General features: G+C 41.6%; 106 protein-coding genes, 1 pseudogene and 1 riboswitch (2 of these 108 running past the window's edge). Of the genes and pseudogenes, 70 read left to right on the top strand and 37 right to left on the bottom strand.

Features of this window, described 5'->3' with window-relative positions; all coding sequences use genetic code 11:
* On the bottom strand, positions 1 to 367 hold the beginning of the coding sequence (gene mltF, locus L3Q70_RS13595; RefSeq protein WP_237114435.1) for a membrane-bound lytic murein transglycosylase MltF. 1,112 nt of this gene lie to the left of the window's left edge; 367 of the gene's 1,479 nt are visible here — the first part of the coding sequence; its start codon is at positions 365 to 367; its stop codon lies beyond the left edge, outside the window.
* 310 nt (positions 368 to 677) lie between these two features.
* On the opposite strand from mltF, the gene purL reads away from it, so the two are divergent.
* The 4 genes from purL to L3Q70_RS13575 all read left to right on the top strand — a co-directional run bounded on the left by purL (position 678) and on the right by L3Q70_RS13575 (position 7,679).
* On the top strand, positions 678 to 4,562 hold the full coding sequence (gene purL, locus L3Q70_RS13590; protein ID WP_237114434.1) for a phosphoribosylformylglycinamidine synthase: 3,885 nt from the start codon (positions 678 to 680) through the stop codon (positions 4,560 to 4,562).
* Between the two features lie 140 nt (positions 4,563 to 4,702).
* Positions 4,703 to 7,159 carry a YdbH domain-containing protein gene (locus L3Q70_RS13585; RefSeq protein WP_237114433.1) on the top strand — a complete coding sequence of 819 codons (2,457 nt, stop codon included), beginning with the start codon at positions 4,703 to 4,705 and terminating at the stop codon, positions 7,157 to 7,159.
* Positions 7,152 to 7,334: a YnbE family lipoprotein gene (locus tag L3Q70_RS13580; protein WP_062568706.1), complete on the top strand. Its 183-nt coding sequence runs from the start codon at positions 7,152 to 7,154 to the stop codon at positions 7,332 to 7,334. The genes L3Q70_RS13585 and L3Q70_RS13580 overlap by 8 nt, the downstream gene beginning before the upstream one ends.
* A gap of 9 nt (positions 7,335 to 7,343) precedes the next feature.
* Positions 7,344 to 7,679, top strand: a complete 336-nt coding sequence (locus L3Q70_RS13575; RefSeq protein ID WP_062568707.1) for a YdbL family protein — start codon at positions 7,344 to 7,346, stop codon at positions 7,677 to 7,679.
* 35 nt (positions 7,680 to 7,714) lie between these two features.
* Here the strand turns inward: L3Q70_RS13575 and L3Q70_RS13570 are convergent, their stop codons facing one another.
* Both L3Q70_RS13570 and waaA read right to left on the bottom strand, forming a co-directional pair.
* A complete protein-coding gene (locus tag L3Q70_RS13570; RefSeq protein WP_237115274.1) occupies positions 7,715 to 8,257 on the bottom strand; it encodes a DUF1415 domain-containing protein in 543 nt (180 codons plus the stop codon).
* Between the two features lie 40 nt (positions 8,258 to 8,297).
* Positions 8,298 to 9,557 (bottom strand): lipid IV(A) 3-deoxy-D-manno-octulosonic acid transferase, encoded by a 1,260-nt coding sequence (waaA, locus tag L3Q70_RS13565; protein WP_237114432.1) that lies wholly within the window; start codon positions 9,555 to 9,557, stop codon positions 8,298 to 8,300.
* A 156-nt stretch (positions 9,558 to 9,713) separates the two neighbouring features.
* On the opposite strand from waaA, the gene L3Q70_RS13560 reads away from it, so the two are divergent.
* The 5 genes from L3Q70_RS13560 (at position 9,714) to L3Q70_RS13540 (ending at position 17,498) form a co-directional block, all read left to right on the top strand.
* On the top strand, positions 9,714 to 11,201 hold the full coding sequence (locus L3Q70_RS13560; protein ID WP_237114431.1) for a capsule assembly Wzi family protein: 1,488 nt from the start codon (positions 9,714 to 9,716) through the stop codon (positions 11,199 to 11,201).
* A gap of 32 nt (positions 11,202 to 11,233) precedes the next feature.
* Positions 11,234 to 11,824 carry an SIS domain-containing protein gene (locus L3Q70_RS13555; RefSeq protein ID WP_062568710.1) on the top strand — a complete coding sequence of 197 codons (591 nt, stop codon included), beginning with the start codon at positions 11,234 to 11,236 and terminating at the stop codon, positions 11,822 to 11,824.
* Entirely contained in the window at positions 11,824 to 13,266 is a 1,443-nt protein-coding gene (gene hldE / locus L3Q70_RS13550) for a bifunctional D-glycero-beta-D-manno-heptose-7-phosphate kinase/D-glycero-beta-D-manno-heptose 1-phosphate adenylyltransferase HldE (RefSeq protein ID WP_062568711.1), read from the top strand. Before L3Q70_RS13555 ends, hldE begins: the two co-directional genes overlap by 1 nt.
* Positions 13,267 to 14,156: 890 nt before the next feature.
* Positions 14,157 to 16,421: a catalase/peroxidase HPI gene (gene katG / locus L3Q70_RS13545; protein WP_062568712.1), complete on the top strand. Its 2,265-nt coding sequence runs from the start codon at positions 14,157 to 14,159 to the stop codon at positions 16,419 to 16,421.
* A 57-nt stretch (positions 16,422 to 16,478) separates the two neighbouring features.
* Positions 16,479 to 17,498, top strand: a complete 1,020-nt coding sequence (locus L3Q70_RS13540; protein WP_062568713.1) for a cytochrome c peroxidase — start codon at positions 16,479 to 16,481, stop codon at positions 17,496 to 17,498.
* 18 nt (positions 17,499 to 17,516) lie between these two features.
* Here L3Q70_RS13540 and L3Q70_RS13535 read toward each other — a convergent pair whose 3' ends face one another.
* Positions 17,517 to 18,239, bottom strand: coding sequence for a 3-deoxy-D-manno-octulosonic acid kinase (locus L3Q70_RS13535; protein ID WP_062568714.1), 723 nt, complete (start codon positions 18,237 to 18,239; stop codon positions 17,517 to 17,519).
* A gap of 126 nt (positions 18,240 to 18,365) precedes the next feature.
* Between L3Q70_RS13535 and L3Q70_RS13530 the strand changes: the two genes are divergently transcribed.
* From L3Q70_RS13530 to glpG, 6 genes are all read left to right on the top strand, one after another.
* Positions 18,366 to 19,427 (top strand): glycosyltransferase family 9 protein, encoded by a 1,062-nt coding sequence (locus L3Q70_RS13530; RefSeq protein ID WP_237114430.1) that lies wholly within the window; start codon positions 18,366 to 18,368, stop codon positions 19,425 to 19,427.
* Entirely contained in the window at positions 19,424 to 19,975 is a 552-nt protein-coding gene (gmhB, locus tag L3Q70_RS13525) for a D-glycero-beta-D-manno-heptose 1,7-bisphosphate 7-phosphatase (RefSeq protein ID WP_062568716.1), read from the top strand. The genes L3Q70_RS13530 and gmhB overlap by 4 nt, the downstream gene beginning before the upstream one ends.
* A 159-nt stretch (positions 19,976 to 20,134) precedes the next feature.
* On the top strand, positions 20,135 to 21,331 hold the full coding sequence (locus L3Q70_RS13520) for a glycine C-acetyltransferase (RefSeq protein WP_062568717.1): 1,197 nt from the start codon (positions 20,135 to 20,137) through the stop codon (positions 21,329 to 21,331).
* Positions 21,332 to 21,386: 55 nt separating this feature from the next.
* Positions 21,387 to 22,412, top strand: a complete 1,026-nt coding sequence (gene tdh / locus L3Q70_RS13515) for an L-threonine 3-dehydrogenase (protein WP_062568718.1) — start codon at positions 21,387 to 21,389, stop codon at positions 22,410 to 22,412.
* Positions 22,413 to 22,467: 55 nt separating this feature from the next.
* Entirely contained in the window at positions 22,468 to 22,785 is a 318-nt protein-coding gene (glpE, locus tag L3Q70_RS13510) for a thiosulfate sulfurtransferase GlpE (protein WP_130149478.1), read from the top strand.
* Positions 22,782 to 23,597: a rhomboid family intramembrane serine protease GlpG gene (gene glpG, locus L3Q70_RS13505; RefSeq protein WP_237114429.1), complete on the top strand. Its 816-nt coding sequence runs from the start codon at positions 22,782 to 22,784 to the stop codon at positions 23,595 to 23,597. The genes glpE and glpG overlap by 4 nt, the downstream gene beginning before the upstream one ends.
* A 37-nt stretch (positions 23,598 to 23,634) precedes the next feature.
* Here glpG and L3Q70_RS13500 read toward each other — a convergent pair whose 3' ends face one another.
* A complete protein-coding gene (locus L3Q70_RS13500; RefSeq protein ID WP_062568721.1) occupies positions 23,635 to 24,042 on the bottom strand; it encodes a flagellar basal body-associated protein FliL in 408 nt (135 codons plus the stop codon).
* Between the two features lie 165 nt (positions 24,043 to 24,207).
* Between L3Q70_RS13500 and L3Q70_RS13495 the strand changes: the two genes are divergently transcribed.
* Positions 24,208 to 24,753, top strand: a complete 546-nt coding sequence (locus L3Q70_RS13495) for a chorismate lyase (protein ID WP_237114428.1) — start codon at positions 24,208 to 24,210, stop codon at positions 24,751 to 24,753.
* On the top strand, positions 24,750 to 25,628 hold the full coding sequence (gene ubiA, locus L3Q70_RS13490) for a 4-hydroxybenzoate octaprenyltransferase (RefSeq protein WP_062568723.1): 879 nt from the start codon (positions 24,750 to 24,752) through the stop codon (positions 25,626 to 25,628). Before L3Q70_RS13495 ends, ubiA begins: the two co-directional genes overlap by 4 nt.
* Before the next feature lie 7 nt (positions 25,629 to 25,635).
* Here the strand turns inward: ubiA and L3Q70_RS13485 are convergent, their stop codons facing one another.
* From L3Q70_RS13485 to L3Q70_RS13470, 4 genes are all read right to left on the bottom strand, one after another.
* Positions 25,636 to 26,256, bottom strand: coding sequence for a 2OG-Fe(II) oxygenase (locus L3Q70_RS13485; RefSeq protein WP_062568724.1), 621 nt, complete (start codon positions 26,254 to 26,256; stop codon positions 25,636 to 25,638).
* A gap of 135 nt (positions 26,257 to 26,391) precedes the next feature.
* Positions 26,392 to 27,279 (bottom strand): LysR family transcriptional regulator, encoded by an 888-nt coding sequence (locus L3Q70_RS13480; RefSeq protein WP_062568725.1) that lies wholly within the window; start codon positions 27,277 to 27,279, stop codon positions 26,392 to 26,394.
* A 119-nt stretch (positions 27,280 to 27,398) separates the two neighbouring features.
* Positions 27,399 to 28,925 (bottom strand): DUF3369 domain-containing protein, encoded by a 1,527-nt coding sequence (locus L3Q70_RS13475; protein ID WP_237114427.1) that lies wholly within the window; start codon positions 28,923 to 28,925, stop codon positions 27,399 to 27,401.
* Positions 28,926 to 28,977: 52 nt separating this feature from the next.
* On the bottom strand, positions 28,978 to 29,385 hold the full coding sequence (locus tag L3Q70_RS13470) for a DUF2721 domain-containing protein (RefSeq protein WP_062568727.1): 408 nt from the start codon (positions 29,383 to 29,385) through the stop codon (positions 28,978 to 28,980).
* Positions 29,386 to 29,471: 86 nt separating this feature from the next.
* Between L3Q70_RS13470 and L3Q70_RS13465 the strand changes: the two genes are divergently transcribed.
* The 3 genes from L3Q70_RS13465 (at position 29,472) to tsaD (ending at position 31,487) form a co-directional block, all read left to right on the top strand.
* Entirely contained in the window at positions 29,472 to 29,837 is a 366-nt protein-coding gene (locus L3Q70_RS13465; RefSeq protein WP_237114426.1) for a DUF2007 domain-containing protein, read from the top strand.
* Complete coding sequence (locus L3Q70_RS13460) at positions 29,821 to 30,411, top strand: YjaG family protein (protein WP_062568729.1); 591 nt, start codon at positions 29,821 to 29,823, stop codon at positions 30,409 to 30,411. Before L3Q70_RS13465 ends, L3Q70_RS13460 begins: the two co-directional genes overlap by 17 nt.
* 62 nt (positions 30,412 to 30,473) lie before the next feature.
* On the top strand, positions 30,474 to 31,487 hold the full coding sequence (gene tsaD, locus L3Q70_RS13455; protein ID WP_062568730.1) for a tRNA (adenosine(37)-N6)-threonylcarbamoyltransferase complex transferase subunit TsaD: 1,014 nt from the start codon (positions 30,474 to 30,476) through the stop codon (positions 31,485 to 31,487).
* Between the two features lie 3 nt (positions 31,488 to 31,490).
* Here the strand turns inward: tsaD and plsY are convergent, their stop codons facing one another.
* Positions 31,491 to 32,093: a glycerol-3-phosphate 1-O-acyltransferase PlsY gene (plsY, locus tag L3Q70_RS13450; RefSeq protein WP_062568731.1), complete on the bottom strand. Its 603-nt coding sequence runs from the start codon at positions 32,091 to 32,093 to the stop codon at positions 31,491 to 31,493.
* Positions 32,094 to 32,320: 227 nt separating this feature from the next.
* On the opposite strand from plsY, the gene folB reads away from it, so the two are divergent.
* From folB to L3Q70_RS13410, 8 genes are all read left to right on the top strand, one after another.
* Complete coding sequence (gene folB / locus L3Q70_RS13445; protein ID WP_237114425.1) at positions 32,321 to 32,677, top strand: dihydroneopterin aldolase; 357 nt, start codon at positions 32,321 to 32,323, stop codon at positions 32,675 to 32,677.
* Positions 32,678 to 32,679: 2 nt separating this feature from the next.
* On the top strand, positions 32,680 to 33,168 hold the full coding sequence (folK, locus tag L3Q70_RS13440) for a 2-amino-4-hydroxy-6-hydroxymethyldihydropteridine diphosphokinase (protein WP_237114424.1): 489 nt from the start codon (positions 32,680 to 32,682) through the stop codon (positions 33,166 to 33,168).
* A complete protein-coding gene (locus tag L3Q70_RS13435; RefSeq protein WP_062568734.1) occupies positions 33,165 to 33,965 on the top strand; it encodes an undecaprenyl-diphosphate phosphatase in 801 nt (266 codons plus the stop codon). The genes folK and L3Q70_RS13435 overlap by 4 nt, the downstream gene beginning before the upstream one ends.
* A 161-nt stretch (positions 33,966 to 34,126) precedes the next feature.
* Positions 34,127 to 35,470: a UDP-N-acetylmuramate:L-alanyl-gamma-D-glutamyl-meso-diaminopimelate ligase gene (gene mpl, locus L3Q70_RS13430; protein ID WP_237114423.1), complete on the top strand. Its 1,344-nt coding sequence runs from the start codon at positions 34,127 to 34,129 to the stop codon at positions 35,468 to 35,470.
* 22 nt (positions 35,471 to 35,492) lie between these two features.
* Complete coding sequence (locus L3Q70_RS13425) at positions 35,493 to 36,116, top strand: flavin prenyltransferase UbiX (RefSeq protein WP_062568736.1); 624 nt, start codon at positions 35,493 to 35,495, stop codon at positions 36,114 to 36,116.
* Complete coding sequence (locus L3Q70_RS13420) at positions 36,113 to 37,042, top strand: ABC transporter ATP-binding protein (protein ID WP_193987779.1); 930 nt, start codon at positions 36,113 to 36,115, stop codon at positions 37,040 to 37,042. The genes L3Q70_RS13425 and L3Q70_RS13420 overlap by 4 nt, the downstream gene beginning before the upstream one ends.
* The gene (locus L3Q70_RS13415) at positions 37,042 to 37,809 is read left to right on the top strand and encodes an ABC transporter permease (RefSeq protein ID WP_036970898.1); all 768 of its coding nucleotides are present in this window, start codon (positions 37,042 to 37,044) and stop codon (positions 37,807 to 37,809) included. The genes L3Q70_RS13420 and L3Q70_RS13415 overlap by 1 nt, the downstream gene beginning before the upstream one ends.
* Positions 37,809 to 38,474 (top strand): SAM-dependent methyltransferase, encoded by a 666-nt coding sequence (locus L3Q70_RS13410; RefSeq protein WP_062568738.1) that lies wholly within the window; start codon positions 37,809 to 37,811, stop codon positions 38,472 to 38,474. Before L3Q70_RS13415 ends, L3Q70_RS13410 begins: the two co-directional genes overlap by 1 nt.
* Positions 38,475 to 38,494: 20 nt before the next feature.
* Here the strand turns inward: L3Q70_RS13410 and L3Q70_RS13405 are convergent, their stop codons facing one another.
* Complete coding sequence (locus L3Q70_RS13405) at positions 38,495 to 39,979, bottom strand: GGDEF domain-containing protein (RefSeq protein ID WP_346657789.1); 1,485 nt, start codon at positions 39,977 to 39,979, stop codon at positions 38,495 to 38,497.
* A gap of 618 nt (positions 39,980 to 40,597) precedes the next feature.
* Between L3Q70_RS13405 and panP the strand changes: the two genes are divergently transcribed.
* Positions 40,598 to 42,226, top strand: a complete 1,629-nt coding sequence (gene panP, locus L3Q70_RS13400) for a pyridoxal-dependent aspartate 1-decarboxylase PanP (RefSeq protein ID WP_130149495.1) — start codon at positions 40,598 to 40,600, stop codon at positions 42,224 to 42,226.
* A 36-nt stretch (positions 42,227 to 42,262) separates the two neighbouring features.
* Here the strand turns inward: panP and argE are convergent, their stop codons facing one another.
* Positions 42,263 to 43,417, bottom strand: a complete 1,155-nt coding sequence (gene argE / locus L3Q70_RS13395; RefSeq protein ID WP_237114421.1) for an acetylornithine deacetylase — start codon at positions 43,415 to 43,417, stop codon at positions 42,263 to 42,265.
* A 221-nt stretch (positions 43,418 to 43,638) separates the two neighbouring features.
* Between argE and argC the strand changes: the two genes are divergently transcribed.
* The 9 genes and pseudogenes from argC to L3Q70_RS13350 all read left to right on the top strand — a co-directional run bounded on the left by argC (position 43,639) and on the right by L3Q70_RS13350 (position 51,514).
* The gene (gene argC, locus L3Q70_RS13390) at positions 43,639 to 44,649 is read left to right on the top strand and encodes an N-acetyl-gamma-glutamyl-phosphate reductase (RefSeq protein ID WP_062568741.1); all 1,011 of its coding nucleotides are present in this window, start codon (positions 43,639 to 43,641) and stop codon (positions 44,647 to 44,649) included.
* Positions 44,649 to 45,410 (top strand): acetylglutamate kinase, encoded by a 762-nt coding sequence (argB, locus tag L3Q70_RS13385; RefSeq protein WP_237115273.1) that lies wholly within the window; start codon positions 44,649 to 44,651, stop codon positions 45,408 to 45,410. The genes argC and argB overlap by 1 nt, the downstream gene beginning before the upstream one ends.
* 7 nt (positions 45,411 to 45,417) lie before the next feature.
* Positions 45,418 to 46,338 (top strand): ornithine carbamoyltransferase, encoded by a 921-nt coding sequence (locus tag L3Q70_RS13380; protein ID WP_237114420.1) that lies wholly within the window; start codon positions 45,418 to 45,420, stop codon positions 46,336 to 46,338.
* 9 nt (positions 46,339 to 46,347) lie between these two features.
* Entirely contained in the window at positions 46,348 to 47,550 is a 1,203-nt protein-coding gene (locus L3Q70_RS13375) for an argininosuccinate synthase (RefSeq protein ID WP_193987777.1), read from the top strand.
* A gap of 52 nt (positions 47,551 to 47,602) precedes the next feature.
* Positions 47,603 to 49,466: pseudogene (argH, locus tag L3Q70_RS13370) on the top strand (argininosuccinate lyase).
* A 234-nt stretch (positions 49,467 to 49,700) separates the two neighbouring features.
* On the top strand, positions 49,701 to 49,907 hold the full coding sequence (locus tag L3Q70_RS13365) for a hypothetical protein (RefSeq protein WP_237114419.1): 207 nt from the start codon (positions 49,701 to 49,703) through the stop codon (positions 49,905 to 49,907).
* A 14-nt stretch (positions 49,908 to 49,921) separates the two neighbouring features.
* Positions 49,922 to 50,464: a hypothetical protein gene (locus L3Q70_RS13360; protein WP_237114418.1), complete on the top strand. Its 543-nt coding sequence runs from the start codon at positions 49,922 to 49,924 to the stop codon at positions 50,462 to 50,464.
* On the top strand, positions 50,454 to 50,972 hold the full coding sequence (locus tag L3Q70_RS13355; protein ID WP_237114417.1) for a hypothetical protein: 519 nt from the start codon (positions 50,454 to 50,456) through the stop codon (positions 50,970 to 50,972). The genes L3Q70_RS13360 and L3Q70_RS13355 overlap by 11 nt, the downstream gene beginning before the upstream one ends.
* Before the next feature lie 2 nt (positions 50,973 to 50,974).
* Positions 50,975 to 51,514, top strand: coding sequence for a hypothetical protein (locus L3Q70_RS13350; protein WP_237114416.1), 540 nt, complete (start codon positions 50,975 to 50,977; stop codon positions 51,512 to 51,514).
* A gap of 14 nt (positions 51,515 to 51,528) precedes the next feature.
* Here L3Q70_RS13350 and L3Q70_RS13345 read toward each other — a convergent pair whose 3' ends face one another.
* Both L3Q70_RS13345 and coaD read right to left on the bottom strand, forming a co-directional pair.
* On the bottom strand, positions 51,529 to 52,899 hold the full coding sequence (locus L3Q70_RS13345; protein WP_237114415.1) for a capsule assembly Wzi family protein: 1,371 nt from the start codon (positions 52,897 to 52,899) through the stop codon (positions 51,529 to 51,531).
* Positions 52,896 to 53,378 (bottom strand): pantetheine-phosphate adenylyltransferase, encoded by a 483-nt coding sequence (gene coaD / locus L3Q70_RS13340; RefSeq protein WP_062568751.1) that lies wholly within the window; start codon positions 53,376 to 53,378, stop codon positions 52,896 to 52,898. The genes L3Q70_RS13345 and coaD overlap by 4 nt, the downstream gene beginning before the upstream one ends.
* A gap of 227 nt (positions 53,379 to 53,605) precedes the next feature.
* Between coaD and L3Q70_RS13335 the strand changes: the two genes are divergently transcribed.
* Together L3Q70_RS13335 and thiI are read left to right on the top strand one after the other, a co-directional pair.
* Positions 53,606 to 54,259, top strand: coding sequence for a TetR/AcrR family transcriptional regulator (locus tag L3Q70_RS13335; protein ID WP_062568752.1), 654 nt, complete (start codon positions 53,606 to 53,608; stop codon positions 54,257 to 54,259).
* A 108-nt stretch (positions 54,260 to 54,367) separates the two neighbouring features.
* Positions 54,368 to 55,825 carry a tRNA uracil 4-sulfurtransferase ThiI gene (thiI, locus tag L3Q70_RS13330; protein WP_062568753.1) on the top strand — a complete coding sequence of 486 codons (1,458 nt, stop codon included), beginning with the start codon at positions 54,368 to 54,370 and terminating at the stop codon, positions 55,823 to 55,825.
* A gap of 123 nt (positions 55,826 to 55,948) precedes the next feature.
* Here the strand turns inward: thiI and L3Q70_RS13325 are convergent, their stop codons facing one another.
* Positions 55,949 to 56,854 carry a 2-dehydropantoate 2-reductase gene (locus L3Q70_RS13325; RefSeq protein WP_237114414.1) on the bottom strand — a complete coding sequence of 302 codons (906 nt, stop codon included), beginning with the start codon at positions 56,852 to 56,854 and terminating at the stop codon, positions 55,949 to 55,951.
* Complete coding sequence (locus L3Q70_RS13320; RefSeq protein WP_130149507.1) at positions 56,847 to 57,197, bottom strand: VanZ family protein; 351 nt, start codon at positions 57,195 to 57,197, stop codon at positions 56,847 to 56,849. Before L3Q70_RS13320 ends, L3Q70_RS13325 begins: the two co-directional genes overlap by 8 nt.
* A gap of 154 nt (positions 57,198 to 57,351) precedes the next feature.
* Between L3Q70_RS13320 and L3Q70_RS13315 the strand changes: the two genes are divergently transcribed.
* Entirely contained in the window at positions 57,352 to 57,834 is a 483-nt protein-coding gene (locus tag L3Q70_RS13315; protein WP_054551104.1) for a YajQ family cyclic di-GMP-binding protein, read from the top strand.
* A 174-nt stretch (positions 57,835 to 58,008) separates the two neighbouring features.
* Positions 58,009 to 58,181, top strand: a riboswitch (cobalamin riboswitch).
* A 33-nt stretch (positions 58,182 to 58,214) separates the two neighbouring features.
* On the top strand, positions 58,215 to 60,074 hold the full coding sequence (locus tag L3Q70_RS13310) for a TonB-dependent receptor (RefSeq protein ID WP_062568756.1): 1,860 nt from the start codon (positions 58,215 to 58,217) through the stop codon (positions 60,072 to 60,074).
* A 57-nt stretch (positions 60,075 to 60,131) separates the two neighbouring features.
* Here L3Q70_RS13310 and msrA read toward each other — a convergent pair whose 3' ends face one another.
* From msrA to L3Q70_RS13295, 3 genes are all read right to left on the bottom strand, one after another.
* Positions 60,132 to 60,665, bottom strand: coding sequence for a peptide-methionine (S)-S-oxide reductase MsrA (gene msrA, locus L3Q70_RS13305; RefSeq protein WP_130149509.1), 534 nt, complete (start codon positions 60,663 to 60,665; stop codon positions 60,132 to 60,134).
* 83 nt (positions 60,666 to 60,748) lie between these two features.
* Complete coding sequence (locus tag L3Q70_RS13300; protein WP_237114413.1) at positions 60,749 to 63,847, bottom strand: efflux RND transporter permease subunit; 3,099 nt, start codon at positions 63,845 to 63,847, stop codon at positions 60,749 to 60,751.
* Between the two features lie 3 nt (positions 63,848 to 63,850).
* Entirely contained in the window at positions 63,851 to 64,903 is a 1,053-nt protein-coding gene (locus L3Q70_RS13295) for an efflux RND transporter periplasmic adaptor subunit (protein WP_130149643.1), read from the bottom strand.
* Positions 64,904 to 65,144: 241 nt separating this feature from the next.
* Between L3Q70_RS13295 and L3Q70_RS13290 the strand changes: the two genes are divergently transcribed.
* The 4 genes from L3Q70_RS13290 to L3Q70_RS13275 all read left to right on the top strand — a co-directional run bounded on the left by L3Q70_RS13290 (position 65,145) and on the right by L3Q70_RS13275 (position 68,510).
* Positions 65,145 to 65,861 (top strand): DUF2982 domain-containing protein, encoded by a 717-nt coding sequence (locus tag L3Q70_RS13290; RefSeq protein ID WP_062568759.1) that lies wholly within the window; start codon positions 65,145 to 65,147, stop codon positions 65,859 to 65,861.
* Positions 65,862 to 65,884: 23 nt separating this feature from the next.
* Positions 65,885 to 66,217, top strand: a complete 333-nt coding sequence (locus L3Q70_RS13285; protein ID WP_062568760.1) for a hypothetical protein — start codon at positions 65,885 to 65,887, stop codon at positions 66,215 to 66,217.
* Positions 66,218 to 66,307: 90 nt separating this feature from the next.
* A complete protein-coding gene (locus L3Q70_RS13280; protein WP_237114412.1) occupies positions 66,308 to 67,987 on the top strand; it encodes a DUF1566 domain-containing protein in 1,680 nt (559 codons plus the stop codon).
* Position 67,988: 1 nt separating this feature from the next.
* On the top strand, positions 67,989 to 68,510 hold the full coding sequence (locus L3Q70_RS13275) for a DUF1566 domain-containing protein (RefSeq protein WP_237114411.1): 522 nt from the start codon (positions 67,989 to 67,991) through the stop codon (positions 68,508 to 68,510).
* Here L3Q70_RS13275 and L3Q70_RS13270 read toward each other — a convergent pair.
* Positions 68,498 to 69,607, bottom strand: coding sequence for a tRNA nucleotidyltransferase (locus L3Q70_RS13270; protein ID WP_237114410.1), 1,110 nt, complete (start codon positions 69,605 to 69,607; stop codon positions 68,498 to 68,500). The two genes, L3Q70_RS13275 and L3Q70_RS13270, sit on opposite strands and share 13 nt — an antisense overlap.
* Before the next feature lie 125 nt (positions 69,608 to 69,732).
* Between L3Q70_RS13270 and L3Q70_RS13265 the strand changes: the two genes are divergently transcribed.
* On the top strand, positions 69,733 to 70,653 hold the full coding sequence (locus L3Q70_RS13265; protein ID WP_062568764.1) for an AAA family ATPase: 921 nt from the start codon (positions 69,733 to 69,735) through the stop codon (positions 70,651 to 70,653).
* Positions 70,654 to 70,666: 13 nt separating this feature from the next.
* The gene (locus L3Q70_RS13260; RefSeq protein ID WP_062568765.1) at positions 70,667 to 71,668 is read left to right on the top strand and encodes a general secretion pathway protein GspB; all 1,002 of its coding nucleotides are present in this window, start codon (positions 70,667 to 70,669) and stop codon (positions 71,666 to 71,668) included.
* A gap of 6 nt (positions 71,669 to 71,674) precedes the next feature.
* On the opposite strand, the gene L3Q70_RS13255 is transcribed toward L3Q70_RS13260, so the two are convergent.
* The 8 genes from L3Q70_RS13255 to putA form a co-directional block, all read right to left on the bottom strand.
* A complete protein-coding gene (locus L3Q70_RS13255) occupies positions 71,675 to 74,347 on the bottom strand; it encodes a TonB-dependent receptor (protein ID WP_237114409.1) in 2,673 nt (890 codons plus the stop codon).
* A gap of 74 nt (positions 74,348 to 74,421) precedes the next feature.
* Positions 74,422 to 75,447: a FecR domain-containing protein gene (locus L3Q70_RS13250; protein WP_237114408.1), complete on the bottom strand. Its 1,026-nt coding sequence runs from the start codon at positions 75,445 to 75,447 to the stop codon at positions 74,422 to 74,424.
* A 23-nt stretch (positions 75,448 to 75,470) separates the two neighbouring features.
* On the bottom strand, positions 75,471 to 76,046 hold the full coding sequence (locus L3Q70_RS13245; protein ID WP_193987764.1) for an RNA polymerase sigma factor: 576 nt from the start codon (positions 76,044 to 76,046) through the stop codon (positions 75,471 to 75,473).
* Between the two features lie 73 nt (positions 76,047 to 76,119).
* Complete coding sequence (locus tag L3Q70_RS13240; protein WP_237114407.1) at positions 76,120 to 78,864, bottom strand: family 20 glycosylhydrolase; 2,745 nt, start codon at positions 78,862 to 78,864, stop codon at positions 76,120 to 76,122.
* 145 nt (positions 78,865 to 79,009) lie between these two features.
* Entirely contained in the window at positions 79,010 to 81,295 is a 2,286-nt protein-coding gene (locus L3Q70_RS13235) for a family 20 glycosylhydrolase (protein WP_237114406.1), read from the bottom strand.
* Between the two features lie 84 nt (positions 81,296 to 81,379).
* Positions 81,380 to 83,908 (bottom strand): TonB-dependent receptor, encoded by a 2,529-nt coding sequence (locus L3Q70_RS13230; RefSeq protein WP_237114405.1) that lies wholly within the window; start codon positions 83,906 to 83,908, stop codon positions 81,380 to 81,382.
* A gap of 89 nt (positions 83,909 to 83,997) precedes the next feature.
* Positions 83,998 to 85,209, bottom strand: coding sequence for an HD-GYP domain-containing protein (locus L3Q70_RS13225; protein WP_062568772.1), 1,212 nt, complete (start codon positions 85,207 to 85,209; stop codon positions 83,998 to 84,000).
* A 210-nt stretch (positions 85,210 to 85,419) separates the two neighbouring features.
* Entirely contained in the window at positions 85,420 to 89,223 is a 3,804-nt protein-coding gene (gene putA, locus L3Q70_RS13220) for a bifunctional proline dehydrogenase/L-glutamate gamma-semialdehyde dehydrogenase PutA (protein WP_062568773.1), read from the bottom strand.
* A gap of 166 nt (positions 89,224 to 89,389) precedes the next feature.
* On the opposite strand from putA, the gene L3Q70_RS13215 reads away from it, so the two are divergent.
* Complete coding sequence (locus tag L3Q70_RS13215) at positions 89,390 to 89,872, top strand: winged helix-turn-helix transcriptional regulator (RefSeq protein ID WP_062568774.1); 483 nt, start codon at positions 89,390 to 89,392, stop codon at positions 89,870 to 89,872.
* Positions 89,873 to 89,976: 104 nt separating this feature from the next.
* On the opposite strand, the gene L3Q70_RS13210 is transcribed toward L3Q70_RS13215, so the two are convergent.
* A complete protein-coding gene (locus tag L3Q70_RS13210; RefSeq protein ID WP_237114404.1) occupies positions 89,977 to 90,504 on the bottom strand; it encodes a TetR/AcrR family transcriptional regulator in 528 nt (175 codons plus the stop codon).
* 120 nt (positions 90,505 to 90,624) lie between these two features.
* Here L3Q70_RS13210 and L3Q70_RS13205 point away from each other — a divergent pair, with 120 nt between their 5' ends.
* Positions 90,625 to 90,825 (top strand): hypothetical protein, encoded by a 201-nt coding sequence (locus L3Q70_RS13205; RefSeq protein WP_237114403.1) that lies wholly within the window; start codon positions 90,625 to 90,627, stop codon positions 90,823 to 90,825.
* 89 nt (positions 90,826 to 90,914) lie between these two features.
* Here L3Q70_RS13205 and L3Q70_RS13200 read toward each other — a convergent pair whose 3' ends face one another.
* Positions 90,915 to 91,514 carry a TIGR04211 family SH3 domain-containing protein gene (locus L3Q70_RS13200; RefSeq protein ID WP_062568777.1) on the bottom strand — a complete coding sequence of 200 codons (600 nt, stop codon included), beginning with the start codon at positions 91,512 to 91,514 and terminating at the stop codon, positions 90,915 to 90,917.
* Positions 91,515 to 91,727: 213 nt separating this feature from the next.
* Here L3Q70_RS13200 and L3Q70_RS13195 point away from each other — a divergent pair, with 213 nt between their 5' ends.
* The 3 genes from L3Q70_RS13195 to L3Q70_RS13185 are packed head-to-tail and all read left to right on the top strand — an operon-like array spanning position 91,728 to position 94,362.
* Positions 91,728 to 93,248, top strand: a complete 1,521-nt coding sequence (locus L3Q70_RS13195; protein WP_062568778.1) for a CYTH and CHAD domain-containing protein — start codon at positions 91,728 to 91,730, stop codon at positions 93,246 to 93,248.
* Between the two features lie 34 nt (positions 93,249 to 93,282).
* Positions 93,283 to 93,900 carry an START domain-containing protein gene (locus L3Q70_RS13190; RefSeq protein ID WP_193987758.1) on the top strand — a complete coding sequence of 206 codons (618 nt, stop codon included), beginning with the start codon at positions 93,283 to 93,285 and terminating at the stop codon, positions 93,898 to 93,900.
* A 57-nt stretch (positions 93,901 to 93,957) separates the two neighbouring features.
* A complete protein-coding gene (locus L3Q70_RS13185) occupies positions 93,958 to 94,362 on the top strand; it encodes a diacylglycerol kinase (protein ID WP_062568780.1) in 405 nt (134 codons plus the stop codon).
* Between the two features lie 46 nt (positions 94,363 to 94,408).
* Here the strand turns inward: L3Q70_RS13185 and metK are convergent, their stop codons facing one another.
* Entirely contained in the window at positions 94,409 to 95,560 is a 1,152-nt protein-coding gene (metK, locus tag L3Q70_RS13180; RefSeq protein WP_062568781.1) for a methionine adenosyltransferase, read from the bottom strand.
* A 266-nt stretch (positions 95,561 to 95,826) separates the two neighbouring features.
* On the opposite strand from metK, the gene tkt reads away from it, so the two are divergent.
* Entirely contained in the window at positions 95,827 to 97,818 is a 1,992-nt protein-coding gene (gene tkt, locus L3Q70_RS13175) for a transketolase (protein WP_062568782.1), read from the top strand.
* 243 nt (positions 97,819 to 98,061) lie between these two features.
* On the opposite strand, the gene L3Q70_RS13170 is transcribed toward tkt, so the two are convergent.
* Positions 98,062 to 98,361, bottom strand: a complete 300-nt coding sequence (locus L3Q70_RS13170; RefSeq protein WP_062568783.1) for a type II toxin-antitoxin system RelE/ParE family toxin — start codon at positions 98,359 to 98,361, stop codon at positions 98,062 to 98,064.
* Entirely contained in the window at positions 98,358 to 98,600 is a 243-nt protein-coding gene (locus L3Q70_RS13165; RefSeq protein WP_062568784.1) for a type II toxin-antitoxin system ParD family antitoxin, read from the bottom strand. Before L3Q70_RS13165 ends, L3Q70_RS13170 begins: the two co-directional genes overlap by 4 nt.
* Before the next feature lie 270 nt (positions 98,601 to 98,870).
* On the opposite strand from L3Q70_RS13165, the gene L3Q70_RS13160 reads away from it, so the two are divergent.
* The 3 genes from L3Q70_RS13160 (at position 98,871) to L3Q70_RS13150 (ending at position 101,133) form a co-directional block, all read left to right on the top strand.
* A complete protein-coding gene (locus L3Q70_RS13160; protein WP_193987757.1) occupies positions 98,871 to 99,182 on the top strand; it encodes a pyrimidine/purine nucleoside phosphorylase in 312 nt (103 codons plus the stop codon).
* Between the two features lie 182 nt (positions 99,183 to 99,364).
* Positions 99,365 to 99,721, top strand: a complete 357-nt coding sequence (gene raiA, locus L3Q70_RS13155) for a ribosome-associated translation inhibitor RaiA (RefSeq protein ID WP_062568786.1) — start codon at positions 99,365 to 99,367, stop codon at positions 99,719 to 99,721.
* Between the two features lie 164 nt (positions 99,722 to 99,885).
* Positions 99,886 to 101,133, top strand: a complete 1,248-nt coding sequence (locus L3Q70_RS13150; protein ID WP_193987756.1) for a divalent metal cation transporter — start codon at positions 99,886 to 99,888, stop codon at positions 101,131 to 101,133.
* A 150-nt stretch (positions 101,134 to 101,283) separates the two neighbouring features.
* On the opposite strand, the gene L3Q70_RS13145 is transcribed toward L3Q70_RS13150, so the two are convergent.
* The 3 genes from L3Q70_RS13145 to L3Q70_RS13135 are packed head-to-tail and all read right to left on the bottom strand — an operon-like array spanning position 101,284 to position 103,613.
* On the bottom strand, positions 101,284 to 102,471 hold the full coding sequence (locus tag L3Q70_RS13145; protein WP_237114402.1) for a VWA domain-containing protein: 1,188 nt from the start codon (positions 102,469 to 102,471) through the stop codon (positions 101,284 to 101,286).
* A gap of 1 nt (position 102,472) precedes the next feature.
* Positions 102,473 to 103,321: a MoxR family ATPase gene (locus L3Q70_RS13140; protein ID WP_062568790.1), complete on the bottom strand. Its 849-nt coding sequence runs from the start codon at positions 103,319 to 103,321 to the stop codon at positions 102,473 to 102,475.
* 52 nt (positions 103,322 to 103,373) lie between these two features.
* Positions 103,374 to 103,613, bottom strand: coding sequence for a DUF1653 domain-containing protein (locus tag L3Q70_RS13135; protein ID WP_193987754.1), 240 nt, complete (start codon positions 103,611 to 103,613; stop codon positions 103,374 to 103,376).
* 62 nt (positions 103,614 to 103,675) lie between these two features.
* Between L3Q70_RS13135 and L3Q70_RS13130 the strand changes: the two genes are divergently transcribed.
* Genes L3Q70_RS13130 through rpoS form a run of 11 tightly spaced genes read left to right on the top strand, consistent with a single transcriptional unit; the run spans position 103,676 to position 111,248 of the window.
* A complete protein-coding gene (locus L3Q70_RS13130) occupies positions 103,676 to 104,158 on the top strand; it encodes a DUF2947 domain-containing protein (protein WP_062568792.1) in 483 nt (160 codons plus the stop codon).
* A 59-nt stretch (positions 104,159 to 104,217) separates the two neighbouring features.
* Positions 104,218 to 104,850 (top strand): hypothetical protein, encoded by a 633-nt coding sequence (locus L3Q70_RS13125; protein ID WP_062568793.1) that lies wholly within the window; start codon positions 104,218 to 104,220, stop codon positions 104,848 to 104,850.
* A gap of 22 nt (positions 104,851 to 104,872) precedes the next feature.
* A complete protein-coding gene (gene ftsB, locus L3Q70_RS13120) occupies positions 104,873 to 105,163 on the top strand; it encodes a cell division protein FtsB (RefSeq protein WP_062568794.1) in 291 nt (96 codons plus the stop codon).
* Positions 105,153 to 105,854, top strand: a complete 702-nt coding sequence (ispD, locus tag L3Q70_RS13115) for a 2-C-methyl-D-erythritol 4-phosphate cytidylyltransferase (RefSeq protein ID WP_193987753.1) — start codon at positions 105,153 to 105,155, stop codon at positions 105,852 to 105,854. Before ftsB ends, ispD begins: the two co-directional genes overlap by 11 nt.
* Positions 105,851 to 106,333 (top strand): 2-C-methyl-D-erythritol 2,4-cyclodiphosphate synthase, encoded by a 483-nt coding sequence (gene ispF / locus L3Q70_RS13110; protein WP_062568796.1) that lies wholly within the window; start codon positions 105,851 to 105,853, stop codon positions 106,331 to 106,333. Before ispD ends, ispF begins: the two co-directional genes overlap by 4 nt.
* The gene (locus L3Q70_RS13105) at positions 106,330 to 107,358 is read left to right on the top strand and encodes a tRNA pseudouridine(13) synthase TruD (RefSeq protein ID WP_062568797.1); all 1,029 of its coding nucleotides are present in this window, start codon (positions 106,330 to 106,332) and stop codon (positions 107,356 to 107,358) included. The genes ispF and L3Q70_RS13105 overlap by 4 nt, the downstream gene beginning before the upstream one ends.
* Positions 107,359 to 108,123 carry a 5'/3'-nucleotidase SurE gene (gene surE / locus L3Q70_RS13100; RefSeq protein ID WP_193987752.1) on the top strand — a complete coding sequence of 255 codons (765 nt, stop codon included), beginning with the start codon at positions 107,359 to 107,361 and terminating at the stop codon, positions 108,121 to 108,123. It abuts the gene before it with no gap.
* The gene (locus L3Q70_RS13095; protein ID WP_062568831.1) at positions 108,113 to 108,751 is read left to right on the top strand and encodes a protein-L-isoaspartate(D-aspartate) O-methyltransferase; all 639 of its coding nucleotides are present in this window, start codon (positions 108,113 to 108,115) and stop codon (positions 108,749 to 108,751) included. Before surE ends, L3Q70_RS13095 begins: the two co-directional genes overlap by 11 nt.
* Positions 108,752 to 108,762: 11 nt before the next feature.
* Entirely contained in the window at positions 108,763 to 109,341 is a 579-nt protein-coding gene (locus tag L3Q70_RS13090; protein WP_062568799.1) for a YqaA family protein, read from the top strand.
* A 41-nt stretch (positions 109,342 to 109,382) separates the two neighbouring features.
* A complete protein-coding gene (locus L3Q70_RS13085) occupies positions 109,383 to 110,207 on the top strand; it encodes a peptidoglycan DD-metalloendopeptidase family protein (protein WP_193987751.1) in 825 nt (274 codons plus the stop codon).
* 57 nt (positions 110,208 to 110,264) lie between these two features.
* Positions 110,265 to 111,248 (top strand): RNA polymerase sigma factor RpoS, encoded by a 984-nt coding sequence (gene rpoS / locus L3Q70_RS13080; RefSeq protein WP_062568801.1) that lies wholly within the window; start codon positions 110,265 to 110,267, stop codon positions 111,246 to 111,248.
* Between the two features lie 95 nt (positions 111,249 to 111,343).
* On the opposite strand, the gene mutS is transcribed toward rpoS, so the two are convergent.
* Complete coding sequence (mutS, locus tag L3Q70_RS13075) at positions 111,344 to 113,914, bottom strand: DNA mismatch repair protein MutS (protein WP_062568802.1); 2,571 nt, start codon at positions 113,912 to 113,914, stop codon at positions 111,344 to 111,346.
* 21 nt (positions 113,915 to 113,935) lie between these two features.
* Here mutS and L3Q70_RS13070 point away from each other — a divergent pair, with 21 nt between their 5' ends.
* Positions 113,936 to 114,433, top strand: coding sequence for a CinA family protein (locus L3Q70_RS13070; protein WP_193987750.1), 498 nt, complete (start codon positions 113,936 to 113,938; stop codon positions 114,431 to 114,433).
* Positions 114,434 to 114,491: 58 nt separating this feature from the next.
* A protein-coding gene (gene recA, locus L3Q70_RS13065; RefSeq protein WP_193987749.1) for a recombinase RecA crosses the window boundary here: on the top strand, positions 114,492 to 115,343 show its 5' portion. 195 nt of this gene lie beyond the right edge of the window; the window shows 852 of its 1,047 coding nt (coding positions 1-852); it begins with the start codon at positions 114,492 to 114,494; its stop codon lies beyond the right edge, outside the window.

Below are 115,343 nucleotides of genomic sequence, written 5' to 3'. Positions count from 1 at the left end.
CTAGTTTCTGACTAATTGTGCGATAAGTTGGACCGAAGCGGTAATGCTTAGCGCGAATCGTATTGTACGTAAGCCCTGAAGCTATTACGTCTAAGTCGCCATTTTCTAGGCGGGTGAACATATCTGATAAGTTAAAAAAGGGCACCATTTCAAGTTCAACACCGACATAGTTAGCAAACTCTTGAGCAAGCTCATACTCGAAGCCTTGTACACCTTGTGGCGCTTGATAGTAATTACTCGCGCCGGCTAAAGTACCAACTCTAATTTTATTCTGCGCCTTGATATGAGCTAGTTGCGAAGGCTGTTGTTGCATATCGCATGCACATAACATGAGCACTAAACTAAAAATAGCGAGTAACTTTTGCATAGATTATAAATGCCCCTTAAACCATTACCTTACCGTTATAGCAAAACTTCAAAGCTGCGTCACTTGGCGAATAGTTTTATATATCTATTTTAAATTAATAAAGGCATCAAGGTTGCAAATAGATAAGTCATACAGAACAAGAACCTGCGAAAAAATAACGGGTATTAGGGTGCTCGATTGTTGCAAACGTAAAAGCGGTTATGAAGATTATTTAAATAAAAGCGCAATTTTGAGTTAAATCTAGGCGTTATTTGCACTATAATACGCGCCTAAAATATCGTTCAATCCCTAACCCCGGATGAAAATACCTATGTTGATCCTTCGTGGTGCACCAGCACTTTCCGATTTTAGAGTTCAGAAAATTTTAGCGCGTTGCCAACAGGCACAACTTCCAGTCACTGACGTTTATGCCGAGTTCATGCATTTTGCTGATCTTACTGCTGAACTTTCAGCCGATGAGCAAACAAAGCTAGAAAAGCTGCTTACTTATGGTCCAACGATTGCCGAGCATACCCCTGCTGGCACGTTAATTCTTGTAACGCCGCGTCCAGGTACTATCTCGCCTTGGGCATCAAAAGCAACTGACATCGCGCATAACTGTGGCTTAAGCCAAGTTCACCGTGTTGAGCGTGGTATTGCATACTACGTTGAAGGTCAGCTATCAGCTGAACAAACAGCTGAAGTCGCAGCGTTATTACATGACCGTATGACTGAAGCAACGCACGCGGATATGGCTGACGCAGCTAAATTATTCCGTCACGATGAACCGCGTCCAATGTCATCAGTTGACATTTTAGGTGGTGGCCGTGAAGCACTTGCTAAAGCAAACGTTGAGCAAGGTTTTGCACTTGCAGATGACGAAATTGATTACTTGGTAGAAAACTTCCAAAAGTTGGGGCGTAACCCGAACGACATCGAATTATTCATGTTTGCACAAGCAAACTCTGAACATTGTCGTCACAAAATCTTTAACGCTGATTGGACAATTGATGGCATCGAACAGCCAAAATCATTGTTCAAAATGATCAAAAACACCTACGAGCAAAACCCTGAAAACGTGTTATCTGCCTATAAAGATAACGCAGCGGTAATGAAAGGCTCAGTAGCGGGTCGTTTCTTCCCGAACAATGAAGGCGAGTACGCATATCATCAAGAAAACATCGAAATCTTGATGAAAGTTGAAACGCACAACCATCCAACAGCGATTGCGCCATTCTCAGGTGCATCGACTGGTTCGGGTGGTGAAATTCGTGATGAAGGTGCAACTGGCCGTGGTTCTAAACCTAAAGCGGGTTTAGTCGGTTTTACAGTCTCTAACTTACGTATTCCTGGTTACGAGCAACCATGGGAAACTGACTTTGGTAAGCCTGGTCGTATCGTTAATGCACTTGATATCATGACTGAAGGTCCACTAGGCGGTGCGGCATTCAATAACGAATTTGGCCGCCCTAACTTACTTGGTTACTTCCGTACATACGAAGAGAAAGTATCAAGCCATAACGGTATCGAGGTACGTGGTTACCACAAGCCAATCATGCTTGCTGGTGGTTTAGGTAATATTCGCTCTGAGCATGTTCAAAAAGGTGAAATCCCAGTAGGTGCAAAATTAATTGCACTCGGTGGCCCTGCAATGAACATCGGCCTAGGTGGTGGTGCTGCGTCTAGTATGACATCAGGTCAATCAAACGAAGACTTAGACTTTGCATCTGTACAACGTGAAAACCCAGAAATGGAACGTCGTTGTCAGGAAGTTATCGACAAATGTTGGCAGTTAGGTGATGCAAACCCAATCGCTTTCATCCACGATGTGGGTGCAGGTGGTCTTTCAAACGCATTCCCTGAGCTTGTCGACGACGGTGGTCGTGGTGGTAAATTCCAACTTCGTGATATTCCAAACGATGAGCCGGGTATGGCACCACACGAAATTTGGTGTAACGAATCTCAAGAGCGTTACGTATTAGCGGTTGCGGCAGAAGACTTCGCGCGCTTCGAAGCAATCTGTAAACGTGAGCGTGCAGAATATGCGGTAATTGGTGAAGCAACAGAAGAGCGTCACTTAACGGTTGAAGATAGCCACTTCGGTAACAGTCCTGTCGATCTTCCGCTTGATGTATTACTAGGTAAAGCACCAAAAATGCACCGCGAAGTGGAATCGAAAAAAGCACAATCGCAACCATTAGACGTTGCTAACATTGATGCTGCAGATGCTGCACAACGTTTATTACGCTTACCAACGATTGCTGAGAAAACATTCTTAATCACCATTGGTGACCGTACGGTAACGGGTTTAGTTGCGCGTGACCAAATGGTGGGTCCTTGGCAGGTACCAGTCGCCAACTGTGCGGTAACAGCCGCTGCGTTTGATACTTACCACGGTGAAGCAATGTCACTCGGTGAGCGTACACCAGCTGCACTTTTAAACTACGGTGCGTCTGCTCGTTTAGCGGTGGCTGAGTCTCTAACGAACATCGCGTGTGCTAACATCGGTGGCCTTGAAAATATTAAGCTATCTGCAAACTGGATGGCTGCAGCAGGTCACCCTGGCGAAGATGCGGGTCTTTACGAGGCTGTTAAAGCGGTGGGTGAAGAGCTTTGTCCTGCACTTGGTTTAACAATCCCTGTGGGTAAAGACTCAATGTCGATGAAAACTCAATGGGATGAAAACGGTGAACAAAAATCGGTTACTGCACCATTATCACTGATCATCACTGCATTCGGTCGTGTTGAAGATGTTCGTAAAACAGTGACGCCACAGCTACGTACTGATAAAGGTAACTCATCACTCTTATTAGTTGATTTAGGTGCGGGTCAAAACCGACTGGGTGCATCAAGCCTTGCACAGGTTTATAAGCAACTAGGTGATGTAACACCTGATGTTGATAGCCCTGCATTATTAAAAGGCTTCTATGACGCAATGCAAGCGCTTGTTGCTGATAACAAGTTACTTGCCTACCATGACCGTTCAGACGGTGGTTTATTCACTACGGTTGCTGAAATGGCATTTGCGGGCCACACGGGTGTCACTGTTGACCTTGCAGGCTTAACAGGTTCAGACATCGAAGCGCTTTATAATGAAGAGCTAGGTGCGGTTATCCAAGTGGCAAATGAAGATTTAGATGCAGTTAAAGCCGTTCTTGCTGACCACGGCTTAGCAGCTATCAGCCATGAAATTGGTACATTAAACGCTGATGATCGTGTGGTATTCACTCGTGGTGATGCAGTCGTGCTTAATCATACACGCACAGAGCTTCGTACAATTTGGGCCGAAACAACTTACCAAATGCAAGCGCGTCGTGATAACCCAGAATGTGCAAAGCAAGAGTTTGATGCTAAGTTTGATGCAAAAGACCCAGGTCTTAACGTAAAACTAAACTTTGACTTAAACGAAGATGTTGCAGCGCCTTACATTGCAACAGGTGCGAAGCCGAAAATGGCGATTCTTCGTGAGCAAGGTGTTAACTCTCACTTAGAAATGGCGGCGGCATTTAACCGCGCTGGCTTTGCTGCGGTTGACGTGCACATGAGCGATATCCTTGAAGGTCGTTTAACACTTGAGCAATTTAAAGGCTTAGTGGCATGTGGTGGTTTCTCTTACGGTGACGTACTAGGCGCCGGTGAAGGCTGGGCTAAGTCAATCTTATTTAATGAGATGGCGCGTGAGCAGTTCCAAAGCTTCTTCCACCGCGAAGATACATTCAGCTTAGGTGTGTGTAATGGCTGTCAAATGCTTTCAACATTGAAAGAATTGATCCCAGGTACTGAGCACTGGCCACGTTTCGTAACCAATAAGTCAGAGCGTTTTGAAGCTCGCTTTAGCCTTGTTGAAGTGCAAGAAAACCCATCGGTATTCTTTAATGGTATGGCAGGTTCACGTATGCCTATCGCTGTTTCTCACGGTGAAGGTCATGCTGAGTTTGCAAACAGCGATGCAATTAAAGCAGCGCTTGAGTCAGGTACTGTGGCAGTAAAATTTGTTGATAACTACGGTAACCCAACAACGCAATACCCTGCTAACCCGAATGGCTCGCCAGAAGGTATCACGGGTATTACCTCTACTGATGGCCGTGCAACGGTTATGATGCCGCACCCAGAGCGTGTATTCCGTACTGTTGCTAACTCATGGCACCCAGATGAGTGGAAAGAGGATAGCCCATGGATGCGCATGTTCCGCAACGCACGTAAAAACGTTGGCTAGAACTTAGTTATGTGCCTAGCTATACAAGCTAGGTTCATACAAGCTGTTTAAACTAAAAAGGCTGCACTATTATGTGTGGCCTTTTTGTTTATAATAAGTTAGTTGTGACTGAGTATAAGTTCAAAGGCAAGGAGAGTTTTTTGAGTTTTAAGCGAGTAAGTGTTGGGTTGCTAGGGTTCATACTGAGCATTGTGCTCTTGGCGTACCTATTCAGGTTACCACTGACATCCTGGTTCTTAACACCTATGCTTGGTAAAAGTGGCGTTGAGCTTCATTGTATTGACTGGTCATTGAGCAGCAAGCTTGATTTAAATATCGAGAAATTATGCTTAACCTATCAAGGGCAGCAAATTGAGTTAGCAGGCATTATTGCGAATAAGCAGCAGGTGACAATTTCCCGAGCTAATTTGACTGTCAGTAACTTGGCTGGCAAACAAGCACCAAACTCTACGCAAACTGAATTTAAAAAGCTTGCTCTAACATTGCCTGAGCAAAGGCCGCTGATAAGCATTCAACAGCTTGATGTCGTCTCACCGTTTACCGACAACCCTGTTAGGTTGGCAATACATGAAAAACGCCTAAATCAATTTACGGTTTCACGGGACTTTAACGCAGATGTTGCAATATCTAATTATGAAGTGAAAGCCAATATTGCCCTTGATGATAAAATAGCTGAGCGATTCATTGAGTTACCAAAAGGTAGCCATTTTACTAGCGAGTCACAGCTTAGGTTTGATGGCATTACTGTTGCGATTGAAAGCGTAATTAATGCAAGATATCAGCATGCTATAGAGCAATGTGAGCTAAGTTTCACGGCTGAAGGACAAGCAAGTGCAAAGTATCAATTAAATCAGCAGTTTATGTATGCTGATTTATCAGCTTTAAATAATCAGCTTAGCGCTAATCGCGAGTGTTTAAACAACATAGCAAATCAACAACATCAATCATTTATCAAAGCGCAGTTACCGCTTAATTGGCAGTTACAAATTGAACAACCTGTTACTATAGAAGGTGAGCGGCTATCAGCCCCAATGGTAAAACTGCTAACAACTGAAGGGCAAAGTGAGATTACAGTAAGTAATACGGCACTTTCTTTACAAAACCCGCTTACATCACTTAATAGTCAAGTTAGGGTTGATTTTATTAGTAGAGATATTGATGAACTTAAGCTCAATGCTCATTTGAATGAAAAAAGCGTTACTGCAGATTTTCAGCTGTCATTGGATTCACTCCCTACGTTTTTAGATTTTCAGGCTGATAGCATTCAGGTTAGTGGCAAGTTGAGGGTTGATGAGTTGCTTTCTAAGCTCGTAGTTAAAAAACTTAGCGCTGATATCAGTGCTAAAAATGCGCTTTTAGCAGATCTAAAAATAACAGAGTTTACTAGCCACATTGTTACTCAACTAAGTGATGAGCAGCACTTAAGTGCTAAACTAAGTAGTCAGGCTAAGTCTATAAACTACAATGAGATTCAAGTATTAAAAATCAATAATGAGCTCAGTGTAAATAGCGACTTAAGTGTGGGTGAGTTATTTGCCGATATTGATGCAAAAACCACAGCTGCTAAATTAATAACCCCACAAATTACCTTAAATAAGCTCTCAATAGTGACTAACGCTTTGCAAAGCCGAGCCTTACAAGCAACGCACCATGTGTTTGCCGATGGCTTAGAGGCGCTTGTCAGCCATCATATGTCCAAGGTTGCGCACCCATTTGAGTTAGTGATACCAGAACAAGCTATATCGAAGTTCAACCCTATCATCTCCCAATTCGAACCGCTCGTGACAATTACTGATGGTGTTGTTTCAGGGATCATAAAAGGCGATGTGAATTTACAGCAGGCAAAGGGGGATATTCAGATCGCAAAACTAGGCGCGCTTTATAATGACTACCTTGCTAATGACTTTGCTATAGAGATTGAAGGGGAGTTTAATTCAGGGCAGCTTAATATTGTGCCAACTAAATTTACTCTCAATGAACTGCGTGCAGGTGCCGTGGTCAAAAACATACAGGGTCAATTGCAAGTAACGGCTAATCAGCCTTGCGCAGCTAATTTGACCGGACAGGTTATGGGTGGCGCATTTGTGGTTAATAAGTTTTGTCCACTGAGAGACAACCAAACCGCGACCGTTAAGTTTGAAAATATTGATGCCAGCAAATTGGTCACCCTTGATGCTGAGTCTGGAATTAGCCTAACTGGTCGCTTAGCTGGCACTCTACCTGTCGTAATAAGTAAGCAAGGTATAGAGGTAAAACAAGGGCAGTTAGTTAATCAAGGTGATGGTAAATTACTAATCACCAATAATGCTGGTTTTGAAGCAGTAAAAGCGCAACAACAAGAGCTGAGTACGACACTTAGTTTGTTAGAAAACCTAGATATCAAACAGCTAAAGAGTAGCGTTGACCTTAAATCTGATGGTTGGTTGCATTTAGGTGTAAACTTACAAGGTTATAATGAACAACAGCAACAAGCGGTTAATTTTAATTATAACCACGAAGAGAATATCTTCACCTTATTAAGGGCACTACGCTTAAGTGACGAAATTACTCAAAAAGTTGAAAAAGAGTATGCAAAAAAAGGAAGCAATGATGGCTAAATGGTTAGTAATGCTAACGGCTTTGGGGCTTTTAAGTGCCTGTACTCACCGTGTTGAGGTGGCGGCTAAAGAGCCAATTACAATCAACTTAAACGTAAAAGTTGACCATGAGATCCGCGTTAAAGTGGATAAAGAACTTGATACCCTATTCAGTGATGACAGTGAATTATTCTAAGGAGCAAACATGCGTAAATTACAACTTAAAAAATTGAATGTGATCACTTTAATTAGTGCTGTTTGTTTATCATTTTCTGCTTGGGCAATTAGCCTAGATGATGCAAAGAACCAAGGTTTGGTAGGTGAAGATAGCTCGGGGTATTTAGGGTTAGTGGTAAATAATAGTGAAGCAAAAGCGCTTATTAGCGATATTAATGCTAAGCGTAAAGAGCAGTATTTAAAACTCGCGAAAAAGAACAACCTGTCTTTATCGCAAGTGGAATCCCTTGCTGCAGCAAAAACCATCGAGAAAACAAAGTCTGGCCATTATATTGAAGTAAATGGTGAGTGGGTAAAAAAATAGCCTTTGAACTAACTAACAAGCCAGCAATGCTGGCTTTATTTTTTATCGATACAGCTTTTTAACAGCTGCTGCCAAAAATCGATGCCTTTGCGCCTTGCAAGTTTAATATTATGCTCAGGAATCGACTCAGGTTCATCGTAGTTTTCTAGCGCTTCGCTCATGCTGGCTTCACGAATTAAATGCAGCGTTGGGTAAGGTGCGCGATTGGTGTAATTAGCAGCATCACTGTCATCACTGTCAGCAAATACATAGTCAGGATGAAAGTTGGCTATTTGATACTTACCTTCATAACCTTGCGCCACTAAAAGCGCATTGGCTAAATCGACTAAATCTAAGAACTCTTCAAAGTCCTTAAAGCCTTGCTCAAACATCAAAAGGGTTGTTTCGCGCAGTGCTTGTCGGTCTAACTCGTTACACTCGTGAAGCATATCCATTACTGCATCATCAATCGTTACTGACTGACTGATTTGATAATGAATGCAATTGCTTTCAACTTCTTTACGAGCAAAGGGGCAAAAATTGTATTTTACAATTACGCTGGATACCCATTCGCGCATTTGTTTTTCTGGGCGATTCATAGTGTGCTTTGAACTCACGTAATTTCTCTATTTATCTATTCTAACTTTCTAAGTAAAGCTCAATTAAATTGACGGTTTTGCTAATAGCACCTTGATTATTAGCAACGCATTTCGCAGCCTGGTGACCGAGCTTGATAGTTTGCTCTGCATCATTACTTAAAGCGATAAGTGTGTCAGCAAGGTGATTTTCATCTGTGACGGTTTCAGCTCCTTGAGCACTAATTAGCTCAGGATAAATATGGTCAAAGTTATATGTATGAGGGCCTGCTAATACGCCAACAGAAAATGCAGCAGATTCTAACGGATTATGACCGCCTCGCTTTATTAAACTTCCACCAATAAAACTGATATTCGCTACACCATATAAGCATTGTAACTCGCCTAACGTGTCAGCTAGCACGATCTGTTGGTTACGATAGTTATCCTCACTTCGACGACTAAAGCTCATGGCTGAATTTTTTAATAGCTCAGCAACTTTATCGAATTGTTCAGGGTGACGCGGGGCAATAATTAAAAGAGCGTTGGGCAAGGCTTTTAACAGCTTTTCATGAGCACTCAAAATAAGCTCATGTTCAACAGGGTGAGTGGAGCCTGCCACCCAGATAAAGCGCTCGTTGTGATACTGCTCCTTAAGAGCAGCGACTTTATGTAATTGCTCGTTTGTTGGCGTGATATCAAACTTAATAGAGCCAAATACCCGCACCTTTTCAGGCTTTAAACCAAGCTCAATAAAACGATTAGCATCATCCTGGTTATGACTTGCAAGAGCACTTATTGAATTCATAATCACTTTTGTTAGTGGCATCACCTTTTGATAACCCTGCTGTGATTTAACAGAAAGGCGAGCGTTTAAAATAAGCACTTTAATCCCACGTTTATTGCTTTGTGCCACTAAATTAGGCCACAGCTCTGTTTCCAAAATACACAGTAATTGAGGTTTAACTCGTTTTAAAAAGCGGTGAGTAGCGCAAGGAAAGTCAATAGGTAAATAACAGCAATTAACAGAGTCTTGAAAGTTGTTTTTTATTTGCTCACGGCCAGTAGGGGTATTGCATGTTACTAAAATACTTAACTTGGGATTGTGTTGTTTGATAGCTTTTATGAGCGGCGTTGCTGCAAGCACCTCACCAACCGATGCGCAATGAATAAGAATATCTTGCTTTTTAGTTGCTAAAAAACCAAAGCGCTCCGCAAAATGATGACGATAACCGCCATTTTTTTTACCTCTTAGCACGTATAGATAGAAGATAATAAGCGGGCTAAGTAGATATAAAATCAAGGAGTATAAAATACGCGCCATCACTGTGCCTACAACATAGATAAAACGCTATGATAACGTGGAACATAGCTCAGCTGAATATAAAATGTTAAAAACAGTTATCTTTAAGAGTTTTAAGTGTTTCGACGCGTCGAATTTGGTAATATTTCAAATACTTTGTATAGGGACTATGTAGTTATGAAATTAAAAATGATAAAAGCCTCAATTGTAGGTGTGTTACTTAGTTGCTCCTCTCCACTGTTTGCAACACCCACAGCCTACTTACCTATAGGCATGGACGCACAGCTTGATCATCAACTAGATACACTATTTGCACTGACCTCTGGTACGCCGATGGCCAAACCTTATCGGTTGGCCGAAGTCGAGGCAGCACTCACTAAACTAAAAAATTCAGAGCCTGCATTGGTCGCTGCTATTCGCGCTAAGATTAAACCTTATCAAAGTGATGATGCTATAACTCGCGTCGGCGTGAAACTTCAGGTTGACTCTGATACAAGCAAACAAATAGCGAACCAGCGAGGCTTGGGCTCTGATGAATGGGGGCAAGGCTTTTTTGAAGGCATATGGCGTGCTAACGATTACACATTAGTGCAAGTTGGTATTGATTATCGTGCTAAAGCAAATAAGTTTGTAAACTACAATACGTTCGTTAGTTTTGCTGGTGAAGATCTACAATTAAATATTGGTTACAAAGAGCATTGGTTCTCACCATTTAAACACGCTGCACAAGTGATTTCTACCAATGCAAAAACAGCACCATCGGTATCGATAGGCATGGTTCAACCGGCGCATAATTGGTGGAATTTCGACTTTGAGCTGTACTATTCAGAATTAGAACATGTTGATAACGGTATCCTTTATCAAAATGAGCTCCATAGTGGTACACCTAAGCTTGCAGGTACTCATTTTAGTATTGAACCAATCGATGGTTGGAAAATTGGCATCAACCGTATGATGCAATTTGGTGGTGGTCCTCGTAAGGTTGATGCAGGTGATGTGTTTGATGCATTTTTTGACCCTGCTGGAAACGACAACTCTGGCCTTACAGGTAGTAAAGATAATGAACTTGGCGATCAATACGCGACGATTACCAGTAGCGTAAACTTTAATTGGGGCATGCCCATTGAACTTTATTTTGAGTATGGCGGTGAGGACACTAAAAACCATAAAAACTATCAATTTGGCAACACAGTAAGCAATGTTGGCTTTTTCTTACCGAAAATGACAGATGCCATGTCATTACGGTATGAATATACCAATATGCATAGCCTATGGTATGTAAATGAAATTTATCCAGTTAACGGCAATACGGTGGGTGGATTTGTGACTGGCCACTATGCAGCTGATCAGCGTTATAGTGATTTTCATGCAGATGGTGTTGCGAAGGTTTATGCAGATGCGCCCCCTACTCAAGTACATAGTATGGAACTTACTTACAATGAGAGCCTTAGTTCTTTATGGCGTGGTAAGTTAACCTTAATTGAAAACGAAAGTAATTATTTAAATGAATTTGGGCAAACAAGCGCAGACTATGAAAAAGCAATTGAACTTCAATTGAGTAATACACGTCAATGGAATGAACACACACTCGAGACAACACTGACCTATGGTGAAGATGTGTTTGGAGAGAACTATACTTGGTTATCCGTTGCATTATTTTGGTAAGCGAAGCCGTTATTTATTTTTGAGGAATATCTATGTCTAATCTTGATTCTGTAGCGGCAAGCTACCTAGAGAGTTTAAACCGTCATCAAATGTTGTTTGAAACGATGGAAACCTACCACCCAGAAGTGATGCAGCTTCTTGAAGCATGCCATAGTACATTACAAGCAGGCGGAAAAGTGATTTGGTTTGGTAATGGTGGGAGTGCAGCTGATGCACAACATCTTGCTGCAGAGTTTGTTGTTCGCTATAAATTAGAGCGAGGTCCGCTTGCTTCTATTGCGCTTACAACAGACACCTCTATTCTGACAGCACATAGTAATGATTACCATTTTGACACGGTATTTGAACGCCAAGTTCAAGCGCTATGTAAGCCAGATGATTTAGTGATTGGCTTAACGACTTCAGGCACGAGCCCTAATATTAATCTTGCGTTGGCTGCTGCAAATGAAATTGGCGCGTATACTGTGGCTTTAACAGGCCGTGATGGCGGTAAAGTGAAAGATATCGCGAAGTTACCGATCATTATTAAAAATGACGAAACAGCACGTATTCAAGAAGCGCACATGTTTATTGGTCATTGGTTGTGTGAAGCCATTGATATGGTTGTAGCGGAGCAACAGTAATGGATTTAGCGTTACTAAAAAATCTTTCTAAAGCACGTATTTTGGTTGTTGGTGATGTCATGCTAGATAGATACTGGCATGGCGATTCAGGGCGTATTTCACCTGAAGCGCCGGTACCTATTGTTAAAGTAAGTAAGTTTGAAGACAAGGCGGGTGGTGCGGCAAATGTTGCAAAGAATATAGCCCGTTTAGATGGCAAGGTCGGGTTGCTGGGTCTGATCGGTGAAGATGAAAGTGGGCAGATCCTTGAAACAATTTTAAGCTCGGAAAAAATAGATTCTCAGCTAGTCAGTGTTTGTGAGCTACCTACAATTTCTAAAATGCGTGTCATAAGCCGACATCAACAAGTTGTTCGCCTTGATTTAGAAGAAACCTTTACTGAGCAGCACAGCCAATTATTACTTAACCGCTTAGAGCTAGTGCTTGATGATTACGATTTCGTATTGTTTTCAGATTACAACAAAGGTTCACTTAGCTTGATTCAGGCGATGATTCAGGTTGCTAAAAAAGCCGGAAAAACAGTACTTGTCGATCCAAAATCATCGGATCTGAATTTATATCGTGGTGCAGATTACATAACGCCTAATTTAAACGAGTTTAAACTTGCTGGTGGACAAACAGGTTCAGAGCAAAGCTTAACAGATAGCGCGCGTAAGCTGATTAGCGAAGCAGGTATTGCGGCTATGTTATTAACACGTTCAGAACAAGGCATGTCCTTAATAAGCGAAGCTGAAAAGTTTGACTTTGCAGCCCAAGAGCTTGAAGTGAGTGATGTTACCGGAGCGGGAGATACGGTTATCGCGACCTTAGCGGTCATGTTAGGTGCTGGAATGACGCCTAAGGATGCTGTTGAAATTGCCAACCTTGCGGCGGGGATTGCTGTTAGTAAGCTTGGTGCCGCAACCGTGTCTCCTGAAGAGCTTAGCCGTAAACTTGGCCAATACTTACAGCAAACAGGTGAGCACTATCAAACGCCATTTGACGATGTTTTACAACATATTGAGTTTGCAAAACAAAATGGTGAGAAAATAGTCTTCACAAACGGTTGCTTTGATATCCTTCATGCAGGGCATGTGCGTTATTTAGCGCAAGCAAAAGCCAGAGGCGATCGCTTAGTTGTAGGCTTGAATAACGATGAATCAATTTCACGATTAAAAGGCCCTGAGCGACCAATTAACCCATTACAAGAGCGTGCAATGGTATTAAGTGCCCTTGCTTCTGTCGATTGGGTGATCCCATTTGGTAGCGTAGAAGAACATGATACACCAGCCAAACTCATTGAAACGATCAGCCCTGATGTACTCGTAAAAGGAGGGGATTACACCGTTGAGCAAATTGCAGGTGCAGAGCATGTTCTGCGTCATGGTGGCAAAGTTGAAGTGCTTGAGTTTCTTGACGGGTGCTCAACCTCTAACGTGATTAGTAAAATTAAACAACCTTAACCCTAAAGTGCTGGGCTTTTCTCCGCCCTTTACGAAGCAACCAGTCTGTAGCTGATTTTTATAAAGGCTTTTACTTATTAGTTAATAAGTAAAAGCCTGATTTAGATCAAGCAAGGGGCAATTCAAGCTGAAAAATATGACAGCAGTGATTAGTCTTTATAGTCATATTTTAATCTTACCTTTAAAGTAAGTTCTTACTTCCTAGTAAATTACAACTCGCTATAAAACTAAAGTTCTGTTTTTTTGCTGCCTGCTTATTTTCATATTTAACAGTCGCCTTTAACTTACTGATATTGTGTTCTATTTATTTTTCATTATGAGCTTGTTTTTAATTTTTAAAATTTAAAAATTAAAATTATCATCGTTATTTTTTACTATATATCTGTTTTTAAAATTTTATACCCTGCTTTTATTTCTAGTCGTTTATCATTATTTAATCAAGAAAACAAATTAATATAATCTATAAAATCGATTTTATTTAAACGTATTTTGCATCTAATGTATCTAAAAAGGGTTTGTTGTTGGTTAGGTTTTAGTACGTTGTTAATAATGAGGTTCTTTCATTTTTGCGACATAAAAATTCATAAACGGTATTGCATCGTGTAAGCAAATTTTTAGTTGCAGTAACTAACCACTTTCAGCGCTTTACAAGGTTTAAAACGTACCTACCACAAGTTACACATTAGCAAGTTAGAGGGGTGGTAGGTCGTTTTATATCGTTTTGTCGATATGAAGGAGGTTGGTTTTCATATTAGTTTATTTTTGTGAATTTGAATTCTATTGAGCTTAAAACTTTCTAAATTTCTAATATTTTAGTTTTAGATTATTTAGGTGTTTGGCTTTATTTTAAATAGTTAGTTTAAAAATTATATTAGTTTGAGGATTATGTTATGAATAACCGTATTGTTAGCAAGTACACTTTAATAGCCAGTGCGCTGGCTATTATTATTAATTTTGAGGGGATTGCGGCTGAAGCTCAAATGAGCAAGCCTAAAGGCGCTGTTGGCAGCGGCCATGTTGCTCAAAATCAGGCAAAATCAAACCTATTTTGGTGGCCAAATCAGGTTGACCTAGCCCCGCTGCGTGACCATGACTCTCGCTCTAACCCGCTAGGAGAAAACTTTGATTATAAGAAAGCATTTTCTAAGCTCGATATGAATGCATTGAAAAGCGATATTAATAAAACACTCACAGACTCTCAGGACTGGTGGCCCGCAGACTGGGGAAATTATGGTCCTTTCTTTATACGTATGACATGGCATGCCGCGGGGACTTATCGAACGCTTGATGGTCGAGGGGGAGCCGGTGGAGGCCAACAGAGATTTGACCCGCTAAATAGCTGGCCAGATAACGCAAGTTTAGACAAGGCGCGTCGACTACTTTGGCCAGTGAAACAAAAATACGGTGAACTTATTTCTTGGGGTGACCTTATAGTGCTTGCTGGCAATGTGTCTCTTGAGAATATGGGCTTTAAAACATATGGTTTTGCCGCAGGTCGTCAAGACGACTGGGAGCCTGATATGGTTTACTGGGGCCCTGAAGTTGAAATGTTAGCAAGTGACCGCCGAGAGGCTGATGGTAAATTAAAAAGACCACTTGCAGCTGTTCATATGGGGTTGATTTATGTGAACCCTGAAGGGCCAAATGGTGTTCCTGATCCTGTTGGTTCAGCGGCTAACATCAGAGAGTCTTTTGCCCGTATGGCGATGAATGATGAAGAAACGTTAGCACTTATTGCCGGTGGTCACACATTTGGAAAAATGCACGGTGCGCATAAAGCGGCAAAATGTATCGGCCCTGAGCCAGGTGCTGCTGGGCTCGAACAGCAAGGGTTAGGCTGGAAAAATAAATGCGGTAAAGGTCACTCTGAAGACACTGTTACAAGTGGTCTTGAGGGAGCGTGGACGCAATCACCAACTCGCTGGACATCGCTTTATTTATCTAATCTTTTAAACTTTGAGTGGAAAAAAACAAAAAGCCCTGGTGGGGCGATTATTTGGGTACCGACGAATGAGTCTTTACATAAAGTCGTTCCAGATGCGCATGTTAAAGGAAAGTTCAATCCGCCTGTTATGACAACAGCTGACTTGGCATTGAAGTTTGATCCTGCGTATCGAAAAATTGCAGAAAGGTTCTTAGCCGACCCTGAAGAATACCGCTTAGCATTCGCAAAAGCGTGGTACAAACTGACTCACCGTGATATGGGACCTCGAGATAACTATTTAGGTGATGCGTTTCCAAAAGAGAAGCTAATTTGGCAAGACCCAATAGATAAACCAAGTTACAAACTGGTTAATGCAAAAGACATTAAAACTCTGAAAAGTAATATTTTAAATTCGGGTTTAAGCGTTTCTGAGTTAGTAAGAGTTGCGTGGACATCGGCTGCTTCTTATCGAAATTCAGATATGCGAGGAGGCGCTAACGGCGCACGAATTGCGTTACAGCCGCAAAAAGAGTGGGCAGTGAATGCACCAAAAGACACAGCAAAAGTGATCGCTAAGCTGAAAAAAGTGAAAGATGACTTTAACAAAAAGTCGCGAGGAGGCCGTAAGATCTCCCTCGCTGATACAATTGTACTTGCAGGAGCAGCAGGCATTGAAAAAGCGGCTAAAGAGGCTGGGTTCAAGGTAACAGTGCCATTTTCACCAGGACGAGGTGATGCAACCCAAGCCCAAACAGACATCAACTCGTTTTCTTTGTTAGAGCCTAAAGCGGATGGATTTCAAAACTATTACCAAAAAGGCTATTACAAGTCTCCCACTGAGGCACTCGTTGATAAGGCTGACCAATTAGCCTTAACGGTACCTGAGATGACAGTATTAGTGGGTGGAATGCGCGTACTTGGTGCGAATAATTCCGGCAAGCACGGTATCTTTACTGATAAACCTGGTGTACTAAGCAATGACTTTTTCGTTAACTTATTAGATATGTCTACTAAGTGGAAACGAAATGGTGATATCTATGAAGGAGTGGATAGAAAAACTGATAAGCTCAAATACACAGCCACACCGGTTGATTTAATATTTGGTTCATCAGCCGAGCTTAGAGCCGTTGCAGAGGTTTATGCTTTCGATACATCAAAAGAACGTTTTGTTAACGATTTTATCAAAGCATGGGTCAAAGTTATGCAGGCTGATCGTTTCGATCTCAAATAATTAAGTAATGAAACAAAGCGGTTTTATTTAAAGCCGCTTTTTTTAACCAGAAGCAATATGAGTATAAATCAGTTGATTGTTATCCTATTTAAGAAGTTAACACTTTTTATTGTGTTATCAGCTTCTTTAACTTTAAATGCACGAGCAAAGCAAGCCGATATAGATGACAAAGTACTTCGTAATAATGCACTATCTGTATTTGGTGTTATTCCTGAAAAAATGCCGCGCAGTGATGCAGATACACCCGCATTAATTCAGTTAGGCAAAAAACTCTATTTTGAAACTCGTTTATCTAGTAACAATAGCCAATCGTGTAATTCATGCCATAACTTGTTAAACGAAGGACAAGGTCACGACGCTAAGGTTGTTTCAGTAGGTGCCTTAGGCATAAAAGGGCGAAGAAATGCCCCATCTACATGGAATGCTGGTTTTCAATTTGCCCAAAACTGGGATGCACGGGCTGAAAACTTAGAGCAGCAAGCCTCTGAACCATTATTAAGTGAACACGAAATGGCGTTATCGAGTAAGCAAGAGGCTGTTGATAAACTTAGTACTTTATATAGTAAAGAGTTTGAATATGCTTTTCCAGATTCAAGCCCTGCGCTCACTTTTGAAAATATAACCAAAGCCTTAGCATCCTTTCAAAGAACATTGATCACACAAGATCGATTTGATCGTTACCTGAGCGGCGATAATAACGCTTTAACAGTACAAGAAAAGCGAGGTCTTTTACAGTTTCAAGAGAATAGTTGCGCAAGTTGTCACAGTGGCCGTCTTTTAGGTGGGCAGTTTACAATGAAAATGGGGATCGTAAACCCATACCCTAATCGAGATGATAGGGGGATGGGGGAGGTGACCAATAGAAAAGATCATGATTACTTATTTAAGGTGCCAAGCTTGCGGAATGTGGCAAACACAGCACCGTATTTTCATGATGGAGCTGCAACAACCTTACAAGAAGCTATTCACTTAACTGGCTGGCATCAATTAGGTAAAAAGCTCAGCGAGGAGGAGGTTGAAAATATAGCCGCTTTCTTAGAAACCTTAAATAATGAAAATACAGTTAACTTCCCATAAGAAGTGCGCATCTTTTAATTAATGTTTTAGTTGTGCTTGGTACTCACAAATGAGTAATTGCCAATCGCTTTGCTGCCAGTGCATTATTTCGTTACGGCCTTGCTCTTTTGCAAATGAACGTGCCAAGCGTTTCATATTTTCTTGTTGCCAACTAACGTCAGGTTGCTTTATTTCGCCACGGTCGAAGTCAATAATGAAGACGTTACCGCTATCGTCAAATAAGATGTTATTGATATTTAAGTCTGCGTGATACACCCCGTGGTTATGAAATTCACTCAGTGTTGTTGCTATTTTTTTTAATTCATCATGACTAAGTGTGCGTGTAATAAGTATATCGAGTAAGCTTTGCGCGCCTGTCACTGCTTGTGTAATTATATCACCTCGATAAATCAAGCCATGAGTCGTGACTTTCGCAGCTATTGGAGTGGGGACATTTAAACCCAATTCAGATAAGCGCATCATTAGCGAGAACTCTTTATACACACGAGTTTTTTCTAAACCTAAGTAGAGATACTGATCAGTTAAAAGTTTACCAACAAGGCCGCCACGCCAGTAGTGCCTTAACACGGCAGTTAAGTGATCATGTTTAAAAAACCAAGCCGTTGCACGGCCTTTTTTAGCACCAACAATTTTATTTTGCTGTTGCCAAAAGTCAGCATCAAACCACTCGCGCGTGAGTAACTGGGTATAAGCGGGGTGACAAAGTAGCGTGGTATTTTCTTGATGCAGAGTCTCAAACATAACAACTTAACGTATTAACGATCTATGCTTATTATAGTACCGTATTTTTGGTATTTCGTATAAGTACTTGCAATAGCACAAAGTTAATTTAAGATCGCATTTTATTTGCTGTTGCTAAGGGCACATGTGACTCATTCAACCTCGTATTCAGAGATATGTATATTAAGGCTTTCGGCTATTGGTGATGTTTGCCATGCGGTATCGGCTGTGCAAGCTATTCAAAAAGCGCATCCAAAGGCAAAAATTACTTGGGTAATTGGTAAAGTCGAAGCAATGTTACTGGCTGATTTACCGGGTGTTGAATTTGTGGTGTTCGACAAAAAACAAGGTAAGCAAGCCTACAAACAGCTTAAACAGGTTTTTAAAGGGCGACAATTTGATGTGTTACTACATATGCAAGTAGCACTGAGAGCGAACCTTGCAGCACGTTGTATTCCTGCCAAAGTAAAAGTTGGCTTTGATTGGGCGCGTGCAAAAGAATTACATAGCTTGTTTATTAACAAGCGCATTGCACCACAAGCCGAGGCTCATGTACTGGAAGGCTTTAAAGGGTTTGCCAGCGCCATTGGTGTGCCTGATTATCAACCAAGCTGGCAGATGCCAATTACCGAACAGCACCAGCAAGCTGCTGATATATTATTAGGTGAAGAGCGTTTAGCAGGGCGTATTTTTGTGATTTCACCTGCGGCAAGTAAAAAAGAGCGAAATTGGTTGCCTGAGCGCTATGCAGCACTTGCTGACTACGCTCATAATCAAGGTTTCTCGGTAGTGATTACGGGGGGACCAACACCGCTCGAAGAAACGCTTGCAGAGCAAATAATTAGTCACAGTAAGACGGCTATTTTGAATCTTGTCGGTAAAACTCAGCTAAAAGAGCTGTTATGTGTGTTAAAGCGTGCGTCTTTAGTGCTTGCTCCTGATACAGGCCCTGCCCATATGGCGGTTACGGTTGGCACCCCAGTGATAGGGTTATACGCTCATTCAAACCCTAAACGCACAGGGCCTTATTTGTACCAAGATTACGTGGTTGAGGTTTATCATCAAAACCTTGTTCAGCAAACGGGTAAAACAGCTGAACAATTACCATGGGGGACGCGTGTTAAAGGGGCTGATCTAATGACACAGATTAGTGTGCAAGATGTCACTTTAATGTTTGACCTTGTCGTGTTGAAAGAGCAACTGAAATGAAGAAAGTATTATTTTTAGACCGTGATGGTGTGGTGAACATTGATCACGGTTATGTGTATAAACCACAAGAGTTTGAATTTGTTGCCGGTGTGTTTGATGCCTGCAAAAAGTTTACTGATAATGGCTACGAAATTGTGGTGGTTACTAATCAATCGGGGATTGGTCGGGGCTACTATTCTGAGCAGGATTTTCATAATCTAACAGCTTGGATGAAAGACGAGTTTAAACGTCATGACGTGCCTATTCTCGCGGTTTACTTTTGTCCACATCATCCAACAAAAGCACAAGCGAGTTATTTACAAGAGTGTGACTGTCGTAAACCTGCGCCTGGAATGCTTTTACAGGCTATTACTGAGCATGATATTGACCCTAAAAAAAGTATCATGGTTGGTGATAAGTTAGGGGATTTAATTGCAGCTGAAAGGGCAAGTATTGCCACGCGTGTATTGGTGCGTTCAGGGCAAAGTTACGCAGAGTCAACAGAACAACATGCTGATATCGTTTGTGAGTCATTAGCCGACTTACCTGCTCTGGTTTTACACTCATAGCAGGTAAGACCAGTTTTATTTCGCAAATCCGCACCCATTCAAGGCGTGCGACGAACTACAAACAGTGCAATTGTTCGCCTAAGCTTTTACAATAGGCGCAAATTTCACAGTCACAGCTAATCGGCTCTGATTACTTAAAAGATTATTTGGAGATTTCAGATGAGAGCATCTGCGTTTTTTAATCAGCTTCAGCAACAAATAGACGAAGTAAAAGCTGAAGGTCTATACAAAAGCGAACGTGTTATTACCTCACAACAACAGGCTCAAATTGAAGTTGCATCGGGTGATAAAGTTATCAACTTTTGTGCAAATAACTACTTAGGTCTAGCAAATAGCCCAGAGCTAATTAAAGCTGCGCAACAAGGTCTTGATGATCACGGTTTTGGTGTTGCATCAGTCCGTTTTATTTGTGGTACGCAAGATATTCATAAAACATTAGAAGAAAAGATTTCTGCGTTTTTAGAAACAGAAGATACCATTCTTTACTCATCATGTTTTGATGCAAACGCCGGTTTATTCGAAACTATCCTAGGCCCAGATGATGCAATTATCTCTGACGCTTTAAACCATGCTTCGATCATTGATGGTGTACGTCTTTGTAAAGCTAAGCGTTTCCGCTATGCCAATAACGACATGAGCGACCTTGAAAAGCAACTTATTGCAGCTGACGAAGCAGGTGCTAAAACAAAACTCATCGCAACAGACGGCGTTTTCTCAATGGACGGCGTAATTTGTAATCTTGAAGCGGTGTGTGACCTAGCTGATAAATATGATGCCTTAGTGATGGTGGATGACTCTCACGCGGTTGGTTTTGTAGGTGAAAATGGTAAAGGCACACCTGAGTACTGTGGTGTACTTGACCGTGTTGATATCATCACAGGTACCTTGGGTAAAGCACTGGGCGGCGCATCAGGTGGTTACACATCAGGTAAGAAAGAAATCGTTGAATGGTTGCGTCAACGCTCGCGCCCGTATCTTTTCTCAAACTCACTTGCGCCATCAATTGTTACAGCATCAATTAAAGTACTTGAAATGCTGAGCAACGGTGGTGAATTACGCGCTAAGCTTTGGGACAATGCAAAATATTTCCGTGAACAAATGGAAGCGGCTGGCTTTACCTGTGCAGGTAAAGATCATGCGATCATCCCTGTAATGTTAGGCGATGCTAAAGTTGCCTCAGCCATGGCAGACAAATTACTTGCTGAGGGTATTTACGTAACGGGTTTCTCATTCCCTGTGGTACCTAAAGGTCAAGCACGTATTCGTACGCAAATTTCTGCGGCGCATACAAAAGAGCAATTAGACACCGCAATAGCGGCCTTTACCCGTATTGGTAAAGAAATGGGTGTTATCTAATTTTATTTCCTAAACCGAAGCCTTTGCTTCGGTTTTGTTTAATTGAGTGTGAATCATGAAAGCATTATCTAAATTAAAAGCAGAACCAGGAATTTGGATGACTGATGCGCCAAAGCCTGAAGTTGGCCATAACGATCTGCTTATTAAAATCCGCAAAACAGCAATTTGTGGAACAGATGTCCATATTTATAAATGGGATGAGTGGGCACAAAATACAATCCCAACGCCAATGGTCGTTGGCCACGAATATGTAGGTGAAGTGGTTGATATGGGCCAAGAAGTACGTGGTTTCCAAGTGGGTGACCGTGTATCGGGCGAAGGGCATATTACCTGTGGTCACTGTCGTAACTGTCGTGCTGGCCGTGTACATTTATGCCGTAACACCACAGGTGTTGGTGTTAATCGCGAAGGTGCATTTGCTGAATACCTTGTGATCCCCGCTTTCAACGCATTTAAAATTCCAGATAACATTCCTGATGAGTTAGCATCAATCTTTGACCCATTCGGTAATGCAGTACACACAGCGTTATCGTTTGATTTAGTTGGTGAAGACGTATTAATCACAGGTGCTGGCCCAATTGGTATCATGGCAGCAGCGGTTGCTAAACACGTTGGTGCACGTCATGTGGTTATCACTGACGTAAATGAATACCGCTTAGATTTAGCGCGTAAAATGGGCGCTACTCGTGCTGTAAATGTGGCAACTGAAAAGCTTGAAGATGTAATGAAAGAGCTTGGCATGACAGAAGGCTTTGATATTGGCCTTGAAATGTCGGGTGTGCCAGTTGCATTTAACAGCATGCTTAATAACATGAATCACGGTGGCAAAATCGCTATGCTAGGTATTCCACCTTCAGATATGGCGGTTGATTGGAACCAAGTTATTTTCAAAGGCTTAATTATCAAAGGTATTTACGGCCGTGAAATGTTTGAAACTTGGTATAAAATGGCAAGCTTAATTCAATCAGGCCTTGATCTGAAACCAATTATTACTCACCAGTTCTCTGTGGATGATTTCCAAGAGGGCTTTGATACAATGATTTCAGGCCAATCTGGTAAAGTAATCCTTAACTGGGATTAGTGCCGTTTATAGTGATAAGGCGGCATATTGCCGCCTTTTTAGTTTAGAGAGTATTATGTCATACAAACATATTTCAGTAAGCGACACGTTTGCGCTTTTAGATAAAGAAGACGTTGTGATTGCCGATATTCGTGATCCTAACTCGTTTCAAACGGGGCACATTCCTGGCTCTGAGCATTTATCAAATGCTAATATTAGCGAATTTATGATGAATAAAGAGTTCGATCAGCCAATCATTATTGTTTGCTATCATGGTGTAAGTTCTCAAGGTGCTGCGAGCTACTTAGTTGAGCAGGGCTTTGAAGATGTTTACAGCATGGATGGAGGCTTTACAGCTTGGCAAACACAACTTCCGGAGCATATTGAACGATGATTGAACTGGGCAGCATAAATAATCCTCGCGCGGCGCAGGGATTTATTGACTATATTAAAAGCAAAGGCTTACAGGGTGAGCTTCGCTCTGAAGATGGTAAAACCGTCATTATTTGTGTTGCTCCAGAGCATTTTCATCAAGCTCAGCCATTATGGCAAGAGTTTGCGGCAAATCCACACGATGAAAAGTATCTGCAAGCCTCTTGGCAAGTGGGGAGCACACAGTCATCACTTTCTTATCAAGGTCAGTCGCTCAACCTAAAAGCGCGTTTTAAAGCATTAAGCTGGCTCAATCGCACTGTTACGTTAGTATCAATAGCGATTTTTGTGGCTTTTTTACTCGGTGGTTTTGATACCATTTATCGGATGCTACAGTTTAATCCTGCGCAACCGCTTAGTTGGTTTACACCAGCAATCGTGCATTTTAGTGCTATCCATTTAATTTTTAATTTAATTTGGTGGATGACACTAGGTAATGACATTGAAAAGCGCAGTGGAAAGTTAACCTTAGTCGGCTTATTTTTAGTGACCGCATTTATCAGTAACTGGGCTCAGTTTTTATTGGTTGGGCCTAATTTTGGTGGCTTGAGTGGCGTTGTCTACGGTTTGCTAGGCTTTTGTTGGATATACAGTGTAATGAGGCCAACAGAGCCGCCTTTAGTCAGCAAGAGTATTGTTGGCTTTATGCTTGTTTGGCTGATTTTAGGCTTTGTTGAAATGTTACCTGTCAATATGGCTAACTGGGCGCATCTTGCGGGGCTTTTATCAGGTATGGCTTATGCTTTATCAGATAAGTTACTTTCGCGCCGTTAAAGTAATCTGTGACGGCGTTTGCCGTCACTTGTTATGGCTAGTGATATAAGTATTTAGTGAACAACACTTCACGCACTATTTCTTGTCCAGTCTCTTGTTTTAAAAGTGTTTTTAACTTTTCAGTACAGCGTTTTCTAATTTCTTCTCGACCGGTAAGCGACTTGATGTTCTCTTCAGGCTCTTTAGAAAGAATTTCAACAATCGCATCACGCAGCAAAGGGGTATGATGTTCTACGACACGGATATCTGACATGTCATTGAGCATAAGATCGACCGTAATACGTACATAACCAAGCTTTTTGTTACCTTGGCCAATATAATTGGTAATTATGTCTGGTTCAAAACCAAAATAACCGACTTTTGACTCGGCATGTGCCGAAAAACTAATTGTTGCATTAACTGCTAATAGGCATATCAAATAAATTGATAATAACGATTTTTTCATAGTTAAAAATAGTCCACCCTTTCAATGGTTTTTAGTCTATACCCAAACTTACTAGAGATACAGGTTGTTGTAAGAATTTTAACTGTTATTGAGATTAAATGATGGCTTTTGCCAAACGTTTTGCAGTGATATCATTTGCGCGGTTTCTTAAAATACTGAGTTGTTGTGACTAAATTCCCAATATCATTAGTTGCTGATTGGCAATCGGCATCAGCCTATCCACATTTAACGCAGCAGCAACAAAGCTGGTTGCTTGAAGCGGGCTCATTGACCGCTAAGCTCAAAAGTCATTGCCAACAGTTTTCTGTTCACGTGCTCAATGAAGCACCTTTTGACTTAACCTCAGAGCAGCAAGCACTATTAAATACATCTTTAAGTCACGCATTAAACCGCGAAGTATTATTACTTTGTGATAACAAGCCTATGGTATATGCGCAAAGTTGGCTGCCAGCAGATGATACCCTAAAAAAGCAGCAATTGTTAAGTATGGGTACAAGACCTTTAGGCGATGTTATTTTCCAAGATCCCAGTCTTTTACGCACCGAAATTGAAGTGGCTGAATTTTCAGAGCAACACCAACTAGGTTCTCTTATAAATGAATTAGGTTTAGAACCGCAGATGTTATGGGGTAGACGCAGTGTGTTTTCGCTATCTCGTGCGCATTTTTTAGTTGCTGAAGTCTTCTTGCCTGGAGCCTATATTTACTTATGAAATTAGCTGCATTACACGTCGCACACATTCCTTACTATAAGCAATTGATGCGTACCGATAAACCAATAGGGACTTTGTTATTGCTTTGGCCAACATATTGGGCACTTTGGCTTGCCAATCAAGGCGCCCCGAGTTTGCTAAATTTTGTCGTATTTAGCTTAGGGGTCTTTGTAATGCGCAGTGCCGGTTGTGTGATTAATGATTACGCAGACCGTAAAATTGATGGCTCAGTAAAACGCACAGCACAGCGCCCATTGGCTGCGGGGTTAGTTTCAAGTGGTGAGGCTCTGAGTTTATTTGTGCTGCTTATCACAGTGGCATTTGGCTTAGTGTTAATGCTCGGATGGTCAACGATATTGCTGTCGTTTGGCGCACTAGCCTTGGCATTTTGCTATCCGTTTATGAAGCGTTATACCCAGTTACCCCAAGTCGTGCTTGGGGCGGCATTTAGTTGGGCCATCCCAATGGCTTATATGGCCTCGATTGGTTCAGTTCCTGTAGAAGCATGGCTTTTATTTATTGCTAACCTTGTTTGGACTGTGGCTTATGACACCATGTATGCCATGGTTGATAGAGATGATGATTTGAAAATAGGTGTTAAATCAACGGCTATTTTGTTTGCGAGTTATGATAGGCACATTATCTTTTTACTTAATGCCTTGTTTATAGCGATTCTTGCTTATATAGGCCTTAGTAACCAACTCGGTCTGTATTATTGGCTTGGATTAGCTGCTGGAGTTGGTTTTTTACTTTATCAACAAAAACTGATTCATAATCGAGAGCGAGATCCTTGTTTTAAAGCTTTTTTAAATAATCACTATGTGGGTTTAGTGATATTTATAGGCTTAATAGCTTCCTTGCCATTGCCATTTTAACGGGGCATTATCTCGGCGGATCTATAATTCCGCTGATCGAGGCATTTTTTCTAAACCAGCCTGCAATCGAGTAGCGAACATCTTCTGCTGGTAATACTTCGTGCATGAAGCGTTCGCTTTCAAACATCACAAGTGTGCCTGCTTGTGGTTTTACAATGACCTCAATATCTTTGCTTTTAGGCTTATATATGATCAGTTCACCACCTGAATCGGGTGTATTTAAATAACAGACGGTTGTAAAAATACGGTTTGAACGACCCTTAAAGGCATCATAATGTTTTTTATAAAAGTCACCTTGTTGATATTTTGCATAATGACATTCATAGTCAAACAGCCCTAAGAAAAAACTGCGGTTTAACTGTGTCTTTATCGCTTCCATGGTCGCAAGATAAGTAATTTGTGCTTGGCTTGAACTATCAAACCAAAAGGTCTTATCTTTACGGATGGTTTTATCAACTTGTTGATCGTTCAAACGGCCAATCCCCGCAGTATGAAAATGCGGATTTATACGATAACAATCTGCAATTAAATCAGTTAGTAAGTTTTCATCAATTGCGTTTTCAACAATAGCATAACCGGTTTGTTCTATTGCGTCTAAATAAGTGTTTGAAATAAGTTGCGCGGTCATTCATGTGCACAATCAAAAAAAGGTGCGTAAGTGTATCTGAAAAAAAGAATCATGCACGCTTTTTATGCAGTATGTTGATGATTAAGTGAAGAAGGGAGCTAGCCTTTGTTTGCAAGGCTAGCTTAAATGTATGCGTTAGTTGTGACTAGATAACGCTGTCTTTTCAATTAAATCTAATAAATGACTAATGTGCGAGTTTTCATTAACCTGCTCATTCGTTTGAATAACTAATTGTTCATGAGCGATCCCTTTATTTGTTTTCAATAAAAGTAGCTCAGGGTCAGAAGAAACACTGTTAGCATGTTCAATGCTTGCAATGGCAATATGATCTGACTTTTTAAGGCCATCCATCACTTGTTCAATGCTACCAACTTTAATGCTTGATGATTTATTGAATGAGTCAACTGCTTCGGTAAGCATCGTCTGAACTTGCTTCGACTGTGCAAAACAACTGTACATTGGGTAGTCAGCCAAATCACGTTTACTAATATCGCTCTTATTAGCAAGCGGGTGATCTTTTGAAACAAATAAGATAAGTTGGTCTGGTAAGTGGATGTCGCTGCCAATACTATTCATTGCCTGCGAGCACACGCTTATGTCTATTTCACCCAGTTGCAATTTACGAATGAGTTCGCCTTGCTCTTGTAGTTGCATTTCAATTTTGACATGTGGGTACTGAGCTAAAAATTGCCCACAGGAAACAGGTACAACAGTACTCGCTTTAGTCGTGTAACCAATGACAAGCTTTTCGTTTACGCAGCCATTTAATGATTCAAATAAACGTTTCTTCGTTTCCTCTAAATTATTAAGCGTTTGTTGCGCGTATTCTAGGAAAAGCTCACCCTCTTTGGTTAGTTTAACCGAACGTGTAGAGCGGGTGACAAGCTCATAGCCGATTTCATCTTCGAGTGTTTGAATACTGCGAGTTAATGCTGAAGTACTAATTTGGGTTTTTTCTGCAGCTTGGCGGAAATGCCTGAGCACGCCTAGTGCAACGAATTGTTCAAGTTGTTCAAATCTCACTTTAAATAGTCCCTTGTTATAAGTAAGCCCTTACATCCAGGCAAAATAATTATACTTTACGATGGCATAGTAAATTATAGTACCTATTTTGGAAAGTGTTGTTTTACCGAAAAGTTACACTAATCAGGGTATCGGTCTTTAATCTCTAGGAAAAGTGTTAAATTTTCAAGTAATATATCGACTAAAGTTGGATCAAAATGTTTCCCGCGTTGCTCTTTTATTAATGTTAATGCGTCTTCTAATGGCCACGCTTTTTTATAGCAGCGATCGCTGCATAGCGCATCGAATACATCGGCAATAGCGGTAATACGGCCGACAATATGAATATTACTCCCTGCTAAACCTTGAGGATAACCTGTACCATCCCACTTTTCATGATGTTGATGAGAGATTGTTGCACCACAATTTAAAATCTCGTTACTTGAATTTTTTAGTATTTCATAGCCGATTTGAGCGTGACTTTTCATTATCTCCCATTCTTGCTCATCTAATTTGCCAGGTTTATTTAGGATATTGTCAGGAATGCTTATTTTTCCTATGTCGTGCAATGGGGAGGCAAGTTTAATAATTTCACACTGAAATGGATCTAACTGAGAGAGTTTTGCTAAGAGTTCACTGTAAAGTGCGACACGCTTTACGTGTGAGCCTGTTTCTTTTGAGCGTTTTTCAACTGCTTCACCCAAGATATACGATAACTCTTTTTGTGAATCTTTTACCATCTCGCGTAGTTTTAGGTTGTCATAAGCCAGTGCTATATTGTTTGCATAAAACTCAAGAAGCTGATGATCTGTTGGCTGAAGCTTTGTGCCTTTGTGCACGTATAGCATGGTTTCAAGGCCAGCTTTAGTTGGAAAATACCCTATATAGTCAGTACTTGTTTTTAATGAAGACTTACGATCATGGGCATCTATAAATAAGCTTTTTACTTCATCAGGAATTGTGCTTTGTTTTGGCGTTGGACCCACGCCAGATGCGGCGAGCAATTGGAAGTCAGTGGCGGGGGATGATTGCAAGTTGACGGCGGCAGCGCAATATATTTGGGCATCATTTATACCCATCACGTTGGTGACATGACTTAAAATTGTTGATGCAAACTCACGAACACTCTCGCATTTTAAAAAGTTTGCCGAAGCATTAATTATTTGCTCAAGACCATGTTTATGACGGTCAATGATCTGAATGTCGCGATGCGCTCTCAGGGCAGAATAAAGTAATGTTTTGATTTTTATTGCAGTGAGCTCTGTTTTGTTCTTATAGTCGTTTATGTCGTAATCACGAATAATAGATTCCTCAGGTGCTTCACCAGGTTGTCCTGTTCTTAATATTAGGCGAATATCGTGATTATCAATGTCATCACGTATATATTGAATTAAATCAAGCCCTGCATGATTGGTTTCCATAACAACATCAACCAAAGCCACTGAGAAGGGGATGTCCTTTTTTAAAAACTCTTTGGCTTCGGCTGCCGAATAGGCATCGTAAAAGCGCAATCCTTTCCCTTCAAAGGTGAAACCTGCAAGCACAAGCTTAGTGACCTGATGGATATCTTCTTCGTCGTCAACAACAAGAATGTGCCAATATTCAGGCTCTTCAGTTTGTATATTACTTTCTTCTAATGGTTCATCAGAAAACAAAAAGTCATCCACGCACGTACCACTTATTGTTGTTTCTCGTAACAATAAGTATAGAAGCAGAAATTTACTCTGCCTTATCTGAAAGTGGTTTTTTTTCGATATTCTGAAGTTCGATTTCGATTGCATCGCACGAAATGTGGATTTCATACAAGGACGTTAATAACGATAAAGCGAGACTAGCAAGGCTTATCCCAAATAGCACAATGCCTGTGGTATTAAACTCAATAAATAAAGCAAACATAGAAAGTGTACACATAAAAAATGAAGCTACACCATATACTTGCATCACTCTAATTAATTTAATTCGCTTTCTAAGGTTTTCGATTTGTGCAACAACTAAAGGACGAATACTGTCACCTTCACGTGCGTTAAGCTCACGAATTAACTGAGCAAGTACTAAAAAGCGATTCGTATATGCTAGCAACAAAAGAGAAATTGCAGGGAAGAGTAGTCCAGGGGTTGTCAGTGTCATTAAGCCGCCTTTAAATATGGGTTGCACAAAGGTCAATAGCTAGAGTAGCTTAGGTTTAAAGTCGTGCAAAGTAAAAGAGAATCAATTTGCAAAAAAATAATTTAAATCAAGATAATACTGGTGATTCATTTACTTGGGTGGGGATTTTTAGGGCTGAGAACGCCTTGCAAGCTAACATAATTAAAGGACTGTTAGAAAGCGCAGGAATTCAATGTGAGCTGCAAGGCGAAATGTTACAAGGCGCTCTCGGCGAGATCCCATTTGAGCAAACGGGAGTCGAAGTACTAGTTTATGCGATAAAAGAGCGCCAGGCGCGCGAAATATTGATAAACTACCAGCAAGTGAAACAATCTGCTCCTGACTGGGTTTGCCCAACATGTAGCGAGCTTAATGGGTCAACGTTTGAAATATGTTGGTCTTGTGGGACTGTAAAGAATGACGAAAGCGAATAATTTTCAACGTATTAGAGAATTAAACTATTTACAAAAGGCGGTTTTAGGTGGCGCATTGCTTGAGCGTATGTTGCCTAACTATGCCCTATTTAGCGAAGCCACGGGGTTTGGTGACGGATCCGTGTTTCGTAGTGCGTTAAGTGTGTGTTGGGAGAAAATTTTACTACCCAAAAGTAAAATTAGTCTTGAGAAGCAAATTGAGAAAATTGAGCCTAATGTACCTGAATTAAATGATTTTGATATGTTTGGCGTATACCCAGCGATTGATACGGCAACAGCATTGCTTGGAATGCTGCATGGTTTAATGGCAAAAGATGAACAAGAATTTCTAAACATCAGTAAAATTTCTCAGGCCTCAGTCGCACGTTATATTGAGTATCAACTGACCGTCGATGGTGAGTTGGCTGATAACAAGGCCGTACGTGAGCACCCTTTAATGCAATATGAAATTGATGTGCTTGCTGAACTTATTGATTTTGTAGAGCAAATGGGCCGAATTACCTCAGAAAACGTTAAAGAGCTTAAGCAGCTTGCAGTATCTGACGGCCAAACCAATATTGGTATTGCAATTTAATGTTCAGTAATGCGTATTTTCGCTGTAAAATGCGCGTTTGTTTTTTATTGGCGGAGTAATTGATGCGAATTTTAGGTATTGAATCATCATGTGATGAAACAGGTATTGCCATTTACGATGATGAACAAGGCTTATTAGCACATCAACTATACAGCCAAGTCAAAGTGCATGCAGACTATGGCGGTGTAGTGCCAGAACTTGCATCACGAGACCATGTACGCAAAACCTTACCGTTAATTGATGCGGCGTTTGCACAAGCGGGTTGCGGCCCAGAAGATTTAGATGGCATTGCTTATACGGCAGGCCCAGGCCTTGTGGGGGCTTTACTTGTGGGCACCTCGATTGGCCGTTCACTAGCCTATGGCTGGAACATCCCCGCTGTGGCTGTTCACCATATGGAGGGTCATTTACTTGCCCCTATGCTTGAAGAAGAGCAGCCTGAATTTCCGTTTATTGCGCTGCTTGTCTCGGGCGGTCATACTATGATGGTTAAAGTGTCAGGTATTGGTGAGTACGAAGTATTAGGTGAGTCGGTGGATGATGCGGCGGGTGAAGCGTTTGACAAAACCGCTAAATTATTAGGTCTTGATTACCCTGGCGGCCCTCGTCTAGCAAAACTTGCGGAGCAAGGTACACCTGAGCGATTTGTATTCCCACGCCCGATGACAGATAAACCAGGTTTAGACTTTAGCTTTAGTGGTTTGAAAACCGCAGCATCAATTGCGATTCGTGATAATGATGATGACGAGCAAACTAAAGCCGACATCGCACACGCATTCCAAACAGCCGTTATTGATACACTTATTATTAAATGTAAACGTGCATTAAAGCAAACAGGCATTAAGCGTTTAGTGATTGCAGGTGGTGTAAGTGCCAATGTTCAACTACGTTCGCAGCTAGAACGTGTAATGCAAGGTATGAAAGGGCGCGTGTATTACCCGCGCACAGAGTTTTGTACAGATAATGGCGCAATGATCGCTTATGCCGGTATGCAGCGCTTAAAAGCAGGGCAATTTGCGAGCCTTGATATGAAAACTAAGCCGCGCTGGCCAATCGATTCACTTGAGCCGTTATAAGGCTTATTCATTTTCTGGGGCTTTTTTCTTAGCCCCAACTTTTGGCTCATCACCACACATTAAACGTGTCATGTTCGCTCTGTGGCGAAAAATAATTAATACCGTTAAAAATGTGACTGGTAATGTATAAAGTGGCTTTATCCACCATGTGTAAAGAGGCGCAAGAGAGACGGTTACTAATGCCGCGAGTGATGAATAACGTGTAATTGCAATAATTAGTAGCCAAGTTGTGATTAGCATCCCACCTAAAGATAAGCCTATAGGAAGCAAGGTACCAAAAGCAGTGGCAACGGCTTTTCCGCCTTTAAAGCCAAAAAATAATGGATACATGTGACCTAGGCATGCTGCAACACCGATGAGACCGAGCATCAGAGGCTCTATGTTTAAAAAGTAAGCGCCCCAAACTGGGATCGTTCCTTTTAATATGTCAAACACAAGCACTAATGCAGCGGGTAACTTTCCACCGAGGCGGTAAACGTTGGTCGCTCCAGGGTTATTCGATCCATGACTGCGTGGGTCTGGTAGCCTAAATAGCCGAGAAACAAGGATAGCGGACGAAACCGATCCTAGTAAATAGGCTAAAACTAACATTAAAACTGCTAACACGCGCTTCCTTATTTTTTAATCGGCACTTTTGGGCTATCATTGGCGGCAAAACCGTCTGCCGCTATTTTTCGATTAGATTGTTACAAAAAAATACTAACAATCTATCCGTCATTGTAGGGGTAATTTCAATATATTAAAACATTATGACAGCTTATAAAGCGTATTATTAAGATCAATAGGCGCATAAGGTTGTTTTACCTTACATATTTATGTCATTTGGAGTCTTAATGGACAAGGTATATATATCACAACTGCACGTAGACACCATCATCGGTGTATATGATTTTGAAAAAGAAAGTAAACAAAGCTTATATTTTGACATTGAAATGCTTTGTGATATCTCAGCCGCTGCAGCAACCGATGATATAAACCTTGCGCTTGATTATGCAAAAGTGAGTGAGCGTGTCATTGAACATACAACGGCGAAGCCTGTTGAGTTGCTTGAAACCTTAGTTGAGCAATTAGCTGCACTTATTCTTACTGAATTTGCCACCAACCAAGTGACTATTCGTGTCAGTAAACCAGCCGCTGTGCCACAAGCGCAAACGGTGGGCGTTGAGATCACCCGCCGTAAGGTGGGCTAATAATGGCGCAAATATTTATTAGTCTAGGTTCTAATGTCAATAAAGAGCATTATCTTCGCCAAGCGCTCATAGCCTTGAAACCTTACTTCCCCGATTTTGTACACTCATCAGTTTATGAGAGTGAAGCGGTTGGTTTTGCAGGGAGTAATTTTTATAATTCAGTGGTTGCGGCCAAAACGGATATGCCTCTTGAGAAGTTGTGCAAATTATTGAAACAAATTGAGCTTGATAATGGTCGTACCCGTGCAGATAAAAAGTTTAGCCCGCGTACACTCGATTTAGACTTACTTTTTTATGATGATGTTATATGCGATTATCCTGCACAATTACCGCGAGATGAAATTACAAAAAATGCTTTTGTGCTTCAGCCTTTAGCAGAAATAGCTCCCGATTTTTTTCACCCCGTAGCGAAGCTAACCCTGGCTCAGCTATGGGATAATTATGATAACCCGCAACAAAAACTATGGAAGGTGGAGTTTACTAACCCATGAGTATTATTGAGATAATTGTTTTAGCTTTAATTCAAGGACTGACTGAGTTTTTACCTATTTCTAGCTCAGCGCATTTAATTCTTCCGTCGCAGATTCTCGGGTGGCAAGACCAAGGTTTAGCATTTGATGTGGCTGTTCACGTTGGAACCTTAGGTGCAGTTGTTTTGTACTTTAGAAAAGAAGTGGTCGATATTCTTGGTGCTTGGTTTAAATCGTTTGGCTCACAAGGTGCAACCGATGATAGTAAGCTAGGCTGGTGGATCATAGTAGGCACGATACCTGCCGCTATTCTTGGGCTTATTTTTAAAGATTTAATAGAGCTTTACCTACGTAGTGCATGGGTGATCGCGGTAACGACTATTTTATTTGGCTTATTACTTTGGTATGCCGATGCAAAAGGTAAGCAAACCAAAACGATTTACCAACTGAACTGGAAATCCGCACTGATGATCGGCATGGCACAGGCGATGGCTATGATCCCAGGCACATCACGGTCAGGTATTACTATGACCGCAGGTTTAATGCTGGGTATGAATAAGCAAAGTGCCGCGCGCTTTTCATTTTTATTGGCCATTCCTGTTATTTTAATGATGGGACTATATTACACAATAGAGTTGGCTTTAGGCGATCATATCGTTGAGTGGAATACCTTGATGCTTGGTGCTGGCTTATCTTTTATATCTGCTTATGCCTGCATTTTCTTTTTCTTAAAAGTGATTGAGCGTATGGGGATGATGCCATTTGTTATCTATCGTTTACTACTTGGTGTCGGTTTGTTTGCATTTTTAATGCTGTAGGTAGAGATTCAGCTTGATTAGAAAAGCACCTCAAATTGAGGTGTTTTTTTATGTTGGTTATTTGGCAAAAGTCTATTGCCGTGTAGTAATGGTAAGTAAAGCTTATATTTGGCATTATAACGGCTTATTTTATCTATCATTCATTTTGCTCAGGACAGTAGATGCATATTCATATTCTTGGAATTTGTGGCACCTTTATGGGTGGTATCGCCGCAATCGCTAAATCGTTAGGTCATACAGTGACAGGCTCTGATCAAAATGTGTACCCGCCGATGAGCACACAATTAGAAGAGCTGGGTATCACTCTAACTCAAGGTTATGACGTTGCACAACTTGAGCCAACCCCTGATATGGTGGTGATTGGTAATGCCATGAGCCGTGGCAACCCCTGTGTTGAATATGTGCTTGATAAAGGCTTGCCTTATACCTCAGGCCCAGAATGGTTAAAACATAATTTATTGCAGAATTCGTGGGTTTTAGCTGTTGCGGGTACGCATGGCAAAACAACCACAGCGAGTATGCTGGCATGGTTATTAGAGTATGCCGGTATGAAACCTGGGTTTTTAATTGGTGGCATAGTGCAAAATTTTGGCGTGTCTGCACGTGTTGGCGAAACCCCATTTTTTGTAATTGAAGCCGACGAATACGATACCGCTTTTTTTGATAAACGCAGTAAGTTTGTACATTACTTACCACGCACTTTGATTCTAAATAATCTTGAATTTGATCATGCGGATATTTTTGAAGATTTAAATGCAATAAAGAAACAATTTCACCACCTGATGCGTACACTACCTTGTAGTGGCAAAGTCATTTGGCCAAGCCAAGATGAAGCACTACAAGAGGTGATTGAAAGAGGTCTTTGGAGCGAGAGCGAAACACTGTCGGGTGACTGGGATTACCGTTTACTTAAAGCTGATGGCAGTGAATTTGAAGTGTTACTAGCTGGGGAAGTGCAGGGCGTTGTGTCATGGCAAGCGATGGGCGAGCACAATGTTAAAAATGCTATTATGGCCATTGCAGCCGCTCGTCATGTAGGGATTGCTGTGTCAGTGAGCATTGCTGGTTTAGCAGAGTTTATTTCTCCTAAGCGCCGCATGGAGCTAAAAGCCGATGTGAATGGTATTAAAGTGTATGACGATTTTGCACATCACCCAACGGCAATTAAAACAACTCTTGCAGGTTTACGTGCAAAAGTGGGCGATGAGAAGATTATTGCCATTTTAGAGCCGCGTTCAAACACCATGAAAATGGGTGTGCATCAACAAACCTTGATTGATTCTCTAAGAGCTGCCGATGACGTGTATTTATTTGAACCTGAAAACTTAAGCTGGTCATTAAAAGAATACGCAGATAAAGCAGGTATGCATTGTATGCCAAGCACTGAGGAAATCATTGCCGCAGTTGCTGAAGGAAGTGCGCCGTCACAACATATTTTAATAATGAGTAATGGTGGCTTTGAAGGTATTCATCAGCGTTTAATCAGCACACTTGAACAAAACTAACCAGTATACGGAGCATAACTGTATGCAATTTAAAGATAAAATAACCTTAGCTTTTAGCGGTGCCTCAGGTGCCCCTTATGGCTTACGGTTACTAGAGGTATTACTTGAGCAGCAGTTTCAGGTGTATGTACTGATCTCAAGTGCGGCAAGAGTGGTGCTTGATACTGAATCGAATATAAAACTGTCGGGCAACGAAGATAAAGCAACTGAACAGCTCAGTACGCTCTTTAATGCCGCGCCAGAACAACTAAAAGTATTTGGTAAAGATAACTGGTTTAGTCCTGTTGCCTCTGGCTCAGCTGCGCCGAAGAAAATGGTGGTTTGCCCATGTAGTGCAGGCTCAGTGTCTGCCATTGCAGTTGGGGCATCAGATAACTTACTTGAGCGCGCCGCTGACGTGGTTATAAAAGAACGTGGGCAGCTGATTTTAGTCCCGCGTGAAACGCCATTTAGCGAGATTCATCTTGAAAACATGCTGAAACTAGCAAAGCTTGGCGTCACCATTATGCCTGCGGCACCTGGGTTTTATCACCAGCCTGAGCAGATTTCAGATCTGGTTGATTTTATGGTGGCGCGAATTTTAGATCATTTAAACATTGAACATACTTTGACGAAACGTTGGGGTTATGGAGAGGGCAAACAGTGAGCGAAAAAACGATCGCATTAAATATTGAAGGCCTGAAAAAGGTTTATAAAAATGGTGTTGAAGCTGTAAAAGGCATTGATTTACAAGTTCAGCAAGGCGACTTCTTTGCTTTGCTTGGCCCAAATGGGGCTGGTAAATCAACCACCATTGGTGTTATCTCATCGTTAGTGAACAAAAGCGCTGGTCGCGTAGAGGTATTTGGTCACGACATTGATACTCACCTAGAAGCCGCTAAATCTGAACTTGGTTTAGTGCCGCAAGAATTTAATTTCAGTCAGTTTGAAACGCTTAACCAAATTTTGGTTAACCAAGCGGGTTATTATGGTGTACCCAGAAAGCTGGCGCATGAACGTGCAGAAAAGTATTTAAAGCAGCTCGGTTTATTTGAAAAAAAAGATAAGCAAGCGCGCACCCTTTCAGGTGGTATGAAACGCCGTTTAATGATTGCTCGTGCGCTGATGCATGAACCTAAATTACTTATTTTAGATGAGCCAACTGCAGGTGTGGATATTGAGCTACGCCGCTCAATGTGGGATTTTCTTCGTGAGATAAATAAACAAGGTGTCACCATTATCTTGACCACGCACTACCTCGAAGAAGCAGAGCTGCTATGTAAAAACATCGCGATTATCGACAGCGGCGTGATTGTTGAAAACACCACTATTAAAGCGTTACTTGCCAAGCTTGATAAAGAAACCTTTGTACTTGATTTAAAGCAGCCTGTGCAGCCAATTAGCATTGAAGGCTACAACTATACACAGACTGATGACCATACTTTAGAAGTTGAAGTGGCAAAGTCTCAGGGCTTAAATCACGTATTTAGTGCGCTAACCGAGCAAGGTAACACAGTGCTTAGTATGCGAAATAAAGCAAACCGTTTAGAAGAGCTGTTTGTTGGATTATTAGAACAGGGGCGAGGCGAATAATGTTTAAATATGGTGTAGCGCTAAAAAGTATTTGGATCAAAGAGTGTATTCGCTTTTTACGTATTTGGGTGCAAACATTAGTACCGCCTGCAATCACGATGAGCCTGTATTTTGTGATTTTTGGTAACCTGATTGGTTCTCGTATCGGTGATATGGGCGGCTTTAGTTATATGGAGTTTATTGTACCGGGCCTGATTATGATGTCGGTGATCACCAACTCTTACTCGAATGTGGCCTCAAGCTTCTATTCAACTAAATTCCAAAAAAGCATAGAAGAGCTATTAGTTGCGCCAGTGCCAAATTACATTATTGTACTCGGCTACATGGGCGGTGGTATGACGCGTGGTATGTTAGTTGGTTTGATTGTTACCTGTGTATCTTTGTTGTTTGTTGATATTCAAATTCACAATATTTTTGTGATTATGGCAACGGTTATACTAACCTCGGCTGTGTTTGCGTTAGGCGGACTTATTAACGCAATTTATGCTAATAGCTTTGATGATATTAGTATTATCCCAACCTTCATTTTAACGCCGCTGACTTATCTTGGTGGGGTGTTTTACTCTATCACTTTATTGCCAGAATTTTGGCAAGGCGTATCGCAAGTAAACCCAATTATTTATATGGTAAATGCATTTCGGTATGGTTTCTTAGGTGTGTCTGATGTCGACTTATCGGTGGCATTTGGTGTACTTGGTTTATTTATTGTGGGTTTATTTACGTTAGCATTAACCCTAATCAAACGTGGTGTGGGGCTTAGACACTAATGACGGATGCAAATTCGAGAAGTATTGTATCGAATCAACCTAGCTTACATGAAAAGCTGGATGAAATTGTTTTAAAACACCTAAGTGCCGAATTTAAGAAGCCGATTGCAGAGCATACGCAAGCGGCTTTTGATCAGGTAAACGAAAAGGTGCAGACGTTTGCTGGGCCACTCATTCTTGATTCATGCTGTGGTGTAGGGGAAAGTACCGCTAACTTAGCAAAGCGTCACCCAGATGCGTTAGTGATTGGTATAGATAAATCATCTCATCGCTTGGATAAGCATGACATTGAGTACAAGCAAACCGATGCAGGACAGTACATTTTAGTGCAAGCTGATTTAAACGATTTTTGGCGTTTAGCGGTGGCTGCTAACTGGCAGCCCACGCACCATTACTTGTTGTATCCAAACCCTTGGCCAAAAGCCAAACACCTACAAAGGCGCTGGCACGGTGCTGCTATATTCCCATTTATTATTAAATTAGGTGGGCGTTTAGAGCTTAGAAGCAACTGGGACATTTACGTGAAGGAATTTGCTCGCTCGCTTGAGCTTGCAGGGCATAAGTGCGATGTTGAGTTGTATGAAAGCGATACCGCTATTACACCATTTGAGCGTAAATATTGGGCCAGTGGCCAACAGAGTCATCGCTTAGTAATAAACCTATAACACGCACTGTGTCTTTGCCATTATGACTGAGGCACATAAGGCGTGGGTGGTGCGAAGTGGTTTCCTTGCATTAATGTGATACCTGCTTTGGAAAGTGCTTCAGCCACTTGCTCGCTCTCGACTTGTTCGGCAACGACATCAAGGTTAAGTTGTTTGGCGTACTTCACTAAATGTTCAATAAACATATAGCTGTCATCATTGGTATGTGCTTGGCTAACTAAGCCACGGTCTAGCTTTAGACCATCAACTTCAAGCTTTAAGATATTTGAGAGGTTTGAATATCCTGCACCAAATTCGTTAATCATAACCTGCGCACCTTTATTTTTAAGTAAGCTAATAAATGCTTTTACTTCACTAAAGTAGGCAATTGCTTCTGTTTCATGAAACTCAAAAATAATATTGTTGGGTTGTGGGTAGCGTCTTAACTGCTGTTCTAAAAACTCACTTAAGCTGGGGTCCAGAATATCTTGCGCTGTAATATTAATGCTCCAGCTAATTGAGGTTTTTCGAAATTGCTCAATACAGCGAGTAAACATGGTACGTGTTAGTAATCCGTCCATTCGAGAGCGTTTCAAAACAGTTAGAAAGTAATCTGGTGTATAGATGCGCCCTTGTGCTGATGCCATTCTTGCTAAGCTTTCGTAATGAGTTACCTGCTTTGTTTGCGTATCATAAATGGGTTGGAAATAGGGAACGATACGATTGTTATCAAACGCTTCTTTTACTTTTTTAGCCAGCTTTACATTGTATCTAAACTGTTCTTCTACTTGTTTAAAGACATTCTCGTAACGAATAATACGTTGATTGTTTAACTTTGCTTGTTGAAGAGCAATATGTGCGTTTTCAATCAGCATTAGCTTATTACCAGAGGCAATGCCTGCATGCAAACTAACATAAATAAACGGCTCGTTAAGTACAGGGATTGATTGATTAAAGGCGTTAATAGTGTCATCAAAGTCTTGCTCTGCACCGCGTGTATGTAACAGTGCTATTTTATTGGTAGCAAGACGAAATACCAGCGCATCGTTGGGTAGGCGAGACTGAAAATAGTTCAATAAACTGGCCATTACCTTGTCGCTTACTTCTGTGCCATAAAAGCTACTAATATCCTCAACTTCATTAATTGTAATGACTGCAAGCTCCATGCGGTGCTTGGTGCTTTTTTTAAGGTAATATTCCAGCGCTACGTGGTTAGCAAAGCCTGTACGCGCATCCGTAGAAAGAGAGCGTTTAAGTTGTAAAAAGTAAAGCCCTGCAATTAAGGAGGCAATAAAAAAGAAGAAGCACCCTGTAATAGTCGCGCGTGTTACGCTTAGTTGTAACTGTTGGTTGAGGTCAGTAATTGTTATATCGGCACCAGTAAGATAGGTATGGCCATTCTCATCGATGAAAGTAACAAAAATGCTTTTAAAGTGTCCCCATTGATCTTTTGACACTTCGAAAACTGGCTCTGTAGAAAAAAAGGCGTCTTTATTTATTTTGGTTGCTTCGGTGTAGGGATCCATAAACTGCGTGATACGGCCGCCGTTTTGATCCTTTTGGGTATAACTCGATGCGCTAAAAAAAACGGTATCGTCCCGAAGTACCATAGAATACACATACGCTAAGTCCATTTGCTTGGCGTATTCTGAGAGGGCTCTCATTTTTTGCTTATAAACAGCCGAAGAGATTGGTATGCCAGCGTTGACTTGATTGTGGTAATCCTTACCTAAAATATGGTTAACACTCACAGCCGCATTGAGAAGCTTGGAATCAATGCCAGCCATTATCTCACTACGGGCGGTCTCATAGGTGTAGTAGATATAACCAAATAAGCTGATAAAAAAAGTGGCAAATCCATAAAGCAGCCAACCGGTCTTTTGCATTCCTTTGGACATAATTATTCCTTTATCAGTGGTGTGATGATTATACTTAAAAAATAACTGGCTGATAGTAGAAAATTAGCGCAAATTTCATTGATACATCATTTTTTTGTCACCGAATTCGTGGCTTTTTAGCTTTAAACGAGACATTTTTGTGATATTCCAGTAAAGTTAGCCAATTTCGTAGCAACAGTGCCGCTAAATTCAAACCTTATTGTTTCAGCATTAGGTGCATTTTAGCTGCTTATAATGGGTATTAAGATGGATCAAAAGCGTTGTGCCGTCGCCTCTAAAGAAAGTTTGATTCGTATTTTTACGGTGCCTGAAGCACCGGACTCAACCTTGAGTAGAATAGAATCAGAGATTTCAAGCAATCTTGCAGGATTCTTAAATGAGAATATTGCGGCAATTGAAAAGCCATTGCATGAGATAGAAAAAGATTTTCAGTCGGCAAATATCCCAGAAGAGCCCACTTTTGTCTCTGACTACGCGCAAGACATTATGGAGCAGTTAGTTGCACACTCAGTTCACACAGCTGCGCCAAGCTTTATTGGCCACATGACATCCGCTTTGCCACATTTTGTGTTACCGCTATCAAAATTGATGGTGGGTCTAAACCAAAACCTAGTAAAGATAGAAACGTCAAAAGCATTTACGCCACTAGAACGACAAGTTTTAGGGATGATGCACCATTTAGCCTATGGTGAAGAGGATGCGTTTTATAACAAGTGGATGCATAGTGCAAAAACATCGCTAGGGGCATTTTGTTCTGGGGGAACCGTTGCCAACATTACCGCCTTATGGATTGCTCGCAACCGTTTATTAAAAGCCGATGGTGACTATAAAGGCATTGCAGCACAAGGTTTAATTGCTGGCATGCTGCACTATGGCTATAAAGGACTTGCTGTACTCGTTTCAGAGCGAGGCCACTATTCGCTTGGTAAAACGGTTGATTTACTTGGCATCGGACGCGATAACATTGTTGCTATTAAAACAGGTGAAAACAACAAGGTTGATGTTCAAGCCATGCGTGAAAAAGCCCATGAACTTGAAGCATCTGGCATTAAAGTTATGGCGCTAGTTGGGGTAGCTGGAACGACTGAAACCGGCAGTATAGACCCACTTAACGAAATGGCCGATTTAAGCGAAGAGCTTGGCTGTCACTTTCACGTTGATGCAGCATGGGGCGGGGCAACTTTATTATCTAAAAATTACCGTCATTTATTAAGTGGCATCGAACGCGCTGATTCAATCACCATTGATGCCCATAAGCAAATGTATGTGCCAATGGGCGCAGGCCTTGTGTTATTTAAAGACCCTGCTGCCACAGATGCAATAGAGCATCATGCGGAATATATTCTTCGTAAAGGCTCTAAAGATTTAGGCAGTCATACTTTAGAGGGCAGTCGCCCAGGTATGGCAATGTTAGTGCATGCTTGCTTACGTGTTATTGGCCGTAAAGGCTACGAAATGTTGATTGACCGTAGTATCGTGAAAGCTCGTACTTTCGCCGACATGATTAAGCAGGATGAAGATTTTGAATTAATCTCAGAGCCTGAGCTTTGCCTATTAACCTATCGCTACGTACCAAAAGAAATCCAAGCTAAGCTTAAAGATGCTGACGAAGAAACGAAGTTAGATATTTACGCTTCGTTGAATCGTTTTACCGCAAGTATGCAAAAGCGTCAGCGTGAAGCAGGACGCTCTTTTGTATCGCGTACACGTTTAACACCTGCAAAATATGACCATCAACCAACGGTTGTGTTTAGGGTTGTATTGGCTAATCCATTAACCTCTAAAACAATTCTCAAAGATATTTTAGCAGAGCAAAAAGCCCTAGCGAAAACCGACCCTGTCTTTAAAAAGTACTTAAGTAAATATATGGATTAGTGAGTGAATTAGAAAAGGGAGCATCAAGCTCCCTTTTTACTCATTACGAAAGCAACTTGCTTTAATCATTTTGCTGATGATTTCTTGTGAAGGTTTGACTTTTTCCATCGCTAAAAACTCATCGGGCTGGTGGGCTTGATTTATTGAACCAGGCCCCATGACAATTGTTTCACAGCCAAGCTGTTGAATAAACGGTGCTTCAGTGCAGTAATTTACAGCAACGGCAGGCTGGCCTGATACTTGTTCGGCAAGTTTAACAAGCGCAGTATCTGTACTGCCACTAAATGCTGGAATAGGCTCGTGTAAGTCAATAACACTCACCGCATTAGGGTAGTGTGCATTAATCTCTTCAGCAGCAGTTAGCAAAATTGCTTGCAGTTCTTGCACACTTAAACCTGGTAAAGGTCGCATATCAATGTGCATTTCACAGCAGCCGCAAATACGGTTTGCGTTATCGCCACCATGAATATGGCCAAGGTTTAAAGTTGGGTACGGGATTTGAAAATGTTCAATTGAATATTTATTCTTTAATTCTTCTTTAATGATTAACAATTTTGCAATCATTTTATGCATCACTTCAATGGCGTTTAAACCACGTTCTGGATCTGAACTATGGCCTGAGCGACCAATCACACGAATCGCAGTGCTCATGTGGCCTTTGTGAGTGAACACTGGGGTCATATCTGTTGGTTCACCTATAATACAGCGTGCTGGTTTTAAATTAGGATGACGACAAATTTGTTGCGCCCCTGCCATTGTGGTTTCTTCATCAGCGGTGGCAAGAATTAGTAATGGCTCTGTTTGTTGGGATTCATCGAGTTCACTGATTGCTTGCAATACAAAGGCAAAAAATCCTTTCATATCAATACTGCCTAAGCCATAAAGTTTGTTGTCATGCTCACTGAGTTGAAAAGGGTTATAGTTCCAGCGGCTATCATCAAAAGGTACCGTGTCGGTATGACCTGCAAGCATTAAACCGCCATCACCCTCACCACGTTTCGCTAATAAGTTATAACGGCCTTTACCGTTTTCGAGCTCTGTTATTTCACATGTGAAACCAAGGCTTTCGCACCAAGTAGCGAGCAAGGTGATCACCTCTTTATTGCTCATGCACAGAGAGTCTTCAATCGAACTGATTGAGGGGGCAGCAATTAGCTGCTGATACATAGATAAAAAAGAGGGGAATGACATAAAAAATCCAAAAATAATTATTCAATCTAATTGCATAACAATATAAAAGTATTTATGATGAATATCAATTCACTTTTTAAGCATAAATATATTTTAAAACGGCACTATGAACACAAAACGACGATAACCTGATTTCATTACTTTAGACAGTGTTTTTATTCGCAATTAGGCGAGTAATTTTAGGCGTATCGATAAATAGATTTAATAGGTAAAAGTAAGCAATGAAAGTAGTGATTATTGGCGCAAGTGGTTATAGCGGCGCAGAGCTAGCAAGTTTAGTTGCAAAGCATCCAAAACTGACTCTACAAGCGTGTTATGTGTCTGAAGGGAGCTTAGATAAAGATAAATTATTAAGCGATTTATACCCCGAGCACTTAGGCTTGTTAGCGTACCCGCTGCAACCGCTAACAGCTGAGGCTTTTCAGGAAATAAATAACACTGCTGATTATGTGTGTCTATGTACTGATCACAAAGTGAGTGTTGATCTTGCGCCACAATTTTTAGCCATGGGCAAAAAAGTTTTTGATTTATCGGGCGGCTTCCGTTTAGCTGGGAATGAGGATTACCTAACTTATTATGGTTTCGCGCATGAACATCCTGAGCTTTTAGAGCAAGCGGCTTATGGTTTGGCTGAATGGAATAGCGATGCGATTAGTAAAGCAAACCTTGTTGCTGTAGCAGGGTGTTACCCAACAGCGGCACTTAATTCTTTAAAGCCACTTAAAGAAGCGGGTTTATTAGCTGAGCAAACCATCATTGTTAATGCTGTCTCTGGCGTAACCGGTGCGGGTAGGAAGGCCAGTGTGAATACGCACTTTTGCGAAGTGTCACTTGCTCCTTATGGCTTGTTTAACCACAGACACACACCTGAGATTGAGCAGTACCTTGGCCACCCTGTGTTATTTACCCCACATTTAGGTAATTTTCCTCGCGGAATTTTAGAAACTATTTATGTGCAATTAAAACCAGGTGTGACAGCAGAGCAAGTGAGCGCGGCATATCAAGTGCTAGCGAATGAGCCGTTAATTCGTTTACTCGGCAATAAAATTCCAAGCATCAAAGGCGTGGCTAAACAACCATTTGTTGATATTGCATGGCAACAAAAAGGTGAGCAACTGATTGTTATGTCGGCCATTGATAACTTATTAAAAGGGGCCGCAGGGCAAGCATTGCAATGTATTAATTTAGCGATGGGACTTCCTCATCATACCGGGTTAGTAGGAGCGTTATGATGAAAACATGGGTAATTAAAATAGGCGGTGCAGTATTAAATACAGCTGATGCCGCAAAAGCTTTATTTGACGTCCTTGTAGCACAGCAACAGGCCAACTTTGTGATTGTTCATGGTGGTGGTGCATTAGTTGATGCGTGGCTTAAAGACGCAGGGTTTGCCAGTGCGAAGCACCAAGGTTTACGTATCAGTCCAAAAGAACAAATGCCTTATATTGTTGGGGCACTGGCTGGCTGTGCGAATAAACAGCTAATGAGTCAAGCAATTGTTTCAGGGCATAAGCCTGTGGGGATGAGCCTCTATGAAGCGGGCGTTGTGGTTAAGCAAAAATTAAAAGCACTTGGGCAAGTTGGACAATGCGCTGATAGCACCGACAGTGTTTTACCAAGTTTAATTGCGCAAGGCCGCTTACCCTTAGTGAGCTCTATTGGCTTTGGCGAAGATGGGCTTTGGTACAACGTTAATGCCGATGAAGCAGCAGCAGCGATTGCAAAAGAACTTGATGCAGAACTTATTTTTATGACTGATGTAGAAGCGGTGCTTGATACAAACAAACAACCGCTACATCAACTTGATACGCAGCAAATAGATGCATTAATTCTTGAAGGAGTTATTCAGGGCGGGATGGAGGTCAAAGTTAAGACCAGCCTTCTTGCTGCCCAACATTTACGACGTGGTGTGTATATCTCAAGCTGGCTAAAGCCAGAAAACTTAGTCGCCTTATTACAAGGCGAGCACGTAGGAACGAAAATTACACCATAGGTATTACATGTTTACTCACTTTTTATCTGGTCTTGAGTTAGACCAAAAAGGCGCGCTTAAACTACTCGGTTTAGCGCAAAAAATTAAAGCAAACCCAGTCGATTTTAGCCAAGCTTTAGCGGGCAAGTCAGTGGTTACCTTATTCGAAAAACCAAGCTTACGTACCCGTTTATCATTTGATATTGGTATTAATAAATTGGGTGGTCATGCTGTTTATTTAGATTCACAAAATGGCGCAATGGGTGCGCGTGAGTCAGTAAAAGATTTTGCTTTAAATATTTCAACTTGGGCTGATGGCATTGTTGCTCGCGTATTTGCACATAAAACATTAACCACCCTTGCTGAGTTTTCGTCAGTCCCTGTGGTAAATAGTCTGTGCGATTTATACCACCCATGCCAAGCACTCGCTGACTTTTTAACGCTACAAGAAGTGCATGGTGATGTCAGTAAACTAAAGCTTGCATACTTAGGTGAAGGTAACAACGTCACACACTCTCTAATGCTATTAGCTGCTACTTTAGGGACTGATTTTGTCGCTGTGTGCCCGAAAGGAAGCTCGCCAGATTCGCAAATTCTTAAGCAAGCAGAGCAAATTGCAGCGATGAATGGAGCGTCTGTCATGGTTAGCGACAGAATTGAAGCGGCAGTGGGTGCAAATGCAGTCTATGCTGATACGTGGGTATCGATGGGCGATAAAACACCGCTTGAGCAGGTGAAAGCTAAATATATGCCGTACCAGTTAAATCAAGCACTACTTGAGCAAACTGGTGCGCAAACTGTGTTGCATTGCCAGCCGGCTCATCGTGAGTTTGAAATTACCTCTGAGGTAATGGATGGCCCAGCATCAAAAATTATTCAACAAGCAGAGAACCGTATGCACGCGCAAAACGCACTGCTTGTCACATTATTAAATCCAAATTTTGTTTAAGGAACACCAATGAGTTCAATCAAAAAAGTCGTATTAGCCTATTCTGGTGGTCTAGATACATCGGCAATCGTGCCATGGTTAAAAGAAAACTACGGCTGTGAAGTTATCGCATTTGTTGCTGATGTAGGTCAAGGCGCTGAAGAGCTAGAAGGCGTAGAAGAAAAAGCAATCGCTTCAGGCGCATCTGAATGTTATGTGGTTGACTTAAAAGACGAAATGGTCAGTGACTATATTTATCCAACCTTAAAAACGGGTTCTATTTACGAAGGTACTTATTTACTCGGTACGTCTATGGCGCGCCCAATCATTGCAAAAGCCCAAGTAGAGATTGCCCGTAAAGTAGGTGCTGATGCGCTTTCACATGGTTGTACAGGTAAAGGTAACGATCAGGTGCGTTTTGAGTCATGTTTCGCAGCCCTTGCGCCAGATCTTAAAGTAATCGCACCATGGCGTGAGTGGGATTTATCGAGCCGTGAATCACTACTTGATTACTTGGCTGAGCGTGATATTCCGTGTTCAGCGTCTGCTACAAAAATTTATAGCCGTGATGCTAATGCGTGGCATATTTCACACGAAGGTGGTGAGCTTGAAGATCCATGGTGCCAACCAAGTGAGCAAGTATGGACTTGGACTAACTCGCCAGAGCAAGCACCAAACGAACCTGAATATGTGACATTAAATGTTGTCGAAGGTGAAGTGGTTGCGGTAAATGGTGAGACGCTTAAACCTTATGACTGTTTAGTTAAATTAAATGACATTGCTGCGCCACACGGTGTGGGTCGTGTTGATATCGTCGAAAACCGTTTAGTCGGTATGAAGTCGCGTGGCTGTTATGAAACACCAGGGGGCACAGTGATCATGGCCGCATTACAAGCGGTTGATGAACTCGTGCTCGATAAATCAAGCCGTAAATGGAAAGAAGTACTGGGTGGTGAGTTTTCACACCTTGTCTACGACGGTCGTTGGTTTACACCATTGAAAGATTCGATTCTAGCTGGGGCTGAATCTCTGTCTAAACTCGCAACCGGTGAAGTGGTGCTTAAGCTTTATAAAGGTCAAGTCACTGCGGTACAGAAAAAATCACCGAATAGCTTATACAGTGAAGATTTCGCAACCTTCGGCGAAGATGATGTATATGACCAATCACATGCAGAAGGCTTCATTCGTTTATTCTCGCTATCTAGCAGAATCTCAGCACTAACGAAAAAGTAATTTAATTATTGCCTTGCAAAGCGGGGCAATCGCCGAGTTTGGAGGCAGTTCAATGGCATTATGGGGCGGACGTTTTTCTACGGGGCCAGATGAAGCGTTTAAGCAATTTAACGATTCACTTCCTTTTGATTATCAACTTGCAGAGCAAGACATTATTGGTTCGGTTGCTTGGGCGGGAGCGCTTAAGCAAGTTAATGTGTTAAATCAGCAAGAATATGATGACCTCGTTGCAGCACTGAATAAGCTGTTAGATGAAGTTAAAGCAAACCCACAAGCAGTGGCTGGAGCAGGGCATGAAGACATTCATTCTTATGTTGAGTCAGCACTGATTGATAAAGTGGGCGATCTTGCTAAAAAGCTTCATACGGGTCGTAGTCGTAATGACCAAGTAGCGACAGATTTCCGTTTATGGTGTCGTGATACTGCCGAGCATATTCTTGAAGCCATTGCAGAGCTTAAAGGTGAGTTTATTGCCTTAGCTGAGCGTGAGTTAGGCACTATTCTACCGGGTTATACACACTTACAGCGTGCACAACCTGTATTATTTAGCCATTGGTGTATGGCCTATGTTGAAATGCTTGAGCGTGATGAAAGCCGTTTAACCGATGCCAAAAATCGTATGAATTATTGTCCACTCGGTAGCGGTGCTTTAGCGGGTACGGCGTACCCAATAGATAGGCAAACTCTTGCCGAAGGGTTAGGTTTTACCGCAGCAACACGTAACAGTTTAGATGCTGTATCTGACCGTGACTTTGTGGTTGAGCTATTAAGCTGCGCGTCAATTTCAATGATTCATTTATCGCGTATGGCCGAAGACCTGATTTTTTATAACTCAGGCGAAGCGGGCTTTATAGAGCTGTCTGATGGAGTAACATCAGGCTCATCATTAATGCCGCAAAAGAAAAACCCAGATGCACTTGAGTTAATCCGTGGTAAAACGGGCCGTGTATTTGGTGCATTTAGCGCCATGATGATGACACTTAAAGCACTGCCGCTTGCTTATAATAAAGATATGCAAGAGGACAAAGAAGGCTTATTTGATGCGATGCCAACGTGGCTTGCGTGTATTCATATGGCGCAAGCGTGCATCAAAGGTATTAAAGTTAATGCAGATAAAACCCTTGCTGCTGCAAAAGGCGGTCACTCAAATGCGACTGAGCTTGCTGACTATTTAGTGGCTAAAGGCATCCCCTTTAGAGAAGGGCACCACATTGTTGGTACCTTAGTGCAAATGGCTATTTCTAAAGGGAATAACTTAGAAGATTTAAGTTTAGAACAATTTAAATCTGTACATAGCATTTTCGAGTCAGATGTCTATCCTGTATTAGAAATAGACGCATGTATAAAAGCACGTCAGGCATTAGGTGGTACCTCTGTTGAGCAAGTCTCTAATGCAATTGAATATGCAAAAAAAACGGCAAATAAAAGTACGTGATGCAAATTTAAATGACGTTGAGAGCATTGCCCAACTAATTCAATACTGGGCAATGAATGGGGAAAACCTACCTCGCGCTAAAAGTGACATGATTCATTCAATTAATGAATTTGCAGTCACGGAGGTTGCAGACCAGGTTGCTGGCTGCGCCTCATTGTATATTTACGATACAGGACTTGCAGAGATCCGATCTTTAGGGATTGATCCAAAGATGAGTATCACAGGTCAAGGCAAACAATTAGTTGAGCACTTATTAGTTAAAGCCAAAAAGTTGGCGCTTAGCCGTGTCATTGTATTAACGCGCGTGCCAGATTTTTTTAAAAAACAAGGCTTCAGCTATTGCAGCAAAGATAGTTTACCGGAAAAAGTCATGAAAGATTGTGAGCTTTGCCTTCGCAAAGACAATTGCGATGAAGTCGCAATGGAATTTATTTTAAGGCCTCGTGAGAATGCGGTGATCCCGTGTAAAAACGTAGCTTAATTTCCCTGGATAGTAAAAACGTACGGTTACCCCTGTGCGTTTTTTTATGCCTGAAATTTGCTGAGTTGATCAAAAAGATCTGTTTAAGCGAAAAGTTGGATCGTTAGTTGCTTAGTTTGATATGTAGCAAAAATGCTGCAAAAATGTACAAAAAGCGTCAATAAAACGAGAGCGCTGAGTACGTTTGTGATTCGTCACACGTTAACTACAATTTAAACTTAAAGGATTTAAATCATGCAAATTTCAAATAATAGTCAATTACAGATGCAAGCTTACAGCCAAATGCAACAAACAAAGCCTGCACTAGAACAAACTACTAGTAATAAAACCTTACAATCTGATACAGTAACTTTATCTAGTGAAGCGCTTTCTTTATCAGGCGGTACTGATCTTCAACGTGGTGGTGGTGCTGTTTTCCCTAATAAGAAGAAAGAAGAATAAATGACAGGTAATGGATGTTTCTAACTGAGCTTTTTGGCGTTTTTTCGTTGTCAGCCTTTGTTGTCTGGGGAATGTTGATGGCGTTCTTTTTTAATGTGTTTGTGTTTGCATTGGGTGTAAAAAGAAAAACGACCTTACTGCTCAGTTCCTTTATAATGGCAACTTCTTATATGGCAGGAGATTTCCTCTTCACTTGGTTATCACCAGTTCCCGCAACTTACCTCGACTGGGCATTATATGACATCGTCACTATTGTATGTCTTTGTTTAACTTATTTCTTTTTCAAAAAAACAACCCCTTCATTTCTTTACCTGATTGTTGGGTTGAGTATAAATACAACTCTATTTTTACTAATGTACCTTGATCTGTTCATCTATGGAAATACCAAGCCTTGGTTCTTCTGGGATATTTACTCGTTTGGGGTGAATATTATTGATTTATCTATGATAATTGTTTTGATTGTGGATAGGGATATCTTTTGGCTTCATAAATTGAAAAATTTAATTTCACCTTCTTCAAAAGCTAGAAAAATAAATACTTCCTCGAATGTATATTGATTCAATTACCGGTAAATTAATCGGTACTTTTATTGAGTGGGGAGTGCTTATGGCCTTCTTGTTCAATTTATCATCTAGTGTAAATAAGCGTGATAAGTCGCTTCTCAAATTATCTATCATAATGGTTGTTTCTTATTTTTGTACAGATTTCATCCAGTTATCTAGGCAGACTTATTTTAATTGGTTTTTATATGATCTGATCACAATCACTGTAATTGTCTCTTGGCTTTATATAAAGAAAGTTCAATATTTTACAGCTGTTTATTATGTGATTATTGGCTTATTTATAAATGCATGCTTAGTACTTTCACTCCATATCGATATCTATATTCTAAATAATAGGGAGCCTTGGGCTTTATGGTCATTTTTCTCAGTCGGGGTTAACTTTTTAGATATATTGATGATCATTGCGATGATAGTAAATAGAGATATTTTTCTTTTCAGAAAAGCGCTAGAGCAAATAGCTCATTTACTTACATTAAATACTAGAAAGGTAAAAACAAGCTAGTTATGCTTGAATATCTCCAAGAATACTTAGGTGTGTATCTTGCCACTTTTATCATGTGGGGCTTTCTGATGGCCTTTTTGTACAACATGGTAAAAAAGTCTTCATCGGTAGGGGGTGGAGATAAAACAGTGATGTGGATAGCATTGGCAATGTTTTTATCTTATATGGTAAGTGATCCACTCCTTAACGTTACTTTAGGCTACAACATCCTCAATACGACACTTGCATATTTAATTTGGGCTGCGTCAGACTTAATTATGTTGTCTTTCATTTGGTTTGTTACCCGTAAAAAAAACCTAAATGAGGTCCCTGCAAAGTTATATATTTTTACAGGGCTCTCGGTGAATATTTTATTGTTTCTGGCAATGTATTACGACACCAACTATGCCCACTTTACTGGTCATTGGTGGTTTTGGGATGTGTACACCGTGACAGTTAATACGATGGATATAATGATGATAATTGCGCTGCTATGTAACAAAGACTTTCTAGGGCTTGTAAAGTTGTATAGATGGGGTCGGGGTCAAGCAAAGCTTACTTGACCCGTGATAGCGGTTTAAAAACGAAATTCCCAGCTTGTTCTTAAGCCAGTATTTGTGTCAGAGTCATTGCCTATTTCATCCCTTGATACAAGTCCGGTTACTTTCCAAAGACCACTAAATAAAGATTGTTGATAACCAAGTTCTAATTGTAATTGCGTCATATCTGCAGGTGTTTCTTCCGCTTCACTGTCAATCCAACGTAGCTTTGCATGACCTCCATAACCATCTAGAGTATGGTAATAAGCACCTAACACAGCCGATTTACTTTGCTTAGGCACAGAGCTGCCAATAAGTCTTTGTTTTTGTGTGTAGCTACCCGAGCCGTATACACAATCAGCTGTAAGGCTGCATTGTTGCTCTGTATTTGAGTATTCAAAATAGGTTTTCAGTAAACTGTCATTTGAACCAAAGTAGCTTTCAATACCCACAGTATAAAAAGGATCACTTGGTGCAAGGCCACTTTCATTACGCCCCATTACATCAGCATAAAATGCAACAGGTTGCTGTGCTATGGATGTTGAGTATTTAACATCAATACTTGTTAGGCGATGGGTCGATGTTTGGCTTTCGAGTGTAACTGAATCGATATATTCATCAGTAAGATAATCAGAACTTGCCGTATTTACTGCAATTTCAAGCCCTTTTAATGGTGTACTTGCAAACCTTAAAGCCCAATAATCGCCTTCTTCACTGCTATTTAAAAATGGTTTTTGTTTAGCGTAAATACCAGTTAACTGCCAATTACCAATAAATGATAACCAACTAGGGCCAACATATTGACTGTTTGCACGGGAAAAGCGCAGGCCTTTCATCGGAGCTGCGTTATTCGATAGTAACAAGGCGTTGTCGTTACTCGGGCCCCACCAATGACTTACTCGCTCTGCACTGATTGACCAGTTACCCATTAACACGGCTAGATAACTACCATGATAATTTGTGTATTTTCCGTCGAGTGACTCGTCAGCATAGTTCACACTTACTTTGGCACTTACTCGCTTACCGGTTATTGAACCATAGCTGTTAATACCACTTTTTTGCTGATCGCGTGTCGTAAAGCCCTGTTGTGTCTCGGGTTCACTATTGTAATTGAAGCGCACCCCAGAACTGTTTTTTCGTTTGGCGTTATTGAGAGCGTGCTTAACGTGCTGATACGCGAAAAAACTACGTTCCTGTAAATTATTAGGGTCGATAGCTGCTAAATCACCTGCAATACCTTGCCACATAAGCGGGTAACTATTGATAGGTTGTTTTATAATTCCTTGATTAAATAGCATCTCTATAGAAGCCCTTAACAAAGGGTCATCACTTTCTATCCATGGCTCAGCAAAGCTTGGTGCAGAGATCATTAGTAAAGCACTTAAGCTAATGAACTTTTTTAGTTTCATCCGTGTATTTTTTCCTGTAATGCGGTGGCGACAATAGGGTTAACAAATTCGCTCACATCACCATGATGACGGGCAACTTCTTTAACGAGCGTCGAGGAAATAAACGAGTTTTTTTCAGCGGGTGTTAAAAACACACTTTCTAAATCAGGGTTTAGGCGTCGGTTCATATTTGCTAGCTGAAACTCATAGTCGAAGTCAGATACAGCACGAATACCACGAATGAGTACTTCAGCCTTATGCTCACGGGCAAGGTCAGCTAATAAACCAGAAAAGCCGATCACGCTTACATTTTTAAGGTGGGCTAAAATTGTATTTGCTAACTCTACACGTTCTTCTAGTGTAAAACAGGGTTGTTTACTTGGATTATGAGCAATAGCCACAATGACTTTGTCGAACATTTTAGCTGCTCGATGGATGAGGTCTGTGTGCCCATTCGTTAGCGGGTCAAAGGTACCTGGGTAGATTGCAGTAACGTTCATATCTATCAGCTAGTTAAAAATTTGCTTGCTATAGTAACAGTGTTTTCACTCGTATGCAGCTTTGAAGTAAGAGCATCCTATTAGATTTTTTGGTTTTATATAAGGTACTAAGCCGATTGAAGTTAGAATTTTTCAAGGTAGTATTTTATTGCCACGCATTTGTTTATACTGCTTGGCTGAAAATGAACTTCAGATCGTAATAAATATAAAAATAGAGTAAGCAGCATATGAGCACAAAGGATAAAATCATACATACCAGCATTGAGCTATTTAATCTCCATGGAGAGCGTGCTATTACGACTAACCACATTGCTGCACACATGGGTATTAGCCCTGGCAATCTGTATTATCACTTTAAAAATAAAGAAGACATTATTCGTCACATTTTTGCTTTATACAGTGAACATCTCCATACGCACTTTAAGCCATTAAAACCAGAAGATAATGCGCTTGAAAACTTAGCAGGGTATTTAGACTCTTTGTTTGAACTGATGTGGCGATTTCAATTTTTTTACGATAATTTGGGTGATATTTTATCCCGTGATGAAGTATTAAAAAAAGACTATATCGAGTTTCAAGCTGCGCTGTTAGAGCAGGTAAAAGAGGTGTTATTTGCATTACGTTCAGGTGGTATTATTACTATTGATGACGCCGATGTAACAGAGCTTGCCCATATGCTTAAAATGACAGTGAGCTTTTGGACACCTTACATTAAAGCCCGTCGCTTGAGCGGCGAGCTTGCCAGAGAAGATATCTATAACGGTATCTTAAAAGTACTATTGCTATTAAAAGCACATTGTACAGAGCAACATTTGGAACAAGTAAACAACTTAAGAGCAAAGTACTTAGCACTTGCTGCCACTGAGCAAAGCGAACAATAATCCTACAAAGCAGTTTATTTCCTAGACGCTATAATTTTTGTTATAATCGCGCGCCCTTGAGGTTGGTATGCCTCGGGCCGTGTGAATCCCACTGTCTAAGAGTGAACTATGCTTAAATTTATCGTCAAATTACATCCTGAAATCGCTATTAAGAGTAAGTCTGTTCGTAAGCGTTTCACCAAGTTATTAGAAAATAACATTAAGATCGTTTTACGTCGCGTTGACGAAAAAGTGCAGGTTAGAAATAACTGGGACAATATCTCAGTGGTAAGCCTCCTAGACTCTGAGCAAGTTCGCTTAGATATCATTGATGGCTTAAAACGCATTCCTGGTATCGTACAGTTTATTGAAGTAACAGAAACAGGCTTCGACTCAATTGACGATATTTACCAAAAAGCACTTGAGCTAATTGGCCATACGATTGCAGGCAAAACATTCTGCGTGCGTTGTAAGCGTTCAGGTAAGCATGACTTTACATCGAGCGATGTAGAGCGCTACGTAGGTGGTGGTTTAAACCAGCATGTTGAAGGGGCGCGCGTTAAATTATCTCACCCTGAAGTAACAGTACGTTTAGAAGTGCGTGATGATAAAGCCTATATAGTTACTGAAACTCACTTAGGTATGGCGGGCTTCCCGCTGCCAACACAAGAAGATGTATTATCGCTTATGTCTGGCGGTTTTGACTCTGGTGTTGCCAGCTATCAAATGATCCGTAAGGGGGCGCGTACTCACTTCTTGTTCTTTAACTTAGGTGGTGCAGCCCACGAAATCGGTGTTAAGCAGGCGAGCTATTACATCTGGAAGCAATTTAGCTCTACTCATAAAGTTAAGTTCGTGACGGTTGATTTTGAACCTGTTGTTGCTGAAATCCTTGAAAACGTAGAAAACAGCCAAATGGGTGTGGTTCTAAAACGTATGATGATGCGTGCCGGTAGTCAAGTTGCAGAAAAACTAGGTGTGCAAGCACTCGTAACAGGTGAAAGTATTGGGCAGGTTTCAAGTCAAACACTTGCGAATTTGAGTGTCATTGACCGTGTGACTGAAACTTTAATCATTCGTCCGTTAATCCAACACGACAAGCAAGATATTATTAATATTGCGCGTCAAATTGGTACCGCCGAAATGGCAGAAAGCATGCCTGAATACTGTGGTGTGATCTCTAAAAAGCCTACGGTTAAAGCTAAAATTAAAACGATTCTTGCCGAAGAAGCTAAGTTTGATTTCGACGTGCTAAATACGGTCGTTGAAAATGCGCGTGTGATGGATATCCGTGATATCGACACCGAAGCAAAAGAAGAAGTGAAAGAGGCTGAATCTGTATCTGACTTACCTGAGGGGGCGGTTGTTGTAGATATACGTTCACCTGAGGAAGAAGATGCCAATCCACTGGAGCTTGAAGGTATTGATGTTGTGCATTTACCTTTCTTCCGCTTAGCGACTAAATTTGGTGACTTACCAAAAGATAAAGAATATTACCTATATTGTGCGAAAGGGGTAATGAGCCAGTTGCAAGCGCTGATCCTGCACGAAGAAGGCTACAGTAACGTAAAAGTGTATCGCCCATAAGGGATACTGATAAAAGCGCGACACGTTCGCGCTTTTTTTATGGCTGGTGGAATGGCTTGTTTTGCGCAAAACACGTTTGACGCCTGCGCGCCGTTTACTTTTTCCCTCGAAGCGTGCTTACTTTTATGAAAACTCAGCTGATTTGGTTTTTATCAAACAGAGCATTGCTTGATTATGAGGGGTTTTTACACCCAGCTTTGCACCTTGCTCACATACATAACCACAGATAGCATCAATTTCAGACTCTCTATTATGGCTAATGTCTTGCTGCATAGATGAAAAGTTTTCAGCGGTTGCAGTCATCACACAATAGGCCTGATCCAGTGCCTCGTTGAGCTTTACTTTAATACCTTGTTTATTGGCCACAAGGCAGGCTTCGCTGAGCAAATTAATGATGCGTGTACTAAATTGCGGTGCACGTAACTGACCATTTTTAACGTTATGAATGGCTGTTAATGGGTTAATAGCAACATTCACTAACAGTTTTTGCCAGCGCAATGAGTGAATATCATCGCTTACAGAAAAGTGCGGTAGGCTGCTAAATAGGTGTTTAAGCTCATTGAGCTTTTCACTTGCCGCTATATTACATGCGCCCAGCACGCTTTCACCATTTCCAGTATGGTTTACACTATAAGGTGTTACTTTAAACCCAGCTAAACGCGTTGTTAAAAACGCTAACCCCTGAGTAGGTAACAGCTGGGCATTGAGTTCATCGACATTACCCATGCCATTATGAGAAATAACGATCTGGCACTCTTTACTAAGGTAAGGTGTTATTTGCTTAAAAGCCGCTTGCACCTGAAATGCTTTAACAGTGATCACCACCAAGTCAAAGGGGGCTGACCCAGCAAGCTCTTGATGATTAATAAGGCGAGCTTTAATAGGGTGTGATTTACCATTACTCGTTTGATAGAAGCGGGTGGTCAGGGTTGGTTTTCGGGTAAGTAATGTGATGTCATGCTGCGTGGATAAAAAATAGCTAAATAATAAGCCAATTGCGCCATCACCAACAATGAGAGTCTTAGCCATTGCGCTGCTTATTACCTAAATGAAAACCAAGCTTTATAACAAAGTAGCTTACAGCACCAATAAAGTCAGCAACAAAATCACCAACAGAAGCTTGTCGGTAAGGCAGCATATCTTGCATAAATTCAATAGCAGCACCATAGCCTGCAAGTAGCAGAATTTGCACTACAAGAGGGAGTTTAAATGCTTTATCCATTACCATAGCGAGCACGAAGAAAATGCCAAAATGTGCGACTTTATCTATATGCGGAAAAAGGCTACCCACGCCTTTAATTTCTTTGGCGAATAAGAAAGTGAAGCCGATAATGCTTATTAAAAAAAGAACTTGGTAAACGCGCCTTGTCACGAAAAAATCCTAAAAGTCGTTTAAAAATGAACCCGCAGTATATCAAACATAATTATTATCGCACCTGAACGGCGTGCAGAAATATGTAAAGATTTATAAAATTGACGTTATAATCCTTGCCATATTAATTTTGAAAATTTGTTAGGAGAACCCCATGCCTTCATTTGATATTGTTTCTGAAGTAGAAATGAACGAAGCGCAAAATGCAGTAGACAACGCTAAGCGTGAGCTTGAGACGCGTTTTGATTTTCGTGGTGTTGATGCATCAATCGAATTAAGTGATAAAGTAATCAAGCTAAAAGCTGAAGCACCACAACAAGTTATGCAGCTTTTTGATATTCTCGCTGCGAAAATTTCAAAGCGTGGTTTAGATGTATCTAGCCTTGAGCTTAAAGATGAGTCGCGCAGTGGTAAGTACGTTATGCGTGATGTTGCACTTAAGCAAGGTATTGAAAAAGACGTAGCGAAGAAAATCGTTAAGTTAATCAAAGATTCAAAAATCAAAGTGCAAGCAGCCATTCAAGGTGAAGAATTACGTGTTACGGGTAAAAAGCGTGATGATTTACAAGAAGCGATGCAAGTTGTGCGTACTGCTGATTTAGGTCAGCCATTTCAATTTAAGAACTTCCGCGATTAATTCGCTGTTTGCACTATATACATAATCTAGTGCATGAAAAATGAATTAAATTTCACTAAAAAGCCAAGCGGTCTATTCGTTTGGCTTTTTTGTTGATAAAAAAGCCTTTAGCAGTATAGCCGTCCATTGACTTTTATCCCTAAAATCATCATAATAGCGGCCTATTTTCAAGGTGCTTGCTGTACCTTCTAAGGTACCTATACTTCAAAGGTTGAAGTAGCAGCAAGATAATCGGGAAGCTGGTGCGTTTTCATGGAGAAAACAATGCCAACACTGCCCCCGCAACGGTAATGTGTGTGCCCTGCATGCGCAAAGTCCGGAGACCGGCCTTGGAGTAACTTACTATTTGCGTGTGCGGTGGGCACAGGCGAGGGGATATCATGCTAAATAAATCTACCTTAGGCGTAGCGGTTGCTGCTGCGTTGTCTTTTTCTGTGTCTGCGGATGAGCAGTCAATCGAGCATATTACAGTCACGGCGAATAAATTCGAACAATCAATTAATGATGTATTGGCCAGCGTAACTGTCATTAACCGCACTGATATTGAAGCTAGCTATGCGCGAGACCTACCAAGTTTACTTGCCACCCGCGCAGGCTTTCAAATCAATGCCAATGGTGGCTTTGGTCAAAACGCAGGTGTTTCACTGCGTGGTTCAGGCACACGTCATACACTTATCTTAATTGATGGTGTGCGCACAGGGTCTGCAACGCTTGGCTATAAAGGCATTAGCAATATTCCTTTAAACAGTATTGAACGTGTTGAGGTTATTAAAGGTTCTCGCGCTGCTGTGTATGGTTCTGATGCATTAGCGGGTGTGATTAATATTATTACTCGCAAAGCACAAAACACGACCTTAGATGTTACATTTGGTTCTGATTCTTATCAAGAGTACCAAGTGGCTACTGGTGGTCAGTTTGCTGGTGTTGATATTGCTGTTAATGCTGGTTATGAAAAAACAGATGGCTTTGATGTATTGCAAGGCGTAGCACCCGATGAAGATGGCTATGAAAATAAAAACCTTGGCTTTAACCTAGGCTATCAAAATGAGCAACTAGGGGAGCTTTTATTACAAGGTCAGTACTCAGAAGGTGAAGCGCAGTACGATAGTTCTTTTAGTCCTGCGGATAGCAGGGTAGAAAAAGGTGAATTCGAAAATTATCAAGCTTCATTAGGTTGGAAAAAGGCCTTTGAAAAACACAGCCATGCGATTGATATTGCAATCTCAAGCGACAGCTCAGACGATTCACGTATCGACTATACAGGTGCTGCTGTGGTCGATAAGTTTGAAACTGAACGTAAGCAAATCGATTACAACGGTCAATACTTTTTCAATCAAGCGCTGACACTAAGCGGTGGTTTAAATTGGTATAAAGATAAAGTAAATACTAACTCTGGTACTTACTTAAAAGATAGCCGCGAAGTGTTTGCAGCATTTATTGGTGCTTATTATGATGATGAACAAGTACTTGCTAATTTAACGCTACGCCAAGATGATGACCAACAGTTCGGCGACGAAACAACTTATACTGCTGCTGTGGGTTATCACTTAAACGACATCGCAACATTCCGTGTAAGCCAAAGTACTGGCTTTAAATCGCCCACATTTAATGATTTATATTTCCCTGAACCAAGCCCAGGAAATCCCAATTTATTGCCTGAAACATCTGATAACCAAGAGTTAGGCTTATCATTAAATGTGAATGACATTAGCCTGGATATTGCTATTTTCCGTAATGAAATAGATAACAAAATTGCGTGGGCACCAAATGCATCAGGTAATTGGCAGCCAACAAATATCAATGAAGCTCGCCACGAAGGGATAGAGTTTAGTTTCGAAAACCAAGTATTTGGTTTTGATCATAGTGTTAACTTTACTTATCTATCAGCAGAAGATACTGAAACAGGTGAAGCGCTGACTTATGTATCAAAACAAAGCGTGAACTGGTCACTACATAAAGCATGGGGCGACTTTGATGCGGGTATTGATATGCAGTACCGAGGAGACCGCGATGGTAAACTCACGCACTTGCCTTCATATACTCTGTGGAATTTTGTAGGTCACTACCAAGCCACTGATAATTTAACCTTATCACTTCGCGTAGAAAACCTGTTCGATAAACAGTACAACGCCGTTGATGCCTATGGCACTGACTTAGATGGTGACTTCATCAACGACGAGCTTTATTACTACAACACGGCTGAGCGTCGCTTGTTTGTAGGTGCCCGTTATCAGTTCTAATAAAGAAAATTATTAGTTCTGCGTCTAAAAGCTCGCTACCTACTTAGCGGGCTTTTTTTATTTTAGTTTATCTGCGTAATGCTGAGCGAATTTTTCAAGTTTAGGTGCAATAAGAATACTGCAATAGCCTTGGTTAGGGTTTTCGGTATAGTAGTCTTGATGGTATTGCTCCGCAGGGTAAAAGTTAGTGAGTGGGCTTATTTCAGTGACTATTGGCTCGCGAATTTGCTTTTGTAAGTTAGCAATCATTGTCTCAGCCGCCACTTTTTGTTGTTCATCGTGGTAATAAATAACACTGCGATACTGGGTGCCAACATCATTACCTTGACGGTTTAGTTGCGTGGCATCGTGCAAAGTAAAAAACATTTCAAGTAAGCTGTGGTAACTAATAATACTGCTGTCAAAATCAAGTTGAACGACTTCGGCGTGACCGGTTAAGCCAGTACAAATTTGCTGATAACTCGGGTTTTCAATGTCACCACCAGCATAACCAGAGCTGACGTTTAGCACACCCTTAACACGTCTAAATGCGGCATCAATACACCAGAAGCAACCACCGCCAAAAGTGGCTATTTGTATGTTGTTTTCCATTTTAATTTCCTCACCTTTTTGCTGACTATAGCTGAAAAAACAAAACGCCGTAAAGACGGCGTTTTATTATCGCTAAAGACTCGTTAAATGTCTTCCAGCGGTTTGTCTTTCGCTTGCTGTTCAAGTTTACCTTGTAAGTATTCGGGTGACTGAGTATTACGGGCAAGCGCTGTGTACGCTGCGGGAACTACATATAATGTTAGTAACGTAGCTACAATAACACCGGTAAATACCACAACACCAATAACCATTCGGCTCTCTGCACCTGGGCCACTTGCAAGTACAAGCGGAACAGAGCTCATCACAGTGGTGAGTGACGTCATGATGATAGGGCGTAAGCGTTGTGTTGCCGCTTGGGTAATGGCTTCGTTAAATTCAACGCCTTTGTCACGTAGTTGGTTAGCAAATTCAACAATTAAGATACCGTTCTTGGCGCTCAAACCAATCAACATCACGATACCTATTTGGCTGTAAATATTTAACGTCAGATCTGTAAACCATAAACCAAAGAGCGCGCCAACTAGGCCAAGTGGCACGGTTAGCATGATCACAAAGGGATGTACAAAGCTTTCAAATTGGGCTGCAAGTACCAAGAAGGTCACTGTGAGCGCAAGAATGAACACATAGGTCATCGCTGATGCACCTTCGTAAAACAACTGCGATTCACCTTTGTAATCAATGGCTCCATCAATGTCATTTTCTTCAGCGGCTACTTGGTTTAAGAAATTAAGTGCTTCTTCTAGTGTGTAGCCATCAGCTAAGTTTGCACTTAACGTGATTGCACGCATACGGTTGTAACGGTTTAATCGCGATGCGGTTGCTTCTTCTTTTAAGGTAATAAGGCTGTCCAGTGGAACGAGTTCACCACTGCGCGATTTCAAGTAGATATTCGAGATATCTGTTGGGTTAGCAAAGTCTTCCTTGGTCCCTTTGAGAATTACGTCATACTCTTCACCACGGTCGATAAAGGTTGTGACACGTCGTTGCCCTAACATGGTCTCTAAAGTGCGGCCTACATCGGAAACTGATACGCCTAAATCTGCGGCTTTATTCTTGTTTATATTGATTAAAAACTGTGGAAACGTTTCTTTATAATCATGGTCAATACGCACAAGGCCAGGATTTTTCTCTGCACGCTCTATGATGCGGTCACGCCACTTGGCGAGTTGATCATAATCGTTACCTTGTAATACAAACTCAATTGGACGCGATGAGCCACCGCCACCAATACCGCGGCGCATAATTGCAAATGCTCTAATATCTGTCACTTCGGTCATTTTACCGCTAATTTCGTCCATCACTTCCCATGTTGAACGCTTACGTTTATCCCAATCGGCCATACCAACGATTGCTACACCACCTTGGCCGCCCCAACCTGGCACACGAATAAGTACGCGGCTTAATTCTCCTGACTCAGAGTAAGGCATTAAACGCTCTTCAATTTTGGCCATGTTTGCTGCGTTATTCTCATAACTTGCGCCTTCAGGGCCGCTCATCATGATAAAGAAAGTGCCGCGGTCTTCTTTTGGAGTGAGCTCTGATGGTACCTGCTTAAATAGCATAAAGCTGACAACACCCATCAAGATCATGGTAAATAATAGACCCCATTTACGGCTCATGTTCGATTGCAGTGAATTGCGATAGCCATTCTCTATTTTGCTAAACGAGCGATCCATCCATTGGCTAAATTTACTTTCTTTCTCTGAGGCTTTAAGTACTTTTGAGCATAAAGCGGGAGACAGTGTTAGTGCTGTGATACTTGAAAAGAACACTGCAGCACTCACCGCCATAGCAAACTCGGTAAATAACGCGCCAATTCGGCCATCCATAAATACCAACGGCACGAATACAGAAATGAGCACAAGTGTGGTGGCAATAATAGCAAATCCTACTTCACGGGCACCACGAAATGCTGCAAGTAAAGGCGGCTCGCCAAGCTCAATTCGGCGGTGGATATTTTCAAGCATCACAATGGCGTCATCTACCACTAGGCCGATAGCTAACACTAAAGCGAGCAGGGTAAGTAAGTTGATTGAGTAGCCCATTGCAAGTAAGAACATAAAGCTACCAACAAGTGCCACAGGTACTGTTACAGCCGGCACTAAGGTTGCGCGAATATTGCCAAGGAATAAGTAAATAACTAATACAACGAGTGCCATTGAAATTGCAAGGGTACGATACACCTCATCAATCGACTCTTTGATGAAAACAGACGAGTCATAACTGTCTTCAATGGTGGTACCTTCAGGTAAGTTGCGTTTGATTTTTTCAAGCTCAGCGCGAGCGTTATCAACCACAGTTAAGGTATTCGCTTTGGCTTGCTTTACGATACCCAAACCAATCATGTTTCGACCATTACCACGAAATAGGCTTTCGTCGTCGGCCGCTTCTAAGTGAACATCTGCAACTTCGCCAAGGCGAACTAAGTAGCCGTCATCACCACGCTTAATTACAAGGTTTCTAAAATCACGCTGGTCTTTATAACTACGGGCAGTACGAACGGTAAAATCACGGTCAATCGATTCAATTTCACCCGCAGGAAGTTCTACGTTTTCTGTACGAAGGGTATTTTCGATGTCACTGCTGGTGATACCTCGAGCAGCCATGGCTTTGCGGTTTAGCCAAATTTTCATTGCGTATTTACGCTCACCACCTACACGAACGTTTGAAACACCGTCAACAACGGCTAAACGGTCGACAATAAAACGCTGTGCGTAGTCAGATAGCTGTAATGAGTCCATCGTTGTACTGTTTAGCACGAACCAAGCAATCGGACTCTCATCACTATTCGATTTTGATACTTCGGGTGGGCGAACTTGCTCTGGTAGGCTATCAAGTGCTCTCGCTACACGCTCACGAACATCGTTTGATGCGGCATCAATATCACGACTGATATTAAACTCAATGGTGATGTTAGAGCGGCCATTGCGACTTGACGAGTTAATACTTTTGATACCTTCAATACCCGATATGCGGTTTTCGAGTACTTGGGTTATTTTGGTTTCGATTATCTCTGCGCTGGCTCCTGTATACTCAGTGCTTACACTCACAATTGGCGTTTCAATATCAGGGTATTCACGCAGTGGTAGCATTGAAAATGCAACGAGACCAAAGGTAAGCAGCAATAAGTTTATTACGATCGCAAAGACCGGACGTTTAACGCTAGTATCTGTAATTTTCATGCTTTAGCCCTTGATACTAACTTTACTGCCGGTACGGATTTTAATGATCCCTTCGGTGACAACTTGTTGGCCATTCTCAAGGCCTTTATCAATAGCAACCCAGCCATTGTGACGGCCAGCAACGTGCACTTCAACCTTGTTCACTACACCGTCTTCAATTTGGAAAACATAGTGTTTATCTTGCTGAGGAATAACTGCTTTTTCTGGCACCATAAGCGCTTGGTTTGAACTAAGCTGTAAGGCGGTATTTAATAACATACCAGGGCGTAGTAAACGGCTACTATTTACAAAGCTGGCTGTTACTTCAACACTGCGTGTTACAGAATCAATGCGTGAACTAATGTGGGTCACTTTGCCATTAAAGGTTTTTTCTGGGTAGGCATCGTTTTGAGTCATAACTTTCATACCTAGCTGTAATTGTGCTAGGTATTTTTCAGGCACTTTAAAGTCAACTTTAATAATGCTGATGTCATCAAGGGTGGTAATATTTGTGGCGCTACTTACATAGGTACCAATAGATATCTCTCGTTTACCTAACAATCCCGAGAATGGCGCTGTAATTGTCATTTCGGCTAGTTTTGTTTTTGCACTTTCAAGCTGAGCTTCGGTTGCATCTACACGTGATAATTGCTCTTCAAGTAATGATTTAGCTGTTGCTTGTGAGCGTGAAAGCTCGGTTAAACGCTCTAGTTGGCGTTTTTCTTCTCTGAGGTTAATACTGAGTTCTTTAACGGTCAGTTGTTCTTCTTGTGACTGAAGTTGTACGAGTTTTTGACCTTTACTGACCAAGTCGCCATCATTAAAGTAGATGTCAGTCACATAATCACTTTGGGCACTACGAATATAAATGGCTTGGTTAGCGCGAGCACTACCTATTGCTTCGATAAGTACCGCATTTTCTTCTGAGGTAACGGTGTGTGCGCTGACCTGAGTTGCAGTATCACCAAAGCCAGTTTGTTCACCTTGGCTGGAAGGTAAGTACAAATAAACACATAACCCTAATAACAGGGTAATAATAAAAGGAAAAAGCGCTTTGCCAGATTGTGTAGAATACATCATTGTGTTACCAGAGAATTAGTTGAGTGTAGTGTACAAAATTAGTACGTGTCGAGTATGTCAGGTATCCCGTAAATTTGTGCATTTGGCGTAAAAGTAAAAAAATGGCTGAGTTTGTTCCTGAAATGTAACTAAAAGTGAGTGTTTGCTATGAGTAAAGAGTCAAAATGTAACTACTGCCTGATGTTACGAAAAGTCGTGTTAGTGGGCATTGTTATGTTCGTATTTTATTTTTCTGTGTATGGTTAATATGTCTGATATTTTGAATATTCGTGCTCACGCATCCCGTCATGGTATCGAGTTTTTGCTAGTGGGTGGGATTGGGCTAACATTTATTATGTTATTTAATTTGCTAAGGCCTGGCGAAATTAGCATTATCGAGATTTTTCTCGCGAGTAGCTGTATTGCAGCGATATTCATTGGTTATTTAAAAACGCAGGAACCCTACTTTAGTTTCACATTCTGCGAAGATGCGCTCATTTATCGTCATAAAGTCGGATATTGGCAGTTAAATAGAGAGAATTTTCATCATAGTGGTATACCAAAAGTGGAACAAGGCTTAGAATACCTTGAGTTAAATGCAGTTGGTATTAAACTCAATAACATAGATGAGTTTTTGATGCAGATACAGCCAAGAATCGCAGGGCGATTATTGATTGAGCAGCGTCACCTGTTTATGCAAGTAGTTCAAAAACATTGCAAAAATGGGGATTGCCCATCAGAATGGTTAATTGAGGATACGCAATACACGGCTCCAAGCGGGCAGCGTTACAAAGGATTGATAGCTATGTTTGCCAATCGAACACGGCATCTTGGTCAATTGACAGGGTATGATCTACTGTTACCTGCCAATGTACTCGATACTGATATTTGGCAATTTAGTGCATATTTAAATCGTTGGAAATTAAATCCTAATGAGTTTATAAATACTCAATTACACAAAAATGTGAATCGTTAGGTGGTAGTAAGCAGGATAAGGCTATGAGTCAAGAACGTTCTTTTATTAAAAGTGGTCGAAACACGATAATTCATAAAGATAGAAAGCTCGATCTAGTTATCGTGAATGGCGAAAACCACCCACGAATTAAGGTGACCCAAAACGGGCTTGAACCTTTTAAAGAAGAACTGCCAAAAAATCGTCGTGAAGCGAAAGAGCGCTACCTTGAAATGGTTTATATTACGAGTGCAGATGTTTTCGCAGAAGAAAAGCGGTTGCTCTTTATTCAATCCTTAGATGGACGTGAATATAAGGTGGATTACAGTAAAATAGGCACTAAGCTATTTGTGCGTATTCATCAGGATAGCTATCTCTAAGCCCTTCTTTAATTTGGCACTTTACTTGCTTGCTATTCACTAATTTGACGGCTGGAAATGACTCTGGCTTTGTTTTCTAAGGTGATTAACATGAGACGAGTGCCCCTTCTTGCTATTGTTATAACAACACTAACAGCATGTGGCGGTGGTGGTAGTGATAGCGACAATACCCCTACTGCTGCGACAGTTAACGCAGGCGCAGATCAACAAATAATAGAAAAAAGTGAATTTACTGTCGTGGCAAAAGGCTCGCCAGCGGATGGTACCTTTACTTGGCAGCGGGTGAGTGGCCCCGCTATAGAAGGGTTTCCTGCTGATGGTGCTGAGCAATCTTTAACTGCGCCTGATATTAAGCTCGATTCAGAACTGGTACTTCGTGTGGATTACCAAACAGCTGATGGGCAGTTAGTGAGTGATGAAGTGAGCATTTTTATCAGCTCTAATAATCAGCTTCCACAACCTGTGATCACACAAATCGCCCCTGAAGAGCTCCCTTCTCAGTATAATGATGAAATTATTTTAAGTGGTGAAGAGTCGTTCGATCTTGACGAAAATGGTTCAATAAACGGTTATCTTTGGTCACAACTGTCAGGCCCAGATCTCGTTATCAATAGCTATACAGATAAAACAATCCGCTTTAATCACCCTCTGCTTGAAGCGAATACACAAATGACATGGCAGTTGACTGTCACTGATGACGAAGGGGGCTCAGCAAGTATCGAACAAACGTTTACGTTAAATAAAACGAACGAGATTATTGTTGCAAATGCAGGGCAAGATCAGCAGGTTATTGAGTTTGACACCGTAACACTTGATGCGACTAATAGTGAGGTTGTTACCACAACCAAGCAATGTTTTTGGCAGCAGGTAACGGGCGAGGTTGTGACACTTGCAAATCAAAATCAATGTATCACTTCATTCACTGCCCCAGATGTTGATTCAGACACGGAACTCAGTTTTGAAGTCACTGTAACGGATAGTAAGTCACGTAGTGATACTGATACAGTGGTTATTGATATTAGCCCTAAACCACTTGGTTACATTAACGATACGGGCATGAATGATTGTTATAACAATTCGCAAAAAATTAATTGCAACAGTGACGATTTCCCAAATCAAGATGCTGATTTAGGCAGAGACAGTGTTGCTAATCAGCTTGATAAGGTGGGGCAAGGCGACTTGGCATTTGATTTCACAAAATTAAACCAATTTGCAGATGAGTTGCCCGATGATGCCACAAACTTTAGCTGCGTTCGAGATAATGTGACGGGGTTAATTTGGGAAGTAAAAGCGGCAAGTTCAGCTCTACCACCGGCAACGACTGTCCGTGCCTCAACAAATCACTACACTTGGTATTTAGATGAGGGAAATGGAGCACAAACAGGAAGTGTACAAGGTGCGCCAAATTCAACATGTCCAAGTAATACCGCCTGTGGTTTACAAACTTATGTAGAAGAAGTTAATGCCACTGATTTTTGCGGGGGCACAAACTGGCGAGTGCCTACTTATACTGAGTTGCAAGGCTTGCTCGATTACTCTAAACAAGGTGAAGCAAGCTTACTGAGTAGTGAGTTTTTCCCAAATCAACCTGATGCGACCCAGTTAAGCAGTAATAGTGACGCATTTATGCCGTACTGGACATCACAAACTGCTGCTGATGGTACGAGTCTATCGCAGGCCTATATTATTGATATGACTAGCGCGAACGATTTAGCGTATCCAAAAAACAATACAGCGTTTGTTCGCTTAGTCAGAACACCAGGAGAGTAAAATGCGTCAATTATCTTTGCTAGTATCGGTTGGATTATTTGCAGCATCAGCCGGTGTTGCTCAAGCACAAGTGTGTTACGACGGTGTCGCAGAAACGACGCCAACAACGCGGTTTGTTATTAATAACGATGGCACGGTAAGCGATAGCAAAACAGGGTTAATGTGGCAACGCTGTAGCTTTGGTCAAAGCTATAATACAGAAACATTAAACTGTGAAGGAACGAGCCAACAATTATCATGGGGTGAGGCATTACGCGGCGCAACGATGAGTGATTATGCTCAGTATAGCGACTGGCATGTGCCAAACATAAAAGAATTGGCAAGCATTTTAGAACATCAATGTGTTCAACCGAGCATTAATGAACAAGTTTTCTATGCCACCAAATTACAAAACTACTGGAGCAGTACCTCAGGTAAAGAACGAACTGATCTTGCTTGGGTTTATCAATTTGATAAAGGCGTAAATAGCTTACATGCGAAAACGTCGGATCTGTATTTACGCCTAGTTCGTTACGAAAAGTAACGTTGAATTATTTTTAACCGCGCTTTTTCAAGCGCAGTTTTTATATCAGCCCCTTTTATACCTTGAGCAATAAACTGCTGAGGATTGACAGCGCGTGCTTGCTTGGCTGCTTGTTCAAGTTCATTAGCAAAGTTAAGTGGTTTTTGTTCACTGATCTCAAGCGCTTCTAAAACTTGCTCGAAGCGCTCTGGGCGTCGCCACAAATCAAGCTGATTAAAGCAGCTAAGAACTGCATTGCTATCTAATTGATTAGCACACAGTGTTTGCCTGTGTGCTTGCGCGTTTAATGCTAAATCTCGTACTTCATTGGGTAAACGAATTTTCTGAGCGAGCGTTTTAATTGCCTCTTCACTGAGCGAAAGTGTTACTTGGCTAAACAGTAATGCAGTATTGGTAATTCCACGTTGCTGTGCATAATTAAAGCGGGCTTGTAAGGTGCGATATAAGGCACTGTCCCACTGCTTTTCAAGGAAAGGGCTGATTACGTGTAAGCCTTTTATAGCGAATAATACATTTAAAAATTCCGCGAAGGCTCCATCACTTAATGACTTTTCGCATTCTAGCCAAATACGTTCTGCGGTGAGCGTTTCAAGCTCGCCATTCGCCACCATAGACAGAAGCAAACGGTTAGTTTCAGGTGCAATGGTAAAGCCTAAGTAATGATAGCGGGCTGCAAAGCGAGCAACACGGAGAATGCGTAAAGGATCTTCACTAAAGGCATCAGACACATGGCGTAAGATACGGTTTTTAATATCATTTTGGCCGTTGAATGGATCGAACAATGTGCCGTCTTTCGCTTGAGCAATGGCATTAACGGTCAGATCACGGCGTATTAAATCTTCTTCTAAGGTGACATCAGGGGCGAAGTCGCAAATAAAGCCAGTATACCCTTCCCCTTGCTTTCGCTCTGTGCGAGCGAGTGCATATTCTTCTTTTGTTTTTGGATGTAAAAAAACAGGAAAATCTTTACCAACTTGTTGATAGCCTTGCTTAAGTAGTTCTTCTGGTGTCGCACCAACCACAACGTAATCACGCTCTTTTATCTCACGACCCAGTAGGGCATCCCTGACTGCGCCACCCACTAAATAAACCTGCATAGTTCACCTGCTATTTTGCCTTTTTGGTATTTTACGTTATTTATTCATTAAAATGCGAACAAGGTTTTAAGTGGCGTTTTTTTTTGCCATTATAGGCCGTGATTTTAAACGCAAGGAATATCACGGTGTATTTAAGCTATTTTGGCTTGTCAGAAAAACCTTTTTCGATTGCTCCGAACCCTGAATATTTATTTCTCAGTGAACGCCACAAAGAAGCGTTAGCGCATCTAACTTACGGCCTAGGAGAAGCGGGAGGGTTTGTATTGCTGACAGGTGAGGTGGGGACAGGGAAAACAACATTAACAAGAAGCCTGCAAGAACAGCTTCCAGAAAATACACAAGTTGCACAAATTCATAATCCTGCCTTATCGCAACTTGAATTGTTGGCCAGTATTTGTGATGAATTAAATATTACTTACGACAGCAATAATGCGACGTTGAAAACATTAACCGATGTGATCAAAAAGCATTTGGAGTCAAATAATAGCGCGGGTGGCCACACCATTTTAATTATTGATGAAGCGCAATTACTTGCTCCTGATGTACTTGAGCAATTGCGTTTATTGACCAATATAGAAACGGATCATAAAAAGCTATTACAAATCGTTTTAGTGGGACAACCAGAGCTACAAGCATTACTTAAACGCACAGAACTTAGGCAATTGGCACAGCGTATAACAGCACGCTATCACCTATTACCGCTAACAGAAGGGCAAGTATTTGCGTATGTTAAACATCGTTTGTCTAAAGCAGGAACCGAACAAGCGTTGTTCTCCAGGGATGCTCTAAAGGCTATCTATCAAGTGACGCAGGGCGTCCCGAGATTGATTAACCTATTGTGTGAACGCTGTTTAGTGGGTGCTTTTTCTCAACAAAAGTTGAGCATAGATAGTGAACTGGTGATGCGTTCTGCCGAGGAAGCTTTGCCACCAAGTAGCACAGTCATTACAGCAACCGCCAATACACAATCCAATTATGTTTGGCTTTACCCTGTTTCATTTTTAGTCGTCTTAGGTGTGGGTATTGGTTTATCCTACCTAATATAAAGAGTGCTCATTTATGTCATTACTTTTAGATGCAATTAAACAATCTGGTCAGCATGAGCAAACCGCCGCTGAGCATGACCAAGCTGCATTACAATTAAAACAGCAGCAGGAATTAACTCGTTACAGACGCCTTGCCCTGTCATTTGGGCTTTTATTAGCTGCGATTTTGACGCTGATGGCAGGGTTTTCAATTGGCAAATGGCTACAAAATAATAAGTCATTGGATAGCGCAGTTGTTACAAGCACGCAGCAAACGCTTGATAAAAAAGAGACAGTGGAGAATACGGAACAAGCTGCCACTGACGCTGCGCAAACGGCTGCTCAGCCACACGCAATAAATGCGGCTGTAACGTCAACACAACTCCCGCAACCTTCAATGCAGCAAATGCCTGTGCAAGGGCAACAATATCAATGGGTTCAGGTGCCAGTAAATTCAGTTCCTGTGTATGTCAATCAGGGGCAGCCTGTTTATCAACAGCCAATTTATCAAGGTCAACCGGTTTATCAAACACAGCCGCAGTTTTCACAGCCTGTGCAAGTGACGCAAAATAATAGCTCGCGACAGGTAAGCGACCAAGGTCTTGATTTAAGTAAATATAAGGTATTGGGTAAGCCGCTAAATAGCGAGCCATCAGCTCCCCCTCAGCAAACCCTCGACAATGACGAGCTTAAAGATGTGCCCGATACGTTGAAAGATGCATTTGCTAAAGCGGTGCAGGATGTTGATAGTCAGCATTTTTCAGAAGTCACTCACAGTACGAAAAACTCATCCTATGCCGAGCCCATTGAGCTATTACCTGTATCGTTACAAAATCAGTTACCTACGATTAAGTATCAGGCACATATTTATGCGTCAGAAACATCAAAACGTTGGATTAAGCTAAATGGCCGTGAATTATATGAAGGTGACAGTATAGGTGTGCTGTCAGTGGTCGAGATTACGCCAGAGCAAAGTTTGCTCAGTTACGATGGTTACGAGTTTACTTTGAAAGCACTACAAGATTGGCCCGAATAGGTTTTACTAAAACTGATAGCTTAGGGCGACTTTTATATTACGACCAAATATAGGTCGCCCATAAAATAGGGGATCTTGGTGGTTTAAATCATCTCTGGGATTGCCTTCTGTTAAACCAAGCGTGTTGGTGAGGTTTTTAATTTCTAGCTGTAAGCTTAACTGCTCATTCATTGTGAACTCACTGAAAAAATCCCATGTTTGATAAGCTGGCAATGCGAATTGATTGGCGGTATCGGAGTATCGCTCGCCGATGTAAGCCCATGTGATCGCAGCTTGAAAATTGTCTGACTTATACTCCGGTGTCAGTCGAAACTGTAGCTCAGGTGTACGGGTTATTTGGTTACCATTAAACTCGCTTTGAGGAAGGGATGATGGGATCCCGTAGAACCCTGCATCTTGCCATACCCCAACGCCTTTGAATTGCCAAGATGCGTTGTATTGGTAGCTGAATTCAAATTCTAACCCTTGCGTTTGTGTGTTAATTAAAATTGCCTTTTGTGGCCCCGTTGCACCTCTATAAACAGTAAAAGGAAGCGGGTCAAAATTAGTATCAAATAAAGCCCCACTAAATTGCCAATGTGATGTTTGCAGTCGTAAGCCGATTTCACCCAAGGTTAAACGTATTGGTTTGCCAAAGTTTTGCTGGTCTCGCTCAATATTGTTGGAAGCCCAACCACGCGCATTACCAAAATTAATTAATCGAGGCATTTCAAAAGCGTCTGAGTAGCGAGCAAATACGGCAAGGTGTTGCTGTATCTGATAATTCGCGCCAACACTAAACGCTGTTTGGTTAAATGTGTCATGTAGTGAACTTGGGGCAAGGTAATGCGAGTAATAAGGCTTTAGCGAATCGGTTGGTGATATTGCGCCTTCAAATAGGGTGCTGTCTAAGTTGAGATTTTCATTACGAAGCGCAAGGTCAAACCTAAGGCTGTCTGTGATTTGCCAATCAAAATTAGCATAAAAAGAATGGGACTCAGATAAACCGACTCCTTTTAAATACACAGGACCCGCATACGATAAAAAGCCTTGTTCATTGAAGTTACCAACAACTTCTCCTTGATTATTTATCAGTACAATTTCTAAACGATCAGGTTGATGCTTTACATCAGTGAGTAATTCACCAAGCCATTGGTCAAGGGGTAATGAGCTAAAGTCGCTACGCGCATAAATATGCCCTAAGCTGAGTGACCAGTGATCATCAAGGTAATTGATTCGAAAGTGGTTAATCAACTGTTGTTGTTTGTAGTGTGAGTGCAGTGGGAAACTGGAGGTGACTAAGCCATTTTCATTGAGGCGGCTAGGGTCATCGATTAATTTGTGGTCGCTTACCCGTCGGTACTGTGCGGTTAAATCTTTATCTGCAAAAGAGTGTTTAAAATCGGTTATATCTTGTTGTTGTAAACGGCTTTGGGCATCAACAATGGTTTGGTTGCCTAAGTTCATAAGCGTGTAAAGTTCATTGTTTAGCTTAGCGTAACGAGTGCGGTTAGTGATATTTACTTTGTCACTCAGTGGTGCTTTAAATACTAACGTGTAGCTATTCATTTGTGTGTGCTGAGCATCACCCAAATCATGAACAAGCGGGCCTTCAGGAGTGCGAAACGCTAACAATTTTAAATCGTCACTCAATAACGTGCCATCGTCATAGGCAAGACTATCGAGTTGTTGAATTTTTTGTTTATTTTCTAAAATTAGCGGAGCATAAAAGCTGGTTTTATCATTTAGGTGTTTGTAGCTAAAGTCAAACTCAAAACTGTCAGTTAACCAACTGATTTTTGCACTTAATTGGCCTCCTTTATCCGCTTTATAGCCAGGTTCACGAATACCATCTGAGGTACGGTAAAATCCACCGATTGTATAAAACAGTTCATCAGTTAAAGGGCCCGTAAAGACACCGTCAAAGCGTGTGTAATCATAGCTGATGCCATGACTTAATTTGATTAGGTTAAATGGTATTGCAGAGCCTTGCCTTGTTATATAGTTCACCATAGCCGCAGGGCCATTAAGGGTAAAAATACCGCTGCTACCACCACGTACAGCTTCGATGGTTTGGTGGGTCAGATCGGGTCGTAAGAAAAAATCCCCCCATATTCCATCGTAGGTAATGGGTAAGCCATCTTCCATCAAACTAATAAAACGAAACCCTTCACCGCCTCTTAAGCCTCTTGGTGAGACATTATTGTTTGTTTCGCCGCCTGAGTCTTCAACCCAAAAACCGGTGACATTTTTAAGCACCTCAGCGCTTGAATAAGGTGTTTGTTGCTCAAGCTTAGAGCTGGATAGTTGTGTAATAGAAATGGAAGAATTTAAGATATTACGACTTTTACCACTGACGCCTGTCACGATGATGCGTTCAAAATCATCAGTGGGCGTTTGCTTTGATAGCGTGACAAAGATGCGCTGCTCAGTTAAAGCGAGTGTGAACTGATAGCGAGAGCCTTGCAGGACGTCAGTGAGTATTTCACTCAACGTGAAGTCCCCTTGTAAAGGTGGAAGCACGCTATGCTCAGTGATTGAGGCAGCATTGAGCTGCCAGCCACTTTGCGCTGCAATATCAAGCAAGCGCTGTTGCAAGGTTGCTTCAGCTAAATCGAATGCATAGTCAGTGGTAGCATGTGCTTTGCTAGTAAATAATATTAACCATATTAGTGTTGTGGCTAATAGTCTTAACAACATAGTTTAATTAGATATTTTTATTATTGTTTAAACTTTGTACCACTTTTAACTTATTTTCGCTATGACACTTTTAGCTAATCTGCTGTCAATGTAAAAACACGGCCTTTTTGAGTGACTGTAATAGGGTAAATTTTTTCTAAACTACTTAACCAACCTTCAATCTCGGTTGTTAAGAATGTGCCGTTGTAGGTGAGTTCTGTTAGTTTTTTATCGCTTAAGTTAACCTGAACTTCACTGTACCTTGCAACATCATTAAGCACATCACCCAAGCGCGCGTTTTGGTAGACTAAATAGCCTTTTTGCCAGCTCATAGTCAGCGAGTCACCTTGTGCTTTAGTGTGTGTGACTTTACCCGCCTTTGTCATTTCGACAGCTTGTCCTTGAGTGAGTGTGACAGCGTCTTGTTGAGCTACAGAGACACTGCCTTCTAGTACATCAACACGAATAGAGGCTGGATTTGCTCGTACATTAAATACAGTGCCTAACGCTGTTACTTCACTGTTTTGATAACGTACAACAAAGGGTCTTTGTTTATCTTTACTGACGTTAAATAGTGCTTCGCCTTGGTATAAAATTAGTTCGCGAGATGCGCTGCTATAACGAACGGCAAGTTGAGTATTCGCACCTAAATCTATTTGACTGCCATCGTCTAAAGTAAAAGAGCGATGTTCATTAATTGTGGTATGAAAAAATTCATTTGATACTTTGTCATTTGCACTTGCTTGGGGGCTCACAGTGCTCATTGTTTTTAAAGGCGACTCTTGATTTACTAAAAAAATAAAACCAAATAGCAAGCAGCTTGCTGCTATGGCTAAATAGCTTGTGATAGAGCGATATTTAGAATTTGTTTTGTTAGAGGTAACAGCATCAAGCTCAGCCAATTGTTGTGTCACAAAGTCATCACTTAATGCGGTTGATGTCGTCCAAAGCGACTGCATTTTTTCAAACACTTCACGATGGACTGTGCTTTGAGCTAGCCAATCGTTAAGCTCGTCAGGGTAGCGGTTTGTTTCGCTTTCAGTAAACTTTTCATCTAATACAAGTAACCACTCAGCAGCTTGCTCTTCGATATTTGCTAAGTCGTTCGGTGATGGGTTCATGCTAAGATCCTTAAAACTCATGACTAAAGCTCATGTTGCAATTGCTGGTAGCAATGACGAACTGCACGTAAAACATATTTTCTTACCATACTGGGTGAAATCTGTAAGGTTAAAGCTATTTCTTCGTAGCTTTGTCCTCGTATTTTATATAACAAGAATGCTAGTCTGCATTTATCTGGCAAACTAATGAGAGATTTTTCCATTTCTTTTAGCAACTCATTATTATGATGTGTTTTCTCTGGGTTTATAGAGCTGACAGGTTGCGTGCTGTTATCTGTATCAGAGATAAACTCATCAAATGGGCTGCGTGCTTTACGTCTCAATTTATCTATTGCTAAATTTGTCGCTATTTTATACAGGTAAGCAGCGATGTAATTGCTTATTTTATCTTGCTCTAACCCCAGCAGCTTAACAAAGGCTTCTTGCGCAACATCTTCTGCTTCACGTTTGTCTAGTCCTTTACTCATGATATGACGTATCAGTTTTTGCTGTTGCTTTAAAAACAACTGCTCAACTTGCTGGCGGCGACTACGCTGACAGTCTGATTCGGTATCGACTGAATCAATGGATTTGCGTCTAAAAGATAATAACCGTGGCATGAATCCGCATCCTACTCTTCCATTTGTATTGCATGTAGCGAGCCGAACATAGTCGGCTCGTCAGTGTTGACTATTAATTCAAGGTGGCCACTCGGCTTACTTTGCCTGAATCACTCACTGTTCTTAGTTGAACAGCACTTGATGTTGTTAATGTTACGGGTCCTGTATAGTCATGCCATGTCATTCCATTGTCTAATGAGTACTGGGTCTGCATGCCAACAAATCGTGTATTAACGATTAACTGGCCATTATCTATCGTCGCCCCAGGAAGTGGGATACGATAATTTACTCCAAACTGTTTAGGTATTTGAGCATTAATATCGACAACTTGGTAGTAGTCCAATAGTGGTAAGGCATGTTGCCCTAATGTGTTTGTAAATGTATGCCATGCTTGTTCAGTGGCTAAACCTTCGGCTGGCATATCTTGCACCCAAGCTCGCTCTGCTGCGCCGAGTAACTTAGGAAATGTCATGTAGTCTAATATTTCGGGTGATTTTTGGTTTTCACCAAACAGCTGCGCCTGAATACCTTGCACGTTTTGTTTACCCGTTTCACTGAGTAGAACCCACTTAGGATCCCATGGTACAGGGTTGCCAAGTTTGTCTTTTACCGCGTTGGCATAAATATTAAATGGGCGGTACTCAAATGTCTTTTTCGTGTCTGTATAGCCTGCCCAATGATAACCAATTTCATCAGGGTGCTTGTTGTAAGCTAAATCAAGATACAAGTTAGTTGCATGTGCAAGTACTACTTTTTTACCTTGGTTTGCGAACTTATAAGCTTGATGTTCATTTCCCCAGCCCCAGACATTATTCCAAAACACAGGGTAGATATCGCCGTAGTCAACATTGCCTGTGCCGTTGTGAGACAACACGTCTCCCCAACTTGCCATATCGAAGCCGTGTTGATTAATTATTTGCTTCCAACGAAGAAAGAAGTAATCAAAAATTTCAGCATCTGTTTTTCCTGCTGTGGCAGGGTTTTGTTGTATTGCAGGAGATTGTGCCCACCATTCGTTTGGACCTAAGTGAGGCAATTCATCGCCCCCGCCGTGCAGGCGTGTGATGGTTGCATCAGGTACTGCATCATAAATTGCACGTGTTTGCTCAACAACATGATTTAAGAAAGTAAACGTGCTCTCTAAGGATGGATTGATAAAGTTGTCAGTGTAAAACTGTGGCGTGTAATATTGAGACTGGTCGAGTGGGTCGATTAATCTATATTTAGACGCTTCGATTGGGTCTGTATTTTTGTACTTATTGTAGCGATATTCCATCGCTTTAATTGCTGCGCGGGCATGAGCAGGAAAATCATATTCAATAATAACATCAATATGACGGTCGGCTGCGTATTGCAAAATTTCTTTAAAGTCTTCAACAGTGTAAAAACCCCAGCCCTTACCTAGGTAGTTTTGCTGCGCGATTTCGAACCCTTGAAAACTGGGCGGGGTACCTAAATTCGCAGCTGTTTTATCACTTGGTTTATTGTCAATGCCATCACCTTGAGCAAATTCATTGGCTGCGCCCATAAATGTATGCAGCATAGATGTTTCATTGAGGTCATAGCCACGCTTAGCACCAAATTCAGTTAACTCAGGAATACCAGGAATTTCTAATCGCCAGCCTTCGTCGTTGGCGACATTAATCTCAAACTTATTTAGTTTGTAAAAAGCCATTAAATCTAACAACTTAAACACAGTTTCCTTAGACTGAAAGTTACGAGAAACATCAAGCATCATGCCGCGGTACTCAAATCGAGGAGCGTCTAAAATCGTCGTGGCAGGTAGAATGGTGTTGTCGGATAAGGTGCTTGAGTTTTTTGCATTTTTATACACTGATGTGGGGATCATCTGGCGTAGTGTTTGTATTGCGTAAAATACACCTTGCTCATCGCTGCCTGTAATTGTAATACCTGTAAATGGATCTATTTCTAGTTTGTAGGCACTTTTATCAGCTTGATTATCTTGGTTAGTATCTAAATGTGGATCAAGTTGTAACTTGATATGATTTGGGCCATTTTGAGTGGTTGTATTAACTGCAAATGTGCCACTTAATATGTCGCTTAAAGCAGTTTGTAAAAAAGCCGCTTCTTTATTAAGTGATGCTGGTGCAGAAATCGTTGTTAGCTGACTCATCAATGTTAAAAACTCATTGTCGATTGTAACGACTGAATGAGGTTGTGGAACCAGCTGGTTTTTTAATGGCAATGAGAGAATCGATGCATTATTTTCAGCATATCTTAATGCGGTGGTTTGCACGGGCATCACATCATTTGTGGCCTGTGTCGTTTGTTTAGAATCGCTAGGGTCCATAAACACATCAACAAGTACAGCTTGAGGCGTTTGTCCGTTATAGCTGATATGAAAGCCAGAAGGAGAGTCATTTTTCAGCATTTGCCAGTATTGAGCAATGATCTCAATTTCACGCGACTCTCCAGGTTGAATAGGTGTAAAACCAGCAATAGGTTTTAAAACAAAGTAGTCACCGCTTTTGGCGGCATCTGCATTTTCTAGACTTAGTTTTTGTGCGGCAATATGTTGGCGTGCGTATTGTCCATTTGGGTCAGAGTCTGGCAGAACACTGGCTGGTGGTCTTACTGAGCTAAAAAATAACGACCAGCCCGATTCACCTAATGGTTCTAAGCCATTGTTGGTGATTGTTAAACTACCAAGAAAAATATTCTCACCAATCCCATGGTCAATGACCTGCCAACTTAAAGCAAGGTTATCGGGGTGAGGTTGTGCAATGCTAAATTGGCTTGCTGTGAGTAGTGCTAAGCTCGATAGTGTTGTTGTAATTGTGTGCTTCTTTGCAAACATGGTGGCTCCTAAGACATTGTTATTGTATAGATAGAGCTGGTACCGCAAGTTGACTCTAATGTTATAAACGTCTTAAGAAGAATATTTGGGAATTAAAATTTTAAAAAGAGCCCTAAATACTGCTTTTGTATTAGGGCTAAGCGCATTAATGAACTGCAATTTCATCAATATATAAAGGAAGTTTAGGGATCTGAATATCTTGAGATTTCTTGCTATTGATAGCGATCACTTTTAAAAAGCGTAATCTTGTTGGCTGAAAAGATAATACCGACATAGGACCCTGCGGTGAGGTTACTTTTGCCAGTGTTGTCCATTGCTGCTTATCATCAGAGCCGAGAATGACTATTTCTGTTGGCGGATGCAGCTGGCGGTGACGACCACTGTTATAGCCTAATTGCACTTGTTTAACTAAAGTCGGTGATTCAAAATCAATAATGGCCTCAAGATCAGTGTCATAAAAAATAGCGTAATCTTCGACACTATAAAACTGATCAAATGCAAACTGACCATCTTGCAATTTATGCGCTGATTGCTCAGCTGCAGGGTAGGTTAGGGTGATGCTTTTACCCAGTGCTAGGTGAGGGCTAAGTGTAAGGCGTGCATCGCCAATAAGTTGCCCTTGTGATTTTACATAGCTGCGAGCACGGACTTGGGTGTATGATTTAATCGTGATAGGTGCTTGATACTTATTAGACGCTAAAGTGGGTTCGCTGCCATCAAGCGTATAATAAATAGCGGTACCTTCGATATCAGTGGTTATTGTGACAAGCAGTTTATTGTCTTGAACTGTACTACTAATAATCGGTTTATAGCTACTTTTAGCGGTATTGATATGCATTTTTTGATAGCGTTTTAATAAGCTAGGTAAGCGGTTCTGACTATAATCATGCCATGATTTACCTTCTTTATTTGACCATAAGGTTTCACTTAGCGCACTGAGTCTAGGGAATAGCATGTATTCAGCATGACGCGGTGTTTTAATATACTCAGTCCAGAGTGCGCCTTGAGCGCCTATAATATATTCGCGCTGTTGAGAGGTTAAATGGCTAGGCTCAGGGTCGTATTGATACACATTTTTTAAACGCGATAATCCGTGAATTGCCTTGGGTTCATCAAGGTTACGAGATTGATAGGCATCAAAATAGATATACTGGTACGGACTCATAATGACTTGATGCCCCATTTTTGCTGCTTGCACGCCTCCTTCGGTTCCTCGCCAAGACATGATGACAGCATCATCAGCAACTCCACCTTCTAATATTTCATCCCAGCCAATGACTGTTTTATCAAGATCCTGCACTATTTTAGCAACTCGCTTAATAAAGTAGCTTTGTACTTGCTCTGGCGTAGTGAGGTCATGTTGCTGCATTAATTTTTTCACAATGGGGCTTTCTAACCATTGTTTTTTTATTACTTCATCACCCCCTATATGAATGTATTTACTAGGGAAAAGTGCTGCGACTTCTTTGTAAACAACAGATAAAAACTCAAACACATCCTCGCGAGGGCATAGCACGTCTTCAAAAATACCAAATTGTGCTTGTACGTTGACTGCCTGCTGGTGGCAAGACAGCTCAGGATAAGCAGCCAGTAATGCCGTGCTGTGTCCTGGAATATCTATCTCAGGGATCACCTCGATGTGACGTGCTTTAGCATACTCTACGACTTCTTTGATTTGTGCTTTTGTATAGAAGCCTGAAACGCTTTGGTTATCAAACAAAGGTTTGTAATCATAAGTATGACCAACGACTGTATGAGGGCGTGTAGCGCCTATTTCAGTAAGTTTAGGGTATGCATCAATGGCGATACGCCAGCCTTGATCATCGGTTAGATGCCATTGAAAAACATTAAACTTATGCATTGCGAGCCAATCAATATATTGTTTTACAAAACTCACATCAAAGAAATGGCGGCTGACATCTAAATGCATGCCACGATAGGTAAATCGAGGTTTGTCGAGTATTTCTGCACTGGTAATTAGCCAGCTTCGTTGGTTTATTGGCATACGAGATTCTATTTCAATAGGGAGCAGTTGCCTAAGTGATTGCATCGCCCAAAATAACCCCTTTGCTGTGCTGGCTTTTATTTCAATAAAACCACTTCTCACTATTAATTGATAACCTTCCTTAGCCACTACTGAGTCGGTAATGTTAAAAGCGATGGTGTTTTTCATCGTATTTTTTGCGTGTAATACAGGTAATTCATAGCCGGTTGGTGGGCGTAGAAACTCAGCAAGTTGCAGAGCCACTTGTTTTGCATCTTGGTGGTTATAGCTAATTTGTGTGTTGTGCATTAAGTGAAAGTGATCTTCACCATATTGGCTGCTTGTTGGCTTTGGTGTGATGTTAGCGCTGACATAATAAGGAGCTAATAGCAGAATGAATAACACAAAGCTGCTTCGCAAGTACTGGTAAAAAGCATTTTTAATCATTGTTATTTCCTAAGAAAAGCCCGCATTTGCGGGCTTGGATAAACTAATCAGCACTGGGCATAGTGCAAATTAGCAAGGGGTAGGTTAAAAATTAAGGGTTAACGAAGCACTAATGGTTCGGCCTAAAATAGGGCGCGCGTAGTAATAGTCGAAACCAGCTTGGACATCGTTAATAGCACGCGGATTACCTTCAGTTAAGCCTAACTCGTCAGTTAGGTTGGTTGCTTTTAAATGAACGGCAGCGCTGTCATTAAAGCGATAATTAACGCCCATATCGACGGTTGTGTATGCAGGGAGTTCAAACTTATTCTCGCCGTCTGAATAACGTTCACCTAAGTGGTGTACGGTTAAATAAACATCACCATCATCAAAATAATAGGTGGGCGTTAAACGTAGCTGAATTTTAGGTGTACGTTTAACTTGCTTGCCTTCCCAATGTTTAAAAGCACCGGTGAAGCCTTCCATCTTAGGATTTTGTAACACACCCGTTAAATCCAGTTGAATGTTTTCGTGTGCTTGCCAAACGGCTTCAAATTCAATACCGTCGGTGACGGTATCGATAGTTTGATTAGCTACTTCACCATTACTACCGGTAAAGTTACGCTCTACTAGGTCATTGAACTTTGTTCTAAATAAAGTCACTGATGCGCCGAGTGTGTCGCCAGAATAACGTCCACCAAACTCACTGAAGGTAAGGTTTACACTGTCATTAAAGTCTGCATCAATTCCGGCATGTATATTTTGTCCATAGCTCATCAAGCGTGGCATCTCAAACGCATCTGCATAGCGGCCAAACATTGAAACACTGTCAGAGAATTTATAGTTAAAACCAATCGTCCATGCTGTTTCCGTTTCATCGCGGGTTTTTGATAAGTAGTTGTTCGAGGGGGTATCAACATAGTTATTGGCAAGGTTGTTGTCAATGTCATTGCCATTGGCATCGAAAGCACCATCCACTGGCACAGCAAACTGGGTTGCTGATGCGGTACTATCCAATTCTAACCACTCAATACGAATGCCTCCGTCAATACGAAGACTATCTGTGGCTTGAAATTGCTCATTGATAAACAGTGAGTGTGATGTGCTTGTACCAAATGCAGTGGCTTGGCCCCAGCCAGGTGCATAGCCTGTTGAACCGTTGTCGGTTAATTGACCGACTACTTGCTGGTTGTCATCCAGAGCAACAATATCAAGAAGCCGTGCATTATCTTTTACTTCTGTTAAGAACTGTGATTCCCATTTATCAACGGGTAGCGAGTTTGCATCAACGTATGCGAATAGCCAGCCCATTGTGAGCGTGTGGCGATCACCTTCGTAAGTAAAATTGAGTTTATTGACGAATTGCTCGGCATCATATCGTGAATAAAGCGGATAGCTTGTTGTCACTAAACCATTGCCGTTTAAGTTTGTTACATCGTTGAGTATTTCGCCTGTATCAACATATTGATATTTAGCTGCAACAGCGCCGTCAGCTGCAAATTGGTCAAGCATGGAGAGTACATCTTGTTGACCAAGTCTATCGTTGGCATTTACTAAAGTGGAGTTATCGAAATTGAGTAGGATGTACATGTCGTTTTCAAAGCTTGAATAACGGCCTGCTGTATTTAACAGCCAACGATCATTTAGTTCCCAATCAAGGTTATAGCCTAAAGTGGTAAACTTAGTATGCTGCCCATCTTTAAGATCGCGTGTTTTGTAGCTACCATCTTCTTGTAGGTAATTTAAAAGACGTTGACCATTTCCGATTAAGGTTCCGTGCTGTGGATCCACACCAGCGATCCCTTCTGGATTTTTTTGATCTTGTAGAGGGATAGGTACAAAGAATGTGGTGTGGTCGTTTAAGTGCTTGGCAGAGAGTGTAAGTTGACCTTTATCAAACTCACGGACAAGGTTTAATCTCAGTTGTCCGCCGTGATCAGCCGTAAATTCTGTATCCCTTACGCCATCAGAGCGACGATAAAAACCACCGACCGACATTTTCCAGTTTTCACTAATAGGTGTGCCATAGAAAAACTCACTGCGGTATAGGCCATAATCCGCCGTAGTCAGACGAATGGTTGCTTCTTCGACACTATCAGGTTTTCGTGTAATAAAGTTAACCAAGGCCGCAGGCCCATTGGTTGTTAATAGGCCTGATGTACCACCACGCACAGCTTCCATGTGTTCAATAGTGATGTCTTGGCGTTGATAAAAGTCGACCCACACACCGTCATAAACAACCGGTAAGCCGTCTTCTTCAACACCTATATAACGAAAGCCTTCACCGCCACGTAAGCCCCTTGGAGCCACATTGTTGTTGGTTTCACCGCCAGAATCTTCGACCCAAAACCCAGGCACAGTTTCAAGTAAATCGGCGGTGCCTAGCGGGGCCTCTCTAGCAAGTTGCTCGGCATCTAGCGTAGTAATTGATACGGATGATTCAAGCTTGGTTTGGCCGCGGCCACCACTACCTGTTACGACAATTCGCTCAAGATCGAGAAGTTTTTTCTTTTCTGATGCAGGCTTAGTTTCTTGTTCAGTATTTTGAGCTGCTTGTAGGTTTAAGCTCAAGCAGGCACTTCCGATTGCCAATGCTAGTAAGTGCTTTCTATAGCGAGGTGTGTGTGTTTTCATTTTATTCCCTTCATTGTTGTTTTTTATAAAGCAACGAATGGCTGCTTTAAATCTATTAACGAATGAAGGGATATTTTTGGGAATAACTTCTAAGGTAAAATTGAGTGTTTAAAAAACTTAATTAAATCAATGTTAAAATCAGTTGGTTTTATGGCCGCTTCAAGATTTTCATGGCAGCGACTGTTAGCAAGGTCTATGTCATGTATTTCTGTATAGTGAGAATGTTTTGCATTGTAGAACACTTTAACTTGCGGCTTTAAAGGACTTGTTGGGTTGCTACGTGTCACCACTGCTAATTTTTGGCTTTCTAATTTAACTAAAGTACCGACAGGGTGAATACCAATACATTGAATAAATTTTGTGACCAAATCACCATCAAAACTATCAGGGCAGCCATCTTTGAGTATTTTGAATGCTTTAATCGGCTCCATACCTGCTTTGTAAACGCGTTCGGCGGTGAGGGCATCATATACATCGACAATTGAAGCCATGCGTACATATTGGCTTAATTCATCGGCATGCTTGCCAAAAGGGTAGCCGCTGCCGTCTAAACGTTCATGATGAAAAGCTGCAATTTCAACCGCTATTCCGCTTAGCCCTGACTCCTCGAGAATCTCTTTACTAAAACGGGCATGATTTTGGATCACTTGATATTCTTCATCTGTCAATTTCCCAGGCTTATTGAGAATGTGATCTGGAATATTTATCTTGCCAATATCATGCAGCAGGGCACCTGTTGCTATCTCTTGAATGATGTCTCTATCAATACCTAGGTGTTTAGCAAAAATACTAATTAAAATAGACACATTGATTGAATGCTCTAGGAGGTAGGCGTCTTTTTCACGCATACGCGTAATACAGGCAAGGGCATCTTGGTTACGAAACACTGAGTCTATAAAGCCACTTGCTAGCTCTTGAAATGGTGCAACATCAATTTTATTGCCAGCTCGAATATCATCGAAGGCTTTGCTCTGCAATGACTTGGCTTCAGTGTATAAGCTGTTGGCTTTTGTCATTTCCGCACTAACGCTGTGTGTTGTGTGCCATGGGTTATGTTGCTCAACTTTTTCAGCCGCAGCAGGAGGGGGGGCTTTTTTCTGCACCACTTTGTTTTCTTTGTTTAAAGTGAGTGTTTTGTCGGGATCAATTTCAACTTCTAGAATGCCAGCTTTAATTAGTTTATCTATACTTCCTTGCGTTTTTACCCAACCTTGGTTTTTGATGCGGATCTTACCTGTTTGTTTTGTTACGCTTTGCACAAACATGCCGAGTTTAAGTTGATTAATAGGAAGTGTTTTCAAGGACATTACTTCAAGTTGAATACATTACTATAAAACTAGCAGATATTTCGTATCTGAGTAAATAATAATAAAGGTGAGTTTTTAGGTAATAAGTATGTTTTTTGAATTGAAAACAGAAAAGTTTCAATTGTTTAACCTGATTATACGAAAAAAGCCTCTACAAAAATTGCAGAGGCTTATAAAACTTAACTAAGAAGATATTCTTAAAGCTTACTCGTCATCTTCAACAAGCGTCATAAGTGATGTATTACCACCAGATGCTGTTGTATCGATACTGATAGTTTTCTCAGTGAGTAAACGTTTGATCAGCGTGTCATAATATTCAGAGCTAATTACCGGCAGTATTGCACCTTTACGTTGTGCTAGCTGCTGGCTGAAGTAGCCTAAACGTGATGAACGAGCAGCTACAACCGCACCAGCAAGGTGAGGGTGCGCTAAGATAGCTTGCAACTGGTTAGGCTTGGCAACTTGGAAAACACCTTCAGCAATACCTGTTGAGATAAACTTATCTCTAAACGCAACAGCTTCCTCATAGAACAACTCAGAGGCAACAGTAATTACTGTATTACCCGCGGCAAGTGCTGTGATAATAGAGATTGCCCAGAAGTTAAATGATGTGCTCTTATCAGCATAACAAACCACACAACCACGCGGTTCAAGGTGAAGCGTATTAGATTCACCTGTAGGTCCAGGTAATACAGTGTGTTTACGCATGTGCTTTTCAAGGCGGTTAAGCTGCGCACGTGCGTCTGCAAGTGTTAATGCTAAGTCATCAGCAAGCTCGTCGATAATTTCAACTGTTGCAACTTTGGCTAATAACTGACGAACAGCAGAAACACGGTCATTTAATGGTGTAGCACGCCAGATTTTTTCATCGCGTAGTGAGTTCTCCATTAACTTAGCAACTTGCTCAGCCGCACCTGAATAGTGGTGAGTGTCTAGCTCATCAGGTGATAGGTTCGTCATTTGTACGTTGTCTGGTGACGCTTTCTCTTTCACTAAACGCTGTAAATAGTTAGGACCACCTGCTTTAGGGCCAGTACCTGAAAGGCCACGACCACCGAAAGGTTGCACACCTACGATTGCACCGATCATGTTACGGTTGATGTATACGTTACCTGCACGAGACATCTTTGCTAAGTACTCACAACGCTCTTCAATGCGTGAGTGAACACCCATTGTCAGGCCGTAGCCTGTACCATTGATTTGATCGATAACGCTATCAAGCTCAGTGCCTTTGAAGCGAATGATGTGAACACATGGACCAAATACTTCACGTTTAAGTACAGATAAGTCTTTGATTTCGTATAAACGAGGAGCAAAGAAATAAGCGCCATTCTCGTTGTTATCAGGAATAGCACACTCGTAATGAAGTGTTGCGTTACCTTTCAAGTACTCAACGTGCTCATTTAAGTTTTTCAGTGCTTTTTCATCGATAACAGGACCGATATCGGTTGAAAGTAGCGAAGGGTCACCAACATGAAGCTCTTTTAACGCACCTTTTAGCATTTCAATAATACCGTCAGCAACGTCTTCTTGAATAAACAATACACGTAGCGCAGAACAACGTTGGCCAGCACTTTGGAAACCTGAACTGATCACATCATCAACCACTTGCTCAGGAAGTGCTGTTGAGTCAACGATCATACAGTTTTGACCACCTGTTTCTGCAATTAACGGTACTTGGATATCGTTACGTGCAGCCAGTGTTTGTGAGATTAATGTGCCTGTTTCAGTTGAACCGGTAAACATAACCGCTTGAATACGCTCGTCAGGTACAATTGTTTTACCTACTTCGCTACCACGGGCAATAACAGGTTGCACTACATGCTCAGGTAAGCCGACAGAAAGCATCAGTTCAATCGTACGAAGAGCGATTAAACTTGTTTGCTCAGCTGGTTTTGCAATAACCGTGTTACCAGTCACGATAGCAGCCGCAACTTGACCTAAGAAGATAGCCAGTGGAAAGTTCCATGGGCTGATACATAAGATTACACCACGGGCTTCAAAGCGCTCGTCTTGTGATAATTCTTCTGCACGTGCAGCGTAGTAACGACAGAAGTCAACGGCTTCGCGTACTTCATCAATACCATCTTGTGCGACTTTACCCGCTTCTTTAATACAAATAGCAACTAGCTCATCGTGGTGACGCTCTAAAATGTCAGCAACACGACGAAGTAGGTTTGCACGTTCTTTTACAGGGGTTTGTGACCACGATTCAAATGCTTTTTCGGCATTTTCTAGAAGTGATGTCATGTCTTCTGATGTTTGAAGCTTAACATGACCAATGACTTCTTTGTGGTTTGCCGGATTTTTCACTGGCAATGAACCTTCAGGTACATCGCTTAATTCAATGCGGTGTTCTTCAAACCATGCATCTAAGTTCTCTTTGAATGGAGTAATAACATTAATATCCGTTAAATCCATCCCTTTTGAGTTTGCACGCTCGTCACCGTACAAATCAATTGGCATATTAATTTGTGTATTGAACTTGTTGCGTAAACCTTGCAAAGTTTCAACTGGATCTGGCAGTAGTGACTCAACCGGCTTAGAGGTATCAACAATGGCGTTAACGAATGATGAGTTAGCACCGTTTTCTAATAAACGACGCACTAAGTAAGCAAGTAAGTCTTCGTGTTGGCCTACCGGTGCGTAAACACGACACTGAATTTTTTCTTGTTCAACAATTTGGTCAAACAACGATTCGCCCATGCCATGCAGACGCTGGAATTCAAATCCATCGTGGTCGCCTTTAGCAACTTCTAAAATCGTTGCTGCAGTGTAAGCATTGTGTGTTGCAAATTGCGGGTAAAGTACATCGCGAGCTTCTAGTAGTTTGATAGCACAGGCTTTGTAAGATACGTCTGTTGTTGCTTTACGTGTGAACACAGGGAAGTGGTCTAAACCATCTTGTTGAGTGGTTTTGATTTCGGTATCCCAATAAGCACCTTTTACGAGGCGAACCATTAGCTTACGGCCTACGCGACGCGCAAGGTCAGCAACCCATTCAACTACAAAAATAGCGCGCTTTTGGTATGCTTGCACAGCTAAGCCAAAGCCATTCCAGTTACCTAGTTCATCATCGCTGAATACGGCTTCGATAATATCTAATGAAATATCTAAACGGTCGGCTTCTTCAGCATCAACAGTGAAGCCGATGTCGTAGCTTTTCGCAGCAAGTGCAAGTTCCTTTAGCTTAGGTACGATTTCTGCCATCACACGCTCACGATGAGTGAACTCATAACGTGGGTGTATTGCAGAAATTTTCACAGAGATACCTGGACTTTTGATAGGACCACGGCCGTTTGCTGCTTTACCAATTGCGTGGATAGCAGTCATGTAGCTTTGGAAATAACGCTCAGCATCTTTCATCGTGCGAGCGCCTTCACCTAGCATATCGTACGAATATACGTAGCCTTTTTGTTCTTTATCAGCAGCTCGTTCAATCGCTTCGTCAATGGTACGACCCATTACGAACTGCTTACCCATGATTTTCATCGCGAAGTTCACAGATTTACGAATAACGGGTTCACCTAGGCGGCCAATGGTTTTCTTAAGTACACCAAATTGCTGTTCTTTCGATTTGTCGCTGTAGTTAACCATTTTACCGGTGACTAGTAGGCCCCAAGATGATGCGTTCACAAATAAAGAATCGCTGCTACCTAAATGCGAGCTCCAATCACCTTTTGCCAGTTTGTCACGAATAAGTGAGTCTTGAGTTGCTTTGTCTGGTACACGTAAAAGTGCCTCAGCTAAACACATTAGAACCACACCTTCTTCTGTCGAAAGTGAGAATTCGTTTAACAGTGCGTCAACACCGCTTTGACCATCTTGATCGCGACGGATATTTAAAACCATTTGACGGGCACGTTCCCATGCACGGCTTCGTGCTTTTACGCCTACTTCAGCCAGCGGTAAGATGTGATCAATAACCGCATTTTCGTCAATACGGTAGAAATCACGGATTTTTTGTCTTATTGGACACTCAGTTGTCAAATCGCCATTAAATAGCATATGTAACCCTCTGGTATGTGGAGTCTAGAAACGCCAAAAAAGCATTTCTTACCATTGATATAATTCGTGCATTCTAATTAAATTCCAGCAGAATATGCTGGTTAAATTTTTCAATTTACGATAATTTACAGGGCATACCTTGAACTTAGCCGCATAAAATTCTGTTATGACCAGCCCGAATAGATTACGCATGTTAGATCGCATTGATTTAGCAATTTTAGACGCTCTGCAAAAAAATGGCAGAATCTCAAACGTAAACCTCGCAAAACAGGTTAATTTGAGCCCCAGCCCGTGCCTTGACCGTGTTAAACGGTTAGAGCAAGAAGGCTATATTGAAGGCTATTACGCTAAGCTTAACGAAGCTAAGCTTAATCAGAGCTTATTAGCGCATGTGCAGGTGTCTTTGGTTACTTCTAACACCTCTGTTTTTAAAGTTTTCAGAGAGTATATTTTAAATATTCCTCAGGTCGTTGAATGTGACATGGTTGCAGGAGGCTATGACTATCTATTGAAAGTGCGTGTTTCTGATATGGACGAATATCGCCAAGTCTTAGGGGATTTAGTCGATATACCAGGGGTTGGCACACACCATACTTATATGGTGATTGAAAAAATCAAACAGGACACAGGGCTTCGATTCGATATTTAATATAAGGAAACCTACGTGGTTTCCTTTTTTGTATTTTAAAAAGTGACTTCAGTGTAAAAATAAACAGCGAATGCTGGAGTCTCATAAGTATTTCCATTACCAGCCTAATTGATATTAATTTTAGCGAGTTTTATTTTCAAAGTCGCAAGCATTGAATCGACAGAACTATCAGCGTGATTGAGTCCATCCATCAGCGTCATAAAGTAAAGGTCAATAATGATATCTGCATCTGTAGGGGTTGCGTCATTATCATTTATCAAGCGTTTCTTAAAAGCATTTAGTTGTGGTTCAAGTTCATTTTGTTGCCACATAATTTCTTTGAATAACTCTCGGCTAAACTCTTTTTTTGCCAAGTAAAAAGCATAGAGAAAGCGAGCATAATGGTACATTCTATCTGTGGCTGTTGTACTGGTATCTAAGCTCTCTGCGGTGCTTAGAATGTCTGTCAGTTCATTTTCAAAGCTGTACTTGAGTATCGCAACCTTAGTCGCAAAGTGACTAAATACGGTGCCATTGGCAACATTGGCTGCCTTTGCAATATCTCGCGTACTCGTTTGATGATAACCCTGCTCTGAAAACAACTGCCATGAGGCTGTTAGTATCTGCTGTTTTGTTTGCTCTTTCTTAGTCACTGCACACTCCAATTTTTATGCTATTTAACCAGAAATTTAAAAAATCTCAATCAAGACTATTGTAAATTGAGCGCGCTCAAGTTTAAAATGAGCGCGCTCAATTAATAAAAGGTTAGCACCATGGACATATTAAAACGCTTTATTGGCTATGTATTATTTTTACCCGGTATTTTCTTTTATAGCTTTATTTTAGGCCCCTTACTTATTGCCGTACTAATACCAGGGGGGCTGATGTTATTGCTACTGATTTTAGGTTATAAAGGGGGCTTTTTAGTGCTAAAACGAGAAGTGCTTAATACACTTAAGCAAAAATCCCCTTAAAGCAATGTTGGTAGTAAAAGTGGTTAAGTCTAAAAAAGGAAACCCTGCTAAGCAGGGTTTCTTGTTAATCTAAAATGGGAAGTTTAGAACTAAGCCCAGCCGTCATAGCGTTTACGGCGAGACAACATAATCGTTAAAATAATACCCAACAATAAGCCGATAAATGCAATTGCGCCGCCATATGTAAGTAATTGGCGCTTTTCTTTAGCACTGGCTGCTTGTTTAGCATTGCGTTCAGACTCGATAGTATTTTTAAGTTTATCGATTTGTGCTGTCAGGGCTTGGTTTTGTTCGTTAAGAGAGCGGTTTTGCTCTTGTAGCTGTGGCAATTCTATTTCTGCTTGACGTAACTGCTCTTGCATTAATGTCATGTCGTTATTCAGCGCTTGAAACTGTTGATGAATACCAGCGTTTTCAGTGATGAACTTTGCTTCTACCCAACCTTCGCGCTCTTTATCATCACGAATTTTAAAGTAGCCATTATCTTCACCTGATAATAATTCTACTTGTGTACCTGCATCCACAGAGCCCAAAATACGGTAGTTTTTGCTCGGACCTGAATGCATAAAAGTGTACAGGTTATCGACTATGTAGGCGGTGTTTTCGTTGTTGCTGCTTGGCGCTTCTTCTGCGTAGCTAATAAAAGAGGTGGCCGCAAGGAGCAACCCAAAAATACACTGTTTTAACATCAATCTACCTTGTTAATGTGATCTTGCCGAGAAGTGGCTAAATTTATAATTTCTTTATGTATAGAGATAGTAGGGATTTCAACTATTAATAGCAAGACTGATATTGTAATCCGTGCATGGGCTTAATCGTAAAAATCAGGAAAAAATTTGCATTAAGTAGCTGCTTTGTTTATTTTGACCACTTATTTATTTTAAATGTACTCCGCAAAGCGAATGGATACTGAGATAGAACTGAAGTTTTTGGTGTCAGATGCCGTTGTTCCACTGATCCCCGCATTAATTACCCAATTTGCAAAAACCGTTACCAACAAACCGTCACGCAGCTTACAAAATGCCTATTACGATACGCCGAGTCGTGAGTTACGTGCACTGGATATAGGCTTGCGTACACGCTGCAGCGATACAGACTGTGAGCAAACTATTAAGTTAGCCGGTGAAGTAGTAGGGGGGTTGCATCAACGCCCTGAATATAATTTGCCTCTTGAAGGGAATCGTCCTGATTTATTGGCCTTTGATGCGTCAATCTGGCCTCACGCAATGCAAGTTAATGCGATAGCCGATAACCTTTACCCTATTTTCAGCACTAACTTTATTCGTCGCACGTGGTTAATTGAAACCGATAGCGGCGCTAAAATCGAAGTGGTGTTAGATAAAGGAGAAATAGCAGCCTCTGGTCAGGTTGAGCTTATTTCTGAGTTGGAAATTGAGTTATTAGAAGGCAGCCGCCAAGAGTTATTTGCTTTAGCAGATAAACTGGTCAGTGAAAGTCATGTGCGCTTAGGACTTTATTCAAAGGCTGCGCGTGGTTACCGCCTTGCCGATAACACGCCTTTGAAAGCGAGCAAATCGATTGGTTTTGTACCGCTTAACAGTGGTGCGACACAAGAGCAGGCATTAGTGGCAAGCATTAACTATGCTATTCGTTTTGTACAAAAACATGAAGCGTGTTATTTCATTAAGCCAAGCTTAAAAACCTTAAAGCGAGTTACGGATGGAATTCGACTTATCCGTCATGCATTTTGGTTATTTGATGATATCGTCAGTAAAGATGATACGGATTCATTGCGAGTTGAACTAAAATGGCTTTTAAGTGAGCTTGCTTGGGTTGAAAATGCTATACAGCTAAAAACCTATACCTCGAAGCGACATGCCTATTACAAAAAGATTAATAGCGCCCCTGAGCTGACTCAAGTCATCAACGATTTAAAAGAATTACAGCCAAGTATTGAAGATGTACAAGAGCTGTTTCACAGCAAGCGATACAACCGTTTGTTGTTGCAACTTACAACATGGTTAATTGAAAAACAGTGGCGTAAATCATGGGGCCAAGCGGAGTTTCAAGCCGCAGAAAAACCGGTTGCTGAAATCGCTAAGCGTTTATTTGCCAAAGATTGGCACGATATGCACGAGCTTATTCCTGAGCAGCAAGTGTTTACGGACAAAGACTATTTATCACTTAGAACCCGTCTTGAAAATTCACTATTAAGTGGTAACTGCTTGGGTGCGCTATTTAATACTGATGACAGAAATGAGTTTCGAATTCCATGGTTAGATATCTCTCATGGTATTTATGAGCTTAGTACACTTGAGTATTTAAAACAGCTATGTGCAGGTCAAGATGATGAAGAGCTTGCTAAAATTCAGGCTTGGTTAGATCAGAAATCTGATTTTTTGGTCAGTGCAATGGAGCAAAGCCGTCACGCGTCTTTCAATACTGATCCATATTGGTTGTAAGCCTGTGCCTGTTTGCCTATGGATAGGGTTAGCGGTGTTGAGTATATCGGCATTTGCTAACTCAAGCGAATGGCAAACTTACAAACAGCAAGATGGCATAAACGTCACTTACAAAACGCATCAAAACGGTATTATAGAAATAAACGCCTCGGTGCTGGTAAAAAATGCGAAAGCCGATGACTTTATGGCGCTATTGAGCGATACCGACAATGCACCTAATTGGCTCGAAAATGTGAAAAGTGTCACCTTAATGGAGCGTTTAAGCCCTTCTGAAACGCTTGTACACACTCACTTTAATTCCCCTTGGCCTGTTTCAGATCGCGATTTGGTTAGCTACTCGTGTTACCACCGCCTGAGTGAGCACAAAACAGAGCTTAAAATTATTAGTCAGCCCCATGCAAAACCGGCAGTAAATGGCGTCGTGCGTATTAAAGATTTAACCGCTTTTTGGCGCTTAACACACCAGCAAAATGACTTACTGGTTAGCCATCAAGCTTATGCAGACCCCGCGGGTTCTATTCCACATTGGTTGAGTAACAAGGTATCATTAAAAAGTGTGTTTAAGACCTTACAGTCACTACGTAAGGAACTCCACTATAATCGGTTTACGCGCCTAAACACACCAAGCGTGCCTGGGAAGTGTGCTTCTTAAAGGCAGATTATTAATACATAAATACCTTTTATTAGTCTATTTAGTCGTAGGAAGAAAATGAAAGAGCCAAAAATTCCCTTGGTAAACAAACCAAATGGTATTGGGGTAGGGCGTGTTTTAAAAGCCACCAAATGCTCAATCAAAGGCTTTAAAGCTGCTTTTAAAGAAGAATCTGCATTTCGCACTGAAACCTATTTAGGTCTGATATTATTTCCGTTATCAGTGTTGCTTGCCCAATCATTAAGCCATTGGCTGATGTTATTTATTCCTTATTTATTATTGTTGATAGTTGAGCTACTCAACTCAGCAATAGAGGCGCTGACTGATAGAGTCGGTATTGAGTACCATGTATTATCGGGGCGAGCTAAAGATATGGCCTCAGCGGCAGTGACGTTGGCATTAATTATTTTGCTACTGGTTTGGGCAGTGGCAATTTATGAAAAGATAATGATGCAGTTTTAAACAAAAAAGCGCCAAATGAAGGCGCTTTTTCATCTTATATAACCTATTACAGGCCAGCAGCTGCGCGAAGTGCGTCTGCTTTGTCTGTGCGCTCCCAAGGGAACTCTTCACGACCGAAGTGACCGTAAGCCGCTGTCGGTTGATAAATAGGACGCTCAAGGTCAAGCATTTGGATTAAGCCATATGGGCGAAGGTCAAAGTGCTCACGTACTAATTCGATTAGACGCGCTTCTTCTAATTTACCTGTACCAAATGTCTCGATGCTGATAGATGTTGGCTCTGCAACACCGATAGCGTAAGAAACTTGTAGCTCACACTTGTCAGCAAGACCAGCAGCAACCACGTTTTTAGCAACGTAACGTGCAGCGTATGCAGCTGAACGGTCAACTTTTGATGGATCTTTACCAGAGAAAGCACCACCACCGTGACGAGCCATACCACCATAAGTATCAACGATGATTTTACGACCTGTCAGACCACAGTCACCCATTGGGCCACCGATTACGAAACGGCCAGTTGGGTTGATGAAAAACTTAGTCGCGCTTGAGATAAGCTCAGCTGGAAGAACTGGCTTAATAATCGTTTCCATTACCGCTTCAACTAAGTCGTTTTGTGAGATTGAATCACAGTGTTGAGTTGAAAGAACAACGGCATCAATACCAACAGGCTTGCCATTTTCGTATGCAAACGTCACTTGAGATTTTGCATCTGGGCGTAACCAGTTAAGTTCACCGCTTTTACGAACCTCAGCTTGACGCTGAACTAAACGGTGTGAATACGTGATAGGTGCAGGCATTAACACGTCAGTTTCGTTACATGCATAACCAAACATTAAACCTTGGTCACCAGCGCCTTGCTCTTCAGGGCGAGCACGGTCAACACCTTGGTTGATATCTGGAGATTGTTTACCGATTGTGTTTAGGATTGCACACGAGTCAGCATCGAATCCCATGTCTGAGTGTGTGTAACCGATTTCACGTACTGTTTTACGTGTGATTTCTTCGATATCAACCCAAGCGCTAGTCGTGATTTCACCACCCACCATCACCATACCGGTTTTAACGTAAGTCTCACATGCAACACGGGCATGAGAATCTTGCTCTAAAATAGCATCTAGAACCGCGTCAGAGATTTGGTCCGCGATTTTATCCGGATGACCTTCAGAAACTGATTCAGAAGTAAATAAATGTTTTGCCATTGTATTTCTGCTCACAAATATTGCGCTTCACATACGTCGGTAATAGCGCTAAAAAATTAAGGGGCGTATTTTATCTAAAACAAATATGTTTGCATAGTAATTTTACGCCTAGACGTCTATTTAAAATTACTAATAACATTTCGTTCTTAATAAACAGTAATAATAGGTGCATTTAATACGGATTTTTAATTGCACTGTACCCTTACATTAAGTAAGAATGGTGCCTTACACACAACCAGCGCAAATACATAAAGGTAGGAGAATTCATGCCATCACGCAAAGAACTTGCAAATGCTATTCGCGTCTTATCAATGGACGCAGTACAACAGGCCAAATCTGGTCACCCTGGCGCCCCTATGGGCATGGCAGATATCGCAGAAGTACTATGGCGCGATTATCTAAAGCACAACCCAACGAATCCAGAGTGGGCAGACCGCGATCGATTTATTCTTTCAAATGGTCACGGTTCAATGCTGATCTATTCTCTTCTACATTTAAGTGGTTATGATCTGCCGTTAGAAGAAATTAAAAATTTCCGTCAAATGCACTCAAAAACACCAGGCCACCCAGAATATGGGTATGCACCAGGTATTGAGACCACTACGGGCCCATTAGGTCAAGGGATCACAAATGCGGTTGGTATGGCGATTGCCGAAAAAGCACTTGCTGCACAGTTTAACCGTGAAGGTCACGATATTGTTGACCACTTCACCTATGCGTTCATGGGCGACGGCTGTTTAATGGAAGGTATTTCACACGAAGCCTGTTCATTAGCGGGTACATTAGGTCTAGGTAAACTAGTTGCGTTTTGGGATGACAACGGCATCTCAATTGATGGTGAAGTGGAAGGTTGGTTCAGCGATGACACGCCAGCGCGCTTCAAAGCATACGGTTGGCACGTAGTAAGCGATGTAGATGGGCACGATCCTGATGCAATTCGCGCCGCTATCGAAGAAGCACGTAGCATCACCGATAAACCATCACTTATTTGTTGTAAAACAGTGATTGGCTACGGTTCACCGAATAAATCAGGTAGCCATGACTGTCACGGTGCGCCACTCGGTGAAGATGAAATCACAGCATCTCGTGAGTTCCTAGGTTGGACTGGCGAAGCATTTGAAATCCCAGCTGATATTTACAGCGAATGGGATGGCAAAGAAAAAGGTAAGCAACTAGAAGCAAGCTGGGACGAAAAATTTGCTGCTTACGCAAGTGCACACCCTGAACTTGCTGCTGAGTTTAAACGCCGTACAAAAGGTGAATTACCAGCTGATTGGGCTGAAAAGTCACAAGCTTACATCGAAGAGCTGCAAGCAAACCCAGCAAATCCAGCAACACGTAAAGCATCACAAAATGCATTAAACGCATTTGGTCCGTTATTACCAGAATTCATGGGTGGCTCTGCTGATCTTGCGGGTTCTAACTTAACACTTTGGGATGGCTCAAAAGGCTTAGAAGCAAACGATGCAAGTGGTAACTACATTTTCTACGGTGTACGTGAATTTGGTATGTCGGCAATTATGAACGGTATTGCACTGCATAAAGGCTTTATTCCTTATGGTGCTACATTCTTAATGTTTATGGAATACGCTCGTAACGCAGTACGTATGGCGGCATTGATGAAGCAGCCAAGCATCTTCGTTTATACGCACGATTCAATCGGTCTAGGTGAAGATGGTCCGACGCACCAACCGGTAGAGCAAATTGCTAGCATGCGTTTAACGCCAAACCTTGTTAACTGGCGTCCATGTGACCAAGTTGAGTCTGCGATTGCATGGCAACAAGCGATTGAGCGTAAAGACGGCCCAACATCACTGATTTTCACTCGTCAAGGCCTTGAGCAACAAACGCGTACTGCACAGCAACTAAGCGACGTGAAAAAAGGGGGTTACGTACTGAGCTGTGACGGTGAGCCAGAGCTTATCCTTATCGCCACAGGTTCTGAAGTACAGCTTGCACAAGATGCAGCAACAGAGCTACGTTCACAAGGTAAAAAAGTACGCGTTGTCTCTATGCCTTCAACTGATTTATTTGATGAGCAAGACGCTGCATATAAAGAAAGCGTACTACCAGCAAGCGTAACACGCCGCGTAGCAATCGAAGCGGGCATCGCAGACTACTGGTATAAATATGTAGGCCTAAATGGCGCAGTAGTCGGTATGACCACCTTTGGTGAGTCAGCACCTGCAGGCGAGCTATTCAAGCACTTTGGTTTCACTGTTGAAAACGTCGTAAACAAAGCAAACGCTTTGTTCTAAGCTTTAGCTGCTAAAATTTAAAAGCCCGCGCTGTATCACCACAGCGCGGGCTTTTTTTATGGCGGTTTGGTGAGCGAAGTGAAATCCAAACAGACTCGAAGCTGTCAGTTTTAGCTGCAAGCCTTAAGTTTTAAGCTTTAAGTTAAAAATTACCTCACCTTAGGCGTGAAATTTATTTCGCGCGAAAACTTATGCTTTTTGGTTGAATACCAGAAGTTAGATTTGAGCCTGTTAAATGAGGCGTTATACGCCAAAAATTGGATTCACATCCATACTTTTGTGGAGAATACGGATAACCTCTATATTTTGACTGCCGATTTGACGATAAAAGATTACGTGGCTTCCTTGTGGAAATTTTCTGTAGCCATCGCGAATTTCGTCACAGGTTTTACCAATGTCAGGGTTTTCGGCTAACAGCCAGAATGAGTCATCAAACTGTTTTAGATAAATATTTCGCTGTTCACGACCCCAGCGCAAAGAGGTAAATAAAGCTATATCTCTTAAATCAGATTTCGCCTTGTTAGTTAATTGAAAGGGTCTCATTTTCTCTCTTCGTTATCTAACTCATTGATAAACGAATCAAGATCATAATCCGAAACTCCACTCTCTTCACCTTCAACAAGTAGTTGGCGTAAAGTGTTCATTTTAGTTTCTTGGGTTTCAAGTAAACGTAAAGCGGAGCGAATGACTTCACTTGCCGAGCCATAGCGACCGCTCTGAATTTGATTAGCAATAAAACTGTCAAAATGGTCACCCAAAGTAATGCTAGTGTTCTTAGCCATAATATAGCCCTTAATACCAATATATACCTAATTATGGTATCAGTTAGGCTTGAATTCAAGGTGCGCATAAAGTATTCAGCCATATTTTTTTGAACGCAAATTAAAGTGAGAGATATTCGTGCTAAAGCACGACCTACCATGCTTGCAAGATCGGCTTATAGCTAACTACGGCTAAACGGACTTGATTATTTCTCACTCAGCTCCCCTTGAATACTAAACTAACAACTGGCAATGTCTATACGTTAATAATAAAACATAACAGGAGTGAGTATGACTCAGTTTGACAGTGTAAGTGTTGTAAAAAAAGCCAATGTGTATTTTGATGGTAAAGTGTCAAGCCGTGTTGTGCTTTTTGCCGATGGCAGTACTAAAACACTGGGCTTTATGCAACCAGGTGAGTTTGAGTTTGGCACAAATCAAAAAGAGCACATGGAGCTGCTAGCGGGTGAGTGGCAAGTATTACTGCCTGACGAAACACAGTGGCAAACGATGAAGGCGGGAGATTCATTTAATGTAGATGCGAACGTTACCTTCCGTGTCAAGGTAACTGATTTCGCTGATTACTGTTGCTCGTACACTTAACAAGCAGTTGTTAACCTCTGTGGAAAGCCAGTGTGATGCGGGCTTTTGCATATTTTATCTGCAAAGCATGATCTAAATCATCTGTGGTTACAATCAATTACTAATTATCTGTAATTTTCGCTTGTGTTAATTCAATTCGCCCCCAATACTAACTGTGAGGTAACAAGAAAAAAGGATACCCTATGAAGATTAATATTTCTGGTCATCATGTTGACGTTACTGAGGCTGTTAGAGCTCACATCAACGAGAAATTCTCGAAAATTGCTAGCCATTTTCCATCATTAATATCACTCGATATTATTCTTTCAAAAGAACATCACAAGTATCAAGCTGAGATCAGTACCACTTATGAAGGTACGCGTTTATCAGTTAAAGGAGAAGATGACGTGATGTATCCGGCTATCGCAAGCGCGGCTAAAAAACTCGATGCATCACTTAAACATCGAAAAGGGCAAATGAAAGCCAAATTACATGAAAAACCGGTCAGTACCACGCCGGAAATCGCCCACGAAATCATTCAAGAAATGGATCTGAGCTAATTACAATGCGCTAGCCTGAAGTGGCTAGCCTATACTAAAATTGAAAAGCCATCCGCTTCACAGCGGTTGGCTTTTTTGGTTTTTACTTTCTACCTTATCCAACTTCCAATCTCATCTAAAACGCTGTAAGTTGCTTGTAACTAAGAATAAAAAACACAAAACCTATGCAATCAGCAGTATCAAATTGGCAATCTAAATTAAATGCTTTAGGGCCGGGTATTTTAATGGCTACAGCGGCAATTGGTGGCTCGCATTTAGTGGCATCAACACAAGCAGGATCGTTATTCGGTTGGCAGCTATTTTGGCTAATCATTGTAGTAAATATATTAAAGTACCCATTTTTTCGATTTGGTATGGAATACACCTTAGCCACTAAACAAAGTTTAGTTGAGGGTTATAAGCAAAAAGGACCAGGCTACTTTTATAGTTTTATTGCGCTGAATATTGTTGCGGCTGTGGTGAATACCGCAGGAGTATTACTATTAACGGCCAGCTTGTTGCACTATGCGTTACCCATAAGTATCTCGGTTACACTGTTGTGCTGGCTGATTTTGGCTGTGTGTTTGCTTATTTTGTTATTGGGGCACTTTAAGGCGCTCGATAATGTTTCAAAGCTTATTATGGGGCTACTTACTGTAACAACCGTCGCTGCGTTGATTGTAGCTATTAATAATGGTGCTATAAACCATGCAGTAGTGGCACCTGCTGACTATGTGGGCCCATCGCCGTATGAACTTGCCATGCTAGGCTTTATGGTGGCACTTATGGGCTGGATGCCAGCACCTATCGAAATTTCAGCGATTAGCTCGTTATGGCTAAAAGAAAAGCAACATCAACAAGCGGTGACAAAACAACAAGGCTTGTTTGATTTTAATTTGGGTTACTGGCTTACCGCAGCACTTGCGCTCGTGTTTTTTTCATTAGGTGTTTTGGTGCAATATGGTCACGTACAGGCCGTTCAATTAGGTGGCGTGGCGTTTGCCAAACAGTTGATTGATATGTATGCACTCACCATGGGGGAGTGGGCAAGGCCGCTGGTTTCAGGTATCGCTTTTTTATGTATGTTTGGTACCACGCTGACGGTACTTGACGGCTACGCCAGAACATTAAATGAGTCGCATAAATTGCTACCCGTTAAACAGTCAAAACATAGCTTGAATATGTGGCTATTATTACAAGCATTTGCAGGCATGGCAGTGATTTTATTTTTTAAATCAGCCCTTGGGCCAATGCTTACTTTTGCTATGACCCTCGCTTTTGTTACAACTCCCGTATTTGCATGGCTGAACTTTAGTTTAGTACGCTCAGAACCCAGCATTCATCACTCACCTTTATTACGCACCCTAAGCTGGCTAGGTCTGCTTTATTTAGTAGGCTTTGCGCTGGTGTTTTTGGTTTGGAAGATAATGTAAAGGGAGCTGTCAGCTTTCAGCCGTCAGTTTATAGCTGATCGAGAAGGGGCTTAATTATTTGTGTTTATAAACAATTGTAACTTTACATTCATGTCTCGGTTTTTATGCTGTTTGACTGACGACAGATCAGACGACTGACGACTGACGGCTCTAACTCAACTCCCTAATCGCATTACTAATCCCATCTAGCGTGAGTGGGTACATGCGGTTGTCCATTAACTGTTTTATAAAATCAATTGATTGATAATAGCGCCAGTGTTCAACGGGTTGTGGGTTGAGCCAAGCGACTTTATCAAAATGGTTGGTGATACGGTTTAGCCAAGCACTGCCTGGCTCTTCATTCCAATGCTCGACACTGCCTCCAGGGTAGGCGATTTCATAGAGGCCCATAGTGGCATCGCCAACAAAAATGACCTTGTAATCGCTGGTGAACTTGTTAATCAAGGTCTTGGTATCAATCACGTTTGTGTGACGACGTTCGTTGTCTTGCCAAACATGCTCATACAAACAGTTATGAAAATAGTAAAATTCAAGGTGTTTAAACTCGCTGTGGGCGGCGCTAAATAACTCTTCGCAAGTATGGATGTAGTCATCCATTGAACCGCCGATATCAAACAGCATCAACACTTTTACCGCATTGTGGCGCTCTGGTGCCATTTTTACATCGAGCATGCCGCCTTGCTTTGCGGTTGCGCGGATGGTTTCGGTTAAATCCAGTGTATCGCTAGCGCCAGTGCGGGCAAATTTACGCAGTTTTTTAAGGGCAAGCTTAATGGTGCGTGAGCCGATTTCACGGTCACTGTCGAGGTTGCGGTAGCTGCGTTTATCCCATACTTTTACAGCACGGCGATGTCGGTTACCGTCTTGACCAATGCGCACACCTTCAGGGTTATAACCATAGGCGCCAAACGGCGATGTGCCGCCTGTGCCAACCCACTTATTGCCGCCTGCATGGCGCTTTTGCTGTTCTTCAAGGCGCTGCTTGAGGGTTTCCATGAGTTTATCAAGGCCACCCATAGCGTGTAATTGCGCTTTTTCTTCGTCGCTTAAATGCTTTTCGAACTCTTTGCGTAGCCAATCATCAGGCAAGGCATGTTGCTGTTTTAAGCTTTCGAGCAGATCAAGGTCAGCAATCCCACTAAAGTAATCAGCAAAGGCTTTATCAAAGCGGTCAAAATGGGTTTCATCTTTCACCATGATGGTACGCGCTAAGTAATAAAATGCATCAACATCGGCAAAAATAACTCCTTGCTTGAGCGCATTGATCAAATCAAGTAGCTCTCGCAAACTAACCGGTAAGCGGTACTCGCGTAGCTTAAAGAAAAACGCAATTAACATCTTAACGGCGGCTCATAAAGGCAAGTTTTTCAATCAGGCTGATGTCTTGCTCGTTCTTTAATAACGCTCCAAACATGGGCATTAGGCCACCTTTTTGGCTCTTGTCGTGCAGTGTTTTAGCGTCAATATCTTCAGCCATCAGCAATTTTAACCAATCAAGTAATTCACTTGTTGATGGTTTTTTCTTAATGCCGTTAACATCGCGCAGGTTAAAGAACACTTCGAGTGCTTGGCGTACTAAATCTTGTTTAACGTGAGGGTGATGCACATCGATAATTTGTGCCATTTCTTCACTACTTGGAAAATCAATGTAGTGGAAAAAACAACGACGTAAAAAAGCATCTGGCAGCTCTTTTTCGTTATTTGACGTGATGATCACAATCGGACGTTGCTTAGCAATAACACGCTCGCCGGTTTCATAAACATGAAACTCCATTTTATCGAGCTCTAATAACAAGTCGTTGGGAAATTCGATATCGGCTTTGTCTATTTCATCAATTAATAGCACTGGGCGTTTATTATGTTGCTCACCATAGGTAAAGGCTTGCCATAGTTTCCCTTTAACAATGTAATTGCCGATATCGTGAACTCGTTCATCGCCTAACTGACTGTCGCGTAGACGTGATACCGCATCATACTCATAAAGGCCTTGCTGAGCCTTAGTGGTTGATTTTATATGCCATTGAATGAGCGTGGTGTCTAAGCTTTTTGCAAGCTCCTCGGCCAGCATGGTTTTCCCCGTGCCTGGCTCGCCTTTTATCAACAGCGGTTTTTCGAGCAATATGGCCGCGTTAACGGCTTGTTTTAATGCAGAACTTGCAATGTAGTTATCGGTTGAATTAAAAAGCACGATGTCACCTTATCTGGTCTGAGCAGTGATTAATAATGCTATGATGCCATAGTTATTCTGTGTCTGAAAGGTATGCAAAACGCGGCACTGTTTTGCCATCGATTTCAACGGTTTCTAAAAACATGCTAAGTGGGCGTGCCCACATGCCAAACTCACCATACAGTGCTTGGTAAATAACAAGTTGCTCTTCGGTTTCACTGTGGGTGGCAACATACTCAACTTTGTATTTTTGGCCTTTGTAGTGTTGATATATACCTGATTTGAGAGGATGAAGTTTTATTGCTGTAGTCATGTTTTGATCTCTTGTATAATTACGTTTTGCACTTTATTAATGCTAAATAAATCGCCAACACTATGAATTATATTTCGTTAGATGAATACAAGAAAGCGTGGGTTTTTCGCCATAAAGATATGCCTATCAGCGCAGATGATGCGCAGCAAATTAAGCCAATGACAAGTGAACGTGCTGCTGTGCTTTGGAGCACCATGGTCAGCCGCGAGCATGATCACCCTGATTTTTTTGATAAAACAGATTGGTGTGGCAAAGAAGAGAGCTTTATCGAGACACTTAATTGGGAAAATGCATGGGAAGCCGGCGAAGAGCAACTCCCCGAGGCTATTTTGGCGCACCTTGATTGGGAAGCCAACACAACAGTGTATTTTTGCATGGCACGCGACAATATCATCGAAACTAGTTTTGCTGTCTTTAAACGTTGTTGGCAAAACTTTATGTTTTTAGCTGATGGCAGTTTGTTAATGGGCAAAAAACGCGATGCTGTTGTGCAGTTTTTAGAGTCAGGTAATGCCAAACTGGGTAAAAAAGGCGCAGTAAAGTAGCGCTCAATTAACGCTCTATGCTATAAAACAGTCAAGCAATTGTTTTATAAGAGCGCGCATTGTCTACTTCAAACTCTCAGAGCAAATCGTTACAACAAGCCGAAATTTGGCAAACTGATGCCGAGCGGGCTTTGTATGCTCAGTTGTGTAATGCTTTTTATGCGCGTGAAATTCCACGTTTAGTTGAAGAGCCAGATGCGGCAAGATTAAGACGACTATTAGCCAGTTTACCTTTTTATATTGAACGGCTTGCTATACGAATTGTGAGTGGGGATGCGCCTCTACAACTTGATTCACAAAATGGTAGTTGGCTCGAGAAGCAAAAAACGCAGCCTCCTGTGCATAGTAAAAATGAGTCAGCGCGTTTTTTTAGTCAATACGCTAAGCGCGGGTTAATTGTTCCCGTGTTAATTAATGACGGTCAATGTACCACAGTACGCATAGACAGCTTAGATCAAGTAAGCGACAATAAGGTACATTGCAATGAGCTTGGCTGGTTTAATCATTCGGGTGAGTCATTGGAAGGAAGGCACGCTCAATTATTAAAGCCTTCTAAAGCGGTAATGATAGCGGCGTGCTGTGGTCACCAATGGCAGTTTAATAAACGAGTAACACCTAAGCGTTTATCTTTAAGAGAAATGCTATTAGCAAGCAATATAAATTGGCGCAACCTAAAGCGCCCAAAGACTTAATTTAACCGCGAAGGAGTGTTCAATGCGGGTTTTTCAATTCGCCTTGTTATGTTTGGCGCTATTTATTCAGTACCGTTTATGGTTTGGTCATAATGGTGTACAGGATTACACTCGCCTTAAGCAAGCGGTTACGTCTCATCAAGATACCAATGCCAAGCTTTTGAAGCGAAATAAAGTGCTTAAAGCTGATATAAAAGATTTAAAGCTCGGCCAAGAGGGAATTGAAGAACGTGCAAGGAACGAGTTAGGAATGATTAAACCAGGTGAAACATTTATTCGAGTGTTACCTAGACAACAACATAATGAAAGATAAGCAAATAATTACCGCTATCGTCCCTGCCGCAGGGGTTGGTAGCCGCATGCAACACTCCACGCCTAAGCAATATATTGAACTTGCTGGCAAAACGATTTTAGAACATACCCTTAGCAAGCTTGCTGAACTTAACCTCCTTCGCACCATAAAAGTTGCAATCAGCGATGGTGACGGCTATTTTGCGGATTTACCGCGCATTGATAACCGTATAGAGCGAGTAACGGGGGGGAAAGAGCGCGCTGACTCAGTCTTAAATGCCTTATTATCACTTGCTGATAATCCTCCTGATTGGGTTTTGGTGCATGATGCTGCAAGGCCGCTGGTATGTTTAACTGATATCGAGCGCTTGATCGCTGACTGTGTTGCTGTGAATGAAGGCGGTATTTTAGCCTCAAAAGTGAAAGACACCATAAAGCGTGGTGAGACGCATTGTAAGCAAACAGTGCCGCGTGATGATTTATGGCAGGCACTTACCCCCCAGTTTTTCCCTTATCAAGCGCTGACAGATGCTCTTACAAATGCGCTTAAAAATGGTGTAACCATCACGGATGAAGCATCTGCAATGGAGTGGGCTAAGCAGCCCGTTAAATTGGTGCCAGGCCGTAGCGACAATATTAAGATCACCACACCAGAAGACTTAGATTTAGCTGAGTTCCTACTAAATAAACAACAAAATGAGAGTACCCCATGATTCGAATTGGCCATGGCTTTGATGTTCATAAATTTGGCGGCGAAGGCCCGCTGGTTATTTGTGGTGAAAAAATTGATTATCCACAAGGGTTCTTAGCACATTCAGACGGTGATGTGGCTATTCACGCATTATGTGATGCGATATTAGGTTCTTTGGCTATGGGTGACATTGGTAAGCACTTTCCTGATACAGCCAGTGAATACGAAAACATCGACAGTCGTATTTTATTACGCCATGTGGTTGGGCTTGCTAAACAGCAAGGGTACGTACTTGGCAATGCCGATGTCACGATTGTTGCACAAGCGCCAAAAATGCTGCCACATATACAAGCAATGCGTGAAAACTTAGCAGCAGATTTAGAAGCTGACATTTCACAGGTTAATGTGAAAGCGACAACCACCGAAAAGTTAGGTTTTGAAGGACGTAAAGAGGGCATCTCAAGCCACGCTGTCGTTATTATGAGTAAACACAATTCATGAGCGAATTAAACTACCTATATGGTAAACCTCTTTCTAAGGCTGACTTTAAAACGTTTGCTGAAGATTTTATGGTTGATGAAGACTTGGGTATTGAGTTTACAGGTTCTGGCGAGCATGTCTGCTTACAGGTGGTGAAAAAAGGCGAAAATACACAGTTTGTTGCTAAACGCATTGCCGAAAAAGCAGGTGTATCACCGCGCGATGTAAGCTACGCGGGTCTAAAAGATCGCCACGGTGTTTGTACCCAGTGGTTTAGTGTGCCAGTACCAATTAAAAAGCATATTGAATTTAGTGAATTAAATAACGAGCAGTTCTTTGTGATATCGCAGCAGCGCCATAACCGTAAGCTCAGAACCGGCTGCCATAAAGGTAATCGCTTTACCATTACGTTACGTAATGTGACTAAGCCTTTGGATATTTTGTGTCGTATCAATGCAGTGCGAGCAGGCGTCCCCAATTATTTTGGTGAGCAGCGCTTTGGTCATGGCGGTCATAACCTTGAGATGGCTAAACGGATGTTTGCGGGAGAGCGCATTCGCGATAAAAAACTGCGTGGTTTAGTGATTTCAGCAGCGCGCTCTTATGTGTTTAATGAAATAGTGAGCATGCGGGTTGCTGAGCATGGCCTTGCTAAAACAATGCACCGCGAAGTGTTTATGCTTAGCGGTAGTAATGCTTTTTTTGAAGACAATATAAGTGACGACAATATTGCACGCTTAGCGTCTGGTGATATTGTGATGTCGGCGCCTATGGTAGGCAAAGGTGAAAAAGGCCTGACCGAGACTGAAAAAAAATGGCTTACACCTTATCAGTCGTGGATTGATGGGCTTGCTGAATTAGGTCTAAAGAATGAGCGTAGAATGTTACGCTTAATACCCGATTCATTAGCAGTAGAAACCATAGACGAAACTACTTTAAAGTTAAGCTTTGGTTTACCAAAAGGCTGTTTTGCTACCGCCTTGCTGCGTGAGCTGGTGGACTATCAAGACGCTAGCCCTAGAGAGCAAAAACAAAAGGATGCGTAAATGAAAATCTTATTAAGTAATGATGATGGGGTCAATGCTAAAGGGATTGCAGTTTTGCACCAAGCTTTGATTCAAATTGCAGATGTAACGTTAGTTGCACCTGATCGCAATTGCAGTGGCGCAAGTAACTCACTTACTTTAATGAACCCATTACGAGCGACTAGGCTAGATAACGGGTTTATTTCGATTAATGGTACACCGACAGATTGTGTTCATTTAGGTGTAAACGAGCTCACTGACGAGCTGCCTGACTTAGTTGTAGCAGGTATTAATCATGGTGCTAATTTAGGTGATGATACGCTTTATTCTGGTACGGTAGCAGCAGCAACTGAAGGACGTCATTTAGGATTGCCAGCCATTGCTGTTTCGTTATGTTCTAAAGAAGGCAACCATTTTGAAACTGCAGCGGCCGTTGCCGTGAGCATTATTAAAGAGCTGGCTTCTCATCCATTACCAAAAGATCAAATAATTAATCTAAACGTTCCCGATATTCCTCTAACAGAATTAAAAGGCGTGAAGGTGACGCGTTTGGGTTCTCGCCATAAAGCTGAAACCATGACTAAACAGCAAGACCCTTGGGGTCGTGATATATATTGGTATGGTACGTTAGGCGCTGAAAGCGATGCAGGTGAAGGCACTGACTTTTATGCCATCAACAATGGTTATGCATCGGTGACACCATTAAGTGTTGATATGACAGCGAAAGAAAGCTTGCAAGCGGTTGATAGCTGGTTGGCAAATATGGAGATTAATGGTGCTGACTAATTATAATCGCAGTGCGTTAGCGTTGGCTGAATTATTAAAGCGAGAAGGGGTAGAGGACTCTATCGTACTTGAAGCAATAGCAACAACACCCAGACACTTATTTGTTGATGATGTATTGCAGCACAAAGCGTATCAGAATACCGCATTACCCATTGGCCAAGGGCAGACTATCTCACAACCGTATATTGTTGCACGGATGACTGAGCTTTTACGTTTGGCTGGTGTTAAAGACAAAGTGCTTGAAATAGGCACAGGCTCTGGTTATCAAACAGCGATCCTTGCCAAAACATTTAGCAAAGTTTGTTCTGTTGAGCGAATTAAAGCACTGCAATGGCAAGCAAAACGGCGTTTACATAAACTCGATTTATATAATGTAACAATGAAACATGGTGACGGCTGGCAGGGTTGGCAGTCTCAAGCTCCATTTTCAGGCATCATTGTGACAGCTGCGGCTGCAACAATGCCAAAAGGGTTATTAGCACAGTTAGCTGATGGCGGAGTCATGATTGCCCCTGTGGGCGAGCAAGACCAACAATTAATGATGGTTGTCAGAAATGGCGATACATTTAGTGAACATGTAGTTGCACCAGTACGATTTGTACCTTTGGTACCTGGTGATATTGAATAGGACGTCATACTTTGAAGTTATTTACTAAGTTATATGATATGGCACTTGTGTGGGCAAAGCACCGCCATGCAGAGCGCTATTTAGCAGGGATGAGCTTTGCCGAATCTGTTTTCTTTCCGGTGCCACCCGATGTCATGCTGGCGCCAATGTCGCTTGCACAACCAAGCAAAGCATGGCGTTTTGCAAGCTTTACTACCATTGCATCTGTCATTGGTGGTGTTTTAGGTTATCTGTTAGGTTATTGGCTATTTGAGCCAGTTGTAGAGCCTTTTATTGCTCAAATGGGCTGGCAAGCAAAGTTTGACTTAGCACTTAGTTGGTTTGAAACCTATGGTGTTTGGGTTGTATTTATCGCTGGATTTTCGCCTATCCCCTATAAGGTGTTTACGATAGGGGCAGGGTTAATGCAGATGGCCTTTTTGCCCTTTTTAATTGCCTCAGCCATTGGTCGTGGTGCACGATTCTTCTTGGTTTCCGCTTTAATGAAGTGGGGTGGGGTTAAAATGGAGCAAAAATTACGTCAATATGTTGAAGCACTTGGCTGGGGTTTAGTTATTTTAGTTGTGGTTGCATACTTTTTATTACGATAGCACTTAAAACCTTCAGTTAGCATTTCAAGGAGCATTTTACAGTGAGAAAGCATTTTACAGTCTATGTTGCTTTGTTTCTTAGTATTTTGCTCTTTGGCTGCTCCTCTCGTAATGCACCTGCGCCGGTCAGTAGTTTAGATAATCAAATCAATCCCACCACACGTAAAGTTAATATCACAGGCTCAAGTTATCGAGTACAAAAAGGCGATACGCTCTACTCAATTGCGTTTAGCGCTCAGAAAGATTTCCGTTCTTTGGCAAAAATAAACCGTATTCCAGCACCTTATACAATTTACCCTGGGCAACGCATTTTGCTTAAAAAAGCAGCGGTAAAACCAAAAAAGACGAAAAAATATACGAAATGGAGTAAAAAGTCTACTGTTTCGAAACAAAAAAATAACAAAAAATTAAAAAAAGAGCTTGATCAGCCAAAACAACGAGAGTATGTTCAAAAACAAGCCAACAAAAAAGTTAGTGTAAGAAGTAGTAAATCTAGTACGAAAGTAATATGGAGCTGGCCCGCTCAAGGTAAGGTCACTCGCCGTTTTTCTACTAAAGAAAATGGCTACAAAGGTTTACAAATCGCTAATAAAAAAGGGGCATCTGTTTTAGCTGCTGCACACGGAACGGTGGTTTATGCTGGCAACGCATTAAGGGGATACGGTAATTTAATTATTTTGAAACATAATGATGATTACCTAAGTGCCTACGCGCACAACTCCAAGTTGCTCGTAAAGGAAAAACAGGAAGTAAAGGCGGGCCAGAAAATAGCAGAAATTGGCAGTTCCGACTCCTCAGTAACGGCTTTGAGATTTGAAATTCGTTATCGAGGAAAAGCAGTCAACCCTGCTAAATATCTACCTTAGCCACGGGTATTGATAAAGTGATTTAGCTCAATCACATATTTGCTCGGGAGGACGCTTATGGGTCACACAGCAAAACTTGAGAAAACAACAGAAACGATTGACGATAAATTTGACGATACAGTAGTCGAAGAAGAATCTTCTGATTTACTAGAGGAAGTGGATAACGAAGAAGATATTTTTGCAAAGGATGAAGTAGCCAAGAATTTAGATGCAACGCAACTATATCTCGGTGAAATAGGTTTCTCTCCTCTGCTCAGTGCAGAAGAAGAAGTATACTTTGCGCGTAAAGCGTTGAAAGGCTGTGAAGCCTCTCGTAAACGAATGATCGAAAGTAATTTACGCTTAGTGGTAAAAATTGCTCGTCGCTATAACAATCGTGGCCTTGCATTACTTGACCTTATTGAAGAAGGTAATCTTGGTCTTATTCGAGCTGTTGAAAAATTTGACCCAGAACGTGGTTTCCGTTTTTCAACTTACGCAACGTGGTGGATTCGTCAAACTATTGAACGTGCCATCATGAATCAAACCCGTACTATTCGCTTACCCATTCATGTTGTTAAAGAGCTGAACGTTTATTTAAGAACCGCACGAGAATTAACGCAAAAGCTAGACCATGAACCAACAGCAGAAGAAATTGCAGAGTGTTTAGATAAACCTGTTGAAGACGTAACAAAAATGCTGCGTCTAAACGAAAAAATCACCTCAGTTGATACACCAATTGGTGGTGAGAATGATAAAGCCTTACTCGATATTATTGCTGACGAAAAAGGCTCTGGCCCTGAGGGCGAAGTACAAAATAATGATATCAACAAGCATATAGTCGATTGGCTTGGTGAATTAAACCCAAAACAACGCGAAGTATTAGCACGCCGCTTTGGTTTACTTGGCTACGAGCCATCAACGCTTGAAGATGTGGGTCGTGAAATTGGCTTAACACGTGAGCGTGTAAGACAAATTCAAGTGGAAGCATTACGTCGCTTAAAAGATATTTTGCAACACGAAGGTTTAAGCACTGATAGCCTGTTCGACCAATTCACTTAATTTGACAACAATGCATACCTGATCAAGGGTATAGAACCTACGGGTTCAGAACACACAATAAAGCTGACGTTACGTCAGCTTTTTTATTGTGGTAATTAAAGTAAATCTTTTAACTGATATAATAGCTGATGTGCTTGCCTTGGCGTGAGGCTGTCTGGATCAAGCTGTTTTAAGGTTAATTCAAGCTCTGATGGCTCATTATCAAAAGCCAGTGCTTGCTGTTGCTGCACAGGAGCTGTGACTGGCTGGTGATTTTCGAGCATTTTTAGTTTCTGTTTTGCTTGTTGAATTACTGCTTTTGGCACACCGGCAAGTGCTGCAACTTGCAAGCCAAAGCTCTTACTTGCAGCTCCTTCAAGTACTGTGTGCATAAAGGCAATGGTGTCGTTGTGCTCAATGGCATCTAAATGCACATTAACCAGTCCTTGTTGCTGTTCTGCAAGTTCTGTTAATTCAAAGTAATGAGTTGCAAATAGGGTTTTAGCTGCAATCTTTGAGGCTAAATAGTCTGCAGTAGCATAAGCGAGTGACAAGCCATCATAGGTTGACGTACCACGACCAATTTCATCCATTAGCACCAACGATTGTGCGGTAGCATTATTCAAAATTGTGGCTGTTTCTGTCATCTCAACCATGAAGGTTGAGCGCCCAGATGCCAGATCATCACTTGCGCCAATGCGTGTGAATATACGGTCAATGTTACCGATTTCGGCGCTATCTGCCGGTACGTAAGAGCCTATATGTGCCATTAGGACGATAAGCGCGGTTTGGCGCATATAAGTTGATTTACCACCCATATTTGGACCCGTAATAATTAGCATTTTACGGTCATTATTGAGCTCTACTGGGTTGGCAATAAACGGGTCTTTCATGACCTGTTCAACAACAGGGTGGCGGCCTTGCTTAATGCTGATATTGTCGTTATCGCAAAGTGTTGGTTTAGCGTAATTAAGTGCTTGTGCTCGTTCTGCTAGGTTATTTAATACATCTAAATCGGCTAACACAGCTGCCATGGTTTGTAGCTGCTCGATATGCGGAGCAATAAATTCAAATAACTGCTCGTAAAGTTGCTTTTCAAGGGCTAATGCTTTTGATTGGCTACCCAGTACTTTATCTTCGTGCTCTTTTAGCTCAGGAATGATGTAGCGTTCATTATTTTTAAGCGTTTGGCGACGAATATAATCCGCAGGCACTAAATGTGAATTGGCACGGCTAACTTCAATAAAAAAACCATGTACTTTGTTATAGCCAATTTTTAGTGTACTAATACCAGTGCGTTCACGTTCACGCTCTTCAAGTTTTTCAAGAATATCAGTCGCACCTTGGCTCAGCGCACGCCATTCATCAAGTTCACTATTATAACCAGGGGCAATAACGCCACCATCACGAATAAGTACAGGCGGAGTTTCTATAACAGCACGTTCCAGTAAATCTTGCAGTTCAGGCAATTGTTGCGAGTTTGCGATGATCTGACTAATACGTGGATTGTTGGCATCCATTAGCAGTTCGTGCAGTGGTGCCAAAGCCTGCAAAGCGCTACGCAAGCGCGTTAAATCACGGGGTCTTGCGGTGCAAAGTGCTAAGCGAGCAATAACACGTTCAATATCACCAATTTGCTTTAATGATTCTTGTAGCTCACCGCATAGTTGCGCATCAATAATCGCACTTATTGCATTGAGACGAGAGTTAAGCTCAGTTTTGCTGCGCACTGGAGTGTGAATACGGCGTTTTAGTAAGCGAGAACCCATGGCTGTTGCTGTTCTATCAAGTACTTGCGCGAGGGTGTTTTCGTAGCCGCCAGAAAGATTCACCGTGAGCTCTAAATTTTTACGAGTTGCAGCGTCGAGGATCACTGCATGTTCATTTTGTTCAAGAGTGATGGCACGAATATGTGGCAGGGCAATGCGCTGAGTATCCTTAACATATTGCATTAAACACCCAGCAGCAATGAGTGCGTTATGAGCTTTATCGACTCCAAATCCCACTAAATCTTTAGTGCCAAATTGGTCGCACAGTAAGTGCTGGGCAGTATCTAAATCAAATTCCCATTCTGGACGGCGACGCGCGCCTTTTATATGCTCAATTAGGTGCACATTTGCAAATGTTTCACTGTAAAGCAGCTCAGCAGGCGCTAAACGTTGTAATGTTGAGCTAAATGCTTCATCAGTATTGACTTCAAGAATATTAAAGCGCCCTGAATTGATATCAAGATACGCTATTCCGTAAACACCCTTGTTGCTTTGCCACACACTCGTTAATAAGTTGTCTTGACGTTCTTGCAGTAAGGCTTCATCAGAAATTGTGCCAGGCGTAACAATGCGCACGACTTTGCGCTCTACAGGGCCTTTACTCGTCGCAGGGTCGCCTATTTGTTCACAAATAGCAACGGATTCGCCCATTTGCACTAAGCGGGCTAGGTAGTTTTCTACAGCGTGATAAGGGACACCGGCCATTGGGATTGGGTCACCACCGGCTTTGCCGCGGTGAGTTTGAGAAATATCAAGTAATTGTGCGGCACGTTTGGCATCATCAAAAAACAGTTCATAAAAGTCACCCATTCGATAAAACAGCAAAATATCTCGATGCTCTGCTTTTATTTTAAGATACTGCTGCATCATAGGGGTTTGTTGTTTTATAGTGTGCGGTGCATAAAGATCAAACGACATGTACTTACCCAAAGGCTGAATATGGAATTACATCAAGAGATTAAAACACTTGCTGCGAAATTAGGAGCTATTTTAACGGATAAACGCTTATGGATCACTACCGCTGAATCATGCACGGGCGGGGGCGTGAGTTATGCGCTTACTGATACGCCAGGAAGTTCTAATTATATTGACCGTGCTTTTGTCACCTACAGCAATCAGGCAAAGCATGAACTACTTGGTGTTAACGAGCAAACATTAAACACCTACGGTGCCGTAAGTGAACAAACTGTCCTTGAAATGGCACCGGGTGCTGCAAAAGCAGCAAAAGCTGATATTGCGGTTGCGGTTTCTGGTATTGCAGGCCCTGGAGGTGCGACACTGGATAAGCCCGTGGGGTTAGTCTGGTTTTGTATTCATTTTGCAGGGAAAAACTATTCGAGCAAGCAGGTTTTTTCTGGGAATAGAGCAAATATTAGAGAGCAAGCTATTGTTTATTCAATAGAAAAAGTAATTGAATTGATAAAATCAGAAAATTAGCTTGATACTGTGATTTCATACAGTATACTGTCTGCATTAGCCGGATTTGGAGAACAGAATGAACGATAACAAACAAAAAGCGTTGGACGCTGCTTTATCACAAATTGAACGTCAATTTGGTAAAGGTTCAATTATGAAATTGGGTGATAATAAAGCCCTTGATATTGAAGCTATCTCGACAGGTTCACTTGGTATTGATATCGCGTTAGGTATAGGTGGTTTACCGACAGGCCGTATCGTTGAAATATATGGTCCTGAATCATCAGGTAAAACAACGCTTACTTTACAAGTTATCGCTCAAGCTCAAAAGCAAGGTAAAACATGTGCGTTCGTTGACGCTGAGCATGCACTTGACCCTGTGTATGCACAAAAACTAGGTGTAAACATTGATGAGTTACTTGTTTCCCAACCAGATACGGGCGAGCAAGCATTAGAAATTTGTGACATGTTAGTACGTTCAAGCGCTGTAGATGTAGTGATTGTTGACTCGGTTGCTGCACTGACACCAAAAGCTGAAATTGAAGGCGACATGGGTGACTCACATATGGGCCTACAAGCTCGTTTAATGTCGCAAGCACTTCGTAAGTTAACGGGTAACATTAAACGCTCAAATACACTGTGTATTTTCATTAACCAAATCCGTATGAAAATTGGTGTTATGTTTGGTAACCCAGAAACAACTACGGGTGGTAATGCGCTTAAGTTTTACGCTTCTGTACGTTTAGATATTCGTCGCATCGGCTCAGTGAAAGAAGGTGACGAAGTCGTTGGTAATGAAACCCGCGTGAAAATCGTTAAGAATAAAGTTGCGCCGCCATTTAAACAGGCTGAATTCATCATTATGTACGGTGAAGGTATCTCTAAACATGGCGAGCTAATTGATTTAGGTGTTAAGCATAAACTTGTTGAA

It is taken from the genome of Pseudoalteromonas sp. CF6-2 (assembly GCF_021729425.1).
GTDB lineage: Bacteria > Pseudomonadota > Gammaproteobacteria > Enterobacterales > Alteromonadaceae > Pseudoalteromonas > Pseudoalteromonas arabiensis.
The sequence above is the reverse complement of the archived record's forward strand: the minus strand, read 5'-3'. Positions and strand labels throughout refer to the sequence as shown.

Bases quoted from the DNA above. Each gene is read 5' to 3' on its own strand.
- tdh (WP_062568718.1), top strand. From the start codon at position 21,387: ATGAAAGCATTATCTAAATTAAAAGCAGAACCAGGAATTTGGATGACT.
- ubiA (WP_062568723.1), top strand. From the start codon at position 24,750: ATGAAATTAGCTGCATTACACGTCGCACACATTCCTTACTATAAGCAA.
- L3Q70_RS13580 (WP_062568706.1), top strand. From the start codon at position 7,152: ATGGCTAAATGGTTAGTAATGCTAACGGCTTTGGGGCTTTTAAGTGCC.
- raiA (WP_062568786.1), top strand. From the start codon at position 99,365: ATGAAGATTAATATTTCTGGTCATCATGTTGACGTTACTGAGGCTGTT.
- mutS (WP_062568802.1), bottom strand. From the start codon at position 113,914: ATGTCGTTTGATCTTTATGCACCGCACACTATAAAACAACAAACCCCT.
- L3Q70_RS13380 (WP_237114420.1), top strand. From the start codon at position 45,418: ATGTTTACTCACTTTTTATCTGGTCTTGAGTTAGACCAAAAAGGCGCG.
- L3Q70_RS13485 (WP_062568724.1), bottom strand. From the start codon at position 26,256: ATGACCGCGCAACTTATTTCAAACACTTATTTAGACGCAATAGAACAA.
- L3Q70_RS13105 (WP_062568797.1), top strand. From the start codon at position 106,330: ATGAGCGAATTAAACTACCTATATGGTAAACCTCTTTCTAAGGCTGAC.
- L3Q70_RS13170 (WP_062568783.1), bottom strand. From the start codon at position 98,361: ATGAGACCCTTTCAATTAACTAACAAGGCGAAATCTGATTTAAGAGAT.
- L3Q70_RS13150 (WP_193987756.1), top strand. From the start codon at position 99,886: ATGCAATCAGCAGTATCAAATTGGCAATCTAAATTAAATGCTTTAGGG.
- thiI (WP_062568753.1), top strand. From the start codon at position 54,368: ATGCTTAAATTTATCGTCAAATTACATCCTGAAATCGCTATTAAGAGT.
- L3Q70_RS13285 (WP_062568760.1), top strand. From the start codon at position 65,885: ATGAGTCAAGAACGTTCTTTTATTAAAAGTGGTCGAAACACGATAATT.
- L3Q70_RS13410 (WP_062568738.1), top strand. From the start codon at position 37,809: ATGACGGATGCAAATTCGAGAAGTATTGTATCGAATCAACCTAGCTTA.
- L3Q70_RS13290 (WP_062568759.1), top strand. From the start codon at position 65,145: ATGGTTAATATGTCTGATATTTTGAATATTCGTGCTCACGCATCCCGT.
- L3Q70_RS13215 (WP_062568774.1), top strand. From the start codon at position 89,390: ATGACCAGCCCGAATAGATTACGCATGTTAGATCGCATTGATTTAGCA.
- L3Q70_RS13435 (WP_062568734.1), top strand. From the start codon at position 33,165: ATGAGTATTATTGAGATAATTGTTTTAGCTTTAATTCAAGGACTGACT.
- mpl (WP_237114423.1), top strand. From the start codon at position 34,127: ATGCATATTCATATTCTTGGAATTTGTGGCACCTTTATGGGTGGTATC.
- panP (WP_130149495.1), top strand. From the start codon at position 40,598: ATGGATCAAAAGCGTTGTGCCGTCGCCTCTAAAGAAAGTTTGATTCGT.
- msrA (WP_130149509.1), bottom strand. From the start codon at position 60,665: ATGGAAAACAACATACAAATAGCCACTTTTGGCGGTGGTTGCTTCTGG.
- L3Q70_RS13345 (WP_237114415.1), bottom strand. From the start codon at position 52,899: ATGAAACTAAAAAAGTTCATTAGCTTAAGTGCTTTACTAATGATCTCT.
- coaD (WP_062568751.1), bottom strand. From the start codon at position 53,378: ATGAACGTTACTGCAATCTACCCAGGTACCTTTGACCCGCTAACGAAT.
- ispF (WP_062568796.1), top strand. From the start codon at position 105,851: ATGATTCGAATTGGCCATGGCTTTGATGTTCATAAATTTGGCGGCGAA.
- L3Q70_RS13460 (WP_062568729.1), top strand. From the start codon at position 29,821: ATGACGAAAGCGAATAATTTTCAACGTATTAGAGAATTAAACTATTTA.
- rpoS (WP_062568801.1), top strand. From the start codon at position 110,265: ATGGGTCACACAGCAAAACTTGAGAAAACAACAGAAACGATTGACGAT.
- L3Q70_RS13375 (WP_193987777.1), top strand. From the start codon at position 46,348: ATGAGTTCAATCAAAAAAGTCGTATTAGCCTATTCTGGTGGTCTAGAT.
- L3Q70_RS13230 (WP_237114405.1), bottom strand. From the start codon at position 83,908: ATGAAAACACACACACCTCGCTATAGAAAGCACTTACTAGCATTGGCA.
- L3Q70_RS13535 (WP_062568714.1), bottom strand. From the start codon at position 18,239: ATGTTTGAGACTCTGCATCAAGAAAATACCACGCTACTTTGTCACCCC.
- katG (WP_062568712.1), top strand. From the start codon at position 14,157: ATGAATAACCGTATTGTTAGCAAGTACACTTTAATAGCCAGTGCGCTG.
- L3Q70_RS13275 (WP_237114411.1), top strand. From the start codon at position 67,989: ATGCGTCAATTATCTTTGCTAGTATCGGTTGGATTATTTGCAGCATCA.
- folK (WP_237114424.1), top strand. From the start codon at position 32,680: ATGGCGCAAATATTTATTAGTCTAGGTTCTAATGTCAATAAAGAGCAT.
- L3Q70_RS13570 (WP_237115274.1), bottom strand. From the start codon at position 8,257: ATGAATCGCCCAGAAAAACAAATGCGCGAATGGGTATCCAGCGTAATT.
- argE (WP_237114421.1), bottom strand. From the start codon at position 43,417: ATGTCATTCCCCTCTTTTTTATCTATGTATCAGCAGCTAATTGCTGCC.
- L3Q70_RS13405 (WP_346657789.1), bottom strand. From the start codon at position 39,979: ATGGATCCCTACACCGAAGCAACCAAAATAAATAAAGACGCCTTTTTT.
- L3Q70_RS13310 (WP_062568756.1), top strand. From the start codon at position 58,215: ATGCTAAATAAATCTACCTTAGGCGTAGCGGTTGCTGCTGCGTTGTCT.
- L3Q70_RS13250 (WP_237114408.1), bottom strand. From the start codon at position 75,447: ATGAACCCATCACCGAACGACTTAGCAAATATCGAAGAGCAAGCTGCT.
- L3Q70_RS13240 (WP_237114407.1), bottom strand. From the start codon at position 78,864: ATGTTTGCAAAGAAGCACACAATTACAACAACACTATCGAGCTTAGCA.
- L3Q70_RS13325 (WP_237114414.1), bottom strand. From the start codon at position 56,854: ATGGCTAAGACTCTCATTGTTGGTGATGGCGCAATTGGCTTATTATTT.
- purL (WP_237114434.1), top strand. From the start codon at position 678: ATGTTGATCCTTCGTGGTGCACCAGCACTTTCCGATTTTAGAGTTCAG.
- tkt (WP_062568782.1), top strand. From the start codon at position 95,827: ATGCCATCACGCAAAGAACTTGCAAATGCTATTCGCGTCTTATCAATG.
- L3Q70_RS13260 (WP_062568765.1), top strand. From the start codon at position 70,667: ATGTCATTACTTTTAGATGCAATTAAACAATCTGGTCAGCATGAGCAA.
- L3Q70_RS13195 (WP_062568778.1), top strand. From the start codon at position 91,728: ATGGATACTGAGATAGAACTGAAGTTTTTGGTGTCAGATGCCGTTGTT.
- argB (WP_237115273.1), top strand. From the start codon at position 44,649: ATGAAAACATGGGTAATTAAAATAGGCGGTGCAGTATTAAATACAGCT.
- L3Q70_RS13350 (WP_237114416.1), top strand. From the start codon at position 50,975: ATGCTTGAATATCTCCAAGAATACTTAGGTGTGTATCTTGCCACTTTT.
- L3Q70_RS13255 (WP_237114409.1), bottom strand. From the start codon at position 74,347: ATGTTGTTAAGACTATTAGCCACAACACTAATATGGTTAATATTATTT.
- ispD (WP_193987753.1), top strand. From the start codon at position 105,153: ATGAAAGATAAGCAAATAATTACCGCTATCGTCCCTGCCGCAGGGGTT.
- gmhB (WP_062568716.1), top strand. From the start codon at position 19,424: ATGAAGAAAGTATTATTTTTAGACCGTGATGGTGTGGTGAACATTGAT.
- L3Q70_RS13130 (WP_062568792.1), top strand. From the start codon at position 103,676: ATGAATTATATTTCGTTAGATGAATACAAGAAAGCGTGGGTTTTTCGC.
- L3Q70_RS13200 (WP_062568777.1), bottom strand. From the start codon at position 91,514: ATGTTAAAACAGTGTATTTTTGGGTTGCTCCTTGCGGCCACCTCTTTT.
- L3Q70_RS13165 (WP_062568784.1), bottom strand. From the start codon at position 98,600: ATGGCTAAGAACACTAGCATTACTTTGGGTGACCATTTTGACAGTTTT.
- L3Q70_RS13295 (WP_130149643.1), bottom strand. From the start codon at position 64,903: ATGTATTCTACACAATCTGGCAAAGCGCTTTTTCCTTTTATTATTACC.
- L3Q70_RS13555 (WP_062568710.1), top strand. From the start codon at position 11,234: ATGTCTAATCTTGATTCTGTAGCGGCAAGCTACCTAGAGAGTTTAAAC.
- L3Q70_RS13335 (WP_062568752.1), top strand. From the start codon at position 53,606: ATGAGCACAAAGGATAAAATCATACATACCAGCATTGAGCTATTTAAT.
- L3Q70_RS13270 (WP_237114410.1), bottom strand. From the start codon at position 69,607: ATGCAGGTTTATTTAGTGGGTGGCGCAGTCAGGGATGCCCTACTGGGT.
- L3Q70_RS13185 (WP_062568780.1), top strand. From the start codon at position 93,958: ATGAAAGAGCCAAAAATTCCCTTGGTAAACAAACCAAATGGTATTGGG.
- L3Q70_RS13135 (WP_193987754.1), bottom strand. From the start codon at position 103,613: ATGACTACAGCAATAAAACTTCATCCTCTCAAATCAGGTATATATCAA.
- argC (WP_062568741.1), top strand. From the start codon at position 43,639: ATGAAAGTAGTGATTATTGGCGCAAGTGGTTATAGCGGCGCAGAGCTA.
- tsaD (WP_062568730.1), top strand. From the start codon at position 30,474: ATGCGAATTTTAGGTATTGAATCATCATGTGATGAAACAGGTATTGCC.
- hldE (WP_062568711.1), top strand. From the start codon at position 11,824: ATGGATTTAGCGTTACTAAAAAATCTTTCTAAAGCACGTATTTTGGTT.
- L3Q70_RS13205 (WP_237114403.1), top strand. From the start codon at position 90,625: ATGGACATATTAAAACGCTTTATTGGCTATGTATTATTTTTACCCGGT.
- L3Q70_RS13500 (WP_062568721.1), bottom strand. From the start codon at position 24,042: ATGAAAAAATCGTTATTATCAATTTATTTGATATGCCTATTAGCAGTT.
- L3Q70_RS13560 (WP_237114431.1), top strand. From the start codon at position 9,714: ATGAAATTAAAAATGATAAAAGCCTCAATTGTAGGTGTGTTACTTAGT.
- glpE (WP_130149478.1), top strand. From the start codon at position 22,468: ATGTCATACAAACATATTTCAGTAAGCGACACGTTTGCGCTTTTAGAT.
- L3Q70_RS13540 (WP_062568713.1), top strand. From the start codon at position 16,479: ATGAGTATAAATCAGTTGATTGTTATCCTATTTAAGAAGTTAACACTT.
- L3Q70_RS13070 (WP_193987750.1), top strand. From the start codon at position 113,936: ATGGAATTACATCAAGAGATTAAAACACTTGCTGCGAAATTAGGAGCT.
- surE (WP_193987752.1), top strand. From the start codon at position 107,359: ATGAAAATCTTATTAAGTAATGATGATGGGGTCAATGCTAAAGGGATT.
- ftsB (WP_062568794.1), top strand. From the start codon at position 104,873: ATGCGGGTTTTTCAATTCGCCTTGTTATGTTTGGCGCTATTTATTCAG.
- L3Q70_RS13575 (WP_062568707.1), top strand. From the start codon at position 7,344: ATGCGTAAATTACAACTTAAAAAATTGAATGTGATCACTTTAATTAGT.
- L3Q70_RS13365 (WP_237114419.1), top strand. From the start codon at position 49,701: ATGCAAATTTCAAATAATAGTCAATTACAGATGCAAGCTTACAGCCAA.
- L3Q70_RS13415 (WP_036970898.1), top strand. From the start codon at position 37,042: ATGTTTAAATATGGTGTAGCGCTAAAAAGTATTTGGATCAAAGAGTGT.
- L3Q70_RS13470 (WP_062568727.1), bottom strand. From the start codon at position 29,385: ATGACACTGACAACCCCTGGACTACTCTTCCCTGCAATTTCTCTTTTG.
- L3Q70_RS13315 (WP_054551104.1), top strand. From the start codon at position 57,352: ATGCCTTCATTTGATATTGTTTCTGAAGTAGAAATGAACGAAGCGCAA.
- L3Q70_RS13355 (WP_237114417.1), top strand. From the start codon at position 50,454: ATGTATATTGATTCAATTACCGGTAAATTAATCGGTACTTTTATTGAG.
- putA (WP_062568773.1), bottom strand. From the start codon at position 89,223: ATGCTATTTAATGGCGATTTGACAACTGAGTGTCCAATAAGACAAAAA.
- L3Q70_RS13160 (WP_193987757.1), top strand. From the start codon at position 98,871: ATGACTCAGTTTGACAGTGTAAGTGTTGTAAAAAAAGCCAATGTGTAT.
- L3Q70_RS13300 (WP_237114413.1), bottom strand. From the start codon at position 63,847: ATGAAAATTACAGATACTAGCGTTAAACGTCCGGTCTTTGCGATCGTA.
- L3Q70_RS13245 (WP_193987764.1), bottom strand. From the start codon at position 76,046: ATGCCACGGTTATTATCTTTTAGACGCAAATCCATTGATTCAGTCGAT.
- L3Q70_RS13425 (WP_062568736.1), top strand. From the start codon at position 35,493: ATGCAATTTAAAGATAAAATAACCTTAGCTTTTAGCGGTGCCTCAGGT.
- folB (WP_237114425.1), top strand. From the start codon at position 32,321: ATGGACAAGGTATATATATCACAACTGCACGTAGACACCATCATCGGT.
- L3Q70_RS13360 (WP_237114418.1), top strand. From the start codon at position 49,922: ATGTTTCTAACTGAGCTTTTTGGCGTTTTTTCGTTGTCAGCCTTTGTT.
- glpG (WP_237114429.1), top strand. From the start codon at position 22,782: ATGATTGAACTGGGCAGCATAAATAATCCTCGCGCGGCGCAGGGATTT.
- metK (WP_062568781.1), bottom strand. From the start codon at position 95,560: ATGGCAAAACATTTATTTACTTCTGAATCAGTTTCTGAAGGTCATCCG.
- L3Q70_RS13520 (WP_062568717.1), top strand. From the start codon at position 20,135: ATGAGAGCATCTGCGTTTTTTAATCAGCTTCAGCAACAAATAGACGAA.
- waaA (WP_237114432.1), bottom strand. From the start codon at position 9,557: ATGGCGCGTATTTTATACTCCTTGATTTTATATCTACTTAGCCCGCTT.
- L3Q70_RS13145 (WP_237114402.1), bottom strand. From the start codon at position 102,471: ATGTTAATTGCGTTTTTCTTTAAGCTACGCGAGTACCGCTTACCGGTT.
- L3Q70_RS13235 (WP_237114406.1), bottom strand. From the start codon at position 81,295: ATGATTAAAAATGCTTTTTACCAGTACTTGCGAAGCAGCTTTGTGTTA.
- L3Q70_RS13280 (WP_237114412.1), top strand. From the start codon at position 66,308: ATGAGACGAGTGCCCCTTCTTGCTATTGTTATAACAACACTAACAGCA.